Origin of the sequence: Dactylosporangium salmoneum, assembly GCF_039532525.1 — a bacterium.
Lineage (GTDB): Bacteria > Actinomycetota > Actinomycetes > Mycobacteriales > Micromonosporaceae > Dactylosporangium > Dactylosporangium salmoneum.
Map to the genome: position 1 here is coordinate 307,036 of NZ_BAAARV010000005.1, position 87,929 is coordinate 394,964.

Annotated in this window: 85 protein-coding genes and 1 pseudogene; 33 read left to right on the top strand and 53 right to left on the bottom strand. The window is 71.6% G+C overall.

Translation table 11 applies throughout. The features are described 5' to 3' along the window. Positions 1-27 precede the first annotated feature (27 nt). Together ABD352_RS04205 and ABD352_RS04210 are read right to left on the bottom strand one after the other, a co-directional pair. A complete protein-coding gene (locus ABD352_RS04205) occupies positions 28-270 on the bottom strand; it encodes a hypothetical protein (protein WP_344610838.1) in 243 nt (80 codons plus the stop codon). 89 nt (positions 271-359) lie between these two features. Continuing rightward, entirely contained in the window at positions 360-1,718 is a 1,359-nt protein-coding gene (locus tag ABD352_RS04210) for an ABC transporter substrate-binding protein (protein WP_344610839.1), read from the bottom strand. 97 nt (positions 1,719-1,815) lie between these two features. On the opposite strand from ABD352_RS04210, the gene ABD352_RS04215 reads away from it, so the two are divergent. Together ABD352_RS04215 and ABD352_RS04220 are read left to right on the top strand one after the other, a co-directional pair. Beyond that, a complete protein-coding gene (locus ABD352_RS04215; protein ID WP_344610840.1) occupies positions 1,816-2,253 on the top strand; it encodes a PaaI family thioesterase in 438 nt (145 codons plus the stop codon). 82 nt (positions 2,254-2,335) lie between these two features. Then, positions 2,336-2,728: a hypothetical protein gene (locus ABD352_RS04220; protein ID WP_344610841.1), complete on the top strand. Its 393-nt coding sequence runs from the start codon at positions 2,336-2,338 to the stop codon at positions 2,726-2,728. Positions 2,729-2,734: 6 nt separating this feature from the next. Here the strand turns inward: ABD352_RS04220 and ABD352_RS04225 are convergent, their stop codons facing one another. Together ABD352_RS04225 and ABD352_RS04230 are read right to left on the bottom strand one after the other, a co-directional pair. Continuing rightward, a complete protein-coding gene (locus tag ABD352_RS04225) occupies positions 2,735-3,943 on the bottom strand; it encodes an ABC transporter substrate-binding protein (protein WP_344610842.1) in 1,209 nt (402 codons plus the stop codon). A 155-nt stretch (positions 3,944-4,098) separates the two neighbouring features. Next, complete coding sequence (locus ABD352_RS04230) at positions 4,099-4,911, bottom strand: alpha/beta hydrolase family protein (protein ID WP_344610843.1); 813 nt, start codon at positions 4,909-4,911, stop codon at positions 4,099-4,101. 96 nt (positions 4,912-5,007) lie between these two features. Here ABD352_RS04230 and ABD352_RS04235 point away from each other — a divergent pair, with 96 nt between their 5' ends. After that, complete coding sequence (locus ABD352_RS04235) at positions 5,008-5,547, top strand: bacterial proteasome activator family protein (RefSeq protein ID WP_344610844.1); 540 nt, start codon at positions 5,008-5,010, stop codon at positions 5,545-5,547. Between the two features lie 465 nt (positions 5,548-6,012). Here the strand turns inward: ABD352_RS04235 and ABD352_RS04240 are convergent, their stop codons facing one another. From ABD352_RS04240 to ABD352_RS04250, 3 genes are all read right to left on the bottom strand, one after another. After that, positions 6,013-6,813: an HAD family hydrolase gene (locus ABD352_RS04240; RefSeq protein WP_344610845.1), complete on the bottom strand. Its 801-nt coding sequence runs from the start codon at positions 6,811-6,813 to the stop codon at positions 6,013-6,015. Next, positions 6,810-7,628 (bottom strand): HAD family hydrolase, encoded by an 819-nt coding sequence (locus tag ABD352_RS04245; protein WP_344610846.1) that lies wholly within the window; start codon positions 7,626-7,628, stop codon positions 6,810-6,812. The genes ABD352_RS04240 and ABD352_RS04245 overlap by 4 nt, the downstream gene beginning before the upstream one ends. Before the next feature lie 115 nt (positions 7,629-7,743). Beyond that, positions 7,744-8,424, bottom strand: a complete 681-nt coding sequence (locus tag ABD352_RS04250; RefSeq protein ID WP_344610847.1) for a hypothetical protein — start codon at positions 8,422-8,424, stop codon at positions 7,744-7,746. A gap of 269 nt (positions 8,425-8,693) precedes the next feature. On the opposite strand from ABD352_RS04250, the gene ABD352_RS04255 reads away from it, so the two are divergent. The 4 genes and pseudogenes from ABD352_RS04255 to ABD352_RS04270 all read left to right on the top strand — a co-directional run bounded on the left by ABD352_RS04255 (position 8,694) and on the right by ABD352_RS04270 (position 10,558). Then, the gene (locus ABD352_RS04255; protein ID WP_344610848.1) at positions 8,694-9,119 is read left to right on the top strand and encodes an OsmC family protein; all 426 of its coding nucleotides are present in this window, start codon (positions 8,694-8,696) and stop codon (positions 9,117-9,119) included. Between the two features lie 53 nt (positions 9,120-9,172). Beyond that, on the top strand, positions 9,173-9,526 hold the full coding sequence (locus tag ABD352_RS04260; RefSeq protein ID WP_344610849.1) for a metallopeptidase family protein: 354 nt from the start codon (positions 9,173-9,175) through the stop codon (positions 9,524-9,526). Positions 9,527-9,629: 103 nt separating this feature from the next. Then, a pseudogene (locus ABD352_RS04265) lies at positions 9,630-9,764 on the top strand (AIM24 family protein); the annotation flags it as partial. Positions 9,765-9,844: 80 nt separating this feature from the next. Beyond that, on the top strand, positions 9,845-10,558 hold the full coding sequence (locus ABD352_RS04270) for an AIM24 family protein (protein ID WP_344610850.1): 714 nt from the start codon (positions 9,845-9,847) through the stop codon (positions 10,556-10,558). A 3-nt stretch (positions 10,559-10,561) separates the two neighbouring features. Here ABD352_RS04270 and pheA read toward each other — a convergent pair whose 3' ends face one another. From pheA to ABD352_RS04295, 5 genes are all read right to left on the bottom strand, one after another. Further along, the gene (gene pheA, locus ABD352_RS04275; RefSeq protein WP_344610851.1) at positions 10,562-11,506 is read right to left on the bottom strand and encodes a prephenate dehydratase; all 945 of its coding nucleotides are present in this window, start codon (positions 11,504-11,506) and stop codon (positions 10,562-10,564) included. Between the two features lie 14 nt (positions 11,507-11,520). Next, entirely contained in the window at positions 11,521-12,054 is a 534-nt protein-coding gene (locus tag ABD352_RS04280; RefSeq protein ID WP_344610852.1) for a hypothetical protein, read from the bottom strand. A 36-nt stretch (positions 12,055-12,090) separates the two neighbouring features. Next, a complete protein-coding gene (locus ABD352_RS04285; protein ID WP_344610853.1) occupies positions 12,091-12,495 on the bottom strand; it encodes an ACT domain-containing protein in 405 nt (134 codons plus the stop codon). Between the two features lie 77 nt (positions 12,496-12,572). Next, positions 12,573-13,028, bottom strand: a complete 456-nt coding sequence (locus ABD352_RS04290; RefSeq protein ID WP_344610854.1) for a transcriptional regulator — start codon at positions 13,026-13,028, stop codon at positions 12,573-12,575. 91 nt (positions 13,029-13,119) lie between these two features. Beyond that, positions 13,120-13,821: a nuclease-related domain-containing protein gene (locus ABD352_RS04295; protein ID WP_344610855.1), complete on the bottom strand. Its 702-nt coding sequence runs from the start codon at positions 13,819-13,821 to the stop codon at positions 13,120-13,122. A 191-nt stretch (positions 13,822-14,012) separates the two neighbouring features. On the opposite strand from ABD352_RS04295, the gene ABD352_RS04300 reads away from it, so the two are divergent. After that, on the top strand, positions 14,013-15,182 hold the full coding sequence (locus ABD352_RS04300; protein WP_344610856.1) for an arginine deiminase: 1,170 nt from the start codon (positions 14,013-14,015) through the stop codon (positions 15,180-15,182). 107 nt (positions 15,183-15,289) lie between these two features. On the opposite strand, the gene ABD352_RS04305 is transcribed toward ABD352_RS04300, so the two are convergent. The 10 genes from ABD352_RS04305 to ABD352_RS04350 form a co-directional block, all read right to left on the bottom strand. After that, on the bottom strand, positions 15,290-16,174 hold the full coding sequence (locus ABD352_RS04305; RefSeq protein ID WP_344610857.1) for a DUF5926 family protein: 885 nt from the start codon (positions 16,172-16,174) through the stop codon (positions 15,290-15,292). A gap of 451 nt (positions 16,175-16,625) precedes the next feature. Then, positions 16,626-17,027 (bottom strand): ATP-binding protein, encoded by a 402-nt coding sequence (locus tag ABD352_RS04310; protein WP_344610858.1) that lies wholly within the window; start codon positions 17,025-17,027, stop codon positions 16,626-16,628. Between the two features lie 4 nt (positions 17,028-17,031). Beyond that, positions 17,032-18,507 (bottom strand): sensor histidine kinase, encoded by a 1,476-nt coding sequence (locus ABD352_RS04315; RefSeq protein WP_344610859.1) that lies wholly within the window; start codon positions 18,505-18,507, stop codon positions 17,032-17,034. Between the two features lie 106 nt (positions 18,508-18,613). After that, the gene (locus ABD352_RS04320) at positions 18,614-19,459 is read right to left on the bottom strand and encodes a glycerophosphodiester phosphodiesterase (protein WP_344610860.1); all 846 of its coding nucleotides are present in this window, start codon (positions 19,457-19,459) and stop codon (positions 18,614-18,616) included. Beyond that, positions 19,440-19,778: a rhodanese-like domain-containing protein gene (locus tag ABD352_RS04325; RefSeq protein WP_344610861.1), complete on the bottom strand. Its 339-nt coding sequence runs from the start codon at positions 19,776-19,778 to the stop codon at positions 19,440-19,442. Before ABD352_RS04325 ends, ABD352_RS04320 begins: the two co-directional genes overlap by 20 nt. 9 nt (positions 19,779-19,787) lie before the next feature. Next, on the bottom strand, positions 19,788-20,801 hold the full coding sequence (locus tag ABD352_RS04330) for an LCP family protein (protein ID WP_344610862.1): 1,014 nt from the start codon (positions 20,799-20,801) through the stop codon (positions 19,788-19,790). Between the two features lie 362 nt (positions 20,802-21,163). Next, complete coding sequence (locus tag ABD352_RS04335; protein ID WP_344610863.1) at positions 21,164-22,405, bottom strand: LCP family protein; 1,242 nt, start codon at positions 22,403-22,405, stop codon at positions 21,164-21,166. Between the two features lie 70 nt (positions 22,406-22,475). Beyond that, a complete protein-coding gene (locus tag ABD352_RS04340) occupies positions 22,476-23,444 on the bottom strand; it encodes a UDP-glucuronic acid decarboxylase family protein (RefSeq protein WP_344610864.1) in 969 nt (322 codons plus the stop codon). Between the two features lie 69 nt (positions 23,445-23,513). Further along, the gene (locus ABD352_RS04345) at positions 23,514-25,283 is read right to left on the bottom strand and encodes a solute symporter family protein (RefSeq protein WP_344610865.1); all 1,770 of its coding nucleotides are present in this window, start codon (positions 25,281-25,283) and stop codon (positions 23,514-23,516) included. Further along, on the bottom strand, positions 25,276-25,629 hold the full coding sequence (locus tag ABD352_RS04350) for a DUF485 domain-containing protein (RefSeq protein WP_344610972.1): 354 nt from the start codon (positions 25,627-25,629) through the stop codon (positions 25,276-25,278). Before ABD352_RS04350 ends, ABD352_RS04345 begins: the two co-directional genes overlap by 8 nt. Before the next feature lie 757 nt (positions 25,630-26,386). Here ABD352_RS04350 and ABD352_RS04355 point away from each other — a divergent pair. From ABD352_RS04355 to ABD352_RS04385, 7 genes are all read left to right on the top strand, one after another. Continuing rightward, complete coding sequence (locus ABD352_RS04355; RefSeq protein ID WP_344610866.1) at positions 26,387-26,734, top strand: type II secretion system protein; 348 nt, start codon at positions 26,387-26,389, stop codon at positions 26,732-26,734. Positions 26,735-26,812: 78 nt separating this feature from the next. Next, on the top strand, positions 26,813-27,901 hold the full coding sequence (locus tag ABD352_RS04360; RefSeq protein WP_344610867.1) for a type IV pilus twitching motility protein PilT: 1,089 nt from the start codon (positions 26,813-26,815) through the stop codon (positions 27,899-27,901). After that, entirely contained in the window at positions 27,898-29,685 is a 1,788-nt protein-coding gene (locus ABD352_RS04365; RefSeq protein ID WP_344610868.1) for a GspE/PulE family protein, read from the top strand. Before ABD352_RS04360 ends, ABD352_RS04365 begins: the two co-directional genes overlap by 4 nt. A gap of 1 nt (position 29,686) precedes the next feature. Further along, positions 29,687-31,003, top strand: a complete 1,317-nt coding sequence (locus ABD352_RS04370; protein WP_344610869.1) for a type II secretion system F family protein — start codon at positions 29,687-29,689, stop codon at positions 31,001-31,003. Next, the gene (locus ABD352_RS04375; protein WP_344610870.1) at positions 31,004-31,471 is read left to right on the top strand and encodes a prepilin-type N-terminal cleavage/methylation domain-containing protein; all 468 of its coding nucleotides are present in this window, start codon (positions 31,004-31,006) and stop codon (positions 31,469-31,471) included. Next, a complete protein-coding gene (locus ABD352_RS04380) occupies positions 31,444-32,076 on the top strand; it encodes a PulJ/GspJ family protein (RefSeq protein WP_344610871.1) in 633 nt (210 codons plus the stop codon). Before ABD352_RS04375 ends, ABD352_RS04380 begins: the two co-directional genes overlap by 28 nt. Positions 32,077-32,141: 65 nt before the next feature. Then, positions 32,142-33,593: a hypothetical protein gene (locus tag ABD352_RS04385; RefSeq protein WP_344610872.1), complete on the top strand. Its 1,452-nt coding sequence runs from the start codon at positions 32,142-32,144 to the stop codon at positions 33,591-33,593. A 2-nt stretch (positions 33,594-33,595) separates the two neighbouring features. Here ABD352_RS04385 and ABD352_RS04390 read toward each other — a convergent pair whose 3' ends face one another. From ABD352_RS04390 to ABD352_RS04455, 14 genes are all read right to left on the bottom strand, one after another. Beyond that, positions 33,596-34,399 (bottom strand): prepilin peptidase, encoded by an 804-nt coding sequence (locus tag ABD352_RS04390; protein ID WP_344610873.1) that lies wholly within the window; start codon positions 34,397-34,399, stop codon positions 33,596-33,598. 42 nt (positions 34,400-34,441) lie between these two features. Then, positions 34,442-35,056 carry a flavin reductase family protein gene (locus ABD352_RS04395; protein ID WP_425553454.1) on the bottom strand — a complete coding sequence of 205 codons (615 nt, stop codon included), beginning with the start codon at positions 35,054-35,056 and terminating at the stop codon, positions 34,442-34,444. Next, positions 35,013-36,812, bottom strand: coding sequence for an ABC transporter permease (locus tag ABD352_RS04400; RefSeq protein ID WP_344610874.1), 1,800 nt, complete (start codon positions 36,810-36,812; stop codon positions 35,013-35,015). The genes ABD352_RS04395 and ABD352_RS04400 overlap by 44 nt, the downstream gene beginning before the upstream one ends. Beyond that, positions 36,803-37,567 carry an ABC transporter ATP-binding protein gene (locus ABD352_RS04405; RefSeq protein WP_344610875.1) on the bottom strand — a complete coding sequence of 255 codons (765 nt, stop codon included), beginning with the start codon at positions 37,565-37,567 and terminating at the stop codon, positions 36,803-36,805. The genes ABD352_RS04400 and ABD352_RS04405 overlap by 10 nt, the downstream gene beginning before the upstream one ends. A 48-nt stretch (positions 37,568-37,615) precedes the next feature. Continuing rightward, the gene (locus tag ABD352_RS04410; protein ID WP_344610876.1) at positions 37,616-39,313 is read right to left on the bottom strand and encodes a sodium/solute symporter; all 1,698 of its coding nucleotides are present in this window, start codon (positions 39,311-39,313) and stop codon (positions 37,616-37,618) included. Beyond that, the gene (locus ABD352_RS04415) at positions 39,310-39,699 is read right to left on the bottom strand and encodes a hypothetical protein (protein WP_344610877.1); all 390 of its coding nucleotides are present in this window, start codon (positions 39,697-39,699) and stop codon (positions 39,310-39,312) included. The genes ABD352_RS04410 and ABD352_RS04415 overlap by 4 nt, the downstream gene beginning before the upstream one ends. Before the next feature lie 160 nt (positions 39,700-39,859). Then, complete coding sequence (locus ABD352_RS04420) at positions 39,860-41,578, bottom strand: DUF4153 domain-containing protein (RefSeq protein ID WP_344610878.1); 1,719 nt, start codon at positions 41,576-41,578, stop codon at positions 39,860-39,862. A 92-nt stretch (positions 41,579-41,670) separates the two neighbouring features. Then, positions 41,671-42,702 carry a HAMP domain-containing sensor histidine kinase gene (locus ABD352_RS04425; RefSeq protein WP_344610879.1) on the bottom strand — a complete coding sequence of 344 codons (1,032 nt, stop codon included), beginning with the start codon at positions 42,700-42,702 and terminating at the stop codon, positions 41,671-41,673. Then, positions 42,699-43,397 carry a response regulator gene (locus tag ABD352_RS04430; RefSeq protein ID WP_344610880.1) on the bottom strand — a complete coding sequence of 233 codons (699 nt, stop codon included), beginning with the start codon at positions 43,395-43,397 and terminating at the stop codon, positions 42,699-42,701. Before ABD352_RS04430 ends, ABD352_RS04425 begins: the two co-directional genes overlap by 4 nt. Positions 43,398-43,488: 91 nt before the next feature. Continuing rightward, positions 43,489-44,250: a LytR/AlgR family response regulator transcription factor gene (locus ABD352_RS04435; RefSeq protein ID WP_344610881.1), complete on the bottom strand. Its 762-nt coding sequence runs from the start codon at positions 44,248-44,250 to the stop codon at positions 43,489-43,491. After that, entirely contained in the window at positions 44,247-45,434 is a 1,188-nt protein-coding gene (locus ABD352_RS04440) for a sensor histidine kinase (protein WP_344610882.1), read from the bottom strand. Before ABD352_RS04440 ends, ABD352_RS04435 begins: the two co-directional genes overlap by 4 nt. Positions 45,435-45,484: 50 nt before the next feature. Further along, complete coding sequence (locus ABD352_RS04445) at positions 45,485-46,996, bottom strand: sugar transferase (protein WP_425553455.1); 1,512 nt, start codon at positions 46,994-46,996, stop codon at positions 45,485-45,487. A 192-nt stretch (positions 46,997-47,188) separates the two neighbouring features. Further along, the gene (locus ABD352_RS04450) at positions 47,189-48,637 is read right to left on the bottom strand and encodes a DUF2142 domain-containing protein (RefSeq protein WP_344610883.1); all 1,449 of its coding nucleotides are present in this window, start codon (positions 48,635-48,637) and stop codon (positions 47,189-47,191) included. A gap of 5 nt (positions 48,638-48,642) precedes the next feature. Next, complete coding sequence (locus ABD352_RS04455; RefSeq protein WP_344610884.1) at positions 48,643-49,503, bottom strand: Fpg/Nei family DNA glycosylase; 861 nt, start codon at positions 49,501-49,503, stop codon at positions 48,643-48,645. A gap of 44 nt (positions 49,504-49,547) precedes the next feature. Between ABD352_RS04455 and ABD352_RS04460 the strand changes: the two genes are divergently transcribed. After that, positions 49,548-50,708 (top strand): glycosyltransferase family 4 protein, encoded by a 1,161-nt coding sequence (locus ABD352_RS04460; protein ID WP_344610885.1) that lies wholly within the window; start codon positions 49,548-49,550, stop codon positions 50,706-50,708. Here the strand turns inward: ABD352_RS04460 and ABD352_RS04465 are convergent. Together ABD352_RS04465 and ABD352_RS04470 are read right to left on the bottom strand one after the other, a co-directional pair. Beyond that, positions 50,668-52,029 carry an MATE family efflux transporter gene (locus ABD352_RS04465; protein ID WP_344610886.1) on the bottom strand — a complete coding sequence of 454 codons (1,362 nt, stop codon included), beginning with the start codon at positions 52,027-52,029 and terminating at the stop codon, positions 50,668-50,670. The genes ABD352_RS04460 and ABD352_RS04465 overlap by 41 nt on opposite strands. Before the next feature lie 83 nt (positions 52,030-52,112). Next, complete coding sequence (locus ABD352_RS04470; protein WP_344610887.1) at positions 52,113-53,549, bottom strand: GuaB1 family IMP dehydrogenase-related protein; 1,437 nt, start codon at positions 53,547-53,549, stop codon at positions 52,113-52,115. Positions 53,550-53,664: 115 nt separating this feature from the next. Between ABD352_RS04470 and ABD352_RS04475 the strand changes: the two genes are divergently transcribed. The 3 genes from ABD352_RS04475 (at position 53,665) to ABD352_RS04485 (ending at position 56,648) form a co-directional block, all read left to right on the top strand. Continuing rightward, entirely contained in the window at positions 53,665-54,051 is a 387-nt protein-coding gene (locus ABD352_RS04475; RefSeq protein ID WP_344610888.1) for a CBS domain-containing protein, read from the top strand. Positions 54,052-54,187: 136 nt separating this feature from the next. Beyond that, entirely contained in the window at positions 54,188-55,285 is a 1,098-nt protein-coding gene (locus ABD352_RS04480) for an aminotransferase-like domain-containing protein (protein WP_344610889.1), read from the top strand. Positions 55,286-55,511: 226 nt separating this feature from the next. Next, entirely contained in the window at positions 55,512-56,648 is a 1,137-nt protein-coding gene (locus ABD352_RS04485) for a magnesium and cobalt transport protein CorA (RefSeq protein ID WP_425553456.1), read from the top strand. 61 nt (positions 56,649-56,709) lie between these two features. On the opposite strand, the gene ABD352_RS04490 is transcribed toward ABD352_RS04485, so the two are convergent. Continuing rightward, positions 56,710-57,345 carry a hypothetical protein gene (locus ABD352_RS04490; RefSeq protein ID WP_344610890.1) on the bottom strand — a complete coding sequence of 212 codons (636 nt, stop codon included), beginning with the start codon at positions 57,343-57,345 and terminating at the stop codon, positions 56,710-56,712. A gap of 185 nt (positions 57,346-57,530) precedes the next feature. Here ABD352_RS04490 and ABD352_RS04495 point away from each other — a divergent pair, with 185 nt between their 5' ends. Together ABD352_RS04495 and ABD352_RS04500 are read left to right on the top strand one after the other, a co-directional pair. After that, the gene (locus ABD352_RS04495; protein WP_344610891.1) at positions 57,531-58,070 is read left to right on the top strand and encodes a peptidylprolyl isomerase; all 540 of its coding nucleotides are present in this window, start codon (positions 57,531-57,533) and stop codon (positions 58,068-58,070) included. 56 nt (positions 58,071-58,126) lie between these two features. Then, a complete protein-coding gene (locus tag ABD352_RS04500; RefSeq protein ID WP_344610892.1) occupies positions 58,127-59,065 on the top strand; it encodes a rhomboid family intramembrane serine protease in 939 nt (312 codons plus the stop codon). Here ABD352_RS04500 and ABD352_RS04505 read toward each other — a convergent pair. Continuing rightward, positions 59,053-59,682, bottom strand: a complete 630-nt coding sequence (locus ABD352_RS04505; RefSeq protein WP_344610893.1) for a TetR/AcrR family transcriptional regulator — start codon at positions 59,680-59,682, stop codon at positions 59,053-59,055. The genes ABD352_RS04500 and ABD352_RS04505 overlap by 13 nt on opposite strands. A 68-nt stretch (positions 59,683-59,750) precedes the next feature. On the opposite strand from ABD352_RS04505, the gene ABD352_RS04510 reads away from it, so the two are divergent. The 4 genes from ABD352_RS04510 to ABD352_RS04525 all read left to right on the top strand — a co-directional run bounded on the left by ABD352_RS04510 (position 59,751) and on the right by ABD352_RS04525 (position 64,326). Next, positions 59,751-60,206, top strand: coding sequence for an SCP2 sterol-binding domain-containing protein (locus ABD352_RS04510; protein WP_344610894.1), 456 nt, complete (start codon positions 59,751-59,753; stop codon positions 60,204-60,206). 3 nt (positions 60,207-60,209) lie between these two features. Continuing rightward, positions 60,210-61,424 (top strand): acyl-CoA dehydrogenase family protein, encoded by a 1,215-nt coding sequence (locus ABD352_RS04515; RefSeq protein WP_344610895.1) that lies wholly within the window; start codon positions 60,210-60,212, stop codon positions 61,422-61,424. A gap of 78 nt (positions 61,425-61,502) precedes the next feature. Continuing rightward, positions 61,503-63,056 (top strand): AMP-binding protein, encoded by a 1,554-nt coding sequence (locus tag ABD352_RS04520; RefSeq protein ID WP_344610896.1) that lies wholly within the window; start codon positions 61,503-61,505, stop codon positions 63,054-63,056. A 22-nt stretch (positions 63,057-63,078) separates the two neighbouring features. Continuing rightward, positions 63,079-64,326, top strand: coding sequence for a hemolysin family protein (locus tag ABD352_RS04525; protein ID WP_344610897.1), 1,248 nt, complete (start codon positions 63,079-63,081; stop codon positions 64,324-64,326). On the opposite strand, the gene ABD352_RS04530 is transcribed toward ABD352_RS04525, so the two are convergent. Genes ABD352_RS04530 through ABD352_RS04545 form a run of 4 tightly spaced genes read right to left on the bottom strand, consistent with a single transcriptional unit; the run spans position 64,317 to position 68,203 of the window. Next, complete coding sequence (locus tag ABD352_RS04530; RefSeq protein WP_344610898.1) at positions 64,317-65,117, bottom strand: hypothetical protein; 801 nt, start codon at positions 65,115-65,117, stop codon at positions 64,317-64,319. The genes ABD352_RS04525 and ABD352_RS04530 overlap by 10 nt on opposite strands. Then, positions 65,108-65,602 carry a SigE family RNA polymerase sigma factor gene (locus tag ABD352_RS04535; RefSeq protein WP_344610899.1) on the bottom strand — a complete coding sequence of 165 codons (495 nt, stop codon included), beginning with the start codon at positions 65,600-65,602 and terminating at the stop codon, positions 65,108-65,110. The genes ABD352_RS04530 and ABD352_RS04535 overlap by 10 nt, the downstream gene beginning before the upstream one ends. 57 nt (positions 65,603-65,659) lie before the next feature. Continuing rightward, positions 65,660-66,907 carry a phosphoribosylamine--glycine ligase gene (gene purD, locus ABD352_RS04540; protein WP_344610900.1) on the bottom strand — a complete coding sequence of 416 codons (1,248 nt, stop codon included), beginning with the start codon at positions 66,905-66,907 and terminating at the stop codon, positions 65,660-65,662. 9 nt (positions 66,908-66,916) lie between these two features. Then, complete coding sequence (locus tag ABD352_RS04545; protein ID WP_344610901.1) at positions 66,917-68,203, bottom strand: adenylosuccinate synthase; 1,287 nt, start codon at positions 68,201-68,203, stop codon at positions 66,917-66,919. Positions 68,204-68,284: 81 nt separating this feature from the next. Here ABD352_RS04545 and ABD352_RS04550 point away from each other — a divergent pair, with 81 nt between their 5' ends. Both ABD352_RS04550 and ABD352_RS04555 read left to right on the top strand, forming a co-directional pair. After that, entirely contained in the window at positions 68,285-69,160 is an 876-nt protein-coding gene (locus ABD352_RS04550) for a diacylglycerol/lipid kinase family protein (RefSeq protein WP_344610902.1), read from the top strand. Positions 69,161-69,346: 186 nt separating this feature from the next. Continuing rightward, positions 69,347-71,446, top strand: coding sequence for a MinD/ParA family ATP-binding protein (locus ABD352_RS04555; RefSeq protein WP_425553464.1), 2,100 nt, complete (start codon positions 69,347-69,349; stop codon positions 71,444-71,446). Here ABD352_RS04555 and ABD352_RS04560 read toward each other — a convergent pair. Then, complete coding sequence (locus ABD352_RS04560; protein ID WP_344610903.1) at positions 71,443-71,856, bottom strand: DUF3151 domain-containing protein; 414 nt, start codon at positions 71,854-71,856, stop codon at positions 71,443-71,445. The genes ABD352_RS04555 and ABD352_RS04560 overlap by 4 nt on opposite strands. A gap of 183 nt (positions 71,857-72,039) precedes the next feature. Between ABD352_RS04560 and ABD352_RS04565 the strand changes: the two genes are divergently transcribed. Both ABD352_RS04565 and ABD352_RS04570 read left to right on the top strand, forming a co-directional pair. Continuing rightward, positions 72,040-73,260: an LOG family protein gene (locus tag ABD352_RS04565; protein ID WP_344610904.1), complete on the top strand. Its 1,221-nt coding sequence runs from the start codon at positions 72,040-72,042 to the stop codon at positions 73,258-73,260. Positions 73,261-73,368: 108 nt separating this feature from the next. Beyond that, entirely contained in the window at positions 73,369-74,505 is a 1,137-nt protein-coding gene (locus ABD352_RS04570) for a hypothetical protein (protein WP_344610905.1), read from the top strand. A 73-nt stretch (positions 74,506-74,578) separates the two neighbouring features. On the opposite strand, the gene fbaA is transcribed toward ABD352_RS04570, so the two are convergent. Then, positions 74,579-75,604 (bottom strand): class II fructose-bisphosphate aldolase, encoded by a 1,026-nt coding sequence (gene fbaA, locus ABD352_RS04575; protein ID WP_344610906.1) that lies wholly within the window; start codon positions 75,602-75,604, stop codon positions 74,579-74,581. A 286-nt stretch (positions 75,605-75,890) separates the two neighbouring features. Here fbaA and ABD352_RS04580 point away from each other — a divergent pair, with 286 nt between their 5' ends. Beyond that, positions 75,891-76,103, top strand: coding sequence for a hypothetical protein (locus ABD352_RS04580; protein WP_344610907.1), 213 nt, complete (start codon positions 75,891-75,893; stop codon positions 76,101-76,103). Here ABD352_RS04580 and ABD352_RS04585 read toward each other — a convergent pair. The 5 genes from ABD352_RS04585 to amrS form a co-directional block, all read right to left on the bottom strand. After that, positions 76,100-77,113 carry an LCP family protein gene (locus ABD352_RS04585; RefSeq protein WP_344610976.1) on the bottom strand — a complete coding sequence of 338 codons (1,014 nt, stop codon included), beginning with the start codon at positions 77,111-77,113 and terminating at the stop codon, positions 76,100-76,102. The two genes, ABD352_RS04580 and ABD352_RS04585, sit on opposite strands and share 4 nt — an antisense overlap. Further along, complete coding sequence (locus tag ABD352_RS04590; protein WP_344610908.1) at positions 77,113-77,637, bottom strand: SigE family RNA polymerase sigma factor; 525 nt, start codon at positions 77,635-77,637, stop codon at positions 77,113-77,115. The genes ABD352_RS04585 and ABD352_RS04590 overlap by 1 nt, the downstream gene beginning before the upstream one ends. 100 nt (positions 77,638-77,737) lie before the next feature. Then, entirely contained in the window at positions 77,738-78,625 is an 888-nt protein-coding gene (locus ABD352_RS04595; protein ID WP_344610909.1) for a phytanoyl-CoA dioxygenase family protein, read from the bottom strand. 154 nt (positions 78,626-78,779) lie between these two features. Beyond that, positions 78,780-79,556: an AmmeMemoRadiSam system protein B gene (gene amrB / locus ABD352_RS04600; protein WP_344610910.1), complete on the bottom strand. Its 777-nt coding sequence runs from the start codon at positions 79,554-79,556 to the stop codon at positions 78,780-78,782. Continuing rightward, positions 79,553-80,617 carry an AmmeMemoRadiSam system radical SAM enzyme gene (gene amrS, locus ABD352_RS04605; RefSeq protein WP_344610911.1) on the bottom strand — a complete coding sequence of 355 codons (1,065 nt, stop codon included), beginning with the start codon at positions 80,615-80,617 and terminating at the stop codon, positions 79,553-79,555. The genes amrB and amrS overlap by 4 nt, the downstream gene beginning before the upstream one ends. A gap of 64 nt (positions 80,618-80,681) precedes the next feature. On the opposite strand from amrS, the gene ABD352_RS04610 reads away from it, so the two are divergent. From ABD352_RS04610 to ABD352_RS04620, 3 genes are read left to right on the top strand one after another with little or no spacing between them, the layout of a single operon-like run. Then, the gene (locus tag ABD352_RS04610) at positions 80,682-82,037 is read left to right on the top strand and encodes a 3' terminal RNA ribose 2'-O-methyltransferase Hen1 (RefSeq protein WP_344610912.1); all 1,356 of its coding nucleotides are present in this window, start codon (positions 80,682-80,684) and stop codon (positions 82,035-82,037) included. Beyond that, positions 82,034-84,487, top strand: a complete 2,454-nt coding sequence (locus tag ABD352_RS04615) for a polynucleotide kinase-phosphatase (protein WP_344610913.1) — start codon at positions 82,034-82,036, stop codon at positions 84,485-84,487. Before ABD352_RS04610 ends, ABD352_RS04615 begins: the two co-directional genes overlap by 4 nt. 25 nt (positions 84,488-84,512) lie before the next feature. Then, positions 84,513-85,322, top strand: coding sequence for a DedA family protein (locus ABD352_RS04620; RefSeq protein WP_344610914.1), 810 nt, complete (start codon positions 84,513-84,515; stop codon positions 85,320-85,322). 415 nt (positions 85,323-85,737) lie between these two features. Here ABD352_RS04620 and ABD352_RS04625 read toward each other — a convergent pair whose 3' ends face one another. Then, the gene (locus tag ABD352_RS04625; protein ID WP_344610915.1) at positions 85,738-87,453 is read right to left on the bottom strand and encodes a substrate-binding domain-containing protein; all 1,716 of its coding nucleotides are present in this window, start codon (positions 87,451-87,453) and stop codon (positions 85,738-85,740) included. Between the two features lie 57 nt (positions 87,454-87,510). Beyond that, a partial coding sequence (locus ABD352_RS04630; RefSeq protein ID WP_344610916.1) for a class II aldolase/adducin family protein occupies positions 87,511-87,929 on the bottom strand: 419 nt, incomplete at its 5' end.

Genomic DNA, 87,929 nt, shown 5'->3' on the forward strand with positions numbered 1-87,929 from the left:
CCACTTCCCCGTCGAGTCAGCAGCGGGTCACGCCGGGGGCAGGCCGCCGTCGCCGTCGACGACCTCGTCCGGGGTGCCGTCCTGGTCGAGGTCGCTCATCGTGATGTCGACCTTGCCGTCGCCGTTGGTGTCGAACTGGAACAGGTCAGCCTTGCCGTCCCCGTCGGTGTCGACCGCCCAGAGGTCGGGCTTGCCGTCGTTGTTCGTGTCGCCGACGAGAAGCTCCACGCGCTCATCACCGCGGGTCTCGACGGTCTCGTTCTCGCTCATCCGGTGGTCCTCTCACCTGACTCGGGGGCAATCGGCTTCACCGTAGGCCCTGGACCCGCCGTGCGCGAGCCCAGAAACCGACAGAATGATCAGGCCTTGACGCCCCCGGCGACCAGCGACTTGATGGCCAGCGCGGACTCGTCGAAGCCGACGACCAGGATGCCCGTGGCCCCGAAGTTCTTGATCTCGGTGGTGACCGGGTTGAACATCTTCGGGCCGTCGTCCTTCTCGTACTTGTCCTTGGCCTCGTACTCCTTGACCAGGATGTTCTCCGGCTTGATGCCGGCGGAGACCAGGTCGGCCTTGACCCCGTCGGCGAGGCCCTTGCCGTAGTTGTCGCCGCGCGCGATGATCGCGACCTTCGTGTGCCCGTCGCGCATGATGATGTCGGCGACCGCCTTGGCCTGCAGTACGTCCGGCGGCGAGGTGCGGAAGAAGAAGCCCTTGTCGTCGATCGTCGTGAGCGCGTCCGAGGTCGCCGAGGGCGAGATCATCACGCGTCCGGCCTGCACGACCTGCGGGATGACCGCCGCGCTGACGCCGGAGGCGCCGGCCCCGATGATGACCGCGACGCCGTGGGAGATGAACTGCTGGGCAGTCGACTTGGCCACGTCGGGGTTGGTGCCGTCGTCGCCCTCCTCGACCTGGACCGGCTGGCCGAGCACGCCGCCGGCCTCGTTGATCTCCTTGATGGCGAGCTTGGCCGCGGCGAACATCGGCGGGCCCTGGAACGCCAGCGCGCCGGTCTTGGGCAGCAGCAGGCCGTACTTCAGCGGCGGCTTCTGCGGCTTGCCGCCGGAGGTCGCGCTGCCCGAGACGGCCGGCGGGGGAGTCTTGTCCTCGGTCTTCGCGTCGCCGGCGCCGACGAACTCGGTCTTGGCGTCGTCGATGAGGTTGTTGTTGCCGAAGTTCAGCACGCCGTACGACGCGGCCGAAGGCTCTCCGACGCTCGTGAAGCCACTGCTGCGCAGCGAGACGCCGCGATATTTGAAGTCCTTGCCCGACTTGGCGGCGGTGAGGCAGGCGGCCACGGTGTCGCACGGGTTGTCGCCGGTGGTCACGCCGATCATCTGCTTGGCGATCGAGGCGGGGTCGCTCGACTTGCCGGCCTCGGCGGCCAGCGCGGCGATGACGACGGCGTCGTAGGACTCGCCGGCATAGTTGAAGTCGGTCAGCGACGAGTCGATGGTCTTCACGCGCCGCTTGAAGTCCTCGCTGAGCGGGGTCAGCGGGGTGGTGCCCTTCATGCCGGTGAGCACGGCCGGGGAGTCCTTGAGCGCGTCACCGAACGAGTTGGCCATGTTGCCGTCGGTGCCGTAGAGGCGCACCTCCGGGGCCGACGCGGCGTTCTTGTTACTCTGCGTATCGGACGTGCAGCCGGATGCGGCGAGCAGCACTCCTATCGCCGTGATCGCTCCCACGATGGCGGTGGCCGACCGTGCGCGCATGGGCGTTCTCCTCCCCAATGGCCTCCCCAGAGGTGCCGTGCGCACCTTAGCGCGGACGGCGCCGCGACTTAAGTCGGGGCGCGGGTACGCTTCCGGCATGGCGGATGCGGACACGGAGTCGGAAGTCACGGACGGTAAGGTCCTGCCAGGGGTCATGTCGCTGCAGGACACCCTGCCCGAGCGCATGGGCATCGTCCTGCTGGAGGCATCGCCCGAGCGGGTCGTCGCGACCATGCCGGTAGCCGGGAACATCCAGCCGTACGGACTGCTGCACGGCGGCGCCTCGGTCGTGCTCGCCGAGACGCTCGGCTCCATCGGCGCGGCCATGCACGCGGCCCGGCTGTTCAACGGCATCGCGGTGGGCATCGAGGTCAACGCGACGCATCACAAGTCGGCCCGCACGGGCCTGGTGACGGGCGTGGCCACCCCGCTGCGGCTGGGCGGCATGATCGCGACCTACGAGATCGCCATCACCGACGAGGCCGGCGAGCGCGTGTGCACCGCGCGGCTGACCTGCGCGCTGCGGCGCGCCTGAGGACGTCCGGCTTTTCCGCGGTACCGCACAAAAAACCCAAAAGCGACGAGCGCCTCTTGACCGCGCGACATACGGTTGCGGCGTGGATGACCCGGGAGACGAGACGCATCTGGACGCCGCCCAGGTGCTGCAGTCGGCGCTCGCGGGCGACGAGGACGCCGTGGTCAAGACCTTCGACTCGGTCGTCGACCGGCGCGGCATGAGTGCCGCGTACGACGTCGCGTGGCGGCTGGCCGGCGAGATGGTGGGCGAGAACCTGGCCCGCGGGCCGTGGCGGCTGGACTTCCCGGACATCGACGACGCCAACTACGACAAGCGCTGGGTGGCGCGGTTCGTCAGCGCGTACGCCAACGAGGACGCCCCGAGCGCCACGGCGCTGTTCACCGTGGCGCTGGTCGACGGCAAGCTGCCCGAGTGCCTGCTCACGCTGGCGGGCTCGGCGGTGGCCACCCTCAAGCGGCGCGGGGCGGCCTAGCCACTGCTAGAGGGTGGTGAGCTCCGCCGTCAGCACGTTGGAGAGCACCGCGCCGTCGAAGCGGACCTGCCTGAGGTACCACCGCTGCAGCGGCGTGCGGGTCTGGGAGAACTGCCAGCCGCCGCGCGGGCTGTCGATCTGACCGAGGCGCCCGATCGCCGCGTTGAGCGAGAACGAGTCCAGGCTCTTGGTGGCGTCGGTGATCGCCTTGTCGAGCACCACGGCGGCGTCGTAGGAGGCCATCGCGTACGTCGAGGGCACGGTCCCGAACGCCTTCTGGTAGTCGGCGATGAAGCGCCGGTTGGCGGCGTTGTCGAGGTCGGGCGAGTAGTTCAGCGCCGTGTAGATGTCCTTGGCCGTGTCGCCCTGCTGCTTCAGGACGTACCCCTCGGTCAGGCTGCCCGGCGCGTAGAGCTTGAACGTCGGCGGGAAGTGGGCCGCGCGGTACTGCTTCACGAACTCGACCGCCGTGGCGCCGCTGTAGATCGCGTACATGGCGGCCGCCCCGGAGTTCTTGACCTGCTGGAACAGGTTGCCGAAGTCTTTGCTGCCGAAGGGCGTGGTCCGCTGCGCGCCGGCCACCGTGCCGCCGGCGCTCCTGAGGCTCTCGGCGAAGGCCCGCACCTCGTCGTCGTCGCCGCCCGGGCCGGCCTGCCCGACGACCGCGACCGGCCCGCCGGCGTTGGCCGCGGCGTAGTGCGCGAGCGCGCTGCCCGGCTCGGTCGACACGAAGGAGGTGCGCCAGATGTACTTCGGCCCCATCAGCTGCAGCTGCGCGGGCGACGCGTTGGAGCCGATCAGCGGGATCTGGGCCGCCTCGATGGTGTCCTTCATGGCGAGGATCGACTGCGGGTTGACCACGCCCGTGACGGCGAGGACCTTCTGCTCCTTGACGAGCTTCTCCGCGGCCGCCTTGCCGGACTCGGCGGTCTCGCCCTCGTCGACCTTGATCAGGTTGACCTGCCGACCGCCGAGCTTCTGGTCGTGCAGCTGCAGGTAGAGGCTGAAGCCGTTGTCGAGCTCGTTGCCCAGGTCCTTGAACATGCCGGTCTGCGGCACGATCATGCCGATCTTGATCGGCGGGCCGCTGGGCGCGGCGGTGTCGGTCGTCGTGCTGGAGCCGCTGGTGCACGCGGAAAGGATCGGCGCGGTCATGCCGGCCATGCCCGCGGCCGCGAACAGCCGGAGCGCCTGGCGGCGGTTCAGGTGGGACACGTGCTATTCCTCCCCGGGACCCCGAACAGCGCCGGGAGTCGACACACAGCGTGGCCCTTGCACTGAGACGCAGGCGCGCCTGAGCCTACAGCCCACGGTGCGTTCTACCGCCTTCGCGCCGGAGAGTCAATCGTCGGCGAGGCCCCCGGTCCTGGTCACCCCACCCGCTCGCCCCTGGTCACCGTGCCGAAGGCGGCCAGCACGGCGGGCCAGGCGCCCGACAGGGGATCGATCACGGCGAAGTGCCCGGCGCCCGCCAGTTCCACCAGCGTGGTGTCGTCGCCGGCCCGGCGGGCCGACCGACAGTAGTCGCGCGACAGCGAGACGGGCACGATGTCGTCGTCCTCGCCGTGGACGATCACGGTCTGCACCCCCGAGGGCAGGTTGACCATCGGGTCGGCCGAGGCGTACGCGGTCGGCACCGCGTCGGGCGCCCCGCCGAGCAGATCGGCAACGGCGCCCTCGTCGAGGTCGAGCTCGTACGCGCGCCTCAGGTCGGCCACCGGGGCCAGCGCGACCACCCCGCCGACGGCGTCGGGGGCCACCGCGGCGTACCACAGCGCGAGGTGCCCGCCGGCCGAGTGCCCGGCGAGGATCGGCCGGTCGACCTTGACGGACCGCAGCCCGCGGTGCGCCACCTCCTTGGCCAGCAGGTCCGGCACCGCCACCGCCGCCGCGGCCACGTCGGAGAACGTCCCGGGCCACCCGCCCCCGGTCTGCCCGGTCCGGCGGAACTCGATCGTCGCGACGGCGTACCCACGGGCCGCGAGGTCGGCCGACAGCGGCCCCGCATGGGCGCGGTCCCACTCCTGCCGCCAGAACCCTCCATGCACGAAAAGGACGAGAGGCGCATCCTGTACCTCAGGCAGCCGCACATCGGCAACGTGATCGGGATGCTCGCCGTAGCGCAGCGTGAAGTCCGGCGGCGGGGCCGGACGGTGCAGCACGTCACGTTGATCGCTCGTCACCGGCAGACGTTACCGCGTCACGAAGGGTGGCAACAGAGGGCCGGTTCGGCACCCCCTTGGTGGTCGGGTCCGGGAGCTTAGGCAAAACTAGGAACCATGGCAGAAGAGGCGCAGGACGAGTCGCGCACCGTGCTGGTCGTCGGCCCCGACGGTCGGCCGCTGGGCACGATGTCCACGGGCGAGGACGAGAACGCCGAAGACCCGAGCAAGCTGATCGAGCAGCCCGCCAAGGTCATGCGCATCGGCAGCATGATCAAGCAACTCCTCGAGGAGGTCCGCGCCGCCCCACTCGACGAGGCCGGCCGCCAGCGCCTGAAGGAGATCCACCGCCGCTCGATCACCGAGCTGGAGGACGGGCTGGCCCCGGAGCTGCGCGAGGAGCTGGAGCGGCTGTCCCTGCCCTTCGACGACGACACCACCCCGAGCGAGGCCGAGCTGCGCATCGCCCAGGCCCAGCTGGTCGGCTGGCTGGAGGGCCTCTTCCACGGCATCCAGGCCGCGCTGGTCGCCCAGCAGATGGCGGCCCGCGTCCAGCTCGAGCAGATGCGCGGGCGGCCGGCCCTGACCGGCGGGCCGGGCGGCAACCTGCCGGGCCAGCCCGCGCACGCTCCCTCGGGCACGGGCCAGTACCTGTAAGTCTGGTTCCGGGCGGACCCCCGGCGCTCCCTTCTCGGGTCGCCGGCGGGTCCGCTCGTCCTCATCCGTCGCAGCCGGACGACGAGCCGTGGCGAACAGCCCGCCCGGTCGAGCGCCGCGCCGGACGCGCGCCGGCGCGGGAGCACCCCGACGGTTCGGCCAGCGCGTTCACGATGCGGGCGCACCGCGGCGCCGGAACGCCCCGACAGCTCGGCCAACGCGTTCACGATGCGGGCGCACCGCGGCGCCGGAGCGCCCCGACGGCTCGGCCAACGCGTTCACGGAGGCGCCAGAGGCGCACGGAGGGCGCCGGAGGCGCCGGAGGCGCCGGCCACGCGTGGAGCTTTGCCCGCTTCCCCGCGTGGTGCCGGTTTCCGCATGTCGCCCAGCACGAGAAATAAGGTATAAGTCGGATAAATCCGGACGCGCCAGCGTCTGGATTTATCCGACTTATAGGACAAGCGGTCAGTAGTTGTAGAACCGCTCGAGGTACGCCGCCACGCCCTCGTCCTCGTTGGTGCTCGAAGTGATGTCGGCCGCGGCCGCCCGAACGGCCGGATGAGCGTTCGCCATCGCCACCCCCCGCCCGGCCCAGGTCAGCATGGGCAGGTCGTTGGGCATGTCGCCGAAGGCGATCACGTCGGCCGGAGTCAACGCGTGCGAGCGGGCCACCCGGTCCAGCGCCGACGCCTTCGTCACGCCGGCCGCCGAGACCTCGACCATCCCGCTCGACGAGGAGTTCGTGGCCTCGGCCAGGCCTTGCAGGCAGGCGCCCACGCGGGCGGTGAACTCGTCCGGGAGCTGCGCGCCGGCCCGGACCAGCAGCTTGGAGGCCGGGCGGGTGAGCATCTCCGCGTACGTGCACGGGCCGACCGACTGGTGATCGGCCTCCCACGGGCCGACCGGGAACTCGGGCTCGTGGCGCATCTGGCGGCCGCCGTCGCGTTCGACCGCGAAGACGACGCCGGGGACCGTGGCGCGCAGGCGGGCGCAGACCTCGGCGAGGACCTCGGCCTCGATAGGGGTGCTGTGGACGATGGTGTCGGTGGACGGGTCGTAGGTGGCGGCGCCGTTGGCGCAGATGGCCAGGGCACGGACGCCCAGCTGTTCGTACACCGGGAAGATCCACCGGATCGGGCGGCCCGTCACCAGGACGATGACCACGCCGGCGCGCTCCAGGCGGCGGAAGACCTCGACGGTGCGCGGGCCGACCGTGCGGTCGTTGCGGACCAGCGTGCCGTCCAGATCCGTGGCGACCAGCTTCACAGCCTCAACATAGCTTCCAGGTACGTGGCCACGCCGTCCTCGTCATTGGTGAGCGTCGTCTCGTCGGCCAGGGCGCGCAGGTGGGGGTGGGCGTTGGCGACGGCGACCCGGGCGAAGCCGGCCCAGCGGAACATCGGGATGTCGTTGGGCATGTCGCCGAAGACCAGCACGTCGCCCGGGTCGATGCCGAGGGCGGTGGCGACGACCATCAGGCCGGTGGCCTTGTCGACGCCGGGCGGGCAGATCTCGATGTAGCCGAGGCCGGCCTGGGTGACCGTGGCGATTTCGGGCGGGATGATGCGCTGGGCGATGGCCAGCAGGTCGTCGACGTGGCAGGCGGGGTGGCGGGCGAAGCCCTTGATGACCGGGCCGGTCAGGCACTCGGCGCGGACGCGGGCCTCGACGGCGTCGTAGCGCCAGTTCGGGTCGGTGTCGCCCCACAGCGGGGCCTCGTGGTGGTCGCCGGCCTCGATGAGCACCGACAGGGTGCCCAGCTCGCGCTCCAGGCGGGCCAGCACGTCGGCCAGGACCGCGCCGTCGAGGCGCTCGTCGCGCAGGACGAGGGGGTGCTCGGGGTCGCGCACGTCCAACACCCGGCTGCCGCCGCCCATGACCAGGAAGTCGGCGGCCGGGATGTCCCGGCGGACGAGCTCGGTGAGGCGGGGGCCGCGGCCGGTGGCGCCGACAACGTGAATGCCGGCGGCACGGACGCGTTCAAGGACCCCGCGGGTGTACTCCGACACGCTCTCGTCACTACGCACGAGCGTGCCGTCGAGGTCCGTCGCGATCAGCTTCGGTAGGCCAGAACCGCGCATGTGTGCTGCTCCTTCCGCATCAGCGGGGCAGCAACCGTACCTCCGTCACCCCCACCGGTGACAGGCTGCGAGTAAAACTCGACCGAACGTTCACTGGAACGTCTTACAGGCGCGCCTACTGGTACTGCGCAGGAACCACAGGCGTAACGGTGAGCTCCAGCGGCTCGTCACCCTCGATCTCCTGGGCCTGGCGGCGGAAGCCTCGGGCCGGGAACCGCACCGTCGCGAGCACGAGGGCGGCGGCGAACACCAGGATGGCGGCGTAGGCGAGGTAGTACCCCGGGCCGGTCTTCACGTTCTCGCTGTCCACCATCAGCGCGGCGTAGGTGGTGCTGCCGAGGTGGAGGATGACCGGGCGCAGGCCGAGCAGGATGAGGACGTTCACGCCCAGGAGGCCGGCCGCCGCGCCGGTGGCGATGCGGCGGGCCGGGCCGGTCACCGAGAGCACCACGGCGACCGCGGCCACGGCCAGGGCGAGCGTGAAGAGGTACACCGTCACGTGTGAGCTGGTGAGGTACGCCATCGGCACTCCCACGGTGCGGCCCGCCGACGACACGCCGCCGGACTCCGGGTCGACCTCGAAGGTCGAGCGCATCCCAGTGCTGCCCAACGCCAGATTGGCCCAGGGCAGGTATTGCGCCGCCCCGGCCAGCACGAGCCCGACCACCCCGGCGACGAGCGCGAAGACGTTGGGGCGGGTCCGCTCCTGCGGTACCGGATCCGGCGTTTCGGCACTTGGCTCCTCCACCGGTGCGGGGGGAACGATGTCCGGCATGGCGAAGGGCTGCTCAGGCATAGCCGCATGCTAGAGGCCGGAGCGCTCAGGCGTATGCCCCCCGAGGCGCCCTTCCGATGGTGATCGGTCCGCAGGCGAAGCCGGGCAGCGGCAGCGACGCCGGCCCGGGCCGGCCGCCGGCCGTGACGCGTGCCACGCCGACGCGGGCGGGCCCTCCCTTACCGATCCGGTTTGCCGTGGTCAGCACCAGTTTGCCGGGCATCAACTTCCCCCCTTCCGAATGCCGAGCTCGTCCCACCCGGGACACGGAATGGGCTAGCGTCTGGTTCATGCCAACTCGCGTTTCTTCCGCCCGCTGGGAGGGCGATCTCCGCTCCGGCTCCGGCACCGTCGCCACCGGCTCGGGCACGTTCCAGGGCAACTACTCCTTCCCGTCCCGTTTCGAGAGCGGCGAAGGCACCAACCCCGAGGAGCTGGTGGCCGCGGCCCACGCCGCCTGCTACTCGATGGCACTCTCCAACGGCCTGGCCAAGGCCGGGCACACCCCGACGTCGGTCGAGACGTCCGCGGCGGTGCAGTTCGGGGCGGTCGAGGGCGGCTTCGCCATCACCCGCATCGACCTGACCACGCGCGGCGACGTGCCCGGGCTCGAGGCGGCCGAGTTCGAGAAGTTCGCGCAGGAGGCCAAGGCCGGCTGCCCGATCTCCAAGGCGCTGGCGGCGGTCGAGATCACGCTCGACGCCCAGCTCGTCTGACGTTCGCCGGAACGTTGTTGAGAGGGTTCCCGTTTTCGGGGACCCTCTTTCGCATGCCGGTAAGCATGAGCAAGGAGCGGTTCGAGGAACTGGTGGGCGAGGCGCTCGACGAGGTGCCCCCGGAGCTGCTCGATCTCATGGACAACGTGGTCATCCTGGTCGTCGACGACGCACCGCCGGACGATCCGGACCTGCTGGGCCTCTACGAGGGGCACGCGCTGACCGAGCGCGGGTGGGACTACGCGGGCGTGCTGCCCGACCGGATCTCGATTTACCGCAAGCCGATCCTCGGCATCTGTGACGATGAGGACGACGTCGTCGAGGAGGTCGCGATCACCGTGGTGCACGAGATCGCCCACCACTTCGGCATTTCCGACGAGCGGCTCCACGAGCTGGGCTGGGACTAGCCGGGGGCCCCGCTGGGAGGGGCCACCCGCCATGCGCAGCGCGCTGTTCTCCACCGAGAACCTGGAGAAGGAGTCGCAACGGCCCGGCCTTCGGCTGCAGAACCACCGCGCGGACCAGGCCGGCCCGGGCACGCTGCTGGGCCGCGGCACGGGCGAGGCGTTCACGATGAGCCTCGCCGGGCAGGGCTTCGTGGTCGTGCAGCCGTCGCAGGAGCGCCCGCACGGCCTGCTCGACTGAGCACCATAACTGGTCGCGGGAAGGTAACGGGCCTACACGCGCTGGTCACGGGCCCCTTGCCGTTCGCTACGCTGCGGATCGTGCGAGGTGACATCTTCAAGGCCGAGAATATGGCCCAGCCCCCCACCCAGGTCGGCATGACCCTGCAACACTCCAGGTGCGTCAAGTACGTCGTCAACGGCGAGGCCCTGGCCCGTCAGGGCGCCATGGTCGCCTTCCGCGGCAGCCTCGGCTTCGAGGTGAAGAGCCAGGGCGTCGGCAACTTCCTCAAGCGCGCGGTCACCGGCGAGGGCGTGTCCCTGATGAGCGTGCGCGGTCAGGGCGAGGTGTGGTTCGCCTCCGGCGCGGCCGAGTGCTTCATCCTGGACCTCGAGGCGAACGACGCGCTGTCCATCAACGGGCGCAACGTGCTCTGCTTCGATCCGACGCTGCGGTACGACATCCAGATGGTCCGCGGCGCCGGCATGTTCGGCGGCGGCCTCTTCAACTGCGTCTTCACCGGCCAGGGCCGGCTCGCCATCGTCTCCGAGGGCGCGCCGATCGTGATCCCGGTGACCCCGCAGGCCCCGGTCTGCGTCGACACCGACGCGGTCGTCGGCTGGTCGAGCAGCCTGCAGACCACCATCCAGAAGAACCAGAGCCTCAAGTCGATCCTGCGCGGCGGCTCGGGCGAGCTGTTCCAGCTGGCGCTGCAGGGCCAGGGCTTCGTGATCGTGCAGCCGAGCGAGGGCAAGCCGTCCCCCGCTCAGCAGAGCAGCGGCGGCGGACTCTTCAACGGCGTCCTGAGCGGCTGACCCTTACGACGTTTCGCCGGCGCGGAGCCTGGCCAGCCAGGCTGCCGCGTCGGCGAAGTCCCCGTCGGCCAGGCCCGGCGCCGGGCGCGGGGGCGGGTCGCCGTTCACGGCCCGCGGGTAGGAGCCGAGGAACCGCACGTCGGCGCAGATGCGCCGCAGCCCCTGCAGCGCCTCGCCCATGGCCAGGTCGGCGACGTGCCCGCCGCAGTCGAGGAAGAAGACGTACCGCCCCAGGCGCTCGCCGGTCGGCCGGGACTCGATGCGGGACAGGTTCACCCCGCGCACCGACAGCTCGGTGAGCACCGCCAGCAGCGCGCCGACCCGGTCGTGCGCGATGTAGACGGCCAGCGTCGTGAGGTCGTCGCCGGTCGGCGGGGGCAGCGGCCCCGGGCGGCCGACCAGGGCGAAGCGGGTCATCGCGTTCGGGTTGTCGGCGATGTCCTTGGCCAGGACGTGCAGGCGGTACCGCGCGGCGCCGATCTGCGCGCACACCGCCGCGTCGAACTCGCCCTCGGCGGCGCCGATGGCCGCGGCCGCGTTGGACAGCACGTCGACCACCGTCGCGCCGGGCGCGTGCTCGCGCAGCCAACGGCGGCACTGCGCGCCGGCCTGCGGGTGGGCGGCGACGGACCGTACCGAATCCAGTGGCCTCTCCTCGCGGGCGGCGAGGACGAACTGCACCGGGAGCACCACCTCGCGGGTGATCATGAGCGGGTCGCCGCCGGCCAGCTCGTCCAGCGTCACGCCGACCTGGCCGCCGATCGAGTTCTCCAACGGCACGAGCGCCGCGTCGGCGTCGCCGCTGCGCAGCGCGTCCAGGGCCTCGGGCACGCTGCGCGCGGGGGTCAGGACGCCGCGCTCGGCGGCCGGAATGGTCTTGAGCGCCTGCTCGGAGAAGGTGCCCTCCGGACCCAGGTACACGAACCGCGTCGGCGGCACACCAGGCATAGCACCCAGCGTAGTCAGCAGCCGACGGCATCCACGAACGCGGGGGGTGCCGTGGCGCGCACCTCGACCGTGCACGGGTCGGTGCCCACCGTGACGACGCTCAGCGCCGAGGGTTCACCCTTGGTGATCACCTGCAGCGGTTCGCTGCCGGTCACGGTGAGCACGGTGTACTGCCACATCCCCGCACACTCCGGCTGCTGCTGCACGCTCACCCCGCTGCCGGTGGGCAGGTTGGGCCGGGCCCGCCGGACCACGGCGATGACCTGTTCCCCGCTCGGGCGGCCGTTGCAGTAGCTGATGTACCCCTCCGGGAACCCGCTCGGGCTGGGCGAGGCGCTGCGGCTCGGCGACGCGCTGGGCGACGACGGCAGGGACGACGTCGAGAACGTGGTGCTCGGCGTGCCGGGCTCCCCGAAGAGCGGGGCGGGGCTGATGAGCGACGGTCCGGGGGACGGCGCGGTGCGGGTCGGCGCGTCGGCCGGGTGCCGGCAGGCACCGAGCAGACATCCAAGACCGACGATTGCCAGCATGGTGGCCGCCCTTCGCATCCGCCCATCGTAAGAGCGGCGGATGACGGGAGGAAGTCAGGTGCTGACCCGGTGTCCGGCATCGCCCAGGGCGGCCAGGGCCTCGCTCAGCCGCACCGCCGGGACCAGCAGATAGTCGGTGTCGAAGGTGGAGAAGGCGAAGATGTTCACCCGCGCTTCAGCCAACGGAGAGACGATGGACGCAAGGATGCCGGTCAATGCGAGCTGGACCGGGCCGGCGACCCGCAGGCACCGCCACGGGGCCTCGACGGTCGCGCCCTCGGGGGGCAGCAGCCCGACGGCGGCGGCGGGGCAGAGGATGGAGACCTCCTCCGGCGTCCAGGTCACCGAGATGACCTCCGCGCCGGACATGGTGGCCTCGGCGAGCCCGGCGGGCATCGGCGATCGGGCCGGGAGCCGGCAGATCGCGTAGTCGCCCGGCAGGAGCGTGAGGTCCAACATGCTAGGAGCGTAAGGCCCCAACGCGCACCGTGGCGACGTGCGTGATCTCTGTAACTCCGTATTGACGAACTTCTGCCCTATTGGATTAACGAGAAGAAGGTCAGCGAGCCGACGACCTTGCCGTCGTCCTTGAGCGGAGTGGCGATCGCGTCGAAGGTGCACGGCGCGTCGGCGCACTTGATGCGCACGAGGCCGCGGGCCAGCCGCCCCGACGTCAGCGCGAGCAGCGTGGGCATCCGGGCCACCTCGATCTGCTCCAGCGCCTTGCCGTCGCCGAAGTCGAGCAGCTGCAGCACCCCGTCGCCGTCGAGCAGCGGGCGGTTGAGCGGCGAGCCGTCCAGGCCCAGCATCTCCTCGAACGAGGCCGACATCGCCACCACGACCACGTCGGAGTCGATCACCAGGCAGGGCTCGGCCGCCGCGTCGACGGTCGCGCCCCAGCGGTCCAGGGACGACTCGGCCGGATCCTGGGAGCGGTCGTGCGCGCGCGATTGGTGCGGGTCGGAGATGGAGAACTCGACGTGCTGCGGCACAGCGCCTCCTCAGGCACCGCTCGTGCGAATGCGAACACCCGGCGTTTCGGCCCGATCGACGATCGCATCGCTTCCGGCCACCTCGAAGAGGCTACTCCGCGTGACCCCGCTTGTCAGTGCCCACCTGCTCGCCCTCGCGGTACCAGCGGTAGTCCTCGGCGAGGTCGCCGTAGTCCGGCTGGAACCAGGTGCCGGGGTGCATGGCCAGGGCGAACACCTTGTCCACGGTCTCCGCGGCGAGCCGCTGGCCGCGGGCGTTGAGCACCCGGGGCAACTCGTGGTACGCGGTGACCAGGCAGCCCTTGGGCACCCCGTAGAAGCTGATCCGCCCGGTGCCGGCGAAGGCGAGGACGGGCATGACGGGGATCGACACGCCCGCGCTGCGCGACAGCGCCTCCGAGGCGGCCTTGGCCTCGCGGCGGGCCTCCTCGACGTACCGCGGGCGCTTCCCGTCGATCTGCACGACATCGCCGGCGAAGGAGACCCGGCTGCGCCCGTGGTCCTTGACCGTCACGGCGAAGACGCCGCCCGGCCCGACCGCGAGGAACCCGATGCGCTCGACCCCGCCGAGCTCGCGGAGGTCCAGCACGTGCCATTCGTCGCCCAGGTGGCCGATCAGCGTGCCGATACGGCGGTAGAGGCGGCTGTGCGCCGCTTCCTCCCGGCGCGTCTCGCGCTCCGCCCGACGGGTGCGAACCCAGTCGATGGGGGTCGTTCGACCCGCGTCAACGATGACGCGCTGGTCGAACCTTTCGGGCTGCGAATCTTGACCGCGGTACAGGACGTCGGTCATCTCTCGCACACCTCCGATGTCGCCGCTTCGGTTGCGTGTGTCCAAACACCGTACGTGAGCGAGCGTGCACTACGCATGACTGAAAGTCGGAGTGACATGGAATGACTGGGATGAATGCCACATTCACGACGGGTAATGAATTTCACATGGTGACAACCGGGGACCGTTCGGACCCCCGTTAGGCTGGCCCCATGAGTGTCGACAACGAGGTCGGACGCCTGGCCACGGTCCTGTTGCACCGCCCCGGGCCGGAGCTCGCCCGGCTGACCCCGCGCAACAACGACTCTCTGCTCTTCGACGGCATCCCGTGGGTCGGGCGCGCCCAGGAGGAGCACGACGCCTTCGCCGCGGCGCTGCGGTCCCACGGCGTGGAGGTGCTGTACCTCGCCTCGCTCCTGGCCGAGACGCTCACCGTCGAGGCGGCCCGCGCCGAGGTCTGCGCCGCCGTGCTGGCCGACGTCCGGCTCGGCGACGCGCTGCGCGAGCACGTGGCGGAGCACCTGACCGGCCTGACCGCGGCGGAGCTGGCCACCACGCTCATCGCCGGCCTGTCCCGGGCCGAGCTGGGCCGGGGCGGCGGCCTGGTGCATGCGCTCATGGCCCCGGGCGACTTCGTGATCGACCCGCTGCCCAACCTGCTCTTCACCCGCGACTCGTCGGTGTGGATCGGCGCCCAGGTGGCGGTGACGAGCCTCGCCATGCCGGCGCGGCGCCGGGAGACGACCCTCACGCACGCCATCTATCGGCATCATCCACGATTCAGCGGTACCACGATGCTCTACGACCCCGCGCTGGAGCACCTCGAGGGCGGCGACGTGCTGCTGCTCGCCCCGGGCGTGCTCGCGGTCGGCGTCGGCGAGCGGACCCGCCCGTCGGGCGCGGAACGACTGGCCCGCCGCTGCTTCGCCACCGGTCTCGCCCACACGGTGCTCGTGGTGCCGATCGCCCAGGAGCGGGCCACCATGCACCTCGACACCGTCTGCACCATGGTGGACGTCGACGCGGTCGTGATGTACCCCAACGTCGCCAGCTCCCTGCAGGCCTGGACGCTGACGGCCGAGACGTGCACCGGCCCGGCCCCGTTCCTCACCGCCGCGGCCGCCGCGATGGGCATCGACACCCTGCGGGTCATCGACACCGGCCTCGACCCGGTGACCGCCGAGCGCGAACAGTGGGACGACGGCAACAACACCCTCGCGATCGCGCCGCGCCTGTGTGTGGCCTACGAGCGCAACGTGGAGACCAACGCGCAGCTGGAGCGGCAAGGCATCGAGGTCATCCGGATCTCGGGCTCGGAGCTGGGCTCGGGCCGGGGCGGACCGCGCTGCATGTCCGCCCCGATCGCACGCCTGCTCTCGTAGCCTCGTTTTTGTCCGATAAGTCGGGCGCTGGCGCGCCACGACTTATCGGATTTATACCCCGACGGGCGTCATGCCCGATTTACCGTCCTTGCCGGGGCGTTCCGGGCCTAACGCAGCGGCTGCTGGCGGCCGATCAGGCCCTGCTTGCTGCGGCGCTCGGTGGCGGTCAGCGGGTCGGTGACGGCCAAGGCCTCGGCGTACCGCTTGGCGAAGTCCGCCACCGGGGCCTCCCAGTGCTCGGCCTCGATCTCCAGCGGCAGGTCCCAGACCGGGGCCAGCAGGCCGTGGGCCCGGAACATGCCGGCGAACTTGGTGTTGTCCCCGAGCAGCAGGGCACCGCCGGCCGCGAGCCGCGACAGGGCGTCCAGCGCGCGGTCCTCGTCGTCGGGAAGCACCAGCCGCACGTGGGAGCGGTCGGTGACCCGGCACCAGTACGTCGCCGGCGCCGCGGCCAGCTTCACCGTCGGGAAGATGCTCGCGTTGGCCCGCTCCAGCGACGCCCGCACGTTGGGGTCGTCGGTGGCGTTCTCGTCGAGCCAGAACTCGAAGCCGGTGTGCACCGTGATGTCGAGCGGGGCGTTCTCGATGACATCCTGGAGGCGGTCGCCCAGCCCGGGCAGCGCGGGGATGTCGACGGTCTGGCCGGGCGGGGTCTCCAGCGCACACTGGAGCGCGACGGCAAGGTCCCGCGACACGTCGCCGGACTGCACGTGGCGCTGCAGGCCGATCAGCACACGGCCGTCGGGCTTGGTCATGGCGGGCCAGGCCATCGGCAGCACGGTCGCGAGGGTCACGGGCCGGTCACCGTACTTCTCGGCGAACGCGGGCGCCAGCTTCAACGGCGCCGAGGCGGCCGGCACCAGTTCGCGGAGGGCGATCCACTCCGGCTCGTCGGCCAGGCCCTCGAACGGCCGGCCGACGTACACGTCCTTGATCTTCTCGCGCTTCTCGCCGCTGGCGCGGCCACGGGGGGTCTTAGCACGCTTGCTCACGGCGATCCAGCCTAGGCGTTCACGCACCGCCACGGGCGCACACCACCACTGCCGGGCGCGTCACTCACCCGCCACGGTCCCACACTTCGGACATTTCCGAAATGTCGCCCGCCCCTCTGCGGCCCAGCACAGGACACGTCCAGGCGAAGCGCCCGGGCGGCACACGGCGACTATGCGCGGGCAGCGCGGACCGCCAGCGCAACCCGGGGAGGGCGCCGGGTCGCCCGAAGCGAACCGGCGCCAGGACCGATGCGCAGACCGGAAGCTTCGCCCGAGAGCCGAGTCGATGGCTCACGTTCCACGGAAACTCCGGCATTCCGGACCTACCGGGCGCGGCGCCGGAAAGGAGATATCTGACTTAAGCCCGGTCAGGGTATAAGTCCGATAAGTCGTGGCGCGCCAGCGCCCGACTTATCGAAAGATCAACCGCAACCGACAGAAGACGGCGCACTCAGAGCGTGGCCCAGACGCACTGGCCCAGCCCGTCGCGCTCCACACCCCACCCGGTGGACAGCGCCGCAACGATCGTCAGCCCCCGCCCATCCAGCGAATCAGGCCCGGCGACCCGCAACTGCGGACCAACCGACGACCCGCCGTCAGTCACGCGGATCTCCAGCGTGTCGTCCGGCAGGAGGCGCCAAGCCACCCGGATCACGTCACCCGGAAGGGGCGCGGCGTGCCGTACCGCATTCCCGACGAGCTCCGCGGCAATGGCGATCGCGTCGTCGAGGCGGTCGGCCGAGATCAGGGAGTCGAGTTCGTCCGCAAGGCGGTGGCGGGCGACATGGGCGCCCCGCGCGTGGTGCGGAACGACGACGCACCAGGCGCGCGGTTCCGCGACGGTTGTGGACACGCTCTCAAGCCTCCCCGGGGCCGTCGGCGTCAGCTCGGGGCAGTCGCACCTCGGCGACGGTCCCTCCCCCTCGACGTGGTCGCAATGATACCCATCCATGTTGACGCTCGACGATTCTGCGCACCAGGTAGAGACCGAGGCCGACGCCGCTGCTCGTTCGCTGGTCGCCGGTTTCCAACTGCCAGAACCGGTCGAAGGCACGCTCTACGTGCTCCGGCCGGATGCCTATGCCCCGGTCGGAGACCCGGAACCACACGGTCTGCGCATCCGCGCCGGCCGTCAGCTCGATCTGTACCCAATTCGGGGAGTACTTACCAGCATTGGTGACCAATTCCGCCAGGACGGTGGCCAGGCTCGCCCGGTCCCCGCGGGTCTTCGGCAGGTTGGGCGGCAGCGTCACGGTGAGGGAGCGGCGCTGCTCGGCGTTGAGCTCGTCGACGGCCGCGCCCAGCGACTCGACCAGGTCGAACGGGAGGAGGGTGGTGGACTCCACCGTGGGGCCGTCGTCGCCGACGGCGTTGAGCAGGCGGTCGACCAGCCGGCTCAGCTCGCGGGCGCGCTGGCCGACGACGTTGATCGCCTCGCGGCGGGCGTCCTCGGCCAGGTTCTCCCAGTGGTCGACGAGCGTGTCGGCGTACCCCCGGATCACCGTGATCGGCGTGCGCAGCTCGTGGCCGGTGAGCGCGATGAACAGGTCGCGGCCGTCCGGCGGCTGCTCCGGGCGGGCCCGGAAGGACACGGCCAGGTCGTCGGAGGCGGGCACCCGGGCGGCGCGGATCTCGATCCACGTGCCGCAGGGCAGCTGGTGGTCGACGATCTCTTCGCCGGAGGGGAGCGGGAAGGGCCACGGCTCGCCGATGGCGGCCTCAGCCGGCCGGGAGGTCAGCCGGGCGGCCGACGGGTTCCACGAGCGAACCCGCCGCTCGGCGTCGAGCACGGCGAACGGCTCGGACGCCGGCTCGACGGCGGGGGCGTCGGCGTACACCGGCAGGCCCCGCCCCAGGCCGTACTGCAGCGCCACGAACGAGGCGAGGAAGCTCAGGGCGGCGCGCTGCTCCTCGTCGGCGGCCCCATCCGCGTCCCGGTAGCTGACCACGAGCACGCCCACGCCGGTGCCGTTGGCGGACACCTCGGACGCCATGACGCGGTGCAGGCCGCGGCTGTAGAGCTGCTGGCCGCCCGACGTGCCGATGAGGCTGCTCGGGAACTCGCGGACCCGGGAGCCGTACCGCAACAGACCCCGAACCGCCGGGTGGATGAGGTCGATCGGCCGCCCGAGCGACCAGTCGAGGTCCCCGGCGACGGCCACGACCCGGCCGTTCTCGTGCGCGTACTCGATGAACGCGGCGCCCGTCGCCCCCGTGGCCGCCGCGGCCACCTCCACGGAGCGTTGCAGGCCGGTGATGCCGCCGCCGCCGGAGTTGAGCTCCTCCGCGACTTCGGCAAGGCCGCCGAAAACCAGCGGACCAGCATCGACCATGGTGCGAGTTTGCCTCGCCAGGGCTCGCTTTGAAAGGTGGTCGACGAAAGTTGTTGAGCTTTGATTCAGTCGCACAGCGTGTCCGTGACGACGGATCCCATCGGCGCTAGACGCGGTGGCCCAACTCGCGGAGGCGATCGATCACGTACGCCGGGCGGTCGGAGATGATGCCGTCGACGCGCAGCTTGACCGCGAGGTCGACCTCGTCCGGCTCGTTCACCGTCCAGACGTACACCGGGTGCCCCCGCCGGTGCAGGCGCTCCACGATCTCCGGGGACGCGCGCAGCAGCTGCACGCCAGGTCCACCGATCGTGCTGCCGGGTGGCAGCCAGCCGATCCGGCTGGGCACCGACCACACGTCGATGAGCATGACGGTGGGCAGCTCCGGCGCCCGCAGCCGCACCCGGCGGACCGCCGTGGTCGAGAACGACATCACGGTGACCTGCAGGGCGCGGTCGGGGTCGGGGGTGTCCAGGCCGTACCGCCGCAGCAGCTTCAGCAGCGCGGACTCCACCGCGCCGCCGTAGCGCACCGGGTGCTTGGTCTCGATGAGCAGCCGCATCGGGCGGCCGGCGTCGGTGGCCACGCCGAGCAGCCGGTCCAGCGTCAGCACCTTGCTCCGCCAGCGGTCCTCGACATGGTTGCGGTCCACGATCAGCCTGTCGGGCGGGTCGGGCAGGTCGGAACGCCAGGAGGCGAAGTCGTAGCGGTCCAGCTCGGCCAGGGTCTGGGTGCTGACCCGGCCCCGGCCGTCGCTGGTGCGGTCGATGCGGGAGTCGTGCAGGCAGACCAGGTGCCCGTCGCGGGTGAGCCGGACGTCACACTCGAGCCCGTCGGCGCCCTCCTCGATGGCGAGCAGGTAGGCGTCGAGGGTGTGCTCGGCGTGCCGGCGCGACGATCCCCGGTGTGCGAAGACCAGCGGGCGCCAGTCCTCAGAGGACTCGGGGAGCACCGCCGTCCTCGCTCACCATCGGGCGGCCGGCGGCCGCCCAGCTCTGCATGCCGCCGTCGAGGTTGATCGTGCGGTCCCGCCCGTTCTGCTGCAGGAACGCGACGACCTGGGCGGAACGGCCGCCGACCCGGCAGACCACGACGACGTCGCGGTCCTCGGGGATGTCGTCGATGCGGGCCGGAACCTGCATCATCGGCACGTGGACAGCGCCGGGCGCGTGGCCCGCGGTCCACTCGTCGTCCTCGCGCACGTCGAGCAGGTACGCATCTTCCGCAACGTCGACCGCAGCGACGGCCGGGATGGAGGGTCGCCTGAACACGGCCTCAGGCTACATGTGGTTGACCCAGGTCGGGTTCTCGACCGACCACGAGTCGAGCAGATCCTCCCGGACCGCCTTGTAGAGCGCCTCGGACTCGGGCAGCGCGACGACGTAGGAGATCCCGCCGATGTCCTGCGGCTCCGAGGGCACCTGCAGGCCCATCAGGTTGTCGGGGCTGACGTTGCGCAGCGCGAACATCAGGTCGGCCAGCTGCATGCCGTTGAGGTCGACGGTGAGGGCCTGGCCGATGGCGCGGATGAACTTGTCCGCCGCGATCGGGTTGGTGGTCAGACCCTTCTCCTTGGCCCGGTTGAGCATGGCCCGGATGAACTTCTGCTGGTTCTTCTGGCGGTCGTAGTCGCCGTTGGGCAGGCTCTTGCGCTGCCGGACGAGGTCGAGCGCCTGCCAGGGCTCGAGGTGGTGGCAGCCGGGCTCGTAGACCTGCGGGTGGCCGCCGCGGTCGGGCGAGAGGTAGTTGCCCTTGTCGTCGAAGCCGACGTGGATCGAGGTGACCTTCTGGTCGATGCACATGTCGACCCCGCCGAGCAGGTCGACCGCGGCCTTGAAGCCGTCGAAGTTGACGATCGCGGCGCCGTCGAACTGGATGCCGAGCAGCTCGTGCAGGGTCTCCGAGAGCAGCTGGACGCCGCCTTCGCCGCCGCCGCCGTACTGGAACGCCCCGTTGATCTTCTCGTGCGACACGCCCCGGAAGCCGGTCGTGGCGAAGGCGGGGATCCTCACCCGCAGGTCGCGCGGGACGGACAGCAGGTAGGCCCGGTCCATCGTGGCGGGGATGTGCAGGATGATGATCGAGTCGGAGCGCTGGCCGTCCTGGGGGTCGAGCGCGCGCAGGTCGGAGCCCAGCAGCAGGAAGTTGAGCGGGCCCTTGATGTCGGTGTGCTGCGGCTCGTCGGCGTTGCCGGCCCCGGCCCGCGAGTTGTCCCCGAGCAGCGTGCTCTGGTGGATGTTCGCGGTGTAGCGGCGGCTGAGAATGCTGACCCCGGCGACCGCGGTGCCGGACACGAGGACGATCGCCAGCCCGAATACGATGATCGCCCGGGCCCAGATGGGATCATGTCCGGGAAGTTTCGGCTTTTTCGGACTTTTCGCGCCAACCCGGGTAATAGTGGAGGCTTCGGCGTCCCCGTCGAACTCCTGTTGCATCACTGCCCCCGAGCCGGCCCGCCGTGCATCGGCGTGGATTCATCCGAGTCTACGTTCGCGGTGCCGAGCCCGCTCGCCCGCGACCACCGCGCGACCACCCGGAACGCCTTCGAACAGGCGATTTTTACTCGCCTATCGGCCCACAGAGCAATGAGATCTATATGACAGCCCGGACATGCAACCCCGTCAAAGGGGCGACATGCCCGGGCTTGTCCGTTTCATTACTTTGATTTGGTACTGGCCTTCGCCGACGGAGCCGTGGACGGCTTCGGCCCGTTGGCCGCCATCCAGTCGGCCATCTTGTCGTTGCGCACGGCGTCGTAGAGGGCGGTCGCCTTCTCCTTGTCCGGCACCACGACGTCCTCGCCGCCGATCTTCTTGCTGCCGTCGTTCGGGCTGACCATGAAGGTGAGGTCGTCGCTTCGCAGGTTGCGGAACTGCAGCGCCATGTCGGCCAGCGAGAAGTCCTTGTCGACGGTCATCGCCTTGGTGATCGCCTTGAGGAAGGAGTTGAGCTTGCCCGGGTTGGACACGGTGCCGGAGCTGACCGCCTTGTCCAGGATGGCCTTCATCATCTCCTGCTGGTGGCGCATGCGGGCGAAGTCGCCGTCGGCGAACTGGTACCGCTGCCGCGCGTAGTCCAGCGCCTCGTCGCCGTTGAGGTGGTTCATGCCCTTCTTGAACTGCCGCTTCGGCGGGTGGATCGACGTGATGTCCTTCTCGATGTTCATGTCGATGCCGCCGAGCGCGTCGATCACCTGCTTGAACCCGCCGAAGTCGATGAGCAGCACGTGGTCCATGCGGACGTTGGTGTACTTCTCGATCGTCTCCACCGTCAGCGGCGTGCCGCCCCAGGAGAAGGACGCGTTGAGCTTGGCGTTCGTGTCGCCGTACTGCGTCGTCTTGCTCTTGGGGATGTACACGTAGAGGTCGCGCGGCATGGAGATCAGGTAGGCGTGCTTGTGGTCGGCGGGGATGTGCAGCAGGATCATCGTGTCGGTGCGCCACTCGCCCGCCTTGCCCCCGTTGTCGGGGTCGCGGGAGTCGCTGCCGAGCAGCAGCATGTTGATCGCGCCGTCCACCGTCTTCGCCGGCCGGCCGCCGGTGATCTGCGAGAACGGGTCGTCGCGGTTGAGGCCCGAGTCGACGTACTTGTAGTAGACGAAGCCACCCACGCCGGCGAGCAGGGCCAGCACGAGGATCGCGCCGCCGGCGACAAGGGCGATGCGGCCCCAGCGCGGGCGGATCTTCTTACGGCCCGAGTACTGGCCGCCGTTGCCCGGCGTGCGGCCGGGGCGGTTCGGCGGAGGCGAGGGCGGACGACCGTACACGCCGGGCGCGGCGGGGCTGGTCGGGGTGTTGGCTGCGGAGACGCGGGCGCGGGCGCCCGACGTCGCAGCGAGCGCGCCGGGCACCGAGGCCCGACCCGAGGACGAGCCGCGTGATGCAGGCGTGGTGGACATAGCACCACGATACGAAGCGCACGCCGTCGCGCCACGTAACCGAGGCGGGCGCGGCACGAACCCGGGAGAGTCAGCGCCCCCGGAAGTACGCGATGGTGCGGGCCAGGCCCTCCTCCGGCCCGACGACCGGCTCGTATCCGAGCAGCTCACGCGCCTTGGTCAGATCGGGGCGGCGACGCTCCGGGTCGTCGGCGGTGCGGGCCACCAGCGCCACCCGGGAGGTGCTGTCGGAAAGCCGCACGATCGACTCGGCGAGCTCCAGCATCGTCATTTCGTGTTCGGTACCGCAGTTCACCGGCCCGGTATCGGTGGAGTCGAGCAGCAGCAGGATCCCCCGCACCAGGTCGGATACGTAGGTGATCGAGCGGGTCTGGGTGCCCGTGCCGTGCACCGTGATCGGCTCGCCGCGCAGGGCCTGGGAGATGAAGGTCGGGATCGCGCGCCCGTCGTCGGGGCGCATCCGCTCACCGTACGTGTTGAAGATCCGCACGATGCCGACGTCGGCCCCGCGGCCGCGGTGGTAGCCCATGACCGCCGCCTCGGAGAACCGCTTGGCCTCGTCGTAGACGCTGCGGATGCCGATCGGGTTGACGTTGCCCCAGTACGTCTCCGGCTGCGGGTGGACCAGCGGGTCGCCGTACGCCTCGGACGTGGAGGCCTGGATGAACCGGGCGCCGTCGGCGACCGCCCGCTCGAGCAGCTGCAGCGTGGCCACCGAACCGACCCGCAGGATCTCCACCGGCAGCGAGGCGAAGTCGGTCGGGCTGGCCGGCGAGGCGAAGTGCATGATCGCGTCGAAACGGGCGGCGAGCGCCTCGTGCGCCGGCAGCGGCTCGGTGACGTCCGCCTCGATCAGCGTGAAGCGCGGGTGCTCCCGGAGGTGGGCGACGTTGTCCTTACTCCCGGTGAGGAAGTTGTCGATCACCACGACCCGGGCGCCCCGGGCGATCAGGGCATCGGCAAGGTGGGAACCGACAAACCCGGCACCACCGGTGAGCAGGATCCGGTGACCCTCGCCGTAACGCTCCGCAACGACCATGGGGCACAGCCTAGCGTGTCGGCGTACCGGGCCCGGAAGATCGACGGCTCCCCCGGGCCCGGTGCTCTCCTAGTGGGCTCCGGCTCCTGTGAGCGACCTGGCCTCGAGTTCGCTGTACTTGTCCGGGTCGCGTTCCTTGCTGCTCATCGCCCCGAGAGCGGCGAAGATGAACCCGATCGGGATCGAGATCAGGCCCGGGTTCTCCAGCGGGATCGGCGCCGCCGTGGTGCAGCTGAACAGCGCCGTGGCGTTGGACACCTCCTTGGAGTTCTGCGGCACGCCGCAGTCCTTGGCCTGGGCCGCGGTCAGCGTGGCCGGCGTGCGCGCGTCGCTCACGCCGCCCCAGGCGATCGGGCTGAGCAGCACCACGCCGACGGCCGAGATGAGGCCGGCGTAGATGCCCCAGGTCGCGCCGCGGGTGTTGAACCGCTTCCAGAAGAGGGAGAACAGGATCGCCGGCAGGTTGGCCGACGCGGCGATCGCGAACGCCAGCGCCACCAGGAAGGCGACGTTGAGGTTGCGGGCGAAGATGCCGAGCACGATCGCCACGGCGCCGATGACGAACGCCGAGTACCGCGCGACGACCACCTCCTGCCGCTCGTCCGTCTGGCCGCGCCGCAGGACGTTGGCGTAGAGGTCGTGCGCCAGCGAGGAGGACGAGGCCAGGGTGAGGCCGGCGACGACGGCCAGGATGGTGGCGAAGGCGACGGCGGCGATGATCGCCAGCAGCAGTGATCCGCCGAAGTCGCCGCCGAGGTAGCGCTTGCCGAGCTCCTGGGCTAGCTGGGGCGCCGCGGTGTTGCCCGCCGCGTCCTGCGCGACGATGGCGGAGCGGCCCACCAGCGCGGCCGCGCCGAAGCCCAGCGCCAGCGTCATCAGGTAGAAGACGCCGATGAGGCCGATGGCCCACACCACGCTCTTACGGGCGGCCTTGGCGTTCGGGACCGTGTAGAACCGGATCAGGATGTGGGGCAGGCCCGCGGTGCCGAGGACGAGCGCCAGGCCGAGCGAGATGAGGTCCAGCTTGCTGGCCAGCGTCGCGGTGGCGTTGCCGGCGAACTCCTTGCCGTAGCGCAGGCCCGGCTGCAGGAAGGACTCCGGCGGCGTCTTGCCCGACTTCGCCGCCGCCTCGCCGAGCAGGCTCGACAGGTTGAACTTGTAGTGCGCCAGGACGAGCAGGGTCAGCACCAGCGCGCCGATCATCAGCATGAACGCCTTGACGATCTGCACGTAGGTCGTGCCCTTCATGCCGCCGACCGTGACGTACACGATCATCAGCACGCCGATGAGCGCGATCGTCACGATCTTCGCGGTCTCGGCGCTCATGCCCAGGAACGTGTCGCCGCCCTTGATCCCCAGCAGCAGCGCGACCAGCGCGCCGGCGCCGACCATCTGGGCCAGCAGATAGAAGATCGAGACGATGATGGTCGAGATGCTGCCGGCGGTGCGCACCGGCGCCTGGCGCATGCGGAACGCCAGCACGTCGGCCATCGTGTACCGCCCGGAGTTGCGCATCAGTTCGGCCACCAGCAGCAGGGCGACCAGCCAGGCGACGAGGAAGCCGATGCTGTACAGGAAGCCGTCGTAGCCGTTGAGCGCGATGATGCCGGCGATGCCGAGGAAGCTCGCCGCCGACATGTAGTCGCCGCCGATCGCCATGCCGTTCTGGAAGCCGCTGAACGAGCGCCCACCGGCGTAGAAGTCAGCAGCACTGCGGGTCTGCCGGCTGGCCCACACGGTGATCGCCAGCGTGACGCCGACCAGGATGATGAACAGCGTCAGCGTGAGCGTGCGCTGTGTGCCGACGGAGGTGGCCGCGAGGACCACGGAGTCACTCATCGCCAGCCGCCCCTTCTTCGATCTTGGCGCGCAGGTCGTCGGCGAGTGGGTCCACCCGCCGGTCGGCGTAGCGCGCGTACAGCCACGCGATCAGGAACGTCGATACGAACTGCAGCAGCCCGAAAATCAGCGCGACATTGATGTGCCCGACGACCTTGGTGCTCATGAAGTCACGGGCGTACGCGGACATGAGGACGTACAGCGCGTACCAGAGGAGGAATGCGACGGAAACCGGGAACACGAAGCGGCGCAGCGAGCGGCGCAGCGCGTCGAACTCCGGCGAGCGGGCAACGACGACGTAGCGGTTCTCGCCGGTGTCCGCGGGCGCCGGTGTCTCGGTGCTCATCAAGAATCACCACCTGCGGTGTGGGGGTGCGGGTAACCGCGCACGCTAAGAACCCGGCAGGCATCAATAAAGATCTTTCCCCGACACCGGTACCGCACGTGCGCCGAACGGCACCGCCGGTGCGCCCGGTGACATGATTCACGCCGCTTACCGGCGCTCCCCTCGACTCGGGGCTGTCCAGTTCGGGCAATGTGTCCGCACTGCGCTATTCGATGCGTTTTCTACGGGTATCGTGGCAATTGATGGAGAATGCCGAAAGGACTGGCATTCGCGGATCTTCTGACTCAACGCCGAATTGCCTGACCAGTGACGCCGCGGTGACTGTGCGGATTTGAACGGATTGCCCTGTTATTTATGCGACCACGTTTGGACGTGCGGGCGGCGCGGCCGGTCCACTTGAGTGGGCGCCGGCGGCTGATCAGGCGACTCGACTAGCTGTTCGTTCGATCCCGAATGAATTCCCTTCTTGTAGCGTCCCCGTCGCGGGCGTTGCCGCAGCTAGCCCCCGGGCTGGCCCAGTGGGTTGGATGTCATTGGTGAGGACGTAGACAAACATCTGTTGAGATTCCACGGCCACTTCCGGTCCCGTTTCTGGCCGTAACAGAAAGCCGTTCTCAGGGCGTCGCCGCATGCAGTCGAGTCACCGGCAAGGCGCGGGTGGGCCGACGTCGACAGAAGTATTGCCGTACCCCTCCGGGCCAGGCCGTCAATCAGTTGGCGGTCTCCGCTCGGCTGCCCTTTCCCTGAAGGAGAATTCGTGCTTCAGCGCCTCCGTGCGGTCCGCGAGAACGAGAGCGGCTTCACGCTCGTCGAGCTCCTCATCGTCATCGTCATTCTCGGCATCCTGTCCGGCATCGTGGTCTTCGCCGTGGGCGCCTTCAACGACCGCGGTACGAAGGCCGCGTGCAAGACCGACCTGAAGAACGTCGAGGTCGCGGTGGAGGCGTACCGGGCCAAGACGGGCGACTACCCTCCCGCCGGCGACGCCGGCGGCTGGGACAAACTCACGGATCCCGCTGGCCAGTACATCAGGGAGAAGCCGTCCAGCCCTGATTACACGATCACCCTGGGCGCCGACGGCAAGGTAACCGCGACTGGGTGCTGACGACCGAGTGGAGAGGGTCACCCCTGGGTGGCCCTCTCCACCTGCGTTTCGGAAATCTGCGCGGTAATGGAGGTTGGTATGCACGATCGCCGCGATCATCTCGATGCGCTGCTCGATACGTTGTGGCGGGCGCGCGGCACCGACCTGCTCCTCACCGCGGGCATGCCCCCACAGATCCGCGTACACGGCGAGTTGAGCCCGGTGGCCGGGCACGAGGTGCTCACCAGACGCGACACCGACGCCCTCCTCACCGCGATGCTGACCGACGAGCAGATGCTGGCCTGGCACGCGTCCCGCGAGTACGACTTCTCCTTCAGCTGGCGCGACCTTGCCCGGATCCGGGGCAGCGCCTTCAGTCAGCGCGGACAGACCGCCGTGGCGCTGCGGATGATCTCGCAACGCGTCCCGACGATGGCCGAGCTCGAGCTTCCCCCCGTTCTGTGGCATTTCGTCCGCCAGCACCAGGGGCTGGTGCTGGTCACCGGGCCGACCGGGTCGGGCAAGTCGACCACCCTCGCCGCGATGATCAACCAGATCAACAGCGACCGGGCCTGCCACATCCTGACCATCGAAGATCCGATCGAGTACATCCACGAGCACAAGCGCGCCATGGTGAACCAGCGCGAGGTTGGCTCGGACACCGAGTCGTTCCCGGACGCCCTGCGCTCCGCGCTGCGCGGCGATCCGGACGTCCTGCTCGTGGGCGAGATGCGTGACCTGGACTCGATCCGGTTCGCCCTGACCATCGCCGAGACCGGCCACCTGGTCCTTGCCTCGTTGCACACCAACGACACGGCGCAGGCCCTCTCCCGCATCATCGACGTCTTCCCGGCGGAGCAGCAGGCCCAGGTCCGCACGCAGCTCGCGGCCGCGCTCACCGGAATCGTGTACCAGAGGTTGATCCCCCGGATCGGCGGAGGCCTGGTCGGCGCGCACGAGGTGCTCGTCGCGACGAGCGCGGTGCGCAACCTCATCAAGGAGGGCAAGACCCACCAGCTGCGCAACTCGCTGGTGACCGGCCACAAGGACGGCATGGTCACCTTCGAACAATCGCTCTCGGCGCTCGTCCAGGCCGGCACGATCACGGTCGACGACGCCGTCGCCCGCAGCCTCTACCCCAGGGACATCGAGATCCATCCTCGACCGCGGACGAGCGTGACGGTATGAAACTCAGGAACTGGGGACAGCCGGCCGAGTCCGCCGAGGCGACACCGACGACGCGGGTACAGCGGATCGAACCGGGCCGTCCCACCGACCTGAGTGTTCAACCGGGCGGCCGCCGCCTCGGCGAAGTTCTCGTCGAGGCCAACGTGGTCAGTCCCCAGCAGATCGTCGCGGCCCTGGCGGAGCTGCAGCAGGGGCCGGCGAAGTTCCTGGGGGAACACCTGGTCGAGCTCGGCGTGCTCAGCGAGCGCGACCTCGCGTGGGCGGTCGGTGCGCAGTACTCCGTGGACGCCATCGACCTCCGCGAGGTCATGCCGGAGCCCGCGGCAACCGAGTTGCTGGACCCGGCGATCGCCCGCGAACTGGTCGCCATCCCGCTGGCGCTGCGCGGGGAGGCCGTGCTCATCGCGATGGCCTTCCCCGCCGCCGCGCAGGCGCTGCAACAGGCCATCGGGCGGCCGCTGATGGTCAAGGTCGCGTCGCGTTCGGACATCACGCGCGTGATCGCGAACAGCTATCGCGCGCTTTCCGCGGTCAGCTCCCAGGTCAGGGTCTTCGAGGCGCAACAGTCATTGCGCAAGGAGGTGGCCCGGCTCGACCCCGCCGTCGCCAACGACGACGCGCCGGTGGTGCAGATCGTCCACCTCATGATCACGCAGGCATTGCGGGACCGCGCGTCCGACATCCACATCGAACCGCACCCCGAGCGGGTCCGCGTGCGCTACCGCATCGACGGTGCGTTGCACGACGTTCTCGACCTCCCCGCGGCCATGGGGCCCGTCGTCGCGAGCCGGATCAAGATCCTCGGCGGGATGAACATCGTCGAGCGTCGCCGCCCGCAGGACGGGCAGATCAGCATGGACATCGAGGGGCGAGGCGTCGATATCCGGGTGTCCACCACCGCCGTCATCGACGGCGAAAAGGTGGTCATGCGGCTGCTGGACAAGAGCCGGCCGCTGTACCGGCTGGAGCAGTTGGGCATGCCCAACGACATGGCCGCTCGATACTCGGCGTTGCTGCGCTCGCCGTACGGGATGGTGATCTGCGCCGGCCCGACGGGCAGCGGCAAGACGACCACGTTGTACGGCTCGCTGGGCGAGATCAACACGCCCGAGCGCAACGTCACGACGATCGAGGATCCGGTCGAGTATCGCATTTCGTCGATCAATCAGATTCAGATCAACGAGCAGGCGGGCATCAGTTTCGCGGGTGGCCTCCGGTCGATCCTGCGGCAGGACCCGGACGTGATCCTGGTCGGTGAGATCCGCGATGTCGAAACCGCCCGCATCGCCGTCCAGTCGGCACTCACCGGACACTTCGTGCTCTCGTCCCTGCACGCCACCGATGCCCCATCGGCCCTGCTTCGGCTGCTCGACATGGGTATCGAGGGCTTCCTGGTCGCGTCGTCGGTCACCGCCGTGCTGTCGCAGCGCCTCGTGCGGCGCATCTGCAACTATTGCCGCGAGCCGTACCACCCCTCCGCCGAGGAACTGGCCCTGCTGCACGCGATCCAGGGCCTGCCGCCGAGCGGTGGCTTCGTGCGCGGCCACGGCTGCAACTTCTGCGCGCACACGGGTTACCTCGAGCGGACCGGCGTCTACGAGATGCTGACGGTGTCGGGGCGGATTCGCGAAATGATCCTCGAACGCGCGACGCACGACGAGATCCGCAAGGTCGCCCGGGCCGAGGGGATGCGCACGCTCCAGGAGGAGGCCGCTCGCCTGGTCGAGGCGGGCGTGACCACCCTGGCCGAAATTTTGCGTTCAATCTATGTGGTGGGGGCCTGAGGTGACCGAGCACGGCTACACCGCGTTCCGTCCGGACGGACAGCGCGCCGCTGGTGGGGGGCAGCCCTACACCACGATTTATCCCCACGGACTGCACGGCGCCGACATGGAGCAGACGCAGCACCTGTGGGTTCCCGCGCAGGCGCCGCACGAGCAGGCGCCGTATGAGCAGATACCGCACGCGCAGGCGCCGCACCAGCAGGCGCCGCCCGCGCGGCAGTCGCGGGACAGCAGGGCCCGCGAGAAGAAGAGCTTTCTGCAGATGGAGCTCTCCGCGCCCCGCGTCAAGCGGGAAGAGGTCATGCACCTGTCTCGCCAGCTCGGGGCGTTCGTCCGCGCCGGACTGCCGCTCATCGACGCGGTTCGCGCGATCGGCGAGGAGGCGACGAACTCCAGCGTGCGGCGCATGATGATCGAGGTCGAGGAAGGGCTGCGCGCCGGGGAGAGGTTGTCGGACTGCTTCGACCGGCATCCGAAGATCTTTCCGGCGTTCTATCGGGGGATCCTGCGCTCGGCCGAGCTCACCGGTCAGCTCGACACGGTCCTGGAGCAGCTCGCAAAATACCTGGAGCGGGACCTCGAGGCGAGGCGCAAAATCAAGGCAGCCTCGATCTATCCATCGATGATCGCGCTCATGTCGTTGGTCACCGTGGTGGTGTTGTCCTGGTTCGTGCTGCCCCGGTTCAAGGTCTTCTTCGCCGGCCTGCACGCCAAGCTACCGCTGCCCACGCGCATCCTCCTGGCGATCACCGACTTCTTCACGCACTGGTGGTGGGCCGTGCTGGCCGGCGTGGCCGTCGTCACGCTGAGCATCTTCCTCACGCTGCGTACCGAGGGCGGCCGATACGCACGGGACCGCATCCTGCTGGGCATTCCCGTGATCGGCCCGGCGGTCCGGTTCGCACTCGTCGAGCGCTTCTGCCGCATCCTCTCGTCCATGGCCGGCGCCGGCGTCGCTCTGCCGGAGGCGCTGCGGGTGGCCACGGAGTCGCTGCGCAACCTGGTATTCATGCGTGCGCTCGCGCAGGTCGGCGACGCGATGCTCGAAGGTCAGGGCCTCGCCGATCCGCTGTCCACCACCGGGCTCTTCCCCGCGACCGCCGCCCGGATGATCCGCGTCGGTGAGGAGACGGGCACGCTCGACGTTCAGCTGGAGGTCACCGCCCGCTACTACGAGGGCGAGCTCGACTACAAGCTCAAGAAGGTGACCGCCCTGTTCGAGCCGGCCGTCATCATCGCCATGGGGCTGATCGTCGGATTCGTGGCCATCGCGCTGGTGTCGGCGATGTACGGCATCTTCAACCAGGTGACCGTCTAGATGAAGGCGGACCCGAACGATCGGGGCGAGACCCTGATTGAGCTGCTGGTCACGGTGATCATCGTGGGGGTCGCGGTGGTGGCCCTCGTCGGCGGCATCGCGACCAGCATCCGGATGTCCGACATCCACCGCAAGCAGGCCCAGGCCGGCGCCTATGTCCGCGCCTTCGGCGAGGCGATCGTGAATTCCGTGCGCACGGGTGTCCCCACCACTTACACGGCGTGCGCGGGCATGCTCACGTATTGGACCGCCTACCCCGCCCACCCCGACGGCGGCACCGCCTACATTCCCGCGATCACAGGCGTCAAGTACTGGAACCCGACCAGCAAAGCCTTCGAGGCCTCGTGCATCACCGACAGTGGGGTACAGAAGGTGTCGCTGAAGGTCAGCACCTCCGACAACAAGGTCGCCGAGACCCTCGACGTCATCATCCGCAAGCCGTGTTCGGAGGCCTCGCCGTGCGCGTGAGACGCGACGAACGCGGTCTGACCCTCGTCGAGGTGCTGGTCGCGATCGTCATCCTGGGCATCATCATCGTTCCCCTCGGCAACGCACTGATCGGTTTCATCCGGAATACCGACGACACCACCAGACGCCTGAGCGAGTCGCACGACGCACAGATCATGGTGGCCTACTTCGCCCAGGACGTGCAGAGCGTCGGGGTGCGGGACTGGACCGCGGACGGGTTCCCGCTCAAACAATCGATCTTCCCTGATGTCGCCTACAACGGTTCCCCGTATCCATGCGGCGCCGCGGACACTCCGAAGGCGGTCGTCCGTTTCGCTTGGGACGACCTGGGGACGGCCTATGTCAATCGAGTGTCCTATGTGGTCCGGACCGTGGGTGCGGAGCGTCAGCTGCACCGCATCATGTGCACGAAATCGTCGACCTCGGACACTGTGCTCGCTCACAACGTCGACGGGGATCCCGTCCTGAGCTGCTCCGGACCGACCGGCGACTGTTCTACGGCGCCCGCCGTGCCGCAGCGCGTGACCCTGAAGGTCACCATCAAGGCCAGCGGCGGTCAGCAGCCTCTCACCGTGACCCTCGACGGACAGCGGAGACAGACATGACATCGAGGATCAAGCACACCGACGACAGCGGCGCGGCCCTGGTTCTCGCGCTCGTCTTCGTCACGGTGGTTGCCGTGGTCATCGCTACGGTGCTGTCGTTCGCGGCCACGAGCATCCGTGCCACGCTGAACCTCCGCGATCAGGCGGCGGAGGCCGCCACCGCCGACGGCGCGGCGCAGATCGCGATCAACACCTTGCGACAGGGGACGTTCGACGGCACCGCCGGGAAGTGCTTCGGCGCTACGCAGCCCAGCCTGACGCTGAAGGGTTTTTACCAGGCGTCATCCGGTTCGACCTACTCCGCCTACGTCACCTGCAATCTGGACTCGGCCAAGAGTGCCGCTTCCCCGGTGGCGATCAGCGCGGCGAACAAGCCCGGCAGCGCGGTCCTGACGCTGGGAACGGCGGCCGCCGAGGATGGCATCAACCTCAAGGTCAGCGGCGGTGGGACACTGAAAGTCCACGGCAGCATCGTCTCGAACTCCAATATCAACGTCTCCCAGGGCACCCTCGCGACCAACGCGAGCGTGACCGCGCGCACCGGCTGCACCGGCTCGATCACCAGCGTCCCGGCCAAGGTCTGCAACACCGCGACGACGACCGCTGACCCCGACTATCCCGCACCGACGACGACCCCGACGCTTCAGCCGGTCCCGAAGTGCAGCGGCAAGGGCAAGGTCGTGGAGTTCTCGGCGGGGCGGTACACCGACCTCGCGTCGCTCAACGGCCTGACGGACAACTCCGGTTGCAAGGGCAGCATCTTCTGGTTCCACCCGGGCACCTACTACTTCGACTTCGGCGGCGAGTGGTTGATCGACACGGGATACCTGATCGGTGGGACCCCGACCACCCAGCCTGTCGACGGCGCGACGCCGACCATCCCCGGGTCGTGCCTGACCCCGATTCCTCCCGATCCGCTCCCGGCCGGTGGCTGGACCCAGCCGGGCCCCAACGCCGGCGTCCAGTTCGTGTTCGGCGGCGCGAGCCGGATCCGGGTCAAGGCGGCGCAGGTCGAGATCTGTGGCACCTACTCCAAGACCAGCCCACCCATTGCGGTGTACGGGTTGAAGGCGGCGGTCGGCAGTGTGCCCGCGCAGAGCGGTTGCGTCACCACCGTCCCCTACTCATCGGGCTGCGCGGTGATCAAGACGGAGAACTCGCCCAACAGCAGGCTCTACATCCAGGGCACGACGTACGTGCCGAAGGCGGCCCTGGATGTACAGCTCAACAACTTGACGGGGCAGGTCTTCCGGTACGGCGTGATATCGCGCAGCCTCTTCATGACGCCGACGGGCAGTGCGGACCTGACGGGCCCCGTGATCGAGGTGCCGGACGACTCGCCCGGCTACGGGCTGCGTACCGTCGTCAACCTCACCGTGTACATCTGCGCAGGAACCGCCGTATGTGCCGCCGATAAGGTCAAGCTGCAGGCAACCGTGGGCCTGGTGGATCGATCGGGCGCGCCGTCCCCGGGCAAGCGGGAGGTCACGATCTATAACTGGAGCTCGCAGCGGTAGGTTCAGACCGCGGTGACGTCCATGTAGAACTGTGCGATCGGCGCGGCCGCGAAGAGGGCCACCAGGAACCCGGCGATCATGAACGGGCCGAACGGGATGGCCGTCTTGCGGCCGCCCTTGCCGCCGGCCATGAGGCCGACACCTACCACGGCACCCAGCAGGAAGCCGGCGAACGCGCCGATTCCCAGCGCGGACCAGGACAGATAGCCGAGTACGCCGCCGAGGATTCCGGCCAGCTTGACGTCTCCGAACCCCATGCCGGCCGGGTAGGCGAACGCCAGCGCGAAGAAGAAGGCGAACAGCGCCGCCGCACCGATCCCGGCGCGCGCCAATGCCCACCAGTCATGCTCCCAGGCCGCCGAGAGCGTCAGCAGGATCGCCACGATCGGGTATGACGGCAGCACGATCGCGTTCGGCAGCCGGCGCAGGTCAAGGTCGATCACGGCCAGCGCTATGCCCGCCGCGGCGACGTAGAGGTACGCGGGCAATGCGCTGAGCAGGTGCAGTTGGTGCATGCGCAGCGCAACCGCGACGAAGAGCACGGCCGTCGTCAGCTCGACGAGCGGGTAGCGCACGGCAATCCGCGCACCACAGTCGGCGCACCGGCCACGAAGGACGAGCCACCCGAGCACCGGGATGTTGTGCCGATGCCGGATGCCGTTACCGCAGTCGGGGCAGCGCGACGAGGGTGTCACCAGCGACTCGCCCCGGGGCACGCGGTGGATCACGACGTTGAGGAACGAGCCCACCGCCAGACCCAGCAACAGCGTCACCGGAAGCAGAAGTGCGAGCTGGGAGAGATGCACGGCCCTATCATGACGGCTGGCCACGGCCGGTTGCGACGGGCGTCAGCTGCGGCGATACCGGCCGCGCTCGTGGATCAGCGGCGCGGCGGGATCGGCGGCGAGCTCGACCCGCTCGATGACCGCCTCCACCAACAGCGACCAGCCCTTCTCGGTGGCGCCCACCAGGCGGCAGCCCGCCCAGCTGCGCCCGCGCGGCACCGGCCCCCACTCCGTGCGCTCCCACTCTCCCGTGGCGAACGGGCCGCCGGGCGCCGGCATCAGCCCGCCGAACTTGTCCGCGAGCTGGCGGTCCTCCTCCTCGAGCAGGCTGACCGCGAACCGGCCGGCCGACTCGGCGGCCTCCCACAGGTCGCTCTCCTCGTCGACCAGCCCGAGCACGCGGCCCGGATCGCCGTCGACGACCAGCATGGACGAGACGGTCAGGCCCTTGTCGCCCTGTCGCTCGCCGGCCGCCGTCCACAACGTGACGGCGGCGGGCAGCCGCCCTCGCAGCCGCCGGACGGGCGACTTCAGCTCATCCGGTGTGGCGAACGGGTCGGAGGCGTGGATGCTCACCGCCTCATTGTCGCCGCCGGCGGCCGGGCGCGGCGGCGCGGTCCCGCATGCCGCCCGGTCAGGCCCGCCTCGGGCTGACGGCCGCCAGGACCTCCGGCGCACGGCGCTGCAGCAGGTTGCCGGCCAGCCGGGTGCCCACCCAGGCGAGCGCGAGGCCCCAGGCCAGGCCGACCGGCAGGAGTACCCAGGTCATGGCCTCCGGCAGCAGGGCGGCCGCGATCGTCACGGGCGCGGTCAGCACCCAGGTTGCGAGCATGCTCACGAACGAGAGGAGGCTTCGCAGACCGCCCCGCCCGGCGTTCGTGGCGAACGGGTTGTTGCTGTCGGGCACCGGGTACGCGGCGACGACCGAGGTGATGCCGGCCGCGCCGACCGAGATGCCGTACGTGCACAGCCCCACCCCCAGCGCGGCCGGCAACTGGGCGCCCTCGCCGCCGATGATCGCCACCGCCACCGTCGCCGCGGTGAGCACCGGAAACGTCAGCGTGCCCACGGCCAGCGCGCGGGCGGCGAGCTCCACCTGGCCGGGCACGCCGGCGAGGATGTGCAGCGCGTACGCGGTGCCGTCGTTGCCGAACTGGTTGACCAGCACCAGGCCCAGGAACGCGCCCGCGATGGTCAGCGAGTACACGAGCGCGCCGTGACCGCTCGGATGGGCCTGGGCCGCGCCCCGGCCGCCGCCCAACCCGAGGGTGAACGCGAACGGGATCACCACGGACATGGCCAGCAGCGAGATCAGGGTGGCCCGCCGGCGGGGGTCGCGCATCCAGTACCGCATCTCCCGGGCGACCAGGGCGGTGAACCGGTTCGGCCGCAGGAACCGCACGACGCGCGGGAAGAACGCGCGCACGGGGCTCCCGCCGGTCGCGGACCGGCGACTGGAGCCGGGGCCCGCGGCGCTGCCGATCATCGCCGACTCGATGGTCTGCAGCCACCACCACAGCAGCACCGCGACGCCCGCCACGCCGACCAGCAGGCGGGCGGCGACGAGCGGCCAGCGGCCGTCGATGGCGTCGACGTACGCCACGTACGGCGCCGCGAGCGGCGTCCAGGACAGCACGCGGGCGATCGCGGTGGCCTGGGGCGACTCGCCGCGACCGACGAGCGCGATGATCAGCTGGATGACCGGGTTGCACGAGATGCCCATGAGCGCGATGAGCAGCGCGGCGAGGTCACGCACCCGGCGCGAGCGCAGCATCCGGGCGAACGCGCTGGTCACCGCGCGGCTCGCGGCAACGCAGACGCAGAGGCCGACCGCCGCGCCGAGCACCGCGACGACCGCGGCGGCGAGCCCGCCGTCGGTCGCGGCGCCGATCACGGAGCCGAGGGTGGCCAGCAGCGTGACCACGGGCGGCACGCCGAGGAACGCGGCGGCGAGCATGCCCAGCGCCAGGGTGCGCCGCGGCACCGGCAGCAGCGCGAAGCGGGCCGGGTCGAGGGTCTCGTCGACGCCGAAGAACAGCAGCGGCACGAAGACCCAGGCGAGCACGATCGCGGTGCCGGCGAACGCGGCGACCGTCGGGCGGAGATGGGGTCCGGCCACGCTGCTGCCCGCGAAGGCGGCGAAGCCGACGAACGCCGCCCACAGCCCGAACAGCGCGCCGAGCAGGAACAGGATGATCCGCGAGTGCCGGCCGAGCCAGCGCGACCGGCCGCCGCTCGGTCGCCGGCCCGGCCGCAGCGTGTTGCGCAGGATGCGCAGCTTGAGCCGCACGAAGTAGGCGACTCGCGGCCGGCCCACCGGCTGCGCCTGCGGCTCGGGCAGCGATGGCTCGGCGGCCGGCCGCTGCTGCGGGAGCCGCGCCTGCGGGTCAGTCGGCGCCTCGGGCGCCGGTCCCTGCGGGGGCGTCACAGCCACGAGAGCTCCGCGCCCGTCGCCACCCGGCCGCCGACGACGTCGACGAAGACGTCCTCGAGCTCCCGGCCACCGCGGACCTCCTCGGTGGTACCGACGACCTTGATCTGCCCGTCGGCCAGGATCGCGATGTGCGTGCACAGCCGCTCGACCACGGCCATGACGTGGCTGGAGAAGATCACCGTGCCGCCGTTGCGCACGTAGCGGACGAGGATGTCGCGGATCAGCGCGCCGGAGACCGGGTCGACGGCCTCGAAGGGCTCGTCGAGCACGAGCAGCCGGGGCGCGTGCAGCATCGCGCAGGCCAGGCCGATCTTCTTCTTCATGCCGGCGGAGTAGTCGACGACCAGCGTGCCGCCGGCGTCGGCCAGGCCGAGCACGTCGAGGAGCTCGGCCGCCCGCGCGTCGACCACGTCCGCGGGCAGGCCGCGCAGCAGGCCGGTGTAGACGAGCAGCTCGCTGCCGGAGAGCCGGTCGAACATGCGGGCCGAGTCGGGCAGGGCGCCGAGGCGGCGCTTGGCCTCGACCGGGTCGGACCACACGTCGTGGCCGAGCACGTAGGCGTGGCCCGCGTCCGGGCGCAGCAGCCCGACCGCCATGGACAGGGAGGTGGTCTTGCCGGCCCCGTTCGGCCCCAGCAGGCCGAAGAAGGAGCCGACCGGCACGTCGAGGTCGACCCCGGCGACCGCGACCTTGTCGTCGAAGCGTTTGGTGAGCCCCCGCAACGCAAGGGCGGAATCCGGCCCGCGATCCGTCACATTTCCGACCGTAGGCCACGCCGTCCACTCGCGGCTATACCGCTCCGGCTACATCCGCAGCGCGTCGGGCGCGTGCAGCCGAAGCATGATCGCCCCGACGCCGGAGGGCAATCGGTGCCTTGTCAGCAGCGAGACCAGGATCATCACCACAAAGGCCAGAGGTACGGACCAGGCCGCGGGCTGCGTCGTCAGCACCCCGGCCCAGCCGTCCAGCGGCCCGCCGAGCACGGTGAGCAGCACGGCGGACGCGGCCGCGCCCCCGCCGGCGACGATCCCGGCCGCCGCGCCGACCGCCGTGAGCCCGCGCCACCAGATGCCGAGCACGAGCAGCGGGCAGAAGCTCGACGCGGCGACGGCGAAGGCCAGCCCGACCACCTGCGACACGTCGAGGCTCGCCACGAGGAGCGCGAGCAGCAGCGGCACCACCCCGGCGACCAGGGCCGAGCGGCGGAAGTCGCGCACCGAGCCGTGGCCGAGCACGTCGGTCGACAGCACCCCGGCCACGCTGGTGAGCAGCCCGGAGGAGGCGGACAGGAACGCGGCGAACGCGCCGGCCGCGACCAGCGCGCTGAGCAGGCTCCCGGCCAGGCCGCCGCCGAGGGCGGCCGACGGCAGCAGCAGCACGACGGCGTCGGTGTTGCCGGTCATGAGCAGCTGCGGGGTGTAGATCCGGCCGAGCACGCCGTAGAGGGTCGGGGTCAGGTAGAAGATCCCGACCAGGCCCAGCACGACGAGTGTGGTGCGCCGCGCGGCCGCCCCGTCGGGGTTGGTGTAGAAGCGCACGAGCACGTGCGGCAGGCCCATGGTGCCCAGGAACGTGGCCAGGATCAGCGAGTACGTCGCGAACAGGTCCTGCGACGTGCCGCCCGGCAGCAGCCACTCGGCGGGGGTGTCGCTGGAGACGGCCGACACCCGCGGCACCGCCGAGTCCTGCGGGAAGTCGAGGACCGTCTCCTCGGCGACGGCGTGCTCACCGAGAGTGAGCAGCAGGGCGCCGGCCAGCGGGACGTCGTCGACCGCACCGTGCGCGACGACCCGGGTCGGCTCCGTCACCGTCAGGCGGGTCGGGTGCTCGACGGTGACGGTCGTCGCGGCGGCGAAGCGGGGCCCGTCGGGGGCGGTCAGGGCGGGCCGGCCGTCGTGCTGCCACGCCATGAGCAGGAACACGAAGGGCACGGCGAGGGCGGTGAGCTTGAGCCAGTACTGGAACGCCTGCACGAACGTGATCGAGCGCATCCCGCCGAGGGCCACGTTCAGGGTCACCACGACCCCGACGAGCAGCGCCCCGAGCGCGTAGGGTGCGCCGGTCACGGTCTGCAGCGTGAGCCCTGCGCCCTGTAGCTGCGGCACCAGGTACAGCCAGCCGATGAACATCACGAACGCGGTGGCCAGCTTGCGCAGCCGCTTGGAGCGCAGCCGCACCTCGCAGAAGTCGGGCAGCGTGAACGCCCCCGAGCGCCGTAGCGGCGCGGCCACGAAGAGCAACAGCGCCAGGTAGCCGGCGGCGAACCCGACCGGGTACCACAGCAGGTCGACCCCGTGCTTGAGCACCAGCCCGGCCACGCCGAGGAAGCTCGCCGCCGACAGGTACTCCCCGCCGATCGCCGCCGCGTTCCAGCTCGGGCTCACCATCCGCGAGGCGACCAGGAAGTCGGAGGTGGTGCGGGCGAAGCGCAGCCCGTAGAGCCCGATCGCGACCGTGGCCAGCGTGACCAGCAGGACCGCGGCGACCGAGTAGGAGGTCATGCCTGCGGGTGCTGGCCGCGGTCCTCGACCAGGGCCAGGAACTCCTGCTCGTTGCGCTCGGCCAGGTGCACGTAGACGGCGCCGATGAGGTACAGGAACGGGTAGGCGAGCACGCCGAGCAGCAGCCAGGGCAGCGAGACGCCGAACAGCCGGGCGTGCGCGACCGCGGGCAGCGCCGAGAAGAGCAGCGGGAGCCCGCCGAGCCCGACCGCGACCACGGCGGCGAGCCGCACCGCCACCGACAGCTGCGCCCGCACCAGCCCGCGGGCCAGCGCCGCCCCGACCGGGCTCTGCTCCTCCAGCTCGACCCGGGCGGGGGCCGGCCTGATCCGGGCGCGGGAGACGTCCCCGAGCACGACCCGGACGCGCGGAGTTGGCGGCTCCATGAACGGCAGTCTCGCAACGCCCGCGAAACAAAAGCAAGAGCCAGCGTCCCCCGTCGGTACGCCGGCTCTTTTCTTTCGATGCTTTTTATGGACTCAGGTTCGCGTCACTTGCGACCGTTGCTCCCGTCAGGAATCCCGGCCTCCGCGGTGCCAAGGACATTCAGTACCTCCGATAGCAGGGAAAATCTCCGACGCGGACCGGATCGGGGAGCATCTGGCGCGCCCGGGAGCGGCTCAGGTTCCAGCCCCGCCAGTCGTCGGGGCGCTGGCGAAGGTCGCTGTCGATGTCGGACAGCGCGCACTCGCGGGCGCCGGTGGGCAGGCGGTCGAGCTCGGGCGCCGCGTCGGCCGAGAGCGAGCGCAGGTACCAGATGTCGGAGTTGCTGGCGTTGGCCCGGTCGACGTTGTGCGCCGCGATGAACCGGTCCGGGTTGAGCACGGCCAGCCCGAGCAGCGTGACCACCCACAGGCCGGCCGCGGCCCGCCCGAGCCAGGCGGCCCGCCGTCGCGCCCCGGCCAGGCCGGCCAGCAGGACGAGCCCGAACAGCCCGCCCAGCCACAGCTCGAAGGCGCTGACGAAGACCCGCAGCCGGGTGAACCCATACGCCTGCTCGTACACGTTCATCCGCCACAACGCCGAGCCCACGACCACGAGCGAGCACAGCGCCAGCAGCCCGAGCACGAGCCGCAGCAGGGACCGGTCGGCCCGGCTCGCCCGCGGCGCCTTGCGCGCGGTCACGCCCATGACCAGCAGCGTGAGCAGCGTGATGACGAGCAGCTGCCAGAAGCCCTTGCGCGCGTACTGCGCGAACGTCAGCCCGACGGTCCGCATGACGTAGTCGCGGTCGCCGAACAGCACCGCGAGCTGGACGGCGACGAACAGTACGAACAGGGCCAGCACGGCCCCGACCGGCACCAGCCACTCGATCCGGCGCACCGGCCGCCCCGAGCGCGGCGAGCCGTCGCCGACCGAGGACGGGTTGGCCACGAGGAACGCCGCGCCCAGCGACGCCCCGGCCGCGGCCAGCCCGACGAACACCCATCGCGAGACGGTCCCGGCGTCCAGCTGCGGCACGATCGCCCCGACCACCCGCCCGAAGGCCGCGTCCGCGCTGGCGAACAGCGCCCCGAACACGACGAGCAGCAGCACCCCGATGCCGATCGACACCAGCATCCGCACGCCGCGGTCGCCGTGCGGCTGCTCGTCCTCGTCCTCGTCCTGCGCCGGGGCGTCGTCGGCCGCCCCCTCGACGGTCGACGGCCTGACGGCGGTCAGTCCGGCGCCGGCCCACGGCACCGCCCGGAACACGGCCATGAGCAGGGCGAACGGCGCGTGCAACACCCCCGGCACGCGCCGCGGTCGCCCGACCGCCATCGCCACGCACCCGAACGCGGTCAGCGCGCACAGCGCGAACAGCCACCCGGCGGCACGGAAGAAGCCGACCGACAGCAGCCCGGCCGCCCCGGCGCACCACAGCAGCGCCTCGGCCCTGCGCCGCCGCACCTGGAGCACGGCCAGCGGCGCGACCAGCCCGATGCCGGCGATCGGCCACCCGATCCCCGGCCGGTCGACCGGCACGGCGGCCGCCGCCACGATCGCCGCGACGAGGGCCCCGACCAGCGCGGCCCGCCCCGCCGTGGCCTCTTGCAGGATCCAGGCCCGCTGCCACAGCGTCGGCTCGGGCGGCCCGAGCCGGACCGGGCTGCGCAGGGCCGGGTTCGGCATCGGCGCCGCCGGCCCCGACCCGAGGGTCGGCCAGACGGGCGGCCCCGGCGGCGGGCCGGGTCTCGCGGGGTGTGTGCCCGCACCGGCCATCGCCGGGGCCCGCGCCGCGGGCTCTTCGGAGGGTTTGGGCGGTTGGGCGGGGCTCTCGTTCATGACGCAACTCCTGCATGAGGGCGTGCGGATCCGCGCGACCGGCCGGGGGAGACGAAGGGCGGGTCGCGGGAGGGAGGAAAGGGAGGAAGGGGCTAGGCCGGCAGGGTCACGCGGATGCGGCAGCCCGGCAGGTTGTCGGGCTGCTCGACGACCGCGATCGAGCCGTCGTGCAGCTGGGTCAGCCACTGGGCGATGGCCAGGCCGAGGCCGGTGCCGCCGCCGGAGGCCCGGGCGCCCCGGGTGAAGCGCTCGAAGACGCGCTCGCGCTCGGCGTGCGGGATGCCGGGCCCCTCGTCGGCGACCTCGATCATCACCCGGTCGCCATCGCGACGGCCGAGGATGGTGACCGTGCCGCCGTCCGGGCTGTGCCGGGTGGCGTTGTCGACGAGGTTGGTCAGGACGTGGTGCAGGCGCGCGCGATCGGCTCTGACCAGGGCGCTCTCGGGGAAAGAGCAGGAGAGGTACTCGACCTTGTGGCCGGCCGCCGACGCCTTGACCTCGGCCTCGGCGACGACCTCGTGGAGCAGGTCCTCGACGTGGAAGAGCTCGCGGTCCAGCGGCACGACGCCGGCGTCGAGGCGGGAGATGTCGAGCAGCTCGGTCACCAGCCGGCCGAGCCGCTCGGTCTGGGCCAGCGCGGTGCGCAGCGTGTCGGGGTCGGGCTCGGCGACGCCGTCGACGATGTTCTCCAGCACCGCCTGCAGCGCCGAGATCGGCGTGCGCAGCTCGTGCGAGACGTTGGCGATGAGCTCGCGCCGCTGCTGGTCGGCCGCGGCCAGCTCGCCCACCATCTGGTTGAACGCGACCGCCAGCTGCCCGACCTCGTCGCGCGAGGTGGCGCGGACCCGGGTCGAGTAGTCGCCGCGGGCCATCGCGCGGGCCGCCGCCGTCATCTCGCGCAGCGGCCGGGTCACCCCGTGCGCCAGCACCTGCGAGGTGAGCAGGCCGGCGGTGAGCGCGATGTACGTGGTGTTCGGCGGGATCCACCCGATCCCGATCCAGAACACGCCGAGCCCCGCGCACGCCGAGGCGAGCAGCAGCACCGCCAGCTTGAGCTTGATCGACCGCAGCGGGTCGAGCGGCCGCGGCAGCAGGTCGGCGAACTCCTTCCAGCCCTGGATCATGCCGACTCCAATGCGTACCCGACCCCGTGCACGGTGCGGATCAGGTCCGCCCCTAGCTTGCGGCGCAGCGCCTTGATGTGGCTGTCCACGGTGCGGGTCCCCGACGCGTCCGCCCATCCCCAAACCTCGGCCAGCAGCCGCTCGCGGGGCAGCACGGTCCGCGGCCGGCTGGCCAGGTTGACGAGCAGGTCGAACTCGGTCGGCGTGAGGTGCGCCTCCACCCCGGCCCGCGTGACCCGCCGCTGCGCCCGGTTGATCTCGAGGTCCCCGAGCACGATCGGCGTCTGGTTGGGGTCCGGCTGCACCTGCGCGAGCCTTTCGAGCCGCCGCAGCAGCACGTGCACCCGGGCCGCCAGCTCCCGCATCGAGAACGGCTTGGTGAGGTAGTCGTCGGCCCCGACCGCGAGCCCGACGAGCAGGTCGGTCTCGTCGTCCCGGGCGGTGAGCATGAGCACCGCGACGGGCCGCTCGGCCTGGATCCGCCGGCACACCTCGAGCCCGTCGAAGCCGGGCAGCATGACGTCGAGCACCACGAGATCGGGCCGCATGAGCCGGGCCGCGGCTACGGCGGCCGGCCCGTCGTGCGCGGTGTCGACCGAGAACCCCTCGGCCCGGAGCCGGACCGCGATGGACTCCGCGATCATCCGCTCGTCGTCCACCACCAGGACCCGCCGGCGCTCACCCGCTGCGTTCATGTCATGCAGCGTATGCGCACGTCGTGCAGGCGCTCAGTCGGCGATGTGGAGGGATTGTGGAGACCCGGGCCGCGGTTGTGCGCGCCCGCCGTCAGGACCACGACTTGGCCGCGCGCACCAGGCGGTCCTTGAGCTCGCGGGTGTGGCGGCGCGAGACGGGCAGCTCGTGCTCGTCGATGAGCACCACGTAGCCGCTGTTCGTCATGCGCAGCTCGGTGATGAGCTTGAGCTGCACGAGGTACGACCGGTGGATTCGCACGAACCCGGCGTCGGCCCACCGCTCGGCCAGGGTGGCCAGCGAGACCCGGACCAGGTGCGAGGCGTCCGCGGTGTGCAGGCGGGCGTAGTCACCCTGGGCCTCGACCCAGCGCACCGACGAGCGGGGCAGCATCCGGGTGGTGCCGGCCAGTTCGACCGGGATCGTCGGGTCGTCCTGGCGGTCGCGGCGGGCGGCCACCGCCGGGTGGGTCGGCACGAGCCGGGCGGCCAGCACGCGGCGCAGCGACTCGGCGATCCGGTCGGGCCGGACGGGCTTGCGCACGTAGTCGGCGACCCCGAGGTCGAACGCCTCGGCGGCGCGGTCGTCGTACGCCGTGACGAACACGATCGCCGGGGGCTTGGCGAACCGGCCGAGCACCCGGGCCAGCTCCATGCCGTCCAGCCCGGGCATGCGGATGTCGAGGAAGACGGCGTCGACGTCGGCGTCGCGCAGCACCCGCAGCGCCTCGGTGGCGTCGCCCGCGGTGTGCAGGCGGCCGACCCGGGGATCGGCCCGCAGCAGGTACGCCAGCTCGTCCAGCGCCGGCACCTCGTCGTCGACGGCGAGCACCCGCAGGAACCCGTGCTCGCTCATGAGCCGCTCCTCACTCCCGGGTGGAACTTCGGCACCCGCATGCTCACCTTCGTGCCGGCGTCCAGCGCGGTCTCCACCACGAGACCGAACTCGTCGCCGAAGACCGAACGTAGCCGATCGTCGACGTTGCGCAAGCCCACGTGCTGCCCGCTGTCGACGCCGTCGTCGGCGTCGAGCAGGGCCGCCGGGTCCATGCCCACGCCGTCGTCCTCGACCATGATGTGACACTCGGCCCCGGCGTCGCGGGCCACGATGCTGACCGTGCCCATGCCGGGCTTGCGGGACAGCCCGTGCCGTACCGCGTTCTCGATCAACGGCTGCAGGCAGAGAAACGGCAGGGTCACCGGCAGCACCTCGGGCGCGATCTGCAGCCGGACCTGCAGCCGCTCGCCGAAGCGGGCGCGCTCGATGGTGAGGTACCGGTCGATGGATCGCAGCTCCTCGGCCAGCGTCGTGAACTCGCCGTGTGCGCGGAAGGAGTACCGCGTGAACTCGGCGAACTCCAGGATCAGCTCCCGCGCCCGCTCGGGGTCGGTGCGCACGAAGCTCGCGATGGCGGTCAGCGCGTTGTAGATGAAGTGCGGGCTGATCTGCGCCCGCAGCGCCCGGACCTCGGCCTGGGCCAGCCGGGCCCGCGAGGTGTCGAGCTCGGCCAGCGCCAGCTGGGTGCCGACCCAGCGGGCGGTCTCGGCGGTGGCCTGCACCAGCCCGGGCGCCGGCGGCCCGTCCGACAGCGCGACCAGCGCACCCTCGCGCTGGGCCAGCGGCACCACCACCGCGCCGCGGATCGGGCAGTCGACGAGGTCGCACGGCAGCTCCCGGCCGCCGAGCACAGTGGGCCGGCCGGCCGCCACCGCCTTGGCCGCGGCCGCCGCGGCGTGCTCGCGGTGGTGCTCCCCGATCCCGTCGAAGGCGAGCACCCGCACGGCGTCGGTGACCGCGATGCCGGCCGCCCCGGTGAGCGAGCGCAGGTGCCGGATCGCCTTGCCGGCCGCGGCCTCGGTGAGCCCGGTGCGCAGCGGCTCGGCGGCGAGCTCGGCGATGTGCAGCACGTCGTACGTCGCCCGCTGCGCCGCCGTCGCGATCGCCCGGCGGCCGCGCAGGCGGATGACCGCGTACACGGCGCCGCCGAGCGCGACGGCCAGCGCGAACACGATCAGCCCGGCGGCGAGGTTGGCACCCACGCGCACATCCTGCGGCCGGCACCCGCCGGCGCGGAAGGGCCCGCGCCTCGCTAGTAGGCGCCCTTGCGGAAGACGACCACGCCGATCGTGCGCCACAGCGTGTGCAGGTCGAGGACCAGCGACCAGTTGTCGACGTAGTAGAGGTCCAGGCGGACGGCGTCGTCCCAGCTCAGGTCGCTGCGTCCGGACACCTGCCACAGGCCCGTGATGCCCGGGCGGACCAGCAGCCGCCGCCGCACGTCGCCGAGGAAGTCGCCGTCCTCGGCCGGCAGCGGGCGGGGCCCGACCAGGGACATCTCGCCCATGAGGACGTTGAGCATCTGGGGCAGCTCGTCGATCGACGTCGCCCGCAGCCACTTGCCGACCTTGAAGATGCGCGGGTCGTTCTTCATCTTGAAGAGCAGGCCGTCGCTCTCGTTCTCGTCCTTGAGCGTGGCCAGGCGTTCCTCGGCGTCGACGTACATCGTGCGCAGCTTCCAGACCCGGAAGGTCTTGCCCTCGCGGCCGATGCGCGGCTGGCGGAAGAAGATCGGGCCGGGGTCGGACAGCTTGATCGCCAGGGCCACCAGCGGGAAGATCGGCAGGCAGATCAGCAGGGCGATCAGGGCCAGCACCCGGTCGATGAGGTTCTTGACGAGCCAGCCCACGCCGGAGAGCTTGGGCTCCTCGACGTAGAGCAGCGGAATGCCCTCGATCGGGCGGATGTGCACGCGCGGGCCGGCGATGTCGGTGAGCTGGGGCGCCACCGCGAGGTCGATGCCGGTGCCCTCGAGCTGCCAGGCCAGGCGGCGCAGCTCGACCGGCTCGGCGCTGGCCGAGCCGCAGACCGCGATCGTGTCGGCGTTGAGCTCGCGGACCAGGGAAAGGATGTCGCGGCCGGCGTGCACGGGGACGGGGGTCACGGTGCTCGGGTGCGGCGCGTAGCCCTCGGTCAGGTGGATGCCGACCGGCACGAGGCCCGAGGCGGGGTCGCGGGCGATCGCCGCGTGCACCTCCAGGGCCTCCTGCAGGGTGCCGATGAGCAGCATCCGGTGGGTCGCGAGGTTGAACCTCGTGCGGGCCAGCGCGAGGCCCTTGCGGGCGAAGTACCGCAGAATCAGCACGTAGACGAGGCCGCCGACGAGCGCGGCGCCGACCGAGAACCGGGACACGTCGACCTTGAACGCGAAGGCCGCGAAGGCGACGATCGCCACGACCGTCCAGGAGGCGCGCACCACGCGCTTGAACTCGTCCGTGCCCGTGCCGAGATAGCGCCGGTCGTACGCCCCGTGCCCCCACAGCACCAGCAGCCACACGGCCGGTAGGAGCCAGAAGGCGACGAGGTTGAACAGGGCCGGCTGGTTCTGGAAGCCGGAGTTGGCCTGATCGAGCCCGGCGGCCGCGGTCAGCGAGGCCAGGGCCGCGGCGCCCGCGTCGAGCAGCACCAGGATGGCCGCGTACGGCCGGTGCCACCGCGCGGCCCGCTTGGTCCGCTGCCAGGCCGAGCGGGGGACGCCATTCGGGCCGAGGGGATCCATCATGTGGTGATCAGGAAGGATCTCGAAGCTGTCGAGTTCACCCAAGGTCGATCTCCGGCTCGGCGAAGTGGCCGGACGTTGGAGACTAGCGGTCACCTGAGTGCGTCCTCTCGTACCCCGATGCGTGCACCGTGGCGCAGCTCTGCTCAGCCGGCCCTATCAGGAATACACGGACACCGGAACGCACGTCCAAAGTGTCCCATGAGGGCCGATGCCACCGATGACGACCGGCCGACACTAGTTGCTCAACGTGTTCGCTGTCGAGAGCACTGGCGTAGGGCGGACAGAACTCCGTGTGACAATCACCCCGAGTAGCCCGGCCCCCACAAGCGCGCAGGCGAGCGGGACGACCGCGCCGAGTGGCGGCGTCCACGCCCCGCCGAACGGGTTGAGACCCGCGGCGATGCCGCGCTGGAAGCGGGTCATGACCCTGGCCAGGGCATAGAGCTGCATCGGTACGGCCAGCCCGGCGCACAGCAGCACCAGCCGGCCCAGCCACCCGCGATCCGACAACCACCCTGCGTAACGGTCCGCGAAGGGGGTAAGGAGCACCACGCCGACGCCGAGCGGCATCACGTAGCGACCGTGGGCGAAGTGACCGACCTTCGGCGCGAAGTACAGCTCCAGGGCCACCAGCAGGGCCGCGCTGCCGGCGAAGGCGGCGCCGAGCCCGAGCCGCAGCCGGCGGTCGCCGAACCACAGGGCGGGCAGGACCAGGGCGGCGACGAGGAGGTACCACAGCCCGACGACGGCGATCGAGATCGTCGTCTCGCCGTAGTTGAACTGACCGACGATCTGGCGGGCCCAGAACTCGGCGCGGTTGTGCGCGATGTCGGTCAGGATCGCCCCGGCGCTGGTCGCCGGCGGGCGCGGCGCCTGGTCGACGTCGCTGCCGCGCGAGGCGACGGCGGCCCAGAGCACGGCGAAGGCGGCGCCGAGCGCGGCGGGCACCAGGAACGGGCGGCGCAGCAGCTCGCGCGGGTGGGTGCGGGACACGAACAGCGCCAGCGCGAGGTCGGCGAGCACGAAGAACGGGCCGAGGTCGCGGACGGTGAACAGCAGCAGCGCGCCGATCCCGGCGGCGAGCCACCGCCGGCGCAGTGCGGCGACGAAGAGCAGGACCGCCGCGCTGATCTCCAGGCCGTTGGGGTTGATCGACCCGGCCAGGTCGGCCAGCATCGGGGTGGCGACGAGCACCATCGCGACGCCGAAGAGCCGGCGGCCGGAGCCCAGGGCGAGCGCGGCGGCCCAGGCCAGCAGCGCGGCGGACAGGGCGGCGGACAGCAGCCGGGCCCAGATCAGGCCGGTGCCGTCGGGGCTGATCCGCAGCGGCAGGCCGACCAGCGCGTAGTAGACGGGGCTGTAGCGGGCGGCGGCGCTGGGCACCAGCACCTCGGTCCGGTCGCCGGTGGTCACGAGGCAGGACGCCGGGTGGTAGGCGGGCTTGTCGATCCAGGTGCAGTCGGCGTTCTCCGGCAGCAGGCTGCGCGGGCCGGTGAACGCGTTGGTCTCGATGCCGCTCGCGTCCTTCGCGCGCTCGTGCGGCAGCCACTGGCCGGTCCACACCGCGTAGGCGCGCACGAGGTGCTGCTTCTCGTCGTAGGTGCCGTTCGCGGGCAGGGCCAGGGCCCACGCGGTACCGAGGAGGAAAAACGCGACAAAGGCCACTATGAACGCACGGCGCACGGGCCTCAGCGTACGAGCTTCGAGAGGCGGCGGTCCGCCAAGGGCTTGCCGTTCGTCTGGCAGGTCGGGCAGTACTGCAGCGAAGTGTCCGCGAACGAGACCTCGCGCACGGTGTCTCCGCAGACCGGGCAGGGCAGGCCGGTGCGGGCGTGCACGGCGAGGCCCGAGCGCTTCTCGGACTTCAGCGTGGCGGCCTTCTGCCCGACCGAGCGCGCGACCGCGTCCGTGAGCACCGTGCGCATGGCCGCGTGCAGGCGGGCCATGGCCTCGTCGGTGATCTTGTTGGTCAGCGTGAACGGGGACATCTTGGCGGCGTGCAGGATCTCGTCGGAGTACGCGTTGCCGACCCCGGCCAGGATCGTCTGGTCGGTGAGCACGCCCTTGATCTGGCCGCGGCGGGAGCGCATCGCGGCGGCGAAGTCCTCCTCGCTGACCGCCAGGGCATCTGGGCCGAGCCGGGACACGCCGGGCACCAGGCGCGGGTCGGTGACGAAGTAGGCGGCGAGGCTCTTCTTGGTGCCGGCCTCGGTCAGGTCGAAGCCCGACTCGTCGTCCAGGCGCACCCGCAGCGCGATCGGGCCGGAGCCGGGCTTGAGCGGGGTCTTGGCGTTGAACTCGTCGCGGTAGTGCAGCCAGCCCGCGCGGGCCAGGTGCACGACGAGGTGCAGGTCGGAGCCGACGTGGATGTCGAGGAACTTGCCGTGCCGGGAGGCGCCGGTGAGGGCCTGGCCGGTGGCGGCCGTGATCGGGGGGTCGAAGGTCTTCAGCGCGCTGATCGCGGAGACCTCGATGCGGTCGATGGTGTGGCCGGCGGCGCGCTCCCGCAGAAACGCGGCGAGCGCCTCGACCTCGGGAAGCTCGGGCACCCGTACAGTCTGCCCCAACGAGCGGTCCGTAGGCTTTCCGCATCATGAAGGTCGTCGTCGCGCACAACCGCTACGCCTCCGGGCAGCCTTCGGGCGAGAACGTGATCGTCGATGCCGAGATCGCCCAGCTCGGCGCGGCCGGCATCGACGTGCTGCCGTTCCTGCGCAGCTCGGACGAGATCGGCACATTCTCGGCGGCGCAGAAGGTGCTGCTGCCGCTCTCACCGATCCGCAACGGCGAGTCCCAGCGCGCCCTGACCGCGCTGATCCGGGCCGAAAAGCCGGATTTGGTGCATCTGCACAACCCATATCCGCTCATTTCGCCCGCGATCGTGAAGACCGCCCACGCCAACGGCCTGCCGGTCGTGCACACGGTGCACAACTACCGCCAGGTCTGCGCGCCGGGCCTGTACTTCCGCGACGGCCACATCTGCACGGAGTGCCGGGGCAGGGCGTTCCCGCTGCCGGCCATCACGCACACGTGCTACCGCGGCTCCAAGGCGCAGTCGGCGGTGATGGCGGCCACGCTGGCGTACCACCGCGGCACCTGGAAGCAGGTCGACCACTACATCGCGCTGACCGACCGGATCGCCGAGCACCTGGCCGACTTCGGCATCCCGGCCGGGCGCATCACGGTGAAGCCCAACGGCATCCCCGACGCGGGCGCGGCGCCCGGCCCGGGCACCGGCTTCCTCTACGCCGGCCGGCTGACCCCGGAGAAGGGCCTCGAGCTGGTGCTGGACGCCTGGTCGCGGCACCCGGACGGCGAGCTCGGCACGCTGCGCATCGTCGGCGACGGGCCGCTGCGCCCCGCCGCCGAGCGGGCCGCGGCCGAGCGGCGCGACGTGACCTACGTGGGGCCCCTGGACAACGCCGCGGTGCGCGCCGAGATCGCCGGCGCGGCCTGCGTGATCGCCGCCTCGACCTGGCACGACGTGCTGCCGACGATCATCCTGGAGGCGCTGTCGGGCGGGCGGCCGGTGCTGGTCACCGACCGCGGCGGGATGCCGTATCTCGCCGGCGAAGCCGGCTGGGTGGTCGAGCCCGAGGCCGCCGCGCTGGCCGAGGGGCTGCGCAAGGCGCACGCGGGCGCGGCCGCCCTGGCCACGGTGGCCAGGGCCCGCTACGAGACCGAGTTCGCCCCGGACGTGCTCACCGAGCGCCTCATCGGGGTATACCGAGCGGTGCTGAAGGGGTCGGGCTGACCTCCTCGGCGGGGGCCGGCTGGGGCGGCGGGCCGACCCAGCGCAGCGCGTAGACGTAGAGCACCACCATGCAGATCAGGCCGGCGCTCGAGCCGGTCAGCAGGCCCCAGGCCGCGCCGTGCAGGCCGCCCCAGTCCGCGCCCAGGGTCAGGCCGCTGAGCGACACGACGGCGAAGACGACGTACTGCACGAAGAGCATCCGCGCCCGGTGCATGCCACGCATCGCCGCCGTGAACGGCACCTGCAGCAGGTAGACCGCGCCCTGCAGGGCGATCGGCAGGGCCAGCGGGGCGGCCTCGGCGAACTTGTGGGTGTGCACGAGGACGAAGGAGACGACCGGCCAGACGATCAGCACCATGAGCGCGCCCAGCACGGCGAACGCGGTGGCGAGCTGCCGGGTCTGGCGGCGCAGGGCCAGGGCCGCTTGCGCGCCCTCCGGGCCGGGCTTGGCCGCCTCGGCCGCGTTGCGGGAGGCCCGCGGGACGAGCAGGCTGGTGATCGCGGTGATCAGGTTCTGCACCGGCTGGAGCTGGACCGTCTGCACGAAGCGCAGGTTGCCCAGGTCGACCTTGGAAAGCCGGCCGGCGACCACGAAGCTGATCGCCAGCACCTGGATCTGGGCCACCACCGCGGTGATGGTGAACCAGCTCGACAGGTGCCGGGTCTCGGACAGCCAGGCGGCCGGATTGCCCTGCCACGGCAGGCGGCGCTCACGGAAGAGATACGTTGTGATGCCCGCGGTCGCCCCGAGGCCCCAGACCGCGAGCAGCCCGCCGGCGCTGGAGGTGTGCGTGAGGATCATGACCACGACCATGACCGCCTGGGTGCCGGCCCAGACCAGGTCGATGCCGAGCGCCTTGTCGGGGCGCCGGTCGGCCAGGTAGTCGCAGCGTGCCGTGTCGTGCAGCATGATCGGGATCATGAACGGCGCCACCCAGATCAACTCGCGCAGGTCGATCTCGCCGCGGCTGGGCCACAGGGCCCACAGCGCCACGAAGACGACGGTGGCGACCACGCCCGAGCACAGCGCGGTGGCCAGGCCGTTGCGGGCCAGCCGGACCCTGGGCTCGCCGTCGTAGCGCGAGGCCAGGGCGAGCAGCACGTCGCCGACGACGGCCCGGTTGAGATACATGGCGAAGTACCCGACGGCCAGGGCCAGGGCGAGCGCGCCGAACTTCTCCTTGGGCAGCAGGATGCCGCCCAGGAGCGTGTTGGCCGAGTTGGCGGCGGCGATGACCACCTGGTCGAGCAGGCCGGCGCCGACGAACCGGGAAGCGCCGCGCAACCCCTGCAGGCGGCGCGCAAGTGGCCGTGTGGTCACGTGCCGGAAGGGTCGCGAGCGAGGTTCACGACACGCACCTTACGTGACATTCGTGTGACGAGACCATCCGACCTTCGAGGCAATCACCAGCTCACGTCGAGTGGTTTTCCCTCGGCGTATCCGGCCGCGCTCTGCACCCCCACGACGGCCCGTTCCGCGAACTCGGTGAGGTCGGCGGCGCCCGCATAGGTGCAGGCACTACGCACGCCGGCCACGATCTCGTCGAGGATGTCCTCCACGCCGGGGCGGCGCGGGTCGAGGTACATCCGCGACGAGGAGATCCCCTCCTCGAACAGCGCCTTGCGGGCCCGCTCGTAGACGCTGTCGTCGGCCGTGCGGCGGCTCACCGCGCGGGCCGAGGCCATGCCGAAGTTCTCCTTGTAGAGCCGGCCGTCGGGGTCGCGGCGCGGGTCGCCGGGCGACTCGTGGGTGCCGGCCAGCCAGGAGCCGATCATCACGTTGGACGCGCCGGCGGCCAGGGCCAGGGCGACGTCGCGCGGGTGGCGGACCCCGCCGTCGGCCCAGACGTGCCCGCCGTGGCGGCGGGCCTCGGCGGCGCACTCGAGGACGGCGGAGAACTGGGGCCGGCCGACGCCGGTCATCATCCGGGTGGTGCACATCGCGCCCGGCCCGACGCCGACCTTGACGATGTCAGCGCCGGCGGCCAGCAGGTCCGCGGTGCCCTCGCGGGTGACCACGTTGCCGGCGACCACCGGGATGGACGGGTTGAGCGCCCGGACCGCCCGCAGCGTGTTGATCATGCGCTCCTGGTGCCCGTGCGCGGTGTCGACCACCAGCACGTCGACGCCGGCCGCGATGAGCTTGTCGGCCCGGCCGGCGGCGTCGCCGGTGATGCCGATCGCGGCGCCGACCCGCAGGCGGCGCTCGGCGTCGACCGCCGGCTGGTAGAGCGTGGCCCGCAGGGCGGCGTTGCGGGTCAGGATGCCGACCAGCCGCCCGGCGTTGTCGATCACCGGCGCCAGGCGGTGGTGGCCGGCGGCCAGGCGGTTGAAGGCGTCCTCGGGGGTGGCGTCGTCGGGCAGCGTGAGCAGGTTGCGCGACATGACGCCGCCGAGCTGGCTGAAACGGTCCACGTCCGTGCAGTCACCCTCGGTCACCACGCCGACCGGGCGGCCGTCCTCGACCACGATCACCGCGCCGTGCGCCCGCTTCGGCAGCAGGTCCAGCGCCAGGGAGACGGTCTCGGTCGGGCCGAGCGTGATCGGGGTGTCGAAGACCAGGTGCCGCCGCTTGACCCAGCTGACCGCCTCGGCCACCACGTCCATCGGGATGTCCTGCGGGATGATCGCGAGGCTGCCGCGCCGGGCCACGGTCTCGGCCATCCGCCGGCCGGCGACGGCGGTCATGTTGGACACGACGATCGGGATCGTGGTGCCGCTGCCGTCGCGCGTGGTCAGGTCCACCTGCATCCGCGACTCCACGGCCGAGCGGCTCGGCACCATGAAGACATCGTCGTAGGTGAGTTCGTGCCCGGGGGTCTGGTCGTTGAGAAACCGCACGTTGGGCAACTGTATCTCGGACGAACCCGCGGGTGAGCAGGACTTGAGAGTTCCGCCCCGGGCAGGGACCATAGTCCGTACCGTGCCTTGCAAGGAAGCAAGGAGTTGATGTGCCATGCAGGTTCACGAGGCCATGTCAACGGCCGTGGTCCAGTTGGGCCCGGACCATACCCTCCGCCAGGCGGCCGCGCTCATGGCGCGGCGGAAGGTCGGCTCGGCGATCGTCGCCGATCCCGACGGCGCCGGCATCGGAATCATCACCGAGCGGGACATCCTCAACGCGATCGGGACCGACCTCGATCCCGACGCCGAGCGGACCGCCGACCACATCACGTGGGAGGTCGTCTACGCCAGCCCGACGTGGACGATCGAGGAGGCCGCGGCCGCCATGGTCCGCGGCGGGTTCCGCCACCTTGTCGTCCTCGACGGCGACGACGTGCTCGGGGTCATCTCTGTGCGCGATATCATTCGGGTCTGGGTTTCCACGACAATCCTGGCGTGATTCCCGTTCCCCGGCGGGAATTCGCCAACGCACGGCCGTGCCGACCGCAAAAACGCCGGGAACTGCGCCCATCCCCCCAGGTGGAGGGCGGGGAACTCGGCTGAACGGCGGCCGGGCGCCTGCGTAGGCTGCCACCATGCAGCTGATTTCATTTGCCCGTGGCGCGCCCAGTCTCGACATCATCGACGTCGAGGGCCTCAAGGCCGCCGCGGCCCGCGCTTTCGACGCCGACCCGGCCGGCATCACCGCCTACGGCACCTCCGTGGGTTACCTCCCGCTGCGCTCGTGGATCGCCGCGAAGCACGGGGTGGACGCCGAGCAGGTCATCGTCACCAACGGCTCGCTGCAGGCCGACGCGCTGCTCTTCGAGCACCTGGTCAAGCCGGGCGACGCCGTCGTGGTGGAGAAGCCGACCTACGACCGGACCCTGCTCAACCTGCGCAACCTGGGCGCCGAGGTGTACCCGGTCACGCTGCAGGCCGACGGGCTCGACATCGACGAGCTGCGCGCCCTGCTCGAGAGCGGCGTGCGCCCGAAGCTCGCGCACATCATCCCGAACTTCCAGAACCCGGCCGGCGTCACGCTCTCCGCCGAGAAGCGCCAGGCGCTGGTGGCCCTCGCCACCGAGTACGGGTTCACGATCTTCGAGGACGACCCGTACGCGGACATCCGCTGGCGGGGCGAGAAGCTGCCGTCGATGCTGTCCCAGGACACCGCCGGCGTCGTGGTGCACGCGAGCTCGTTCACCAAGACCATCGCGCCCGGCCTGCGGGTCGGCTATCTGATCGGCCCGCAGCCGACGATCGCCGCCATCGCGAAGCGGGCCACCAACCTCTACATCTCCCCGAGCATGGTGGCCGAGGCGATCACCCACCAGTTCTGCGTCAGCGGCGACATCGGCCGCTCGATCGCGAAGGTGTCGGCGACGCTGGGCGAGCGGGCCCGCCTGCTGGCCGAGGGGCTGCGCAAGCACGTCCCGGACGCCACGTTCGTCGAGCCCGACGGCGGCTACTTCCTGTGGGTCGAGCTGCCCGACGACATCGACACCACCGAGCTGGAGAAGGTGGCCGCCCGGGACTTCGGCGTGGCCGTGGTCAAGGGCAGCGACTTCCTGCTCGAGGGCGGCCGGCACGCGGTGCGGCTGGCCTTCTCGGCGGTGCTCACGGACCAGGTGGACGAGGGCATCCAGCGCCTGGCCGCCGCGATCGAGGCGGTCCGGAAGGCGTCCCACTAGCCCTCCGAGCAAGCTGACACCAAACCGTGATGGTGGGGGTGGTTCCGCAGGCGGTACCGGATGGATCAAAATCCTGCCCGGCGCGCTTTGCGAATCGCGCTGCAGGCATCACCCCCCGCCCCCCAACGGCACCGGGTGGGCCGACCGCGCCCCCACCCCCCACCTGCGGTCGGTCCACCCGGTGCCAATTTTTGCGCCTTTTCGTGGGGACCCCAGGGAGGTCGAGATGGCCGACGAACAGCAGCCCCATGCCCGTCCACTGCAGCGCGCGCTGTCCCGACCCGTCCGGGCCATGTCCCGGATGCTCAACAACACCGCGTCGCTGGCCAAGTCGACCATCGAGCCGGACGTCTCGAGCGCGATCGTGGACTGCGCCCTGTACATCGACGGGGTGCGCCAGCCCGACCCGCGCCACTACGCCGAGGCGCTGTACGCCGCGCGCCGGCACCACGGCTTCGTGTGGATCGGGCTGAAGGAGCCCCGGGCGGCGGAGATGTCGGCCATCGCGGAGACGTTCCAGCTGCACGAGCTGGCGGTCGAGGACGCGGTGCTGTCGCGGCAGCGGCCCAAGGTCGAGCGCTACGGCGAGATGACGTTCCTGACCATGCGCACGGCGCGGTACGTCGAGCACGACGAGCTGACCGACACCAGCGAGGTGGTCGAGACCGGCGACGTGCTGATGTTCATCGGCGAGCACTTCATCATCACCGTCCGCCACGGCGACGCGAGCCGGCTGGCCCCGGTCCGCTCCGGGCTGGAGCGCCGGCCCGAGGTGCTGGCCCGCGGCCCATGGGCGGTGGCCTACGCGGTCGCCGACAGCGTGGTCGACACGCTGGTCGAGGTGGCCACCGGGATCGAGGAGGACGTCGCCGCGGTCGAGGACCAGGTCTTCGCGCCGCAGCGGGGCAAGCGGCGCAGCGCCGACCGGATCCAGCGCATCTACCAGCTCAAGCGCGAGCTGATGGAGTTCAAGCGGGCCGTGCTGCCGCTGCAGCGGCCGATGGCGGGGCTGGTCAGCGGGCAGCTGGCCGAGGTTCCGGAGGAGATCCGGCGGTACTTCCGCGACATCGGCGACAACCTCGCGCGCGCGGTGGAGCAGGTGCTGTACCTCGACGATGTCATCAACTCGGTGCTCGCCGCGCGGCTGGCCCAGGTGAGCGTCGACCAGAACAACGACATGCGCAAGATCGCCGCGTGGGCCGCCATCGCCGCCCTCGTGACCTCGATCGCGGGGATCTACGGCATGAACTTCGACTACATGCCGGAGATCCACTGGGTCTTCGGCTATCCCGGCGTGATGACGCTGATGGTGGGCGGCTCGGCCGCACTCTTCTGGGGCTTCCGCAAGAGCGGCTGGCTCTGAGGCCGGACATAGGTGGGCCGTCCCCCGTGGCCGGGGACGGCCCGCCTACGTTGATCGGACGCTAAGAGCGGCCGTTCTTCGACGCGGTGTGCGGCATCGGGCTCTTCTCGTACTCCCCGCCGCCGGCCGGGCCGTCGTTCGTGCTCTTGTGGCCGATCAGGTCGGAGGCGCGGTCCTTGGCCGCCTCCCCCATCGTCCGGGCCTTGTCGATGCTCGAGTCCATCGTGGACTTCGCCGCACCCAGCATGGAGCCGGTGTCCGACGTGGTGCGGGTCGAGTCGTACTCGTCCCACGCCTGCTGGTCGCGGCGGCGGCGCAGCATCGAGCCCGCGATACCGACCGCGGCCCCGGCCACGAGCAGCCCGCCGATCGCCATGGGTAGCCGCCGCGACGAGCGCGACTCCTTGCCCGTCAGCTTGGCCTTGCCCTTGCGCCCCATCTTCTCGGCCTTGCGGCCGGCGCGACGCGAGCGATCCTGAGCGATGATCATCACCGTGTCCATGCTGCCCTTGGCGCGGTTCATCCCGCTCTCCACCCGGGGCTTCATGGCCTTGCGCGCGGCGTCGACCCGCGGCACCAGGACGCCCGAGGCGCCATCGGCGGCGTGCGCCGCGGCCATCCGCAGGTGATCGAGGCTCTCTCCGAGCTCGTCCCGCATGAGCCGGCCGTGCGACTGCACCTGACGACGTCCAAACACTTGCTCCACCTCCCGAGGCGCGTAAACCCGTCCATCCCCGGTTACCCCGATACGACCAGGGAGAACCTCAGGAGCAGGTCCGCTTCGGCCATCGTGCACTGATCCCGTGGCCCGTACACCCGGATCCGGCAGAATCCGCGTCCGATACCGTGATGACGGAATGTCACCAAGGAAAGGGAGAACTGGTGGCCGAGCAACTGTTCGCGACGCTGCACACCAACTTCGGGCCGATCCGGCTCGAGCTGTTCCCCAACCACGCGCCCAAGACGGTGCGCAACTTCGTGGAGCTCGCCGAGGGCACCAGGGACTACACCGACCCGCGCACCGGTGAGGCCGGCAAGGGCCCGTACTACGACGGCGTCATCTTCCACCGAGTGATCTCGGGCTTCATGATCCAGGGCGGCGACCCGACCGGCACCGGCACGGGCGGCCCGGGCTACAACTTCAACGACGAGATTCACCCGGAGCTGTCGTTCAACCGGCCGTACCTGCTGGCCATGGCCAACGCCGGCGTCCGCTTCGGCCAGGGCACCAACGGGTCGCAGTTCTTCATCACCGTGGGCCCGACCCCGCACCTCAACGGCAAGCACACGATCTTCGGCGAGGTGGCCGACGCCGAGTCGAGGCAGGTCGTCGACCAGATCGCCACCACCCAGACCGGCGCCATGGACCGGCCGGCCAAGGACGTCGTGATCGAGCGCGTCGACGTCGAGCGGACCGCGTAGCACCGCACGCGTTGGGGGCCGCGGCGCCCGGGTGAGTGCTGGCTAACCTTGTCAGCATGACTCAGCCGCCCGCGGTCCCCGTCTGCTACAGGCACCCCGATCGCGAGACGTATGTCCGGTGCACCCGCTGTAACCGGCCGATCTGCCCGAGCTGCATGAACGAGGCGTCGGTCGGCTTCCAGTGCCCGGAGTGCGTCCGCGAGGGGGCCCGCACGCAGCGGCCGGCCCGGACCGCGTTCGGCGGCGGCAGCTCGGGCACCCAGGGCACGGTGACGATCACGCTGATCGTCATCAACGTGCTGGTCTTCGTCTTCTCGCTGATCAGCGCGGGCCGTGACGCCGCGCACAGCGTCGCCGGCGGCGGGCTGGGCGGGCTGCTCGGCGGCTCCAACCCGCTCACCGAGTGGGGCGCGGTCGTGTCCTACGCCACCGCCCAGGGCACCGACATCCGGCTCGCCTCCGACACGATCGCCGACGGCAACTGGTATCGGCTCTTCACGGCCATGTTCCTGCACTACGGCCTGCTGCACCTGGGGCTGAACATGTGGGCGCTGTGGGTGCTCGGCCGCCCGCTCGAGGCGGCCCTGGGCCGCATGCGATTCCTCGCCCTCTACCTGTTGTGCGGGCTCGGCGGCAATGTGCTGGCATTCGTGCTCAGCGGCCCCAACGTGGCCAGCGCCGGCGCCTCCACCGCGGTCTACGGGCTTTTCGCCGCACTGATCGTGGTCATGCGCCGGATGCGGGCCAGCGTTGCCGGCATCCTGCCCGTGCTCGTCTTCAACCTGGTCCTGTCGTTCAGCATCAGCGGCGTGTCCTGGCAGGGGCACGTCGGTGGGCTGATCACCGGCGCGCTGGTGGCCCTCGGCTTCGCCTACGCCCCACGCGAGCGCCGAAATACCATCCAGATCGCCACGATTGTCGGCGCGGTGGTCCTCATCGGCGTGGGATTTGCCGTCGGCCTCGCGTCGATCCCGGCGGTCGGCTACTCCGCCTGAGCCCGCCAGACCCGCCCCTGCAGGAGGGCGTCGGCGCCGACCCACACGAAGTTCATCATCCGGGTGGCGGTGTGCTCGGGGTCCTCCTCCTCGTGGTCGGCCAGCCAGTCGGCGAGCGACTCGGCCGCGCCCACGTAGGCGTAGGCCATCGCGAGGAAGTCGTCGGGGCGGGCCGGCTTGGCCGCCTCGGCCTGCGCGCAGGCGCCTTCGAGCAGGCTGGCGACGACCTCGACGATCCGGGCGCGCATGCCGGCGAGTTCCCCGGCGAAGTGCGGCTCGCTGCGGGCCTGCCGGTACAGCACCCGCCAGCCGTCGCGGTGCGCGCCGACGAAGGCGAAGAACGCGCGCAGGCCGTTCCACAGCTGCTCGTCGGGGCGGGACGCCGGGCGCACGCCGGCCGCCACCGCCTCCATCAGCCGGGTGGCCTCCCGCCGCAGGCAGGTCAGGAACAGCTCCTCCTTGGTGCCGAGGTAGGCGTACACCATCGGCTTGGAGATCCCGGCCACCTCCGCGATCTCGTCCATCGAGGCCGCGTGGAAGCCGCGCCTGGAGAAGACCTGCACCGCAGCGTCGAGCATCTGCTGCTCGCGCACCACGCGCGGAAGCCGTTTCAGCATCTTGCCACCCTACCTACTCGTGCGTAAGGTTACGCACGAGTAGCTTAAATCCAACGGAGGGCACAGCCATGTCCGACATCGACGCCCTGGGCGACTTCAACAACATCGACCCGAAGCAGTTCGCGGGCCTCGTGAAGAGCGCGCCGGACTCGCAGCTGGCCGAAATCATGAACAGCCCGCAGCGCAAGAAGATCCTGGACACGATCCTGTCCCGGTTCCCCGAGCTGTTCCGGCCCGACCGCGCCGGCGCGACCAACGCGGTCATCCACTGGAACATCACCGGCGCACCGGACGGCGGCGTCGACTCGTACGAGCTGGTCATCGCCAACGGCACCTGCGTGTTGTCGCCGAGCCCCGACCAGGACCCGAAGCTCTCCATCACCGTCGGCCCCGTCGACTTCCTCAAGGTCGTCTCCGGTGTCGGCAACCCCATGATGATGTTCATGACCGGCAAGCTCAAGGCCAAGGGCGACCTGGGCCTGGCCGCCAGCATCGCGAACCTCTTCGACATCCCCAAGGCCTGACCCATGCCCGAGTTCTCGCTCGACCTGAACGAGGAACAGCGGGACCTCCGCGACTGGGTGCACGGCTTCGCCGCCGAGGTCGTGCGCCCGGCCGCCGCGGAGTGGGACGCCCGCGAGGAGACGCCCTGGCCGGTCATCCAGGAAGCGGCGAAGATCGGGCTGTACGGCTTCGAGTTCCTCGCCAACGCCTGGGCCGACCCGACCGGGCTCGCGCTGTGCCTCGCCAACGAGGAGCTGTTCTGGGGCGACGCCGGCATCGGCATGGCCATCTTCGGCACCAGCCTGGCCGTCGCCGCCATCTACGGCAGCGGCACCCCCGACCAGATGGTGGAGTGGGTCCCGCAGTGCTTCGGCGACGCCGCCGACCCCAAGGCGGCCGCGTTCTGCACCACCGAGCCTGAGGCCGGCTCCGACGTGGCCTCGATGCGCACCCGGGCCCGCTACGACGAGGCCGCCGACGAGTGGGTGATCAGCGGGCAGAAGGCCTACGCCACCAACGGCGGGATCGCCAACGTCCACGTGGTGACGGCCAGCATCGAGCCGGAGCTCGGCTCCCGCGGCCAGGCCGCGTTCGTCGTGCCGCCCGGCACCTCCGGGCTCAACGGCGCCAAGAAGCTCAAGAAGCTGGGCCTGCGCGCCTCGCACACCGCCGACGTGTTCCTCGACGACGTGCGGGTGCCCGGCGCATGCCTGCTCGGCGGCAAGGAGGCGCTCGACGAGCGGCTCGCCCGGGCCAGGGAGGGGCGCAAGGCCCAGGGTCAGGCGGCGATGCGCACGTTCGAGCTGTCCCGCCCGGCCGTCGGCGCCCAGGCGCTCGGCGTGGCGCGGGCGGCGTACGAGTACGCGCTGGAGTACGCCAAGGGCCGGGTGCAGTTCGGCCGGCCGATCATCGAGAACCAGGCGATCGCGTTCGCCCTGGCCGACATGCGCATGGAGATCGACGCCGCCCGCCTGCTGGTCTGGCGGGCCGCCTGGATGGGGCGCAACAACCGCCCGTTCGAGGCCGGCGAGGGCTCGATGAGCAAGCTCAAGGCCGGCGAGGTGGCCGTGGCGGTCACCGAGAAGGCGGTGCAGATCCTCGGCGGCGCGGGATTCCTGCGCGAACACCCCGTCGAGCGATGGTTCCGCGACGCCAAGATCTACACGATTTTCGAGGGCACCAGCGAGATCCAGCGCCTGGTGGTCTCCCGCGCGATCTCCGGCACCTACATCCGCTGAGGTTTCCGAGGCCGGCGCTGTGTTCCACGGGAAACAGCGCCGGCCTTTGCATTTCCAGCCGAGAAGGAGTCCCCCGCCATGGACGCCGTTTTCGTACTGCGCACCCTTGCCCGCCGCAAGGTCCTCAACCCCGCCGGCCCCGGCCGGGTCGTTCGCCAGCTCAACGCCCTGCGGCGGTGGGGCTTCGGGCTCTACGGCGAGATGCGCTCGACCGCCGCCCGCAACCCGGGCCGGGTCGCCATCATCGACGAGCGGCGCACCGTCACCTACGGCGACCTCGACCACCGGGTGCGCCGGCTGGCCAACGCGCTCAGGGCCGGCCACGGCGTCGTCCCCGGCGCCCGGGTCGGGCTGCTCTGCGAGAACTCCGCCGCGATGATCGAGTCGCTGATGGCGGTCGTGGCCGTCGGCGCCCAGGCGGTGCTGATCAACACCGGCCTCGGCAACGCCCAGATCGAGGCGGTCGCCCACGACCAGGCCCTGTCGCTGCTGCTGCACGACGAGGCGTTCCTGGGCATGCTGGCCGCCGTGCCGCCGCACCTGCCCCGGCTGTCCACCGACCGGATCGACGGGCTGATCCTGCGCGCCCCGTCCGCCGACCTCGAGCCGCCGGCCGAGCCGGGCTCGATCGTGGTCCTCACCAGCGGCACGACGGGGGCGCCGAAGGGGGCCCGGCGGCGCAACCCGGCCGGGCTCGGGCCGCTCGCCTCGGTCGTGTCGCGCATCCCGCTCAACGCCGGCGAGCGCATGTTCGTCGCCGCGCCGCTGTTCCACACCTGGGGGCTGGCCGCGCTGCAGCTGTGCCTGGCGCTGCGCGGCACGATCGTCCTCACCCGCAGGTTCGCCCCGGCCACCACCCTCGGCGCCGTGAACGAGCACGGGTGCACGTCGCTGTTCGCGGTACCGGTGATGCTGCAACGCCTGCTGGAGGCGCCCGGCGCCGTCGCCGCGCCGGCACTGCGGGTGGTCGCGGTCTCGGGCTCCGCGCTGACCGGGCCGCTGGCCACGCGCTTCATGGACGTGTACGGCGACGTGCTCTACAACCTGTACGGCTCCACGGAGGCGTCGTGGGCCTCGATCGCCGTGCCGAAGGAGCTGCGCTCGGCCCCGGGCACGGCCGGCCGGCCCCCGCACGGCACCCGCGTGGCGATCCTCGGCGCCGACGGGCGGGCGCTGCCGCCGGACACGGTCGGACGGATCTTCGTCGGCAACGACATGCTCTTCGAGGGCTACACCAACGGCACCGGCCGGGAGTTCCACGGCGACCTCATCGCCACCGGCGACCTCGGTCACCTGGACCGCGGCGGCCTGCTCTTCGTCGACGGCCGCGAGGACGACATGGTCATCTCCGGCGGCGAGAACGTCTACCCGGCCGCGGTCGAGGACGTCATCGCCGAACTGCCCCAGGTGCGCGAGGTGGCGGTGGCCGGCGTGCCGGACGAGGAGTTCGGCCAGCGCCTGGCCGCCTGGATCGCCCTGCACCCGGGCGAGCGCGTCGACGCGGACGCGATCCGCGAGTACGTCCGCCACAGACTGGCCAGGTTCTCCGTCCCGAGGGACGTGTACTTTGTGGCGGCTCTTCCCCGCAATGCGACGGGAAAGGTGGTCCGGCGCCAGCTTTTTCCCAGCTAACGGCGCTAGCGTGGTTCGTCCGATGGACACCGTCTGGTTCGAACTCGCGCTGGTCCTGTTCCTCACCCTCCTCAACGCGGCGTTCGCCGGCAGCGAGATGGCGCTCATCTCGCTGCGCGAGGGTCAGCTGCGCCGCCTCGAACGCGCCGGCGGCACCGGCCGCACGCTGGCCCGGCTCGCCCGCGACCCGAACCGGTACCTCGCCACCATCCAGATCGGCATCACCCTCGCCGGGTTCCTGGCCTCGGCCACGGCCGCGGTCTCCCTCGCCGAGCCGGTCGAGCCGCTGCTGGGCTTCCTCGGCGGTGCGGCCGCCCCGATGGCGATCGTGCTCGTCACCCTCGCCCTCACCTTCGTGACCCTGGTCGTCGGCGAGCTCGCCCCGAAGCGGATCGCCATGCAGCGGGCCGAGGGGTGGGCGACGGTCGCCGCCCGACCCATCGCCGTGCTCTCCACGCTGCTGCGCCCGGCCAACTGGGTGCTGTCCGTGGCCAGCAACGTCGTCGTGCGGGCGGCCGGGGCCGACCCCCACCGCCGGCAGGACGAGATCGGCCCGAACGAGCTGCGCGACCTGGTCGCCGCCCAGCCCGCCTTCACCCTCCAGCAGCGCGAGATCATCTCCGGCGCCGTCGACATCGCCGAGCGGACCGTGCGGGCTGCCCTGGTACCGCGGCCACGGGTTTTCGCCCTTCCGGCGACCCTGCCCGTGGCGGAGGCGGCCGCCGCGCTCGCCGCGACCGGCCACGCCCGGGCGCCGGTGCTCGACGGCGGCGACCTCGACACCGCCGTCGGCATCGTGCACTGGGCCGACCTGGTGACCGCCCGCGGCGCCACCGTCCGCGAGGTCATGCGCCCGGCCCTGCTGCTGCCCGAGTCGCTGCCGATGGCCGGCGCCCTGCAGCGGTTCAAGGCCGAGCGGCACGAGCTCGCCCTCGTGGTCGGCGAGCGCGGCGCCGTCGAGGGCATCGTCACCCTGGCCGACTTGGTGGAGGAGGTGTTCGGCTCGATGACCGGCCCGCCGGCCAAGCAGAACGCCGACGGCAGCGTGCTGCTGCCGGGCACCTTCCCCGTGCACGACCTGGAGGACGTCCGGGTCCGCCTCGACCTACCGGCCGACGCGCCCTTCACCACCGTGGCCGGCCTGGTGCTGGCCCGGCTCGGCCGCCTACCGTCCGGCCCCGGCGACACGGTCGCCGTGCAGGACTGGCGGTTCACCGTCGCGGAGGTGCGCGGCCGGGCCATCACCGCGGTCACGGTCTCTCAGGGGTAGAGCGTCAGCTCCGGCGCCGCCGCGATGCGGACCAGCTGATCGGCGGTGTACGGCGGGTCGTACCCGGCATCCGGGCACCGCCCGATGACGACGATCTGGGTGCCGTCCTGCCGGTAGACGTTGATCTGGAAGCCGCGGGCGTCCAGCATCGGCTCCCCGTGGACCTGCACGATCGAGCCGTCGATGACCTGCTGGCTGCAGTCCTTCGCGCCCGGGCGGCAGGGCAGCGCGGACGCGGCCACCTCCGGGCTGTCCGCGCCGGCCTGGATGATCACGGAGAGGACGGAGCGGCGGCCGTTCACGGGCTCGAAGTCGACCGCGTAGTTGTAGGCGGTCACCAGGTGCGGGTCGCGGACGAAGCGCGGCGGCGCGCTCTTGTCGACGCCCGCGTCGTGGCCCGTGAAGCCCGGCAGCTCGCGGGCGATCAGCGCGTCGACGGCGTTGGTGAGCCGCTCGATCGCCGCACCGCAGTCCTCGGTCACCTTGCGCCGCGGCTGCCCGCCGCCCACCACGACCTCGCCGGTGGCCACCGGGGTCGGGCAGGGCAGCGGCCCGTGCGAGGGCGGGCCATAGGAGCTGGCGGCGCCGACCACCGGCGGCGGGGCCTGGCTCTCGCCGAAGTACCGCGGCAGCGTCATGACGCCGGCCGCCAGCACCGCCACCGCGGCCACGCCGCCGAGCAGGCGCAGGCCGCGGGCGCGGCGGTGTTCGCCGGCGATGAGCCGGTCGACGTCGATCGTGGTGGGCGGCGGGGCGGCGCTCGCCTCGTACAGCTCGTCCCTCAGGTCCACAGCGCGTCTCCCTCGCTGACGTGGGCCCGCAGCGACTCGAGCGCCCGGGCCGCCTGGCTCTTCACGGTCCCCTCGCTGCACCCCAGCGCCTCGGCCGTCTCCTCGACGGAGAGGTCGCAGAAGTACCGCAGGACCAGCACGGCCCGGCGGCGCGGGGGCAGCGCGGCCAGCAGGGAGAGCACGGCGACGCGCCGGGCCGGGTCGCCGCCCGGGCCGGCGGCCACCTCGGGAAGCGCGGCGGTGGCCGTCTCCCGCCGCCAGGGACGGCGGCGCTCGTCGAGCCAGGCGCGCATCAGCATGCGGCGGACGTACGCGTCGAGGTTCTCGAAGCGCGCCGCCCGCCGCCAGTGCCGGAACAGCTTGACCAGCACCGTCGACGTGAGATCGTCGGCCGTGTGCCAGTCGCCGCACAACAGGAACGCGATGCGGCGCAGGCGTTCGAGGTTGCCCGCGACGTACTCGCGATAGTTCTGCTCCGGCGTCATCCGTGCCCCTCCCTGTGGCTACGTGGGGGAAACGGAGGCCGCGCCGGGCGGGGTTGCCTACGGGACCGAGATTTTTCCTTCGGCCGCCTTGAGGGCGATGTCGGTACGGTACTGAGCCCCGTCGAACCCGATGCCGCGCACGATCGCGTAGGCGGCCTCGCGGGCCTCCGGCAGCGAGTCGCCGAGCGCGGTGCAGGCGAGGACCCGCCCGCCCGCGGTGACCAGCGCGCCGTCCTCGCGCCGGGCGGTGCCGGCGTGCAGCACCCCGGGGACGCCGTCGGCGCCGGTGATCACGTCGTCCTTGCGGGCCGACTCCGGGTAGCCGGCGCTGGCCATGACCACGCACACGGCCGCGCCGGAGCGCCAGGCCAGCGGCGGGTCCTCGGACAGCCGGCCGACCGCGGCGGCGTGCAGCAGGCCGGCCAGCGGGGTGTCCAGCCGGGCCAGCACGGCCTCGGTCTCCGGGTCGCCGAAGCGGCAGTTGAACTCGATGACCTTCGGGCCCTCGGTGGTGAGGGCGAGGCCGACGTACAGCACACCGCTGAACGGCGCGTCGCGCTTGCGCATCTCGGCCAGGGTCGGCTGGACCACGCTCGCCATGACCTGCTCGACCAGGTCCGGCGGGGCCCAGGGCAGCGGCGAGTAGGCGCCCATGCCGCCGGTGTTGGGGCCCTCGTCGTCGTCGCCGATGCGCTTGAAGTCCTGGGCCGGCTGCAGGGGTACCGCGGCCGTCCCGTCGGTCACCACGAACAGCGACACCTCGGGGCCGGCCAGGTACTCCTCGACCACGACCCGCCCGCAGGCCGCCCCGTGGGCCAGCGCCGCGGCCAGGTCGCCGGTGACCACCACGCCCTTGCCGGCGGCCAGCCCGTCGTCCTTGACCACGTACGGCGGCCCGAACTCGTCCAGCGCCGCAGCCAGCTCGTCCGGCGTGGTGCACACGAACGACCGGGCGGTCGGCACCCCGGCGGCCCGCATGACGTCCTTGGCGAATGCCTTCGAGCCCTCCAGCTGGGCCGCCGCCTGCGACGGGCCGAAGCAGGCGATGCCCTTCGCGCGCACCGCGTCGGCCACCCCGGCCACCAGCGGGGCCTCGGGTCCCACGACCACCAGGTCGGCGGACCACTCGACGGCCAGCGCCGCGACGGCGCCGGGGTCGAGCGGGTCGACCGGCGCGAGCTCGCCCAGCCCGGCCATGCCCGGGTTACCGGGCGCGCAGAGCAGGGCGGTCACGGCCGGGTCGGCGGCCAGGGCGGCGGCGATCGCGTGCTCGCGGGCGCCGGTTCCGATGAGAAGTACGCGCACCGCGCAAGCCTAGATGAGAGGGTGCCGAACCACGTTTTCGTCCCGGCCCGGACCCACCCCCACGATCGACACGCGGGTGCCGGCGAGCTCCTCGATCCGCTCGATGTAGCGGCGCGCGTTGGCCGGCAGGTCCTCGAAGGTGCGGGCCTTGGAGATGTCCTCCCACCAGCCCGGCAGCTCCTCGTAGACCGGAGTGGCGTGGTGGAACTCGGTCTGCGTCATCGGCATGTCGTCGGTGCGCTTGCCGTCGACCTCGTAGGCCACGCAGATCGGCACCTTCTCCAGGCCGGAGAGCACGTCGAGCTTGGTCACCACCAGGTCGGTGATGCCGTTGAGGCGGGTGGAGTACCTGGCCACGACCGCGTCGTACCAGCCGGTGCGCCGCTCGCGGCCGGTGGTCGTGCCGTACTCCCGGCCGACCTTGCGCAGGTGCACGCCGTTGTCGTCGAAGAGCTCGGTCGGGAACGGGCCGGAGCCCACGCGCGTGGTGTAGGCCTTGGTCACGCCGATGACCTGGGTGATCGCGGTCGGCGGGATGCCCGAGCCGACGCAGGCGCCGCCCACGGTCGGGTTGGAGGACGTCACGAAGGGGTACGTCCCGTGGTCCATGTCGAGCATCGTGGCCTGGGCGCCCTCGAGCAGGACCGTGCGGCCCTCCTCCAGGCCCCGCCACAGCACCTGGCGGGTGTCGGTGATGTACGGCCGCATTCGCTCCGCGTAGGTGAGGTACTCCTCCACCACCGCGTCGACGTCGATCTCCTTGCGGTTGTACACCTTGAACAGCACCTGGTTGCGCTCGCGCAGCACGATCTCGAGCTTCTTGCGCAGGATGCCCGGGTCGAGCAGGTCCTGCACCCGGATGCCCATCCGGGAGACCTTGTCGCCGTAGGCCGGCCCGATGCCGCGGCCGGTGGTGCCGATGCGCGACGAGCCGAGGTAGCGCTCCACCACCCGGTCCAGGGCCCGGTGGTGCGGCATGATGAGATGTGCGTCACCCGAGATCATCAGGCGGGACACGTCGACGCCGCGCTCGGCCAGCCCGTCGATCTCGGTCAGCAACACCTTGGGGTCGATCACCACCCCGTTGCCGATCACGATTGCCGCGTTGGGCCACAACGCGCCCGACGGCATGAGGTGCAGGGCGAACTTCTGCCCGTCGGGCGTCACCACGGTGTGACCCGCGTTATTGCCGCCCGAGTAGCGCACGACGTAGTCGACGCTACCGCCAATCATGTCGGTAACCTTGCCCTTGCCCTCGTCGCCCCACTGTGCGCCGATGAGCACGATCGCTGGCATGTCTGCTCGCCCTCCAAGGTGGGCGACCCGCGTTCGCCCGGATGCCAGGCTAACAACCTTCGGAAAGGCAGGCTGACAACGGTGGTCGACATCGTGCTGCTGGCGCTCGGCGAAGAGTCGCAGTGCGGCTGCGACAACGGCGCTTGCGGCACCCGTACCCCCATTCTCGCCTGCCGCGACGCGTTGCGTGCGGCGGATGCCGAGGTGAGCACGGTCGTCGCGCACGACGACAAGGAGATCGACGCGGCCCTGCGGGGGCTGCCGGAGGCCCGGCTCGTCGTCGCCTCGGCCGCCGACGGCCAGCTGAGGGCCGTGATGCGCCGGCTGGTGCGGATGTACGCCCCGGCGCCCAGCAAACGGCCGGAGGGACTCCCCGCCGATCGCACCATCCCCGACCTGCCGCCGATCGGCATCCTGCCACTCGGCCCGGACGCGACCGACCTGGCCACCCGGCTCGGCCTGCCGCGCGACCCCGCCGAGGTGGCCGCCGCGGTCCTGGGCGGCAAGGCGCGCCGGCTCGACCTGCTGCGCAACGACGGCGGCTCGGTCACGCTCGACGGCGCCCTGCTGGGCGGGACCGACGCGAGCGGGACGGCCGGCACCTACCTGGCCCGGATCGAGGTCGACGACGCGGTGCTCGCCGACGGGACCGAGCCGGTGCTCGTGTCGGTGGTGGCCAACGCCGCCCGGTACGCCACGGTCGACGGCCTGCCGCTGGTCACCGCCCCGGTGATGGACGACGGCGTGCTCGACGTGGCGGTGGCCGTGCCGGTCGCGTCCCGGAGCCTCTTCCGCCGCCCCCGGATGGAGATCCAGGTGCGCCGGGCCCACGGCCGGGCGGTGGCGATCGCCCCTCGCGCCGACGTCCCGTTCATCGACGACGGGGTCGAGGGCACCCTCAGCCGCAAGCGGTCCTGGTGGATGGAACGCGCCGCCTGGGCCGTATACGTGCCATAAGGCCCGACGTTCGCACGTATGTCGGGGCGCGACCTCGTCGCATACCGTGGTAGGGCACCGCGGGGAGGGATGCGAGACGTGAACGACATGGTCTGGCCGCCGGACGAGAACATCGACGGACGGCGGGAGCGGCCCGGCGCGGGCGGCGAGCATGCCGGGTCGCCGTGGTCGCAGCCGCCCGGGAGCGTGGATCCGCTGGCCTGGCCGGTGCGCGAGGATCCCCCCGAGGAGGGGCTGCAGCACGGGCGGCCGGTGTCGCACGGCTCGGGCGCGGGCGATGCCGCGGCGCCGGGGTCGAACGCGATCCCGATCTCCGGGGGCGGCGGCATTCCGGTCGCCGGTGGGATTCCGGTCGGCGGGCCGTTCGGGGCGCCGCAGGAGGTGCCCGGACAGCGCGCGCCGGTCTCCGGACCACCCGGGCCGCCCAACCCGTTCGCCTCGGCACCCGGGCCCGTCTCCGGGCCGCCGAACCCTTTCGCCGGGCCCGTTTCCGGGCCGCCGGCCGTCGTGTCCGGACCGCCCGGGCCTCCGGCTGATCCGGGACCCGTTCCTGGGCCCATCTTCGGGGCGCCACCCGCTCCCGGGCCGGTGCCCGGACCTCCCGGACCCGGGCCGAACGCCGGGCCGCCGCCCGCGCCGATCTTCGGGCCGCCGCCGTCTCCCGCGCCCGGACCTCCCATGCCTCCCGGACCCGACGCCGGGCCGCCGGCCGCGCCCATCTTCGGGGCGCCACCCGCTCCCGGGCCGGTGCCCGGACCTCCCGGACCCGGGCCGAATGCCGGGCCGCCGCCCGCGCCGATCTTCGGGCCGCCGCCGTCTCCCGCGCCCGGACCTCCCATGCCTCCCGGGCCCGACGCCGGGCCTCCGCCCGCGCCCGTGTTCGGGCCGCCGCCCACGCCCGGGCCGGTCTCCGGACCGCCCGTTTCCGGGCCGCCCGTGTCGGCGCCGCCCGGGCCGCCCGAAGACGGTGGGACGCGGCCGCCGGTGATGCCGTTCGGGCCGCCGACCGGGCAACTTCCGCCGCAGGCGCCGCCCGCCGCGCCGCTTCCGGGCGGTCCGGCCGGTGGGCCGCCGTTCGGGGCTCCTGGCGTACCGGCGCAGCAGCCTCCGGCCGGGATGCCGGGCCTGCCGCCCCCGCCTCCGGGCGGGATGCCCTACGGTCCGCCTCAGCCTGCGATGCCACCGGGCGGGCAGCCGCCCTTCGCGGGACCGCCGCCGGGGTATCAGGCACCGCCGCCCGGATATCAGCCGCCGCCGGGCCAGCCGCCGTTCCCGGGGCCGGCCGGCGCGAACGGGCCGGCGACCGTGGTGCCGCCGCTGCCGCCCATGCCCCAGGACAACTGGCACGACGGCAGCACGCCGACGGCGGAGGAGTTCGCGCGGCGGCGGCAGGCCAAGCCGGCCGACCCGATCGCCTCGCGGGGCGTGCGCGGCGCGCTGTCCAAGGGGACGATGGGGCTCGTCGCGCTGTCGCCGGGGCGGCGGGAGATGGAGTACCGCCAGGAAGTCGAGATGGTCCGCCGGAACTTCGGCGGCCTGCGCCAGGTGACCGTCGTCAACCCCAAGGGCGGCGCCGGCAAGACCGTGGCCGTGCTGCTGCTCGCGATGACCTTCGGGCAGAAGCGCGGCGGGTACGTGCTGGCCTGGGACAACAACGAGACCCAGGGCACCCTCGGCATGCGCGCCCAGCAGGACTTCCACACCCGGACCGTGCGCGACCTGCTGCACGACCTGCAGAACTTCCAGGGCGCGCAGGGGCGCATCGGGGACCTGTCGCAGTACGTGCGGGCGCAGGGCGAGGGCATGTTCGACGTGCTCGCCTCCGACGAGTCGGCCACGGCCGGCGAGATGCTGACCGCCGACGCGTTCGGCGAGATCCGCGACGTGGTGAGCCGCTTCTACAAGCTCATCGTGGTCGACACCGGCAACAACGTGCGGGCCGAGAACTGGCAGGCCGCGATCGACGCGACCGACCAGCTCGTGGTCACGATGTCGGCCCGCAACGACTCTGCCGAGACCGCCTCGCGGATGCTCGACCACCTGGAGCAGCACGGCCGGCAGCGGCTCGTGCGCCAGGCGGTGACCGTCGTGTCGATGCCGCCGAGCCGCCGCCACGTCGACGTCCCGGCGATCACCCGGCACTTCGCGGCCCGCACCCGGACCGTGCTGATCGTGCCCTACGAGCGGTTCATCGACTCGGGGGAGCCGATCCAGTACCCGGGCCTGTCCGCGGCCAGCCGCGACGCCTGGCTCAAGGTCGCGGCGGCCGTGTCGGAAGGACTCTAGCCAAGAGCGGCGGTGGCGGCCGGGTCACTGTCGTTGAGGAAGGTGGCGCAGCGCTCGGCCTCCTCGGTCTCGCCGATCGCGCCGGCGGCCGTGCCGAGCGCGTGCAGCGCCCGCAGGAAGCCCTGGTTGGGCTCGTGCGCCCACGGGACCGGCCCGGCGCCGCGCCAGCCGCTGCGGCGCAGCTGGTCGAGGCCGCGGTGGTAGCCGGTGCGGGCGTAGGCGTACGCGGTTACCGGCTCGCCGGCGGCCAGGGCCAGCTCGGCGAGGCGGGCCCAGGCGGCGCTGTAGGACGGGTACGCCGCGGCGACGGCCTTGACCGCCCCCTCGGTGTCGGCGTTGGCCAGCTGGTCGGCGGCGGGCGGGTCGGCGGGCAGCAGCGTGGGCTCGGGGCCCGGCAGCAGGTTCTGCATGCGGCAATTACACCAGAGAAGACCTGACTGAACGGTTGAGCCCGCGTCCCGCGCGCGGATGGTGTGCGCTCCCACGGGCCGTACTACAAATGAAAGTCCGGAGCCTCCCCAGGACCCGGTTCGCAATGGCTCGATCTCCGGATCGGGCCATTGCCCTTTGTGGGGGTTTGCAAGTATTAGCCCGTGCCAACGCCGCCACCACCAGACGTAGTAGCCCTCCACGACCACTCGCCCGAAGAGATCGAGTCGCCCGAGGAGCTGCGCTTCCACCTGAGCCAGGGCACCCTCGCCGGCAAGACCGTGCAGGGGCTCGACCTGAGCGCCGTCGACCTGTCCACAGTGGACGTCGCCGACACGCTGTTCATCGGCTGCCACTTCGCCATCCTCGACCACGTCGTCGACCTGCTCCTGCGGCGCGCGGTCGTGGTGCCCGAGTTCGCCGGGATCCCCTACCCGACGCACCCCTCCCAGCTGTACAACCCGGAGGACCTCGCGGCCGGCTTCGCCTCCGGCGGCTTCGAGGGCATGTTCGACACCCTCGTCTACCGCCACTTCCGCGCCACCGGGGGCGCCACCCCGGAGATCCGCGAAGCCGTCGCCCAACGGATGCACGACTCCGGCATCGACAACGCGCTGGCCAACGTGACCGCCGGCTGGATCGGCGCGCGCGGGGCGGCCGCCGCGATCGGCATCATGGGCGGGCACGCCGCACCGCGCGGCGCGGCCGAGTACCGCAACGCCGCCGAGCTGGCCTGGCACCTGGCCCGGGCCGACCGGCTCGTGGTGACCGGCGGCGGCCCCGGCGTGATGGAGGCGGCCAACCTCGGCGCGTTCCTGGCCGAGCACTCCCTCGACACCGTGCGCGCGGCGATCGACACCCTCGCCGGCGCGCCCGACTTCCACGACCACGATCCCTACACGGCGGTGGCGCTGGAGGTACGGCAGAGCTTCGCCCGCCCGGTCCCGCCCACCCCGGACTCCGCCGAGCCCGCCGACCAGGCCGCCGTCGACCCGGTCGCCTGGGCCAGGCACGGCGGCCTGGCCATCCCGACGTGGCTCTACGGCCACGAGCCGGCCAACCTGTTCGCGGCCAAGATCGCGAAGTACTTCTCCAACGCCATCCGCGAGGACACGATCCTGCGGCTGTCCCGCGGCGGCATCGTCTTCGCCCCGGGCATGGCCGGCACGGTCCAGGAGGTCTTCCAGGCCGCGACCAAGACCTTCTACGCCACCGACGGCGCCAGCGGCCCGTTCGTCTTCCTCGACGTCAAGCACTGGACCGAGCGCCTGCCCGTCCGCACGCTGCTCGAGCCGCTGCTGGCCGGCTCCCCGGGGGGCGACCTGCGCTCCCTCATCCACCTCACCGACGACGTCGCCGAGGCCGCCGAGATTCTGGCCGGATAACTGAGGGCGATTGAGCAATACGTAGAGTAACTCGACTGTTACTTTGGGTCGTCAAAGCTTGCGACTGCGGTTCCACCGCCGCACCGCACCAGAGAGGACCCGACCCAGATGCAGCTCCACCGATTCTGGCGGAAGCGAGCCGTCGCGCTGAGCTTCAGCGCGACGGCCGCCACGGCCGCGATCGTCGCGGGCGTGCCGCACGTGGCCTACGGCGCCACGCTGACCGGCACCATCACGATCACCTCACCGACCACCGGCAAGCTCGCGGCGGCCACCGCGAAGCAGGTCATCCTGCTCACCGTCAGCGGGCAGACGCTGTCCGAGGCGCTCGTGACCGGCGTGAACCTCGGCACCGACGCGAACTGCCAGAACATCCCGACGTACATCGTCACCAGCGCGACCACCATCGCGGTGAAGACGCCCACCGGCGGCTGCGCGGCCACCACGGCCACCGGCGGCGACGGGATCGACATCCTCTTCGCCGGCGGCAACACACTGAGCAAGGCCAGCGGCCTGTTCTTCATCAACGCGCCGGCGATCGCCAGCGCCGACCCGGTGTTCACGGAGAACAGCGCGCTGCTGACCCCGCCGATCACGCGGTTCGTCTCCAACGGCGGCCAGATCGTGCGGGTGACGGCGGGCTCGGCCTTCGCGTTCGACCCGCGATCCTCGGCCGGCCTCGCCGTCTCCTTCGGCGGCAAGGCCGGCACCGAGGTCAAGGTCTACGACGGCACCACCAACGCGGTGATCCCGGCCTCGACCAGCAGCGCGCCGGCCGCCGGCAACTACCTCACGTTCAAGACCGCGACCGGCATGTCGACCGCCGACGCGAGCCTGACGATCACGCAGGGCGGGGTGAGCAAGGCGTTCACCAGCACCGACACCGGCGCCAGCATCGTGGCCTCGCCGACCGTCACGTCGCTGAGCGTAACCTCGGGCAAGACCAAGGCGTCGACCAGCACCGTCATCACCGGGACGGGCTTCTCCAAGACGCTGGCCGACTACGGTCAGTCGGGCACCTGGGCGGTCAACTTCTGCGGCACTGCCGGCGCGGTCACCGCGGTCAACAGCGCCGGCACCAACCTCACCGTGACCACGCCGGACGTCACCAACGACGCCAACGGCCTCGGCGTCGGCAACTTCTCCGGCTCCTGCCCGGTCACCGTCGTCGACAACACGGTGCAGGGCAGCCCGGTGACGAGCCCGGTCACCCCGGGCAGCTACTTTCAGTTCCTGAGCGAGTAGCGCCTTCAGGCACCCCGAACAGACCAAAACGGCCCGGCTGAGCAGCCGGGCCGTTTCGTTGTGCGCGGGGTGGTTACTTGCTGAGCGTGGTGCCGGTCGAGCGCAGGTGCTCGCAGGCCTCGACGACGCGGGCGGCCAGGCCGGCCTCGCCCGCCTTGCCCCAGGCGCGCGGGTCGTAGGCCTTCTTGTTGCCGACCTCGCCGTCGACCTTCAGCACGCCGTCGTAGTTGCTGAACATGTGGGCGGCGACCGGGCGGGTGAACGCGTACTGCGTGTCGGTGTCGATGTTCATCTTCACCACGCCGTAGTCCAGCGCCTCGCGGATCTCGGACAGCAGCGAGCCGGAGCCGCCGTGGAAGACCAGCGACAGCGGCTTCTCCTTGCCGAACTTGGCGCCGACCGCGTCCTGGATCGTCTTGAGGATCTCCGGGCGGAGCTTGACGTTGCCCGGCTTGTACACGCCGTGGACGTTGCCGAAGGTCAGGGCGGCCATGTAGCGGCCCTTCTCGCCGAGGCCGAGCTTCTCGACCATGGCCAGGCCGTCCTCGACGGTGGTGTACAGCTTCTCGTCGATCGCGCCGACGACGCCGTCCTCCTCGCCGCCCACGACGCCGACCTCGATCTCGAGGACCACCTTGGCCGCGGCCGTCTGGGCCAGCAGCTCCTCGGCGATGTCGAGGTTCTCGCCCAGCGGCACGGCCGAGCCGTCCCACATGTGCGACTGGAAGAGCGGCTCCTCGCCCTTGGCCACACGCTCGGTCGAGATCGCCAGCAGCGGACGGACGAACTTGTCCAGCTTGTCCTTCGGGCAGTGGTCGGTGTGCAGCGCGATGTTGACCGAGTACTTCTTCGCCACCTCGTGGGCGAACGCGGCCAGCGCGACCGAGCCGGTGATCATGTCCTTCACGGTCGGGCCGGAGACGTACTCCGCGCCACCGGTCGAGACCTGGATGATGCCGTCGCTCTCAGCCTCGGCGAAACCACGGATCGCCGCGTTGAGCGTCTGAGACGACGAGACGTTGATCGCCGGGTAGGCGAACGCGCCGGACTTGGCGCGGTCGAGCATCTCGGCGTAGACATCGGACGAGGCGATGGGCATGACGGCGCTCCTTGACTGTTTGGATCGTGCGGTTTTGGAGCCGACAGCACGGCTCCACGCGGACCGCGCTGTCCTGCCACGGATTATCTCGCAGCCGCGAGTGTCGCTCGACGCCGGGTGACCGGCGCGGGCGTTTCTCCGGCAAGCGCGGACGATTCCTCGCGGGCAGGAGGACGAGCCGGGGGAATTACCCGCCCCGGGGGCGAACCGCGCGGAACAGTCGTACGGTTGAGGGCGGCCCGCACGAGCGACCACGACAGCGAGAGCGACAAGGGAGCCACCGGCGATGACCCAGCCAGACGAGGACCTGCTGACCGTCGACGACCGACTCGACCCCGACGTCCGCGACCCCGAGGCCCCGCCCGAGGACGCCGCCGAGCAGGCCCAACCGGCCAACCCGCTGGACCGGCCGCAGGCCCTTCACGCGCGGCCGTGGGAGGCCAACGAGTACGACGCCATCGAGCAGGACCGCGAGGTCGACCTCAACGACGAGTACTAGGACCCGTATGCCGGGTGGGCGGCGAGCCAGGGCCCGACCGCACCGGAGCGCAGGGCGTCGTAGAGCCCGTCGCCCCCGGGCACCGGCAGGCGCCCCGGCTGCTCGCCCTCCGCGGTGGCCACGGTCGGCAGCCGCACCCCGGCCACCGTGGCCGGGTCGACGCCGCGCATCATCCCGGCCACCCCGGCCAGCGAGCCGGTCCCGAGGTGCAGCTCCAGGCCGGAGCCGGCCGCGGCGAGCACGGCGGGCAGCCGCGACGGCTGGGCCGCGGCCTTGGCCAGCGCCACCAGGTAGTCGTGCAGGGCCCGGTCGTTCCCGCTTCCGACCGACTCGCGCAGGTAGTCGACCGCCTCGGGGGCGTCGAAGTGCCGGCACCCCGGCTGGTACACCATGGCCGGGCGCTCGTAGCCGGGCGGATTCTCCCCGTCGTCGGCGAGGTGGCGCGACTGCACTTGCCGGTCGACGCACAGGTCGACGCCGCCGGCCGCCGCGGTGATCTTCTCCATCGCGGCCACGTCGACGACCGCGCCGCCGTCCAGCGGCACGCCGGTCAGCCGGGTCATCGCGTCGGCCGCGAGTTGGTAGCCGCCGACGAGGTAGGCGCCCTCGGCCCGCTGGCGGCCGAGGCCGGGCAGGTCGAGCAGCAGGTCGTGCGGCACGACGACGGCGTAGGCGGCCCGCCGGGCAGGGTCGATGTGCAGCAGGACGATGGCGTCGGCCCGCACCTGGGCGGGCAGGTCGCGGCCGGTCCGGTCGATGCCGACGAGCAGCAGGTGGATCGGGTGCTTCGGGGCGGCAACGTCGGGCGAGGTGTGCCTGGGCAGCGCGAAGACGGGCCCGGTGAGCAGCGCGACGGCCACCGCAAGGGTGCTGAGCAGGCCGGTCCAGGCCCAGCGGCGGCGGGCGCGGCGGCGCCGGGCGCCGGAGAAGATGGCGGCCCGCAGCCCCGGGTGGGCGACCGGGACGAGCTCCTCATGGCGCGCGAAAGTGTCGCGCAGCAGCTGGTCCATCACGCCGCGTCACCGCCGCCGGTCAGGGCCGGGGCGACCTGGGTCCGCAGGGTGGCCAGCGCCCGGGAGATCCAGGAGCGCACGGTGCCCACCGGGCGGTCGAACACCTCGGCGATCTCGCCGTCGGTGAGGCCCTCGTAGTAGCGCAGCACCAGGGCGGCGCGCTGCTGGCGGGGCAGCCGCCCCAGCCACAGCCACATCTGGTCGCGCTCGACCACGCTGTCGGCGTGGTCGTTGACGTAGCCGCCCCCCGCGCGGGGCTCGACGGCCGCCTCGAGGTCGACCCCGCGCAGGGCGACCCGGCGCAGCCACGAGCCGCGGCGCAGGTCGACGTAGGCGTTGGTGATCATGCGCTTGACGTAGCGCTCGGGCAGGTCGGCGGCGGCGATCCGGCGCCACTGCAGCTGGGCCCGGATCATCGTCTCCTGGACGAGGTCCTGCGCGGTGTGCGGATCGCCGGTGAGCATCACGGCATAGCGCAGCAGCGCCTGCAGCCGCGCCTCGACGAACTCCTCGAACGTCAAACCGAACCCCTCCGCCGGGCCCGCAGGCTGTTCGCCGGGTCCCGCCCCATAGACGAAGTGGGACCCGCCGAACATTGCGTCGGCTACGCCGATCATGCCTCTAAGGAATCAACGGAGGGAAGCTCGGGTCGAGCAGGCCGCGCTCGCGCAACGCGACGTAGAGCGGCGTCGACTCCGGGTAGTGGCCCCAGTGGTGGTCGCCGTCGCCGACCCCGACGCCGCCGAGGAGCTGCTGCTGCACCTGGTTGAGCTTCGGCCACCACGGCTTCGACGGCAGGCCGGCCACCGCGTCGCGGATCTGGATCCAGCGGTACGTGTACCCCAGGAACACGCAGCGCCGGGTGACCTCCGAGTAGTTGAACGAGCGGGCGTGCCAGATGCGGCGGTCGAAGAAGACCACGTCGCCGGCGTCGACCTTGACCTGCGTGGCGCCGGCCGGGGCCGGCCACGGCACGTCGCGCTTCGGCGGGCCGGGCAGCCAGTTGGTCTTGTGGCTGCCCGGGATCAGGGTCAGGTTGCCCCGGCCCTCCTCCGACACGTCCGAGAGCCAGTACGCGAGCTTCACCGACAGCCGCGGCCGCGGGTCGGTCTCGATCTCCCGGTTCTGCCGGCCGCCGTCCTGGTGCCAGTGCCACCAGTCGGGCTTCGGGGCGCGGATCGTCGGGTGGACGTCGAGGTGCGAGTGGTAGATGTGCACGTTCCAGCCGAGCGTCGACCAGACCATCGGCAGCGTGGCCGGGTGGTCGATCAGGTCCGCCAGCTCCGGGCAGCTGGTGACCGCGCTGAGCAGGTGGAGCGAGCCGTCCGCGGCGCGCGGGTGGGTGGCGTGCGCGACGTCGAGCACCGACGCGTAGTGGCGCACCTCGTCCGGGCTCAGCACGCCCTTGAGCACAAGGTAACCGTCCGTGTCGAACTGCTCGCGCTGCTCGCTCGTCATCGGCACCCAACCGGCGCCGGTCGCCGCTCCGGCGGTCGTCGTCGCAGACATGCCCCGTCTCCAGTTCCGGCGCCGTCCGCCGGCGCCTCCAACCCGCTAGACGGTGTGGGGACGCCTCCCCGGCGGTCGTCTTTTCGGCCAGGGTCTTTTAACCGAAACGGGCGCAACGGAATAGACGGTCGTAACGTCGGTGTCGTGCTAACGACTACGGAGCGCTACGCGTGAAAGAAGCGGCCGCGTAGCCGACCACCCGGTCGGCGGGGCCGCCCTCATCGGCGGACGTCGCGGTGTGCAGCAGCCGCACCTGCGGCCCCAGGTCGCGCGCCCAGGCCAGCAGGCCGCGCAGCGCATGGCGCCCGCAGGCGTCGCGCTCGCCGATGCGATCGGGCTCCAGCCGTACGATGGCGGCGGTGGTGTCCTTGTCGACGCGCTCGGCGTCGGCCCGGGGCAGGTAGTGCGACAGGTCGGTGCTGCACAGCACCAGCGAGCCCGGCACGGCGACGACGGACAGCAGCGCGGCCACCGCCTCGGGCTGCGCCGGCCCGACACACACGGGCAGCACCCGGCCGAACCCCAGGACCTGCAGGAACGGCAGTTGCACCTCGAGCGAGTGCTCGGGCGCGTGCGGCCCGTCGTCGGCGGCGGCCAGGCCGCCCGCCACCAGGTCGCGCGCGCCGTCGACGTCGATCTCCACATCGCCCAGCGGGGTCGACCAGACGCGCTCGGCCGGCACGGCGGCCCCGCGCAGCGGCACCCGGTGGGACGGGCCGATCAGCACCACCCGGTCGAACTCGCGGCCGGCCAGCCGGGCGTAGACGTGCGCGGCCGTCGGCCCGGACCAGCGGTAGCCGGCGTGCGGCACCACGTACGCGAACGCGTCGTCGGGCTCCACCGGCACGGCCGCCAGCAGGCCGTCGACGGCGGCGCGCAGCTGCGCCGGGTCGCCCGGGTAGAAGCTCCCGGCCACCGCGGGCGGCCTCACGCCACGCTCACCGGCAGCCGCCGTCGGCCCCACGACCCGACCGGGCCCTCGTAAACGCCGGGCATCGCATATCCGCAGGCGGCGCAGTGCCCGTCGTCGGTCAGCCGGTAGGACACCATCTCGTACCAGTCGCGCTCGACCGCCGCGGCGCCGCAGCCCGGACAGCGGGTCGTCTGGCCCTGCGGGTCGTGGACGTTGCCGGTGTACACGAAGCGCAGCCCGGCATCGAGCGCGATCCGCCGGGCGCGGCGCAGCGTCTCCGGCGGGGTGGGTGGCACGTCGCGCATCTTGAAGTCGGGGTGGAACGCGGAGAAGTGCAGCGGCACGTCCGGGCCGAGGTGCTCCAGAAGCCAGTCACACTGCCGGCGCAACTCGTCGTCGCCGTCGTTGCGGTCCGGGATCAGCAGCGTGGTGACCTCGAACCAGACGTCGGTGCCGCGGAGGTACTCCAGGGTCTCCAGCACCGAGGCCAACCGCGCGAACGTGATCTTCTCGTAGAAGTGCTCGCTGAAGGCCTTGAGGTCGATGTTGGCCGCGTCGATGTGCCGGTAGAACTCCTCGCGCGGCGCGGGGTTCATGTAGCCGGCCGAGACGGCGACCGCCTTGATCCCGCGGGCCCGGCAGGCGTCGGCGACGTCCATGGCGTACTCCATGAAGATCACCGGATCGTTGTAGGTGAACGCGATCGAGCGGCAGCCCAGGCGCTCGGCCGCGGCGGCGAGCTCCTCCGGGCCGGCCGCCGAGCCCAGCGTGTCGATCTCCCGGCTCTTGGAGATGTCCCAGTTCTGGCAGAAGCGGCAGCCGAGGTTGCAGCCCGCCGTGCCGAAGGACAGCACCGGCGAGCCCGGCAGGAAGTGGTTGAGCGGCTTCTTCTCGATCGGGTCGATGCAGAAGCCGGACGAGCGGCCGTAGGTGGTCAGCACGATCTCGTCGTGCTCGCGCTGCCGGACGAAGCAGAAGCCCCGCTGCCCCTCGTGCAGCCGACAGTTGCGTGGGCACACGTCACACTGCACCCGGCCATCATCGAGCCGGTGCCAGTGTGCGGTCGACACCACCGCCATACCTCGAGGCTAGCGCGTGGAAAACGCCTCGGCAGAGCCATTTTCCGCCCCGCATGCTGGCGCCGTGCTGCTGACCGTGTCCACGACCCGCCGCCCGGCCACCGACCTCGGCTATCTGCTGGTCAAGCATCCCGACCGGATGCAGAGCTTCGAGCTGACCTACGGCCGCGCGCACATGTTCTACCCCGAGGCGACCGAGGAGCGCTGCACGGCCGCACTGCTGGTCGAGGTCGACGCCGCCCGGCTGCGGGGCCGCTCGGCGGACGAGACGTTCACGCTGCACCAGCACGTCAACGACCGGCCCTACGCCGCGTCCAGCCTGCTCGCCGTGGCCCTGGGCAAGGTGCTGCGCACCGCCATGCGCGGCGACTCCCGCGACCGCCCGGAGCTGGCCGCCACCCCGATCCCGCTGGAGCTGCGCATCCCGGCGCTGCGCGGGCGGGGCGGCGCCGAGGAGCTCTTCGCGCCGCTGGGCTGGGCGGTGGAGGCGACCCCGATCCCGCTGGACGCCGAGCATCCCGAGTGGGGCCCGAGCCGGTACGTCGACCTGCGCCTCACCGGCACCATGCGTCTCGCCGACGCGCTCAACCAGGTGTACGTCCTGCTGCCCGTCCTCGACGACGCCAAGCACTACTGGGTCTCCCCCGACGAGGTCGACAAGCTGCTGCGGGCCGGCACCGGCTGGCTCGCCGGCCACCCGGGCAAGGCGCTCATCGCCAAGCGGTACCTGGCCCACCGCGCGGCGCTGACCTCGGCCGCGCTCGACCGCCTGTCCGATTCGGAGACTTCGACGGTTTCTCCTCCGCCGGAGCCTCGGCCCGAGTCGCTGCATCAGCTGCGGCGGGCGGCGGTGGTGCTGGCGCTGGCCGACTCCGGCGCCGCCCGGGTGCTCGACCTGGGCTGCGGGCCCGGTGCGCTGCTCGGGGAGCTGGTGCGCGACCCGCGGTACACCGAGATCGTCGGCGCCGACGTGAGCTCCGGCGCCCTGGCCCAGGCCGCCCGCCGCCTGCACCTCGACCGGCTGCCCGAGCGGCAGCGGGCCCGCATCCGGCTGCTGCAGTCGGCCCTGACCTACCGCGACGACCGGCTGCAGGGCTTCGACGCCGCGGTGCTCATGGAGGTCATCGAGCACGTCGACCCGCCGCGGCTGCCGGCGCTGGAGGCGAGCGTCTTCGGCCACGCCGCCCCGGCGACCGTGGTCGTGACCACGCCCAACGTCGAGTACAACGCGCTCTACCCGGGCCTGGCCCCCGGCCGCCTCCGCCACGCGGACCACCGCTTCGAGTGGGACCGCGCGCAGTTCGGCGCCTGGTGCGACGCGGTCGCGGCCCGCTACGGCTACAAGGTCACCCGCTCCGGCATCGGCCCCTCGGACCCGGCCGCCGGCTCTCCCACCCAGATGGCGGTGTTCTCGAAGTGAAGATCCCCGAGCTGTGCCTCGTCGCCCTGGTCGGTGTGACCGGGTCGGGCAAGTCGACCTTCGCCCGGCGGCACTTCGCGCCCACGCAGGTGCTCTCCTCCGACGCCTTCCGGGCCCTGGTCGCCGACGACGAGAACGACCAGTCGGCCTCCGGCGACGCCTTCGACGCCCTGCACTACGTGGCCGGCAAGCGGCTGCGGGCCGGGCGCCTCACCGTCGTGGACGCCACCAACGTGCAGTCCCACGCCAGGCAGGGACTGGTGGCGCTGGCCCGCGAGCACGACGTGCTGCCCGTGGCCATCGTGCTGGACGTGCCCGAGAACGAGTGCTGGGCCCGCACCCAGGCCCGCCCGGACCGCGACTTCGGCCGCCCGGTCGTGACACGGCAGCACCGCGACCTGCGGCGCTCGCTGCGCGGCCTCGCCCGGGAGGGCTTCCGGCAGGTCCACGTGCTGCACGGGCCGGAGGAGATCGCGGCGGCGACCGTCGAGCTGGAGCCGCTGTTCAACAACCGGCGGGAGCTCACGGGGCCCTTCGACATCATCGGGGACGTGCACGGCTGCCGGGCCGAATTGGAGGTACTGCTGGATCGGCTTGGTTATGTGCTGTCGCGGGACTCGCTCGGGCGGCCCGTCGGGGCGACGCATCCCTCGGGGCGGACCGCCGTCTTCGTGGGCGACCTCGTCGACCGCGGCCCGGACGCGCCCGGCGTGCTGCGCCTGGTCATGGGCATGGTCGCCGCCGGCACGGCGCTGTGCGTCTCCGGCAACCACGAGGCCAAGCTGCTGCGGGCGCTGCGCGGCGCCCGGGTCACGGTCTCGCACGGGCTGGACGCGACGCTGGAGCAGCTCGCCTCGGTGCCCGACCTCGACGTCGTGCCCTTCCTGGACGGCCTGATCAGCCACTACGTGCTCGACGGAGGGCGGCTGGTGGTGGCGCACGCCGGGCTCAAGGAGGCGTACCACGGCCGGGCCTCCGGGCGGGTGCGCTCCTTCGCGCTCTACGGCGACACTACCGGCGAGACCGACGAGTACGGGCTGCCGGTCCGCTACCCGTGGGCCCAGGAGTACCGCGGCCGGGCCATGGTCGTCTACGGCCACACGCCCACCCCGGAGCCCGAGTGGGTCAACAACACCATCTGCGTCGACACCGGTTGCGTCTTCGGCGGCTCGCTGACCGCCCTGCGCTACCCGTCGCGGGAGCTCGTCTCGGTCCCGGCCGCGCGCGAGTACTACGCCCCGGTCCGGCCGCTGGCGCCGGCCTCGCCGACCGCCCCGCCCGACTCCTTCGACCTCGCGGACGTCATCGGGCGGCGCTCCCTGGAGACGCCGGCCGGGCGGGTCACCGTCGCCGCCGAGAACGCCGCGGCGGCGCTGGAGGTCATGAGCCGGTTCGCGGTCGACCCGTCCTGGCTGGTGTGGCTGCCGCCGACGATGGCGCCCGCGTCGACGTCGGTGCAGGAGGGGTACCTCGAACACCCGGTCGAGGCGCTGGCCGACTACGCCCGGGCCGGCGTCCCGCTGGTCGTCTGCCAGGAGAAGCACATGGGCTCCCGCGCGGTGCTCAACGTGCGCCGCGACGGCAGCGGCGCGATCTGGACCCGCACCGGCCGACCGTTCTTCCCCGACGCCGCCCCGCTGGTGTCGCGGGTCGTGGCCGCGATCGACGCGGCCGGCCTGTGGGACGAGCTCGGCTCCGACTGGCTGCTGCTCGACGCCGAGGTGCTGCCCTGGTCGGCCAAGGCCGAGCCGCTCATCCGCGACCAGTACGCGAGCGTGGCCGCCTCGGCCGGTGCCGTGCTGCCCGCCGCCCGCGCCGCCCTGACCGCCGCGGCCGCCCGCGGCGTCGACACCGGAGACCTCGCCGGTCGCCTGGCCGTGCGCGAGACCGCGATCGGGAAGTTCGCCGACGTGTACCGCCGCTACTGCTGGCCCACCGACGGCCTGTCCGGCCTGCGGCTGGCCCCGTTCCACGTGCTCGCGGCCGCGGGCGCCAACCACGCCCGGCGCCCGCACGAGTGGCACCTGGCGCTGGTGGACCGCCTGGTCGAGGCCGACCCGGAGCTGTTCGCCACCACCCGGCGCCTCGTGACCGACCCCGCCGACCCGGCCGCAGCGACCCGCTTCTGGCTGGACCTGACCGAGGCCGGCGGCGAGGGCATGGTGGTCAAGCCGGCCGCCGACGCCGGCCCGCGCGTCCAGCCGGCGCTGAAGTGCCGCGGAAGGGAGTACCTGCGGATCATCTACGGCCCCGACTACACCGAACCGGACCGCCTGGCCGCCCTGCGCAACCGCGCCCTGGGTCGCAAGCGCGGCCTCGCCCTGCGCGAACAGGCCCTGGGCCTGGCGGCGCTGGACCTGCTGGCCACCGGAACCCAGCCCTGGCGCGTCCACCAACTCGTGTTCGCCGTGCTGGCCTGCGAATCCGAGCCGGTGGATCCGCGGTTGTAATCGGGCTCACGTACCCTGGGGACCCGTGGGAGAAACGACGCGCGCCGTGGGCGATCTGCTAGCAGTCAATCCGCTCGACGCGAAGGGGCTGCTGAGCACGTTCGGCGTGTTCGGCGTCTGGTTGATCATGTTCGTCGAAACCGGCCTGCTCGTCGGCTTCTTCTTCCCGGGCGACTCGCTGCTCTTCCTCGCCGGCGTCGCGTCGTCGGCCGCCGCCAGCGACCTGCTCGGCACCAAGATGAGCCTGCCGTTGCTGCTGATCGGCGCCCCGATCTGCGCGATCGCGGGCGCCCAGCTCGGCCACTACCTGGGCGCCCGCTACGGCCGCCGCATGTTCGACCGCCCCAACTCACGGATCTTCAAACGGGCGTATGTCGAGAAGGCCGAGCACTACTTCACGAAGTTCGGCCCGGCGAAGGCGGTCGTGCTGGCCCGCTTCATCCCGGTGGTGCGCACCTTCCTCAACCCGGTCGCCGGCGTCGTGGGCATGCCCGCCCGCCAGTTCTTCATCTGGAACATCGTCGGCGGCGTCCTGTGGACCGACGGCATCCTCATCGCCGGCTGGGCCCTCGCCAGCAAGATCCGCGAGCTGATCCCGCCGGAGAAGATCGACACCTACCTCCTGCCGGCGGTCCTCCTCATCGTCCTGATCTCCGCCCTGCCGATCTTCGTCGAGATCTTCCGGGGCTGGCGCGAGCGTCGCCGCGGTGTTGCCCACACCTCGTCGTCCCCGTCCTCGGGCTCCTCCTACGACGACCCCTCCAACGCCCCGACCGCCATCCTCCCGGTCGTGCCCCCGGCGGACCGCCCGGGAAGCCACCGAGTGCGCGACTAGTTACGCTGCGAAGTCGGTTTTTTTGGGTGGTGTACCGTGGGTGATGAACGGACCGGCACCGCGGCGCATGGGACTGGATCGATCGCTCGCATAGACCGCCGCCAACCGGAACCGCCTCAGCAAGGTCGGCGATGACTGATCGGATCGCGCGGGTAGCTCCCGCGCGATCGCGGTGAGCCTGGAAACTCCGGCCGCTCGGTCGCTTCGTCGGGGGAGGCGCGACTGGATCGGGTAGACGCAGGTTGGACGGGACAGCTCGGCGCGGCCCGGACGACAGACTGAGTTCGGCGCGGCGCGGACGAGCGGCTGGGTTTGGCGCGGCGAGGACGGCAGGTAGGCACGACAGGCACAGCCGGGCAGACTCAGTCCGGACGGCCTCGGCAGGGGCGGCAGCCCCGCGACCGGCCGGGGCCGGCTAGCTCGACCGGATAAGCGCCTGCAGGAAGATGTTGCCGATCTGCTCCGGGTCCTGCACGACGAACGCCCGTCCGCCCGTGGTCGCCGCGATGGTGTCGAGCTCCTGCTTGTTGACGTCGGGCCCGATGCCGAGCAGCACGACGCGCACCGGTCGGGTCGGGTCGGTGGCCCGCTCCAGCTCCAGCTGCAGGGTCTCCAGGCTCATGCCGGGCTTGGAGTTGGCGCCGTCGGTGAAGACCACGACGGTGTTCGAGCGGCCGTCCTTGTAGCCCTCCTTGAGGGACCGGTAGGCGGCGAGGACCGTCTCGTACAGGCCGCAGGTGTCGGTCGGCGCCGCCTTGGCCGCCGCGACCGCGCTGGTCAGCCGGGCGCGCTGGCCCTTCGTCAGCGCGGACACCGGGACGATCTGCTGGTAGTCCTTGCCGCCGGGGAGGCCGGCCGCGTACGCCCACAGGCCGAGCTCGCTGTCGTCGGTGAACAGGCCCAGGCCGTCGGTCGCCGCTTTGCGCAGCACGTCGAGGCGCGACGGGCCGCCCTTGGCGATCGGGCGGGTCATCGACGAGGTGACATCCATGAGCGTGAGGACCCGGGACGGGGCGGTGGTGGCGTTCCAGTAGCCGAGCACCTCGGTTATCTTCTCGGCGTCGGACAGGGGCTTGACCAGGGCCTCGGCCTGGGACACGCCGTGGCCGGTCGGGAAGGCGGCGCCGGTGGAGCCGTCGGGGCCGCGGAAACCGAGGCGGGTGAAGGGATCGCGGGCCGCCGTTAGGGCACTGCGCAGCAGTTCGGCCGCGGCCAGGTTCGAGGCCGGCTTGCCGCTCACCACGGCGTACGGGTAGTCCAAGGTCATCGACGGATCGAGCGGCATCGTCACCAATCCGGACAAATCACCATCGATCGCCGGATCAGATGAAAAATCAGACTTGCGTGAAGTTGCGGTGGGTGACGACAAGGACAGAACCTGCTGCTCGCTCGTCAACACAGCCTGCGCGCCCGTCGCAGCAGCCCTCAGCAAGGCGGGCGGGTTCTCGGACAAGGCGATCGAGCGGTACACGCGCACCATGTCGACCAGGCGCTTCGGGTCGGCGGCGATGCTGTCGTACAGCAATCCCGCGCCCGCCAGGCCCGCCGTGCTCCGCCGCGGGTCGACCGCGCCCACCTGCAACTGCCGGGCCGCGACCTTCGACAGCAGCGTGTTCACCTGCTCGGCGCCGATCGCGTGCCCACCCAGGCCCGCGGCCACCTTCTCGGTCGCGGCCAGCACGACCGGGCTGGCGGCAACCGAGGTGACCTGGGCCTCGAAGGCCTCGCGGTTCACGGCCCGCACCCTGGTCAGCCACGCGGTCGAGTCCGGGATCCACACCGTCGGCACGTCCGCGTCGGCGGGCGACGGGCCGGCCGAGGCGCCCGGGATGACCGTCCCACCGTTGCGCGCCGCCAGCAGGGCGGCCACGTCGGCGGACTCGGCGGCGCGGACCTCCACCCGGATGCAGTTCCCCCGCACCTCCGGGCCCTTCGCGGTGAACCTCGCGGCGGCATCGCGCACGGCGGGGGCGATCTCCGGAGCGGCCGCCACCGTGAGCCGCACGCCGCCGGAGCAGGAGCCGCCGCCGGACACCGCGCGCACCGTCACGACGCCCGCGGCACCCAGCACCACGACCGCGCCGATCGCGATGGGGATGCGCAGCGACCGGCCCCGGTTCGGTACATCCACCGTCCACACCCCTTTGACCTGCGGTTCAACGGAGGACGAGTGTAGGCCGAAGATTTTTCAGGCGGTGGCGCCAGGGGTCAACCAGTCGGTGGGCAGCGGCGCCAACGGGCGGCCGAGGGCCAGGGCGCGGTACGTCAGCCGCGCCGCCTCCTCGAGATAGAGCGCCCGCTTGTGGGCCAGGTCGATGGAGTCGGCCACGACGGAGCAGCCGTGCCGCGACAGGATCACGCAGTTGGTGCCGTCGGTGCAGGCCTCGGCGGCCAGGGTGCCCACCTCGGGGCGGCCCGGCGGGACGAACGGGATGGTCGCCACGCGCCGCAGGTAGAAGGCGTGGTCGGTGGTCGCCAACTGGACAGGCTCCCCGATCGCGTCGAGCAGCAGGACCGTCTGCGGGTGCAGATGGATCACGGCGTTGACGTCGGGGCGGGCGCGGTAGGTGGCGAGGTGGAGCGCAAGCTCTGATGTAGGCGACGGCG

Excerpts from the sequence above, each read along its gene's own strand:
- ABD352_RS04500 (WP_344610892.1), top strand. The coding sequence starts at position 58,127 with ATGACTCAGCCGCCCGCGGTCCCCGTCTGCTACAGGCACCCCGATCGC.
- ABD352_RS04250 (WP_344610847.1), bottom strand. The coding sequence starts at position 8,424 with ATGCCTGAGCAGCCCTTCGCCATGCCGGACATCGTTCCCCCCGCACCG.
- ABD352_RS04505 (WP_344610893.1), bottom strand. The coding sequence starts at position 59,682 with ATGCTGAAACGGCTTCCGCGCGTGGTGCGCGAGCAGCAGATGCTCGAC.
- ABD352_RS04210 (WP_344610839.1), bottom strand. The coding sequence starts at position 1,718 with ATGCGCGCACGGTCGGCCACCGCCATCGTGGGAGCGATCACGGCGATA.
- ABD352_RS04460 (WP_344610885.1), top strand. The coding sequence starts at position 49,548 with ATGAAGGTCGTCGTCGCGCACAACCGCTACGCCTCCGGGCAGCCTTCG.
- ABD352_RS04375 (WP_344610870.1), top strand. The coding sequence starts at position 31,004 with ATGAAGGCGGACCCGAACGATCGGGGCGAGACCCTGATTGAGCTGCTG.
- ABD352_RS04255 (WP_344610848.1), top strand. The coding sequence starts at position 8,694 with ATGCCAACTCGCGTTTCTTCCGCCCGCTGGGAGGGCGATCTCCGCTCC.
- ABD352_RS04345 (WP_344610865.1), bottom strand. The coding sequence starts at position 25,283 with ATGAGTGACTCCGTGGTCCTCGCGGCCACCTCCGTCGGCACACAGCGC.
- ABD352_RS04365 (WP_344610868.1), top strand. The coding sequence starts at position 27,898 with ATGAAACTCAGGAACTGGGGACAGCCGGCCGAGTCCGCCGAGGCGACA.
- ABD352_RS04315 (WP_344610859.1), bottom strand. The coding sequence starts at position 18,507 with ATGGTCGATGCTGGTCCGCTGGTTTTCGGCGGCCTTGCCGAAGTCGCG.
- ABD352_RS04485 (WP_425553456.1), top strand. The coding sequence starts at position 55,512 with ATGGCCGACGAACAGCAGCCCCATGCCCGTCCACTGCAGCGCGCGCTG.
- ABD352_RS04585 (WP_344610976.1), bottom strand. The coding sequence starts at position 77,113 with ATGGACCAGCTGCTGCGCGACACTTTCGCGCGCCATGAGGAGCTCGTC.
- ABD352_RS04215 (WP_344610840.1), top strand. The coding sequence starts at position 1,816 with ATGGCGGATGCGGACACGGAGTCGGAAGTCACGGACGGTAAGGTCCTG.
- ABD352_RS04285 (WP_344610853.1), bottom strand. The coding sequence starts at position 12,495 with ATGTTGGACCTCACGCTCCTGCCGGGCGACTACGCGATCTGCCGGCTC.
- ABD352_RS04295 (WP_344610855.1), bottom strand. The coding sequence starts at position 13,821 with ATGACCGACGTCCTGTACCGCGGTCAAGATTCGCAGCCCGAAAGGTTC.
- ABD352_RS04335 (WP_344610863.1), bottom strand. The coding sequence starts at position 22,405 with ATGTCCACCACGCCTGCATCACGCGGCTCGTCCTCGGGTCGGGCCTCG.
- ABD352_RS04545 (WP_344610901.1), bottom strand. The coding sequence starts at position 68,203 with ATGCCAGCGATCGTGCTCATCGGCGCACAGTGGGGCGACGAGGGCAAG.
- ABD352_RS04525 (WP_344610897.1), top strand. The coding sequence starts at position 63,079 with ATGGACACCGTCTGGTTCGAACTCGCGCTGGTCCTGTTCCTCACCCTC.
- ABD352_RS04570 (WP_344610905.1), top strand. The coding sequence starts at position 73,369 with ATGCAGCTCCACCGATTCTGGCGGAAGCGAGCCGTCGCGCTGAGCTTC.
- pheA (WP_344610851.1), bottom strand. The coding sequence starts at position 11,506 with ATGCCTGGTGTGCCGCCGACGCGGTTCGTGTACCTGGGTCCGGAGGGC.
- ABD352_RS04435 (WP_344610881.1), bottom strand. The coding sequence starts at position 44,250 with ATGAGCGAGCACGGGTTCCTGCGGGTGCTCGCCGTCGACGACGAGGTG.
- ABD352_RS04245 (WP_344610846.1), bottom strand. The coding sequence starts at position 7,628 with ATGCGCGGTTCTGGCCTACCGAAGCTGATCGCGACGGACCTCGACGGC.
- ABD352_RS04595 (WP_344610909.1), bottom strand. The coding sequence starts at position 78,625 with ATGTCTGCGACGACGACCGCCGGAGCGGCGACCGGCGCCGGTTGGGTG.
- ABD352_RS04350 (WP_344610972.1), bottom strand. The coding sequence starts at position 25,629 with ATGAGCACCGAGACACCGGCGCCCGCGGACACCGGCGAGAACCGCTAC.
- ABD352_RS04280 (WP_344610852.1), bottom strand. The coding sequence starts at position 12,054 with ATGCGAAGGGCGGCCACCATGCTGGCAATCGTCGGTCTTGGATGTCTG.
- ABD352_RS04205 (WP_344610838.1), bottom strand. The coding sequence starts at position 270 with ATGAGCGAGAACGAGACCGTCGAGACCCGCGGTGATGAGCGCGTGGAG.
- ABD352_RS04480 (WP_344610889.1), top strand. The coding sequence starts at position 54,188 with ATGCAGCTGATTTCATTTGCCCGTGGCGCGCCCAGTCTCGACATCATC.
- amrS (WP_344610911.1), bottom strand. The coding sequence starts at position 80,617 with ATGGCGGTGGTGTCGACCGCACACTGGCACCGGCTCGATGATGGCCGG.
- ABD352_RS04560 (WP_344610903.1), bottom strand. The coding sequence starts at position 71,856 with ATGCAGAACCTGCTGCCGGGCCCCGAGCCCACGCTGCTGCCCGCCGAC.
- ABD352_RS04420 (WP_344610878.1), bottom strand. The coding sequence starts at position 41,578 with ATGAACGAGAGCCCCGCCCAACCGCCCAAACCCTCCGAAGAGCCCGCG.
- ABD352_RS04235 (WP_344610844.1), top strand. The coding sequence starts at position 5,008 with ATGGCAGAAGAGGCGCAGGACGAGTCGCGCACCGTGCTGGTCGTCGGC.
- ABD352_RS04510 (WP_344610894.1), top strand. The coding sequence starts at position 59,751 with ATGTCCGACATCGACGCCCTGGGCGACTTCAACAACATCGACCCGAAG.
- ABD352_RS04360 (WP_344610867.1), top strand. The coding sequence starts at position 26,813 with ATGCACGATCGCCGCGATCATCTCGATGCGCTGCTCGATACGTTGTGG.
- ABD352_RS04580 (WP_344610907.1), top strand. The coding sequence starts at position 75,891 with ATGACCCAGCCAGACGAGGACCTGCTGACCGTCGACGACCGACTCGAC.
- ABD352_RS04260 (WP_344610849.1), top strand. The coding sequence starts at position 9,173 with ATGCCGGTAAGCATGAGCAAGGAGCGGTTCGAGGAACTGGTGGGCGAG.
- ABD352_RS04475 (WP_344610888.1), top strand. The coding sequence starts at position 53,665 with ATGCAGGTTCACGAGGCCATGTCAACGGCCGTGGTCCAGTTGGGCCCG.
- ABD352_RS04425 (WP_344610879.1), bottom strand. The coding sequence starts at position 42,702 with ATGATCCAGGGCTGGAAGGAGTTCGCCGACCTGCTGCCGCGGCCGCTC.
- ABD352_RS04535 (WP_344610899.1), bottom strand. The coding sequence starts at position 65,602 with ATGACGCCGGAGCAGAACTATCGCGAGTACGTCGCGGGCAACCTCGAA.
- fbaA (WP_344610906.1), bottom strand. The coding sequence starts at position 75,604 with ATGCCCATCGCCTCGTCCGATGTCTACGCCGAGATGCTCGACCGCGCC.
- ABD352_RS04515 (WP_344610895.1), top strand. The coding sequence starts at position 60,210 with ATGCCCGAGTTCTCGCTCGACCTGAACGAGGAACAGCGGGACCTCCGC.
- ABD352_RS04430 (WP_344610880.1), bottom strand. The coding sequence starts at position 43,397 with ATGAACGCAGCGGGTGAGCGCCGGCGGGTCCTGGTGGTGGACGACGAG.
- ABD352_RS04300 (WP_344610856.1), top strand. The coding sequence starts at position 14,013 with ATGAGTGTCGACAACGAGGTCGGACGCCTGGCCACGGTCCTGTTGCAC.
- ABD352_RS04415 (WP_344610877.1), bottom strand. The coding sequence starts at position 39,699 with ATGGAGCCGCCAACTCCGCGCGTCCGGGTCGTGCTCGGGGACGTCTCC.
- ABD352_RS04520 (WP_344610896.1), top strand. The coding sequence starts at position 61,503 with ATGGACGCCGTTTTCGTACTGCGCACCCTTGCCCGCCGCAAGGTCCTC.
- ABD352_RS04410 (WP_344610876.1), bottom strand. The coding sequence starts at position 39,313 with ATGACCTCCTACTCGGTCGCCGCGGTCCTGCTGGTCACGCTGGCCACG.
- ABD352_RS04340 (WP_344610864.1), bottom strand. The coding sequence starts at position 23,444 with ATGGTCGTTGCGGAGCGTTACGGCGAGGGTCACCGGATCCTGCTCACC.